Raw genomic sequence first — 113,305 nt, 5'->3', positions numbered from 1 at the left:
GCTCGTCCAGCGCCTTGTCGATCGTCGGCAGCTGCTTCTCCGCCGCCAGCGCGAGCCGGTTGAGGGACTCGATGGCGTCGACGATGTCGGTCTTGTTCTCGTCGAGCTGGCCGGTGAAGGTGCGCAGGTTGCGCAGCACGGAGCGCGCGGAGTCCTCCCGGCCCTCGAGTGCCCGGTTGAGCTCCTGGGTGATGGTCTTGAGCTGCGCGACGCCGCCGCCGTTGAGCAGCAGGCTCAGGGCGCCCAGCACCTCCTCGACCTCGGGGTTGCGACCGGCCCGCTCGATGGGGATGACCGCTCCGTCCCGGAGCCGGGACTCGATCGCGCCCTTGTCGGGGGCGCTCAGCTCGACGAACTTCTCGCCGAGCAGGCTGGTCTGGCGCAGCTCGGCGACCGCGTTGCCGGGCAGGTCCACGTCGCGCTGGATCTCGAGCGTGACGAGGGCCTGGTAGCCCTCGAGGTCGATGGCGGACACCTTGCCGACGCTCACGTCGTTGACCTTCACCGTCGACTGCGGCACCAGGTCGAGGACGTCGGCGAACTCCACCTTGACCGTCATCGGGTCCTCGCCCACGTCGGGTCCGCCCGGGAGCGGCAGCGAGTAGACGCTGGCCTCGCACGCTGACAGGAACAGCGTGACGAGCACGCCGAGGACGAGCACCTTGAGCCGGGTCATCGCTCCACCTCCGTGTCCGGCGCGACCAGGCCGCCGAGGGTCGGGTCGAAGACGTCCTGCGCGGGCAGCCGCGCCGCTTTTCGGTCGAGCGCACCGGCGCGGGGCCGGGCGAGCAGCTCGGTGATCCGGTCACAGACCTGCCCCGAGCGCTCGACCTGGCCGACGAAGCCGCACAGGAACGCGGCCGGGTCGATCTCGAGCTGGTTGATGGACTCGCCGAAGTTGGCGCGCGTGTCGAGCGTGCCGGCCTGGGGGTTGTAGGTCAGCGCGAGGTTGTTGAGCGCACCGGGTGCCACGTGGAGGATCTCGTCGAGGGCCGCACGCTGGCGCACCAGCACCTTGGCGACCCGGTTGATCCCGGTGATGTTGCGGCTCAGCGAGCCCTTGTTCTCCTCGACGAACTCCTTGACCGAGGTGAGCGCCACCGAGAGGTTCTGCGTCGCCGCGACCAGCTCCTCGCGCTCCCCCGCCAGCATCGTGGAGACGTCGGCGAGGGACTGGTTGAACTGGCGGACCGTCTGGTCGTTGTCGGCGAGGGTCTCCATGAAGCCACCGAGGGCCTCGACCGAGCCGAACAGCTCCTCCTTGTTGTCGGCGAGCGTGGAGCTGAGCCGGGAGTAGTCCTTGACCGTCTGCCGGAAGGTCGTGCCCTGGCCGCCGAAGTTGTCGGCGGTGACGGACAGCAGGTCGGAGAGGGCGCCGGACTTGTTGGCGCCGCGGGGCCCGAGGGCGACGTTGAGGCGGTCGAGGCTGTCGTAGATCTGGTCGAGCTCGAGCGGCTGCGCCGTCTCCTCGACGGTCAGCTCGGCGCCGTCGGAGAGGACCTTGCCGGTGCCGGGGTAGGCGGGTGTGAGCTGGACGTAGCGGTCGCCCACCACCGACGGCGCGATGATCACCGCCCGGGCGTCGGCCGGCAGCTTCACCTCGTCGTCGTACGTCATCGTCACGGTCACGTCGGTGCCGGTCGGCTCGACGCGCACCACCGTCCCGACGGCGACGCCGAGCACCCGCACGTCGCTGCCCTCGTAGACGGAGATGGCGCGCGGGAAGTGGGCGACGAGGGTCTTGGACGTGTCGCCGCCGAGGAAGCTGACGGCCGCCGCGACGACGAAGCCCAGCACGACGAGCGGGACGAGGAGGCGCTTCACGAGGTCCATGGGTCAGCCCACCTGCGGGACGGGCGGGAAGTTGGAGATCCACGTGTCGAACCACGGACCGGTACCGAGCGTGTTGGCGAAGACGCGGTAGAACGGCGCCATCAGCCGCAGGCTGCTGTCGAGGTTGTCCTCGTTCTTGTTGAGGACCGCGACGACGTTCTCGAGGTGGGCGAGCGCCGGCTTGAGGTCCTCGCGCGACTGGTCGATGAGCCGGGTGAGCTCCTGGGAGAGCGTCGTGCTGGACACCAGCAGGTCGTGCACGGCCTCGCGGCGAGCGACCAGGGCCCGGAACAGCACGTCGCTGTCCTCCATCAGCTTGACGATGTCCTGGTCGCGCTCGTCGAGGACGGTCGAGACGCGCTCGAGGTTGACCAGCAGGGTGTTGAGCTGCTCGTCCTTCGCTGCGACGTTTGACGACAGCCGGCTCAGGCCGTCGAGCGCGCCCCGGAACTCCTCGGGGGTGTTGCGGGTGAGGTCGGCCAGCGTGGTGAGCGACTCCGCGAGCTGGTCGGTGTCGATCTGCGCGGAGGTCGAGGCGAGGCCCTCGAAGGCCTCGACCACGTCGAACGGCGAGGAGGTGCGCGCCGCCGGGATGGTCGCCCCTTCGTCGAGCCGGCCGCCGCCGGCGGGCTCGAGCGCCAGGAACATCGACCCGAGGATCGTCTTGACCTTGATCGCGGCGCGGGTCTCGCCACCGAAGGCGGCGGCGTCGTCGACCTTGAAGCTCACCCGCACCTCGTCGCCCGCGAGCTCGACCTCGTCGACCTTGCCCACGCGTACGCCGGCGATGCGGACCTCGTCGTTGACCTTGAGCCCGCCGGCCTCGGTGAACATCGCGTGGTAGGTGTCGCCGCCGCCGATGATCGGCAGGTCGTCGGCGCGCAGCGCGGCGACCAGCGTCACGGCGAGGACGACGAGGCTGATGGCCCCGACGACGACGGGGTTGCGCTCCCTGAACGGTTTCATCCGAGATCACACCTGTCGGAGCCGGTGTTGTACTTCACCGGGATCGAGACGTCGCGGGGCAGGTTCACGCGCCCCTGGAACTCGCAGAGGTAGAAGTTGAAGAACGAGCCGTAGATCGCGGTGCGTCCGATCTTGTTCAGCTTGATCGGCAGCACCTGGATGGCGCGGTCGAGCTCGGCCTTGTTCTTGTCGATGTTGCCGGCCACCGCGCGCAGCTCCTTGATGTCCTTCACGAAGGGCTCGCGGATGCCGTCGATGAGGGACGCGGTCTCGACCGACAGCGTGGAGACCTCCTCCAGCGAGCCGAGGATCGCGTTGCGGTCCTTCTTCAGCCCGCCGACGAGCGTGCGGAACGACTGGATCAGCCGGGTGAGCTGCTTGTCGCGGTCGGCGACGTGGTCGAGCACCAGCGACAGGTTGTCGATGAGTTCGCCGATCACCTCGTCGCGGTCGGCGAGCGTCGACGTGACCGACGCCGTGTGCGCGAGCAGCCCCTCCAAGGTCCCGCCCTCGCCCTGGAACACCTGGACCAGCTCGTACGACAGCTGGTTGACGTCGTCGGGCGAGAGCGCCTCGAAGAGCGGCTTGAAGCCGTTGAACAGCACCGTGAGGTCGAGCGCGGGCGTGGTCCGCGACACCGGGATCGTCGAGCCGGCCGGCAGCCGCCGGGTGTCGCCCACCTCCTGGGTGAGCGAGAGGTAGCGCTGCCCGACGAGGTTGCGGTAGCGGATGGCGGCGTTGGTGCCGCCGTTGACCGAGGTGTCGCGGTCGACCGAGAAGGTGATCAGCGCACGGGTCCGGTCGACGATCTCCACCTCGCTGACCGTGCCGACCCGGACGCCGGCGACGCGGATGTCGTCGCCCTTGTTGACGCCCGTGGCGTCGGTGAACTCCGCCTTGTACTCCCGCGACGACCCGAAGTCGAGGTTGCCGATGGTCACCACCAGCACCGCGGTCGCGAGCGAGGTGACGACGACGAAGACGAGCAGCTTGACGAGGTCGATCGAGGTCCTGAGGTCGAGGATCCGGCTCATCGCAGCGACACCTCCGCCCCGCGTGCCATCGGCCCGACCAGCAGGACACCGAGGTCGGGTACGTCGTCGGTGCTGACGCCCAGGCCCGGGGCGAGCAGCGACTTGAGCAGCGCCGACTCGTCGCGCCCGCCCGCGAAGCCGGCAGCGGTGCCGGACCAGCCCGGACCCACGCGGCTGGTGCCCTTGCCGGTGGGCTCGTCGACACCGTCGACGAAGTCGGGCTGGGAGGTCAGCGGGTTGCTCTGGGACCACGGCGGCGACGGGAGCGTGCCGCAGTGGTAGCCGCGCTTGTCGCCGTAGACCGGGACGTCCTGCGGGCCGTAGCCGCGCGGCTGGTTGGGCAGCGTCTCCAACACGATGTGCAGGGTGAAGCCGCGGAACGCCTCGGCCTGGAGCTTGCCCGCCCCGACGATGCCGCCGAGCAGGCAGGGGTACCCGGGTGCGTAGCGGGCGAACACCTCGAGCTGTGCCGCACCGAGGTCCGCGAGCCGGACCAGGTTGTCACCGTTGGCGCGGGTGAAGCGATCGGCGACGGTGGCCAGCTTCGACACGTCGTTGAACAGCGCCTTGAGCCGGTCCTCGCGGTCCTCGAGCGTCGACGTGGTGGTGATGGTGTTGCGGAGGATCGTGGCGACCTCCGGCAGCACGTCGGCGTACGTGTCGGAGACCCGTGCCGTGAGCCGCAGGTCCTCGATGAGGGCGGGGAGCTCGGGGTTGAAGCGGGTCAGGTAGTCGTCGAGCGTCTCGAGCGTCTCGCCCAGCTGCTCGCCCCTCCCCTCGAGGGCGGTCGCGACCGCGTTGAGGGTGGTGTTGAGGTCGGCCGGCTGCACCGCGCGCAGCAGGGGGTAGAGGTCGCTGAGCACCTGCTCGACCTCGATGGAGAGGTCGGTGCGCTGGATGACGTCACCGTCCGCGATCGGCTGGGCGGACGACCCGCCGTCGGGGACCACCAGGGAGACGAACTTCTCACCGAAGAGCGTCTTGGGCAGGATCGAGGCGGTGACGTCGCGAGGGACGTCGGTGGTGCGGTCCTGGTAGAGGCCGAGCGTGATGTCCGCGCCCTCCGCGGTGGGCTCGTAGTCGAGCACCTCGCCCACGATCACTCCCTTGATCTTGACGTCGGCGCGCTGCGGCAGCTGGAGCCCGATCCTGGACGCCTTGACCGTGACCTCGTCGTAGTCGGTGAACTTCTTGGTGAACACGCCGTACGTCGCCCACACCGCGCCGAGCATGAGGACCAGGAACACGACTCCCAGGGACTTCGTCTTCATCGCCCCGTCACCCCGCCAGCCGCACGGTGGTCGACGCGCCCCAGATCGCCATGGACATCAGCAGGTCGAGCACGTTGATCGCGACGATGCTGGTCCGGACGGCGCGCCCCACCGCGACGCCCACGCCGGCGGGACCGCCGGAGGCGTTGTAGCCGTGGTAGCAGTGGATGAGGATGACGGTGACCGCGAAGACCAGCACCTTGCCGAAGGACCACAGCACGTCGCCGGGCGGCAGGAACGCGTTGAAGTAGTGGTCGTACGTGCCCGCGGACTGGCCGTAGAACTGGGTCACCACCAGCCGGCTCGCGAAGTACGACGACAGCAGGCCGACGACGTACAGCGGGATGATCGCGATCAGCCCGCCCACGACGCGGGTGGCGACGAGGAACGGCATCGACGGGATCGCCATCACCTCGAGGGCGTCGACCTCCTCCGAGATCCGCATGGCGCCCAGCTGGGCGGTGAAGCCGCAGCCGACGGTCGCGGCGAGCGCGATGCCCGCGACGAGCGGCGCGATCTCGCGGGTGTTGAAGTAGGCGGAGACGAAGCCGGAGAAGGCAGCGGTGCCGAGCTGGTTGAGCGCCGCGTATCCCGACAGCCCCACCTGCGCACCGGTGAAGAAGGTCATGCCGATGATGACGCCGACGGTGCCGCCGATGACGGCGAGAGCACCCGAGCCGAGGGTGACCTCGGCGAGGATCCGCATGATCTCGCGCGGGTAGCGGGTGACCGAGCGCGGCACGGCCTTGAGCACCGCGATGTGGAAGGCCAGCTGGCCTCCCAGGTCGTCGAGGGAGGCGAGCGGCTTGGCGTATACGTCTCGTAGGGCCATCGCTCATCCGCCCTTCGGGGGCACGACCTGCAGGTAGATCATGCTGAGGACGAAGTTGGCCACGAAGAGCAGCAGGAACGTGATGACCACGGACTCGTTGACGGCGTCGCCGACGCCCTTCGGCCCGCCCTTGGCGTTCATCCCCTTGTAGGACGCCACGACCGCGGCGATCAGGCCGAAGACGAGCGCCTTGACCAGCCCGATCCACAGGTCCGGCAGCTGCGCCAGCGCGGTGAAGCTCGCGAGGTACGCGCCGGGGGTGCCGTCCTGCAGGATGACGTTGAAGACGTAGCCGCCGCTCACCCCGACGACGCTCACCATGCCGTTGAGGAAGAACGCCACGAGCATGCACGCGAGGACGCGGGGCACGACGAGGCGCTGGATCGGGTCGATGCCCAGCACCATCATCGCGTCGAGCTCCTCGCGGATCTTGCGAGCGCCGAGGTCGGCCGCGATCGCCGAGCCACCGGCCCCGGCGATCAGCAGTGCCGTGCCGATGGGGGCCGCCTGCTGGATGACCGCGAGCACCGACGCCGAGCCGGTGAACGACTGCGCGCCGAACTGCTTGATCAGGCCGCCGACCTGGAGCGCGATGACCGCGCCGAAGGGGATGGCGACGAGGGCGGTGGGAACGATGGTGACCGAGGCGATGAACCACGCCTGCTGGATGAACTCGCGCAGCTGGAAGGGGCGCCGGAAGAGCCCGCGACCGACGTCGAGGGCGAAGGCGAACAGGTTGCCCGCGGCACCGATCGGTGCGAGGGCGCGCGAGGACGTCGACGTGGACATGACCGCCTCAGGCCCCCGGCGCCAGGCCGGCGTTGCTGGTCTCGAAGGATCCCGGCGGCGGGGTCACGCCGTTCTCGCGGCACCACTCCCCTGCCGGGCGCTGGCTGCGGCGCGGGATGCCGTTGGACGGCTCCTGCTGGAGCGGGATGGGCGGCAGCGGGGGCAGCTCCTGACCCTCCTCCGCCGCGAGCTCGTCGGCGTCCTTCTCCTCGGACATGCCGATCGGGCCGACGCGCTGGGCATTGAGGAACTGTCGTACGACGGGCTCCTCCGAGCTCAGCAGCTGCTCGCGCGGGCCGAACATCGCCAGGTGGCGGTGATAGAGGAGGCCGATGTTGTCGGGCACCGTCCGGGCCGTGTTCACGTCGTGGGTGACGATGAGGAAGGTGGCGTCGATCTGCGCGTTGAGGTCGATGATGAGCTGGTTGAGGAACGCCGTCCGCACCGGGTCGAGGCCCGAGTCGGGCTCGTCGAAGAGCACGATCTCGGGGTCGAGCACCAGCGCCCGCGCCAGGCCGGCACGCTTGCGCATGCCGCCGGAGATCTCGCCGGGCAGCTTGTCCTCGGAGCCGAGGAGGCCGACGAGGTCCATCTTCTCCATCACGATGGCCCGGACCTCGGACTCGGACTTCCTGGTGTGCTCGCGCAGCGGGAAGGCGACGTTGTCGTAGAGGTTCATCGAGCCGAACATGGCGCCGTCCTGGAACAGCACGCCGAAGAGCTTGCGGATCTCGTAGAGGTCGCGCTCGGAGCAGCTCGCGATGTCGGTGCCCTCGATGAGGATCGAGCCCTTGTCGGGCTTGAGCAGGCCGATGAGCGTCTTGAGGAAGACGGACTTGCCCGTGCCCGACGGACCGAGCATCACGCAGATCTCGCCCGCAGGGATCGTCAGGGTCACGTCGCCCCAGATCAGCTGCTTGCCGAAGGACTTGGTGAGGTCGTTGACCTGGATCTCGACACCCATGTGCACCCTCCCTGCCGTCTGGCTGTGGCCCTAGCCGGGCTCCCGTCCCGCGCTGCTTACGGGGTGGACAACGCGGCAGGGCGCGGGAGGTTACGGGCGGGAGGAGACGGTCGTCACTGAACGTGGATGCGGGGAGCGAGAGCGGGTTCCGTCCCACTCGCCGGTGTTCCTTGTCCATTTCCACGCAGTTCTGGAGACTGGGCGTGCACGGTGCGGGTTTCGGCGCGGATGGGCGATTCGGCGGCAGGCGGGGTGAGCATGAGCATCACCGGCAAGGGCCTGGTTCGTCGGTGGGGTGGTCGTGCAGTCGGGTTGGCTGTCACGGGCATCGGCCTGTACATCGTGACGCCGAGCTTGTTGACCATGTTCGGGGCGTGGCCCCGACTCGCGGACGTCGACGAGCCGTGGTTCGTCATCCTCGCCGTGCTCGAGGCCTGCAGCCTTGCTTGTCTGTGGTGGCTGGCGCGGATCGCGCTGGCGAGTCCCGATGACCCGGTCCCTGACGGGGCGGCAGATCAACAGGCCCAGGCGCCACCTCGATTGGGTTGGGGGACGGCCGCGGCTGCCCAGCTCGCTGGCAACGCCGCCAGCAAGGTCGTCCCGGGGGGTGCCGCCACCGGCGGAGTCGTCCAGGGCAAGGTCCTCATCCAGTCCGGGCAGCGAGCCGGCGCGGTGGCGTCGGGGCTCACGGCCACGAACCTGCTGGGGACAGCGGTGCTGCTGATCCTGCCCGTGCTCACCATCCCGGCCCTGATCATCGGGCCGCCGCCGGCGAAGCAGCTGCAGCTGGGGTTGCTGGTCTCGTTGATCCTGGCAGCAGTCATCGTCGCCATCGGGGTCACGGCGCTGACCTGGCCATCAGTCGTGGCCGCGACGGGCATGATCACCGGACGTGTGGTCCATGTCTTTCGGAAGTCTGTGACGCCGCGCGGTCTTGCGGACGGGCTCCTGGCGCAGCGTGCGCGGGTCGCCGCTGCGTTTCGCGGTCGTTGGTGGACGGCCGTGTTCGCTGCGGCCGCGAACCGCATGTTGGACTACGCCGCTCTGGTTGCCGCCCTGGTGGCATTCGGGGCGCACGTGCGTCCCTCCGAGGTGCTGCTCGCATATGTGGTCGCGCAGGCATTCGCGATCATCCCGATCACCCCCGGTGGTGTGGGCTTCGTCGACGCGGGACTGACCGCGCTCCTGGTCCTGGTCGGCGTCCCGGCCGACACCGCGCTCATCGGCACGCTGCTCTACCGACTCTTCTCGTTCTGGCTGCCGATCCCGATTGGCGGGCTGGCGTGGGGTTGGTGGCGGATCCACCACCAGGCAGCGGATCGCCGACTGACGGACATCGGCTAGCGCAGCATCAAGCCCATCCGGGGGCGGGACCACGGTTGGCTTCCGCGCATCGAGGTGGGGCCGCTCCAGTACGGTCCGGGCATGAGAGCAGTCGTCCAGAAGCGCTACGGCTCCGTCGACGACCTCACCGTGAGTGAGGTCCCCCGGCCGGAGCCCGCCGCGGACGAGGTGTTGGTGCGAGTCCGGGCGGCTTCCGTCCATCCCGATGTGTGGCACGTCGTAGCCGGCCGGCCCGCGGTGCTGCGCCTCATGGGCTCCGGGGTCAGACGCCCCCGTGAGCCTGTGCCCGGGACCGACGTCGCTGGGGTGGTGGAGTCGGTGGGCAGCGCGGTGACCCGGTTCAAGCCAGGTGACGAGGTCTTCGGAGAGACTGTTCGCGGTGTCCAGTGGCGCAACGGCGGTGCGTTCGCCGAGTACGCCACGGCCCCCGAGGTGGGGGTGGCGCTCAAGCCACCCAGCGTCGGCTTCGAGGAGGCGGCGGCAGTGCCGACCGCCGGCCTCATCGCTCTGAACAACCTGCCCCAACGTCGGGTACCGACGGGTTCGAGGGTCTTGGTCAACGGCGCCGCGGGAGGCGTAGGCGCGATCGCCGTGCAGCTCGCCAAGGCATATGGCGCGCACGTCACGGGTGTCGATCACTCGAGCAAGCTCACGCTCGTGCGCTCCCTCGGCGCGGACCGAGTCATCGACTACACGGCCGAGGACTTCACACGTGGCGGCGAGCAGTGGGACCTCATCTTCGACGTGCCCGGGAACCATTCCTTCCGGGCGACGCGCCGCGCACTGGACCCGCGAGGCAGCTACATCCTGATCGCACACGACGCATTCGGAGCGACGGGACATCGCTGGCTGGGCAGCATCCCGCGCCTCCTCGGACTCGTGGCACGCTCTGCGGTGTCCCCCCAGCTGCGCGGCGGGTCGTTCGCGCCACCGGACAAGAGGGAGCTGATGGACACGCTTGCGCGGTTCATGGAGAGCGACCAGCTGCGCGTGGTGGTGGACCGGACCTATCCCTTGAGCCAGGCGCCGCAGGCGATGCGACACCTCATGTCCGGCCAGCCCGTGGGACGGATCGTTCTCCGCATCGACGACTGAGGTGGTGGCTCACTCCGCCGCGTTCGCACGTCAGCGCCCTGAGGGCCCTTCGACGTTGACGGTCGGGATGCCGCCGCCCACCCGGGCGATCACCGCGAAGGATGGCTCGTGGCTGGGGTTGGATTCACGGTGGACGGTCCAGGCAGGGACGTGCACGAAGTCGCCCGGGCCAGCATCGATGTAGCCGTCGTGGCCCTCGAACTCAAGTCTCAGCACGCCGCGCACGATGTACAGGCTCGACTCGTTGCGCTCGTGGTGGTGCCAGCCCGACACCGCTCCTGGCTCGGTCTCGACCTGGCCGGCCCAGAGCAGCGGCAGCTCGAATGCCAAGGCGCGGTTCATGCCAGGCGTCGGGTCTGCTGGAGCCAAGTCAGCCGGCGTGAAGACCCGTACGGGCCGTGGCAGTTCACCGCTCATCAGTTCAGGATCCCCATTCGTTGCTCAGGCGAGGGCGGAGTCGGGGATCCAGTTCCCGTGGAATCCCTGCGGCACCCGGGCCGGCAGATGGATCGTGGCCACCGGATGTCCGAAGTCGTGGGCATCGATGATCACCAGGTCGCTGGCGTCGCGCGCGGCGTCGTACACGTAGCCCATGAGCCAACCGTCGTCCTCGCCCGCCGCGCTGCCCGCCGGGACGAACACCATCTCGCTGGCGATGCGGCCGGAGCCCAGGTCGACCTCGACGGTGGTGCCGCCGACGAGGTCGTGCTTGCGCACACCTGTCCGGGGGTCATCGCCCAGCGCGCCCAGGTCGCGCACCGACGATGCGCCGATCGTGTAGCCGTAGCGGTGGCGGCGGCCCGTGAGTCGTTCGTCCGCGCGTGGGAACTCCGTGCCGCGATCGTCGATGGTCTCGGTGAGGACGTTGCGTGCCTGCGGGTCGATCGTCCAGCGCTCCAGACGGGGGCGATCGGAAAGGGGCTCGCCGTCCTCGGCGAAGGCATGGTCGTGCACCACCAGGTCGATGACCACCCGATCGCCGTCGTCGAAGGCGTTGAGGGGGTGGTAGACGAAGCACGGCTCGACGTCGATCCACACGACGTCGGTCCCCGTGCCGGCCCGGGGCAGGAGCCCGACCCGGGCCCCGTTGTCGGGGCGCCAGCGGAAGGGCAGGGAAACACCCTGGAGCGCGAGCTCCAGGTCGAAGAGCACAGGCAGGTCGAGCAGCACGACCCGGGAGGCGGTCAGGCCCATGTCGTGGAGCATCACCGGGGCCGGAAGGTCGATGTCGACGGTGCTGGCGAGCTCCCCGGACGAGTCGATCACGTGATAGCGCAACGCGGGGTTGTCGAAGCCGTAGGTCATCACGTGCATCTCGCCGGTGTTCGGGTCGAACTTGGGGTGAGCGTTGATGCCGGCAGGGAGAGGGCCGCCGAAGTTGCGCGTGGCGACCGTGTCCAGGTCACAGGTCAGCTCGTAGGGCAGCGACCCCTCGGTCACGGCCAGGATCCGGCCGGCGTGGGCGAACACGTTGGTGTTGCCCGAGCCGGGGTACCACCCGCCGTCCTCGTGGGGCACCGGGGACTCACCGAGGTGCGCGCTGGCCTCCGGGCTGCGCACCCAGCGGTTGCGGTACCAGCGTGCCCGGCCGCCGTGCAGGTCGACGCCGTGCACCATCCCGTCGCCCGCGAACCAGTGGTACGTCTCAGCGTCGGCTGCGAACGGGTTGGGTCCGGTGCGGATGTACCTGCCCGCCAGAGCCGGTGGCACCGCGCCAGTGACGTCGAGATCCGTTGCGGTCAGCTCAGTGGCCACCGGCGCAAAGTTGCCGTCGAGGTAGGTGGCTGCAGTCATCGTCCGCTCCCTGGCATCGGGCCGCTGAGCCGGCCCCACCAATAGACACCCTCACCCGCTACGCGTCAATCAGCCGCTCTTGCGCTGACTCGCGGCCGCGCGGATCCGCGCGGATCCGCGCGCTAGGCGGTGAGCGCCTGGTCGAGATCGGCGTACCGGTGGAACCATGGCTGTGCCTGCTCCAGCTGCGCGGCGAGCCGCAGCAGGAGACCGTCCGAGGCAAGGGAGCCGACGAACTGCACGCCCAGGGGCAGGCCGGTGGCGGTCCAGTGCAGAGGCACGGAGATCGCGGGGCGACCGGTGAGGTTGGCCAGCTGGGTGTAGGGCACCCAGCCCAGGTTGTCGGTGATGAGCTGGTCGAGGATGCCGGTCGCGTTGAGGAGCTTGCCGGCGTGCACCTTCGCGATGGTCCGCGAGGCCCGCTGCAGCAACGGCGGGGTATCAACAGAGCCCACCTCCAGCGGCGGCTTCGCCAAGGTCGGGGTGAGCAGCAGGTCGTAGCGCTGGTGGAAGTCGTCGAGCGCGCGGACGTGCCGGTTGACGTTCTCCAACGCGGCGAAGAGCGCCCCGACGCCGGCGGCGCGGCCGATCTCGGCTGCCGCGAGCGAGTCGGCAGCGAAGGCGCTGTCGGGCGAGCCGAGTCTGTGCTTGATCTGGCTGATCTGACCGTGGAGCTGGGCGAACCAGATGCTCAGGAAGTCACGGGCCAGGGCGTCGTCGTCGTGCGGCGCGTCGACTTCCTCGACCTCGTGGCCGAGCTCGGCGACCAGGCGAGCGGCACCCTCGACGGCGGCGACCGCCTCGGGGTCTGGACTGGGGTTGATGGCCGAGGAGACCGTGAAACCGATCCGCAGACGCGCGGGCGGTCGGTCGAGCCCCGGAAGGAACCGATCGGGGGTCGCAGCGGCGTACGCCGCGTAGCGGGTCGGCGCGCCGACGATCGCATCGAGCAGTGCGGCGCTGTCCCGGACGCTGCGGGAGACCACGCCCTGGGTGACCATCCCGAACATGGTCTCGGTGCCCTGGGGACCGTAGGGCGTGAGGCCACGGCTGAGCTTCAACCCGACCAGGCCGTTGCAGGCCGCGGGGATGCGGACCGACCCGCCGCCGTCGTTCGCGCCGGCCGCCGGGACGATGCCCGCGGCGACCGCGGCGCCCGAGCCACCGGACGAGCCGCCCGGAGTGTGGGCCAGGTTCCACGGATTGCGGGCCCGTCCCAGCAGATCGTCCTCCGTGATGCCCTTCGCTCCGAACTCAGGGGTGTTGGTCTTGCCGAAGACAACGAGTCCGGCGTCGAGGAAGCGCTGCGTGACGAGTGCGTGCTCATCGGCCACGTCGTCCACCAGCGCGTGCGAGCCGTTGGTGGTGGGGAACCCGGCGTACTCCTGCGCGAGATCCTTCACGAGGAAGGGCACGCCCGCGAAGGGGCCGCTCAGCGGCTCGGCGGCCCGAGCATCGGCCACGTCGTCCAGCATCCTGACGATCGCGTTGATCTTCGGGTTCACCTGATCGGCACGCTGGCGTGCCAAGGCCAGCAGCTCAGCCGGAGTGACCTGCTTGTCGGCAACCAGGGCTGCCAGGCCGGTCGCGTCAGTGGTCAGGTAGTCGTCAAGGTGCACGGAGCGAGTGTAGGAGCGCGCCATCCCTCCGGAGTGAGGAATGGGCCGCCGCCATGTGGGCCCCCGAACGTGCGTGCAGGGCACCCGGGCGGCCGTCACCCGCGCCCTCAGGCGCGGCGGCGGCGGATCTCGGCGTTGACCGCCGGGATGATCTCGTGGAGGTCGCCGATCACGGCGTGGGTGGCCTTGGTGACCATCGGGGCGTCGGGGTCGGTGTTGATGGCGAGGATGACCTTGGCGCTGCTGCACCCGGCCCAGTGCTGGATCGCACCGCTGATGCCGCAGGGGATGTAGAGGTCCGGCGAGATCCGGCTGCCGGTCTGTCCCACCTGCTCGTGGTGGGGCCGCCAGCCCAGGGAGGTCACCACGCGGGAGACGCCCAGCGGGGCGTCGAGCAGCTCGGCGAGCTCGAGGAGGTCGTCGAAGCCCTCGGCCGACCCGGCACCGCGACCGGCGCCGACGACGACGCGGGCCGACTTCAGGGTGCCCGAGAGGTCGGGCTCCGGCTCCTCGGTGGAGACGACCCGGGCCAGCAGGTCGGCGTCGGCGACGTCGGGTGTCTCGACGACCAGCTCACCGGCACCCGCGGTGGCGGCGGGGGTGGCCTCCACCGCGTGGCCGGCCAGGGTGAAGATCGCCGGCCTCTGGGACAGGCTCATCTCCTCGAGCGCGTCGCCGCCGACGACCTGGCGGGTCACCGTGAAGGGCGACAGGCTGCTGAACGACACGACGTTGGCGGCCATCGGCAGCGCGGACCGGGCCGCGACGTGGGCCAGTACCTCGTTGCCGCGCGAGGTGCCGGCCGCGGTCACGACGACCGCGCCCGCGCGCTCGCGCACGGCCATCAGCCCGGCCGCCCACGCGGCGCCGGAGAACGAGTCGTAGGCCGCACCGGTGAGGGCGTGCACGCGGCGGGCGCCGTACGACGCCAGGGTGCCGACCAGCGCGTCGTCGGGGTGGCCGACGACGACCGCGTCGATGGGCACACCGCCCCCGGCGGCGGCGAGGTCGCGCGCGAACGTCATCGCCTCGCGGGAGGTCTCCACGACCTCACCTGTCGGCGTGACCTCGACCAGGACGACGATCATCGCGCGAGCACCCCCAGCTGCTCGAAGAGGTCGACGACCGCAGGTGCGCTCGCCGGGCCCTCGCCCAGTACCTGCACGGTCGACGGGGAGGGAGGGGGCAGCACCAGTCGGACGCGGGACGGTCCGACCGGGTCGGCCGTGGGCCGACGCTCCTCGATCGGCGCCTTCTTGGCCTTCATCCGGCCGGGGACGCTCGGGTAGCGGGGCTCGACACCGCCCTCGAGGACCGTGACCACCGCAGGCAGGGGCAGGCGGAAGGTCTCGTGGCCGTCGGGGCCGGACCCGGTCGCCGTCACCTCGCCGTCGGCGACCGACACCGTGTTGACGCCGTTGACGACGGGCCAGCCGAGCTCGTAGGCGAGGCGGATGCCGACCTGGAAGTCGCCGGTGTCGGCCGCGTCGTTGCCGAGCAGCACGAGCTCGTGGGGCGTGCCCGCCGCCTCGTGGTCGCGGACGACCGCGGCGATCTCGCGGGCGACGTCGGCCGGCCCGAACGCTTGTGGGTCGGCCACCACATGGGTGGCTGCGGCGCAGCCCACGGCGAGCGCGGCTCGGAGCTGCTCGACGGCGTCGTCGTCGCCCAGCGTCACGACGGTCGCGGCGCCTCCGTCGGCGGCGATGCGGACCGCGAGCTCGACCGCGCACTCCTCGTGCGCGCTCGTCGTGAAGCCGGCGTAGCGCCCGTCGACGCCCTGGGCGTCCTCGGTGAGGACGACCTCGCTCGTCGCGTCGACGACGCGCTTGACGCAGACCAGCGGGTTGGTCATCGAATTCTCTCGTTGGTCGGGTCGAGGAGCGGGGTGGCGTCGACCGAGCCGACGGTGACGGGGTAGAGCTCCTCCATGTAGGAGACGGCGAGCTGGTTGCCGATGACGGCCTGGTCGGGCGGCAGGTAGGCGAGCAGCACGTGCTTGCCGAGCGACGGCGCGGACCCGGCGCTGGTGACGTAGGGGTGGTGCCCGTGGCCGTCGGTGAGCGTGCCGCCGTCGCGCGTCAGGATCGGCTCCCCGCCGAGCATGTAGCGCCGGGTGCCGGAGGCGGACGTGTGGTCGTCGACCGTGAGCGTGCACAGCACCGTGCTGGGAGCCGTCTCCCGCTGCGCGAGGTAGGCCTCCTTGCCCACGAAGTCGGCCGTCTTGACCTTGGGCCGCTGCATGCCGGCCTCGATGATGGTGCGCTCGCTGTCGAGCTCGGCGCCGTAGGCCCGGTAGCCCTTCTCGATGCGGCCCGTCGTCCCGTAGACGCCGATGCCGGCAGGCACCGCACCGTGGGGCGCGCCCGCCTCGAGCAGTGCCTCCCACAGCCCGGCGGCGTGCTCCATCGGGACGTAGAGCTCCCAGCCCAGCTCGCCGACGTAGGAGATGCGGGAGGCGAGGACGGACGTGCCGGCGAGCTCGATCTCCCGGCAGGAGAGGAAGCCGAACCCGGCGTCGGAGACGTCGTCGGAGGTCAGCGAGGAGACGATGTCGCGTGCCAGCGGTCCCCAGATGCCGATGGTGGACACGTCGTCGGTGAGGTCGGTGAGCGTCGTGGAACCGGACTCGGGCAGGTGCCCCGAGAACCAGGCCCGGTCGGCCATGCCGTGTGCGCCGCCGGTGACGACCCGGTAGTGCTCGTCGCCCAGCCGCATCACCGTGAGGTCGGAGCGGAAGCCGCCCTTCGCGTCCAGGACGGGCGTGTAGACGACCTTGCCGACCGCGACGTCGCACTGGGCGACACAGGTCTTCTGCACCACGTCGAGCGCCTCGGGGCCCTCGATGTCGAAGATGCAGAACGCTGACAGGTCGATCACCGCGGCCGCCTCTCGCATGCGGAGGTGCTCGGCGTTGATGATCGGGCTCCACCAGCGGGAGTCCCACTCGTGCTCACGCGGCATCACCGCGTCGCCGTACGCCTCGAGCAGGGACGCGTTGGTCTCGTACCAGAACGGGCGCTCCCACCCGGCGGTCTCGAAGAAGACGGCGCCGAGCTTCGCCTGGGAGTCGTGCATCGGGGAGAGTCGCTGGTCGCGGTCGGACTCGTACTGCTCGCCCGGGTGGACGATGCCGTAGGTCTTGATGAACGACTCGGTGGTGCGCAGCCGGGTGTGCTCGCGGCGCTTCTGGTGCTCGTGGAAGCGCGCGATGTCGCTGTGGTGCAGGTCGATCTCGGAGTGGCCGTCGGTCATCCACTCGGCCACAGCGCGGCCGACACCCGGACCCTCCTTGATCCAGACCGCCGAAGCCGTCCAGAGCCCGGCGACCTCGCTCTCACCCAGGATCGGGTTGCCGTCGCAGGTCAGCGAGAGCAGGCCGTTGATGGCGTAGCGCATCTCCGCGCCCTCGGCGCCCAGCAGCTCGGGCATCAGCTCGTAGGCCTGCTCGAGCTGGGGGTCGAAGTCGTCGGAGGTGAAGGGCATCTCCGTCGGCGAGAGCTTGGCCTGCTCGATCGAGGGGATGTCCTCGGGCTCGTGGAGGATCGCGCGGTGGGCGTAGGAGCCGACCTCCATGTCGGCGCCGTGCTGGCGCTCGTAGCAGAAGGTGTCCATGTCGCGGACGATCGGGAAGGAGATCTCCCCCTCCGTCTCCGTCAGCTGCGGGCAGGGCCCCACGCTGATCATCTGGTGCACCGCGGGCGTCAGCGGGATGCTGATGCCGGCCATGTCGCCGAGCTTCGGGCTCCACACGCCGGCCGCGATGACGACGACCTTCGCCTCGATGTCGCCGCCGGACGTCCGCACCCGGGTGATCCGGCGCCGGCCGTGGGGGCCCTCCTCGGTGTCGAGGCCGGTGACCTCCACGGTCGGTACGACGGTGAGCTCGCCCGTGGCAAGGGCCCGCTCGCGCATGATGGTGCCGGCGCGCAGCGAGTCGACCACGCCCACACCGGGCGTCCAGAACGCGCCGATGAACTGGTCCTCCTCGATGAAGGGCACCTTCTCCTTCACGAAGGCGGGGCTGACGAGCTCGGACTCGATCCCCCAGGCCTTGGCGCTCGACATGCGGCGCCGCAGCTCCTCCATCCGCTCCTCGGTGCGCGCGATCTCGAAGCCGCCGGACTGCGTGAAGACGCCCATCTCCTGGTACTGCGCGACCGAGTCGAGCGTCAGGTCGGTGATCTCGCGCGAGTGGTCGACGGTGAAGATGAAGTTGGACGCGTGGCCCGTCGACCCACCGGGGTTGGGCAGCGCGCCCTTGTCGATCTGCACGACGTCGGTCCACCCGAGCCGGGTGAGGTGGTGCACGAGGCTGTTGCCGACGATGCCGGCACCGATCACGACGACACCTGCGGTCGTGGGGACGTCTGCCATGACGGGTCTCCTGAGGGCCTTCTCCTGCGGCGGGTTGCGCATCACGCAACGGGTTGCGTCATACGCGATTACACGAAATGTACGCCGCCGCCCCGGAGCACTGTCAAGGGTGCTCGGGACGGCGGCGGACGGCAGTCCGGGGCCGGAGGTCGGACCTCAGGCCTTCGCGTCCTCCTCGGGAGTGCTGGTGACCTCCTCCGGGTCCGCGCCGAGCGCGGCCAGGGCGACCGAGTGGTTCTCCACCGAGTCGTACTTCTGGGCGTGCAGCACGGCCTTGCGCACCCGCGAGGGGAGCGTCGACTCGTAGGGCTCCTCGCGCAGCGCCTTCATCAGGGACACGCACATGGCGCAGATGACCAGCATGAACGGCCCGGCCACGATGATCACCAGTGTCTGCAGCGCCCCGAGCCCTCCGGAGAACAGCAGCACCCCGGCCACCGCCCCCTGGGCGACGCCCCAGAAGATGACCAGCCAGCGCATCGGGTGCTCCTCGCCGTGCTGGCTCAGCATCCCCATGACGATCGAGGCCGAGTCGGCGCCTGTGATGAAGAAGATCGCGACGAGGAACACCGCCAGCACGACCGTGATGCTCGACAGCGGGTACTCCCGCAGCGTGGCGAACAGGGCACTCTCGGTGCCCTCGTTCGCGAGCACGGCGCCCAGGTCCTTGGCGCCGGAGAGCTGCAGGTCGAACGCCGAGCCGGCCAGGATCGAGAACCAGACGAACGACACCACGCTCGGCACCAGGATCACGTAGACGACGAACTGCCGGATGGTGCGTCCCTTGGAGATGCGGGCGATGAACATCCCGACGAAGGGCGTCCAGGAGATCCACCAGGCCCAGTAGAAGATCGTCCAGGTGTCGAGGAACTCGCTGCCGCCGAAGGCCCCGGTGCGGAACGCCATCGTCGGCAGGTGCGTGAGGTAGCCGCCCAGCGACTCGGTGAAGGTGCTGAGGATGAAGACCGTCGGGCCGACGACGAAGAGGAAGAAGACCAGGAGCAGGGCCGCGATGGCGTTGGCGTTGGAGAGGAACTGCACGCCCTTCTCGATGCCGGTCACGGCGGAGAGCACGAAGCAGGTGGTCAGGACCGCGATCACCACCACGGTCAGCCACTTGGACTCACCGGTGGCGAACACGTCGTCGAGGCCGCCGGTGATCTGGAGGGCGCCCAGGCCCAGGGAGGTGGCGGAGCCGAAGAGCGTCGCGAAGATCGCGATGACGTCGATCGCCTTGCCCGGGCCCTCCGTCGCGCGGCGCCCCAGGAGGGGGCCGAACGCGCCCGAGACCAGGTTGCCGGTGCCCTTGCGGTAGGCGAAGTAGCCGATCGCGAGCCCGATCACGGCGTACATGGCCCACGGGTGGAAGCCCCAGTGGAAGAAGGCGTACTCCATGGCGACCCGGGCGCTGTCGGGGGTCGACGGGTCGCCGCGGCCCGGCGGGATGCTCGAGGCGTCGGTCGCGGTGAGGTAGGTCAGCGGCTCGGCGACGCCCCAGAACATCAGGCCGATGCCCATGCCCGTCGCGAACATCATCGAGACCCAGGAGAACGTCGAGAACTCCGGCTCGGAGTCGTCGGGACCGAGCCGGATGTTGCCGTAGCGGCTCACCGCGAGGTAGGCGGAGAAGAGCAGGAACGACGCACTGACCAGGATGAACAGCCAGCCGAACGTGGTCTCCAACCACCCGAGCAGCTCGCCGGTGGTCGTGCCCATCCCCTCGGAGTCGACGACCCCCCAGACGAGGAAGGCGATCGCGAGGGCCGCCGCGACACCGAACGTCACCTTGTCGAGGGAGAGGTCGCGACCCTCCCCGTGCGGTGGGACCAGGGACTGATCGACCGGTTCCCGGAGAGCCATGTCGCCTACCCATCCGGTTGCGTCTTGCGCAACCTAGTGCGTGACCTGCAACGAACGTACGATGACCCTCCCCCAAGCGACTGTCAAGGGTCGCACGGAGGAGGGCCACCGAACAGCGTCAGCCGAGCCAGGCGTCCACCTTGTCCTGGTTCTCGTCGACCCACTTGGCGGCCGCGTCCTCGGGGGACATGCCGTCGGACGCGATGTAGCCGGCCACGACGTTCTGGTCCTCGTTGGTCCAGGTGAAGTTCTGCACCAGGTCGACGGCGGTGGAGTCGCCCTCGGACCACTCGGTGCTGACGATCTTCTTCAGCTCGGTCTCCGGGTAGTCGCAGGCGACCGTCTGCGGGTCGTCCTGGCAGCCGTCCTCGTACGGCGGGAGGGCGACGCGCTGCATCGCCACCTCGGCGTTGAAGTACTGCGGCTCGTACCAGTAGCCGATGACCCACTCCTTGTTCTCCTCGGCCTTGCGGAACGCCTCGATCGAGGCGGCCTCCGACCCGGAGAAGACGACCTTGAAGTCCAGGTCGAGGTTGCTCACGATCGCCTCGTCGAACTGCACGTAGGACGGGTCGGCACCGAGGAACTGGCCCTGGCCGCCGGACTCCGACGTCGCGAACTCCTGGGCGTACTTGTTGAGGTTCTTGTAGTCGAGGATGTCCGGGTGCTCCTCGGCGAGCCACGGCGGGACGAACCATCCGATGATGCCGACGTTGCCCTGCGGGCCGAAGTCCGTCGCGGTCCCGTCGCCCTGCTCGGCGAAGAACTTCTTCTCAAGGTCGGGGTGACCCCAGTCCTCGATGACGACGTCGACCTCCCCGGTGCCGAAGCCCTGCCACGAGACGTCCTCCTTGAGCTCCTTGTACTCGACCGAGCAGCCGAGCTCCTGCTCGGCGACCGTGCCGACGACGTAGGCGCTGGCCTCGTAGCCGACCCACGGGTTCACGGCCATGTTGAGGTCACCGCACTCGCCACCACCCTCGGCGGCCTGCGACTCGTTGGCCTTGGTCTGCTCGTCGATCGAACCTCCGCCGCAGGCGGAGAGAGCGAGCGTGGCGACGGCGGCTACTGCCCCGAGTCGCGCAGCCCGGCTGCGGGCAGTTCTCATGGTGGTTCTCCTCATCTGGTGGTGGATCGGCACATCGTTGGGGTCTCCGGTCTCGCGGGCGTCAGGTCTCGACGACCTTCCGGTCGCCGGGGAAGCCGATGGGCAGTCGCGTGTGGAACGCCCGCCGCGGCCCGGCCCCGTCGTCACGACGTACGTCGGCAGCAGCCCGGGTGATCCGGTCGAGCATCACGCCGAGCAGCACGATGGTGATGCCCGCGGCCAGGCCCTTGCCCCACGCCTCGCTGCGCGAGAAGCCGTAGACGACGTCGTAGCCGAGCGCGCCGGCGCCGACGAGGCCGCCGATCACGGTCATGGACAGCACGTAGAGCAGGCCCTGGTTGGTGGCGAGGACGAGTGAGCCCTTGGCCATCGGCAGCTGGACCTTGCTGATCTCCTGCCACGTCGTCTGGCCGGTCGAGCGGCCCGCCTCGATGGTGGTCGGAGAGACCCCCTTGACGCCGTCGGCCACCAGCTTGATCGCGGCGGGTGCGGCGTACACGACGCCCGCGACGATCGCGGTGAAGCGGGACGGTCCGAAGAGGGCGAGCACCGGGATCAGGTAGACGAACGGCGGGATCGTCTGCCCTGCGTCGAGCAGGGGTCTGATGCCGAGGTCGACCTTGCGGTCGCGGGCCATCCAGACCCCGAAGACCAGGGCCAGGATCATCACCAGCACGGTGGCGACCAGCGTCATGGTGAGGGTGATCATGGCGTCGTGCCACAGGTCGAAGAACCAGATGCCGGTCAGGCACACGAGGGCGGACACGAACGCCCGGGCACCGCCGAAGACCAACGCGAGCGCGGCGATCCCAATGAAGGAGACGTACCAGGGCGACTCCGCCAGGAGTGACTGCATCGGGTTGAGCAGCCACTCGGTCACGTAGTCCTTGAACGCGCCGGTGACCCCGCCGAAGGTGCTGGTGACCCAGTCCATGACGTCGTTGACGACGGTGGCCAGCTTGTCGCCGATCGTGTAGACGGGGAACTCGGCGAGCCCGATGTAGGTGCGCGAGAGGTAGACGGCGACGAGGGTGCCGACGCCGCCAGCAGCGAGGAGGATGCGCCGCTGCTTGACGTTGCCGCCGCCGCCGCCGCGGGCCACCTTCTCGGACCGCTCGCTGGCCGCCGTCGTCGTCCGGTCGAGCATGACGGCCATGACCACGATCAGCACGCCCGGGACGAACGCAGCCCCGACGTCGTTGATCCGCAGGCCGGCCAGGACGGGCTTGCCGAGACCCGGGCCGTTGACGAAGGCCGCCAGGGTGGCCATCGACAACGCCGCCAGCGTGGTCTGGTTGAGGCCCACGATGATGGTCTTGCGGGCCATCGGCAGCTGCACCTTGAACAACCGCTGCCAGTAGGTCTGGCCAGCCGAGTCGGTGGCCTCGATCGTGGTCGTCGGGACCTCCCGGATCCCGAAGCCGGCAATCCGGACGAGCGGCGGGAGGGCGTAGATCATCGTGCTCACGACGGCCGCGCTCACCCCGATGCCGAAGAACAGCACGACCGGCAGCAGGTAGACGAACGTCGGCATCGTCTGCATCAGGTCGAGGACCACGGTGATCACCTTGTTGGCCCGCGCGCTCGTGCCGACCAGGACCGCCAGCGGCATCCCGAGGAGGATCACGATCGCCACCGAGATGCCGGTGACGATGAGGAGGTCGAGCGAGTCCTGCCAGAAGCCGAGGACGCCGAAGGAGAGGAACGAGAGGCAGACCAGGATCGCGATACGCCAGTTGGCGATCACGAGGCCGACGTACGTCGCGATCGCCACGACGCCCAGCCAGCCGATCTCGGGCACGGGGCGGGGCGGGTTCGGCACGACGACCATCCGCTGCACCCACTCGAAGACACTGCGCAACAGGTCGGAGATCGAGTTGGTGAACTGCATGATCGGGTTGGTGTCGCGACTCGCGAGGAGGTCGTTGTTGAACTCGGTGAGCCGGTCGTGCAGGTCGGTGCGCGCGACGCCGGGCAGGGCCAGGGTGTCGGTGCCCTCGGTGAGGAAGTAGACGACGATCCAGACGGCGACGATCACGACGGCCGGGATCCAGCGGCTGACCGACGCGCGCTCCGGGGGCGGCGGCTCGGCCCCGGGCTCGACGGGCTTGCGGGCGGCGGGGGCCGGGGCGGTGGCGGTCACGACTCCTCCTCGGCCACGACCACGCGCATGATGTCCTCCTCGTCGACGACGCCCACCATCTGGTCGCCGTCCATCACGCGGATCGGGTGCTCCGACGCGATGGCGGCCCGGGCGGCCTGCCGGACGATCGTGGTGATCGGCAGCGCAGGGCCCTCGAGGGACTCACCTGGCCGCGGCTCGCGCATCACCCACTTCAGGGTCAGCACGTGCGACTTGGGCACCTCGGAGACGAAGTCCTTGACGTAGTCGTCGGCCGGCCGCGCGACGACCTCGTCGGGCGAGCCGATCTGGACGATGGCGCCGTCGCGCATGATGAGGATCCGGTCACCGAGCTTGAGCGCCTCGGCGAGGTCGTGGGTGATGAACACCATCGTCTTGCCGAGCTCGCGGTGCAGGCGGATGACCTCGTTCTGCATGTCGCGCCGGATGAGCGGGTCGAGCGCGGAGAACGGCTCGTCGAAGAGCAGCATCTCCGGGTCGCCCGCCAGGGCCCGGGCCAGGCCGACCCGCTGCTGCATGCCGCCGGAGAGCTGGTCGGGATAGGACTTCTCGTAGCCGGTCAGGCCGACGAGGTCGACGATCTCGCCGGCCTTCGCGCGGCGGTCCTTCTTGGCGACGCCGCGCACCTCGAGGCCGTAGGCGACGTTGTCGATCACCTGGCGGTGGGGCAGCAGGCCGAAGTGCTGGAAGACCATCGACACCTGGTTGCGGCGGACGTCGCGCAGCTGACCAGGAGAGGCGGACGTGACGTCCATGCCGTTGAGCGACACCGAGCCGCTCGTCGGCTCGATGAGTCGCGTCAGCAGGCGCACCAGCGTCGACTTGCCGGACCCGGAGAGGCCCATGACCACGAACACCTCGCCCGGGGCGACGTCGAAGGACACGTCCTTGACCCCGACGACGCATCCCGTCTTGGCCTTGAGGTCGGCGCGCGACAGGTCGGCGTCAGCCGTGCCGATGATGGAGTCCGCGCCCTTGCCGAAGATCTTCCAGAGGTTGTGCACCGACAGCGCCGACTCGTCGCTGGCCGCGCTGGTTCCGGTCGCCCGGTCGGTCGTGGTGCTCATGGCTGCTCCTGGTCGTTGCGGGGGTCGCCGGGCGGGTACAGCGGCACGCCGTCACGGTGGCGGTAGTACGGGACGTCGGCGGGCGGCAGCGGCGTGTTGCCCGCGATCAGGTCGGCCGCCTTCTCGGCGACCATCATCACGGGGGCGTAGATGTTGCCGTTGGTGACGAAGGGGAAGACGCTGGCGTCGACGACCCTCAGGCCCTCGGTGCCGTGCACGCGCATGCTGGTGGGGTCGGTGACCGACATGTCGTCGGTGCCCATCTTCGCGGTGCACGAGGGGTGGAGCGCGGTCTCGGCGTCCTTGCGCACCCAGTCGAGGATCTCCTCGTCGGTCCCCACCACCGGCCCGGGCGAGAGCTCGCCGCCGTTGAACGGCGCGAAGGCGGGCTGGTTGAGGATGTCGCGCGCCACCCTCACCGCCTCGACCCACTCGCGCCGGTCGTTGTCGGTGGACAGGTAGTTGAAGAGCATCTTCGGCTTCTGCCGCGGGTCCGTGGAGGAGATGCGCACCCAGCCGCGGGTGTCGGCGTACATCGGGCCGATGTGGACCTGGTAGCCGTGGGCGTACTTGTCCTGCCCGGCCGGCGCCGAGCCGTCGTAGCGGATCGCGATGGGCAGGAAGTGGAACATCAGGTTGGGCCAGTCGACGTCCTCGTTGGACCGGCAGAAGCCGCCGCCCTCGAAGTGGTTGGAGGCCGCGGTACCGGTCCGCTTGAACAGCCACTCGAGCCCGACCAGAGGTCGGTTGCGCCACTTGAGGCCCTCCACGATGGAGACGGGCATCAGCGAGGAGTACTGGATGTAGACCTCGAGGTGGTCCTGCAGGTTCTCCCCCACGCCGGGAAGGTCGTGGACCATCTCCACCCCGAGTGGGCGGAGGTGCTCGGGGTTGCCGACGCCCGAGAGCTGCAGCAGCTGCGGGGAGTTGATCGCGCCGCCGCACAGGATGACCTCGCCCGCCCGGACCTGCTCGTGCCGTCGGCCGGCGCGGAGGTAGTCGACGCCGACGGCCCGGCGGCCCTCGAAGCGGATCCGCGTGGCGTGGGCGAACGTCTCGACGGTGAGGTTCTTGCGCTTCATCACCGGGTGCAGGTAGGCGCGGGCCGCGGACATCCGCACGCCCTTGACGATGTTGCGGTCGAAGCGCCCGAAGCCCTCCTGGCGGTAGCCGTTGACGTCGTCGGTCAGGGGATAGCCGGCCTGCTGGGCCGCCTCGAAGAACGCATTGAAGAGCGGGTTGGTGGCCGGGCTCCGCTCCAGCTTCAGCGGCCCCGACCCGCCGCGCCACGCGTCGGCCCCGACCTGCCCGTCGGGCAGGACGAGCGACTCCATCCGCTTGAAGTAGGGCAGGCAGTGCCGGTAGTCCCAGGACTCCATGCCGGGCTCGCGGGCCCATCGCTCGTAGTCCATCGGGTTGCCGCGCTGGAAGATCATCCCGTTGATCGACGACGACCCGCCGAGCACCTTGCCGCGGGCGTGGTAGATCCTCCGACCGTCCATCGCCGGCTCCGGCTCGCTCTCGTACTTCCAGTCGTAGAGCGGGTTGCCGATCGGGAACGGCAGGGCCGCCGGGGCGTGGATCAGCGGGTCGAACCGGTCGGTGCGTCCCGCCTCCAGCACCAGCACCGAGGTGGAGGGATCGGCGGAGAGCCGGTTGGCGAGCGCGCACCCGGCCGAGCCACCTCCCACGATGACGACGTCGTACCGGTCCGCTCCCATGGTCGTCGCCCTATCCGCCGAACCAGCGCTGCGGCACGGGGCGGATGTTGTGCCACACGTGCTTGGTCTCGCGGTACTCGTCGAGGCCGGCCTGCCCGAGCTCGCGCCCGGTGCCGGACTGCTTGTAGCCGCCCCACTCGGCCTGGGGGACGTACGGGTGGTAGTCGTTGATCCACACCGTCCCCATGCGCAGCCGTCCGGCCACGCGCTGCGCCCGGCCGGCGTCCTGGGTCCAGACGGCCCCGGCCAGGCCGTAGATCGAGTCGTTGGCGATGCGCACCGCCTCGTCCTCGTCGCGGAACGTCTCCACGGTCAGCACCGGGCCGAAGGACTCGTCCTGGGTGACCGCCATGCCGGTCGTGCAGGCGTCGAGGATCGTCGGGAGGTAGTAGAAGCCGTCGCTCAGGGCGGGGTCGTCGGGGCGCGCTCCCCCGAGCCGCAGCTCCGCTCCCTCGGCGAGCCCGCGGGCGACGTACGCCTCCACCTTGTCGCGGTGGGCGGCACTGGTCAGCGGGCCGGACTCGGCCTTGTCGTCGAACGGGCCGCCCAACCGGATCGCGCCCGCCCGCTCGACGAGGGTGTCGACGAAGGAGTCGTGGATCGACTCCTCGACCAGCAGCCGGGCGCCCGCGGAGCACACCTGGCCGGAGTGCAGGAAGACCGCGGTCAGCGCGAAGTCGAGGGCGACCTCGAGGTCGGCGTCCGCGAAGACGATGTTGGGGTTCTTGCCGCCCAGCTCCAGGGCCACCTTCTTCACCGTCGCCGCGGCGGTCGCCATGATCGCCCGGCCCGTCTCCAGCCCGCCGGTGAACGAGACCAGGTCGACGCGCGGGTCCGAGGAGAGCGAGGCGCCCGCGCTCGCGCCGGCCCCCAGCACGAGGTTGCCGACGCCCGCGGGCAGGCCGGCCTCCTCCAGGAGGCGCATCAGGTGGATCGCGGAGTGCGGCGTCAGCTCGCTGGGCTTGAGGACGAAGGTGTTGCCCGCCGCGAGGCAGGGCGCGACCTTCCACGAGACCTGGAGGAGCGGGTAGTTCCACGGCGTGATGAGTCCGCACACGCCGATCGGCTCGTGGACGATGCGGCTGACCACGTCGGGGTTCCCGGTGTCGACGACGCGGCCGGCGTCCTCGGCAGCCACCCGCCCGTAGTGGCGGAAGACCGAGACGACGTCGGCGACGTCGTACTGGCTCTCGACGAAGCGCTTCCCGGTGTCGAGCGACTCCATGCGGGCCACGTCGTCGGCGTCGCGCTCGAGGAGGTCGGCCAGGCGCAGGAGCAGGTCGCCGCGATCACGACCGGACGTGGTCGGCCAGTCGCCGTCGTGGAACGCCTGGTGCGCCGCGGCGATCGCGGCGTCGGTGTCCTCCGCCCCGGCCTCGTCGACCTCGGCCACCAGCGAGCCGTCCGCGGGGCACCGGATCTCGCGTCGACCACCCGCGACAGCGCTCGTCCACGCTCCGTCGACGTACAGCTCTGGCATCAGACCACCTCGGGCAATTGTTGCGTATGTCGCAACCGGGTGCTCCGAGCGCAACCAGCCACGTTCGCAGGATCCTGCGACGACCCGTGGTCGTCAAGGGCCAAGCGGTTCACGTGCCGACTATCGATGACCCCAGCCGAGCCGGTGCGACACCTCACCGGCGGCTTCCTCGAGCAGGGCGATGACCTCCTCGATCCGGTCCGGACCGAGGCGGAAGGACGGTCCCGACACGCTCATCGAGGCCACCACGTCCCCGTGGGCGTTGCGGACCGGGGCCGCCACGGCCGTCAGCCCGACCTCGAGCTCATCGATCGCGACGGCATAGCCCTGGTCGCGGACCCGGGCGAGCTCGTCGCGCAGCTGCGGGAGCCCGGTGATCGTCTGGGCGGTGTACGTCGTCAGCGCGCCGAGCGCCTGCTCGAGCTCCGCCTCGTCGAGGCCGCTCAGGAGGACCTTGCCGTTGCTGGTCGCGTGCAGCGGGATGTGCTGGCCGACCCAGTTGTGGGGCTGCAGGGCCGAGGTGCCGGCCACCTGGTCGAGGTAGAGCGCGGACCCGTCGGCGAGCACCGCGACGTTGACCGTCTCGCCGGTGTCGGCAGCGAGCTGACGGCAGATCGGACGCGCCTCCTGCACGAGGTCGAGCCGCGCCGTGGTGGCGCCGGCCAGGCGGAGGATGCCGACACCGAGCCGGTAGCGCCCGCGGTCACCCGTCTGCTCGACCAGGCGGTGCGACTCGAGGGTCGCCATCAGGCGGAACGCCGTGCTCTTGTGGACGCCGAGCTGGCTCGCGATCTCGGTGACCCCGGCCTCGCCGGTGCGCGCCAGCACCTCCAGGATGCTCAGCGCACGGTCGACGGACTGGACGCCGCCGCCTCCGGAGCGCGTCTCGTCGCTGTTGCGCATGACGCGACACTAGCGCAGCAGCTGTTGCGTATCGCAAACTCTGTTTCGTCAAGCGCAACATTGATCGGAGGCGGCGTGAGCGACTTCGTCCTGACCCTGTCCTGCCCCGACCGTCCGGGGATCGTCCACGCCGTCAGCGGCTACCTCGTCGAGCACGGCGCCAACATCGTCGAGAGCCAGCAGTTCGGCGACCGGCTGACCAGCCGCTTCTTCATGCGGATCTCCTTCACCACCGCCACCCCGACCGACCCCGCTCCCCTGCGCGAGGCGTTCGCCGACACCGCCCAGAGGTTCGGCATGCACTTCGAGCTGTGGGCGGCGGACGCGCCCTACCGGACGCTCATCATGGTGTCGAAGCACCTGCACTGCCTCAACGACCTGCTCTTCCGCGCCAGCACGGGGGCGGTGCAGATCGAGATCCCGGCCGTCGTCTCCAACCACCCCGACGCCGGTCCGCTCGTCCGGTCGTACGGCATCGACTTCCACCACGTCCCCGTGACGTCGGCGACCAAGTCCGACGCCGAGGACCAGCTCATGGAGATCGTGGACTCCACGGGAAGCGACCTCGTCGTGCTGGCCCGCTACATGCAGGTGCTGTCCGACGACCTGTGCCGACGGCTGTCCGGGCGCGCGATCAACATCCACCACTCGTTCCTGCCGAGCTTCAAGGGCGCCCGGCCCTACCACCAGGCCTTCGACCGCGGGGTCAAGCTGGTGGGCGCGACGGCGCACTACGTCACCGCCGACCTCGACGAGGGACCGATCATCGAGCAGGACGTCCTGCGCGTGGACCACGGCTACGACCAGGACCAGCTCGTCGCGGCAGGACGCGACGTGGAGGCACAGGTCCTGTCCCGCGCCGTGCGCTGGCACGCGCAGTCACGTGTCCTGCTCAACGGCGATCGCACCGTCGTCTTCCGCTGACCCCGTTGGCAACCACCCGAAGGAGCACCATGCAGTCCGACATCGAGATCGCCAACGCCGCCGTCCTGCGGCCCATCCGCGAGATCGCGGACGAGACGCTCGGGATCGGCGAGGACCACCTCGTGCCCTACGGCCACTACAAGGCGAAGGTCGACATCGGCTACCTCACCTCCCTGGCCGACCGCCCCCTCGGCAAGCTGGTCCTGGTCACCGCGCTGTCCCCGACCCCGCCGGGCGAGGGCAAGACGACCACCACCGTCGGGCTCACCGACGCGCTCCACGGCCTGGGCCACCGGACGGTCGCCTGCCTGCGCGAGCCGTCCATGGGGCCCGTCTTCGGCATGAAGGGCGGTGCGGCCGGCGGCGGTTGGAGCCAGGTCGTGCCGATGACCGACATCAACCTGCACTTCACCGGCGACTTCGCCGCGATCGCCGCGGCCAACAACCTGCTCGCGGCCCTCATCGACAACCACGTCCACCACGGCAACGAGCTCGACATCGACGTCCGCAGCGTGACGTGGAAGCGCGTGCTCGACACCAACGACCGCGCCCTGCGCGAGGTCGTCGTGGCGATGGGCGGCCACGCCAACGGCTTCCCCCGCGAGGACGGCTTCGACATCGTGGTGGCCTCCGAGCTGATGGCGATCTTCTGCCTGACCGAGTCCTGGGCCGACCTCAAGCGCCGCATCGGCGACATCGTCATCGGCTACGACCGCTCGACGAAGCCCGTCACCGCGCGCGACCTGGGTGCACACGGCGCGATGGCGGCCCTGCTCCGCGACGCGCTGGCGCCCAACCTCGTGCAGACGCTCGAGGGGGCCCCTGCCTTCGTGCACGGCGGCCCGTTCGCCAACATCGCCCACGGCTGCAGCTCGGTGATGGCGACCCGCGCGGGACTACGGCTGGCCGACATCGTCGTGACCGAGGCCGGCTTCGGCGCCGATCTGGGGGCGGAGAAGTTCGTCGACATCAAGTGCCGCAAGTCCGGCCTGCGGCCCGACGTGGCCGTCGTGGTCGCGACGGTGCGCGCCCTGAAGTACCACGGCGGCGTGCCGCTCGCGGACCTCGGCACCGAGGACGTCGCCGCGGTCGAGGCCGGCATGGTCAACCTGCGCCGCCACCTCGCCAACATCCGCGACGTCTACGGCATCCCCGCCGTCGTCGCGGTCAACCGCTTCCCCACCGACACCGACCGGGAGGTGGCCAGGGTGGTCGAGCTCGTGGCCGAGGAGGGCGTCCGCGCCTTCCCCGCCACGCACTTCGTCGACGGCGGCAACGGTGCGAAGGACCTCGCCGAGGGCGTGCTCGCCTCGCTCGCGGAGCCGTCGCCGTACGAGTTCTCCTTCACCTACGACGACGACCTCTCGCTGACGGCCAAGGTGGAGGCGATCGCCACCCGGCTCTACGGCGCCGGGCTGGTCACGTGGGACGCCAAGGCCCGCCGCAGGCTGCTGCGCATCGAGCGCGACGGCTACGCCGGGCTCCCGGTCTGCGTCGCCAAGACCCAGTACTCCTTCTCGACCGACCCCACGTCACTGGGCGCGCCCTCGGGTCACGAGCTGCACGTGCGCGAGGTACGCCTCTCCGCCGGCGCCGGCTTCGTCGTGGTGGTCTGCGGCGACATGATGACCATGCCGGGCCTGCCCCGGGACCCCTCGGCCGCGCGCATCGACCTCGCCGACGACGGGACGATCCTCGGCCTCAGCTGACCCCGCTGGTCATCGCCCCGCAGCCGCGGCGCGTCGGACGACCAGAAGTGGCTGTCGTCCGCCTACCCACGTGTACGCCCCGCATGCGCGTCCGACTTGTGGTCGTCCGACGCGCCGGCTCGACCAGCGCTGGTCGAGGAAGGACGAAGTCCTGTCACGAGACCGGGGCAGCGAGCCCACACGACATACAACCGCTGTAGCTGGGGAACCATTGACACCCTTGGCCGCCCCTCGGACGCGCCGATGGTTCCCCAACGGCTCGCGGCGTCCCCCTTGCCTTCGGCTCGCCCACGGTGGCGGCAGATCGCGGCCCTCGGCCGTTGATCCGTGTGATGTGCCGCCACCCCGTGCGTGCGTCTGGGCGGGGCAGATGGCACGACGGGAACCGCCCGCGGCGGCGGTCAGTCGCCGAGCTCGGCGCGCCGGCGGATGACGTAGTCCTCGAGCTCCTCGCGGATCGCGTCGTCGAGCGCGGGCTGCTCGTAGTCCTCGAGCGTCTTCTGGTACGTGACCTGGGCGCGGTGGTTGGCGTCGTGCCCGCCGTTGCGCATCCAGCGCTCGTAGTTCTCCGACGACGACAGCAGCGGCCGGTAGAAGCAGGTGCGGAAGCGCTCCATCGTGTGCATCGCGCCGAGGAAGTGGCCACCGTGGCCGACCTCCTGGTGCGCGTCGAAGGCCATCGAGGCCTCGTCGATCTCGAGCGGGGTGAACTCGTGGCGCAGCATCTGGAGCAGCTCGATGTCGACGATGAACTTCTCGTAGCCCGCCACCAGGCCGCCCTCGAGCCAGCCGGCGGAGTGCATCACCCAGTTGGCGCCGGCGAGGAAGGTCGGCATCAGGGTCATCAGCGCCTCGTAGCCGGCCTGCGCGTCGGCCACCTGCGAGGAGGTCAGGCCGCCACCGGTGCGGAACGGCAGCCCGAAGTGCCGCGCGATCTGGCCGGTGCAGAGCAGGCCGATGCCGGACTCCGGGGTGCCGAAGGTCGGCGAGCCCGACTGCATGTCGATGTTGGACAGGAACGACCCGAAGATCACCGGGGTCCCGGGACGGATCAGCTGGGACAGCGCGATGCCCGACAGGGCCTCGACGATCTGCTGCACCAGGGCCGCCGGGATGGTCACCGGCGACATCGCGCCCATCAGGATGAACGGCGTCAGCACGACGGGCTGGCCGGCACCGGAGTACTCGAACTGCGCCTCGAGCATCCGGTCGTCCCAGCGCAGGGGCGAGTTGCAGTTGATCAGCGAGATCGTCGCCGGGGTCTCCTCGATCGCCTCGCGGGACCCGAAGAGGATCGAGCTCATCGCGATGGTGTCGGCGGCGTTGACCCCCGAGACCACGTTGCCCATGTAGATCTTGTCGGTCAGCGTCTGGAGCGCGTAGGTCATGTCGAGGTGCCGGCTGTCGAGCGGAGTGTCGTTGGGCTCGCAGATGACGCCGCCGGCCGAGTCGAGCACCGCGAACGACTGGGCGAGCTTGGTGAAGTTCCGGAAGTCGTCCATCGTCGCGTCGCGTCGTACGTCGCCCTGGCGCACGAACGGCGGACCGTAGACCGCGCCGAACGCCATCGAGTCGCCGCCGATGTGGATGTCGTTGTCGTGGTTGCGGGCCTGCACGTCGAACTCGCGCGGCGCCTTGGCGACCTGCTCGAGGACGAAGTCGGGATCGAGGAAGACCGTGTTGTCCTCGACCCGCTGGCCGGCCTTGCGGAACAGCTCGAGCGCGCGGTCGTCCATGAACTCGACGCCGATCTCGGTCATCAGCCGTCGCCACCCCTTGTCGAGGGTGGCCATCGCCTCCTGGGACAGAACTTCGTAGCGCGGCATCGCGTTGCGGAACACGGGACCTCCTGGGTCGCTCGCGGCTCGACTCCGCTGACCCCTTGACCTCGGCTCGCGGCGGCTTCTAGCCTCATGATGTGGAACCACGGTTCCACATCATGGAACGCCTGTGAACCCCTCGACCGAAGGAGCCGTCCGTGAGCGAGTCCGCCACCGGGACGCGAGCACTGGACCGCGCCGCCGACCTCGTCGCGACGGTCGTCCACGCCGACGAGCCGATGTCCTTCGCCGAGCTCCAGGACGCGAGCGGGCTGGCGAAGTCGACGACCTCGCGGCTGCTCGCCGCCCTCGAGCGGTCGGGGCTGCTGGAGCGCGTCGGCTCCGGCTCCTACGTCGCCGGCCGGTTGTTCTGGCTCTACGCCGCACGGCACGACCCGTGGGACGAGCTGGTCCGGCTGGCCCGCCCGGTCATGGAGCGCATCGGCTCCGACACGGGAGAGACGGTCCACCTCAGCGTCGCCCGTGGCGACCGCGTGGTCCAGGTCGCCCAGATCGACTCGACCTACCTCCTCGGCACCCGCGACTGGACCGAGATCGACGTCCCCGCCCACTGCTCCGCGCTCGGCAAGGTGCTCCTCGCCTGGGGCGCGCTCGACCTCCCCGAGGGCGAGCTGGAGCAGCTCACCCCGGCGACGCTGCCGGATGCCGACGCCGTACGCCGTGACGGCCGGCGCGCCCGCGACCGGGGCTGGACCGTCACCGAGGACGAGCTGGAGATCGGGCTCACCGGCATCGCCGTCCCGGTCTTCGGCCTCCGCGGCGACGTCGTCGCCTCGCTCGGGATCTCGGGCCCCACGGCCCGGTTGGCCGAGCGGCTCGACGAGCTCGGACGCCACCTGCTCGACCAGTCCACCGCGCTGTCCACGCTGCTTCGCGGTCCCGCCCACACCGACCCCGCACACCGAGCTGCCCGCACCCAGGAGGTGGTCGCATGACCCCCGAGGACATCCTTCAGGCCCTCTACGACGAGACCCTCGTGGGCAACGCCCCGCGTGTGCTCGAGCTGACCAACGAGGGCCTCGGCCTCGACATGGAGCCGCAGACGCTGCTCTTCGACGCCCTGATCCCCTCGCTGGAGGAGGTCGGTGCGCGGTTCGAGCGCGGTGACTTCTTCGTGCCGGAGATGCTCATCGCCGGGCGCGCCATGGCCGGCGCGATGGAGCGGCTCCGGCCGTTGCTGGCCGAGACGGGCGTGGCGACCGTCGGCAAGTTCCTGATGGGGACGGTGAAGGGCGACGTCCACGACATCGGCAAGAACCTCGTCAACATCATGCTCGAGGGCGCCGGCTTCGAGGTGATCGACCTCGGCGTGCAGGTGGCCCCGGAGAAGTTCGTGGCGGCGATCGAGGAGCACCAGCCCGACATCGTCGGCTTCTCGGCGTTCCTCACCACCACCATGCCGATGTTCAAGGCCAACATGAACGCCCTCGAGAAGGCCGGCATCCGCAACGAGGTGATCGTGATGGTCGGCGGCGCACCCGTCACCCAGGAGTACGCCGACGCGGTCGGTGCCGACGGCTACGCCGCCGACGCCTCCCAGACCGTCAAGCGCGCCAAGAGCCTGATCGAGGCCAAGCGCACCAAGGTCCCCGCGTGAACACCCCATCCGAATGCTCGCTTCGCTGCGCTTCGCACAGGGACCCCGAATGAGCCCCGCCGAGCCGCTGCGCACGGTCCTGCGTTCGGCCACCCGCGAGGTGGTCATCGGGCACGACACGCGCTTCACCCTCATCGGCGAGCGGATCAACCCCACCGGGCGCCGCATCTTCCAGCAGCAGCTCCGCGACGGCGATCTCTCGGCGATCGAGCGCGACGTCAAGGCGCAGGTCGAGGGCGGCGCCGACGTGCTCGACATCAACATGGGCGTCCCGCTCACCGACGAGCCCGAGCTGCTGGCCAAGGCGATCCAGATGGTCCAGGAGCTGACCGACCTTCCGATCTGCATCGACTCCTCGGTCGTCGAGGCGCTCGAGGCCGGCCTCTCGGTCTACCAGGGCCGTGCGCTGGTCAACTCGATCACCGCCGAGGACGACCGCATGGCGGCGATCCTCCCGCTGGTCAAGAAGTACGACGCGGCGATCATCGCCCTGCCCAACGACCACGACGAGATCCCGATGGAGGCCGACAAGCGCGTCGAGCTCACCGGCAAGATCGTCCGCGTCGCCACGCAGGAGTACGGCATCGCGCAGGCCGACATCGTCATCGACCCCCTGGCCATGCCCATCGGGGCCGACACCAGCACGAGCCTGGTGACCTTCGAGGTGATGCGACGCATCCGCGACGACTTCGGCGTCAACATGACCTGCGGCGCCTCCAACGTCTCCTTCGGGATGCCGGGCCGGCACACCCTCAACGGCACCTGGCTCCCCATGGCGATGACCTCGGGGCTGACGAGCGCGATCATGGACGCCCGCACGCCCCACGTCGTCGAGGCGGTCAAGGCGGCCGACGTGTTCCTCGGCCACGACGACTGGGGCATGGCGTGGATCACCGCGCACCGGGCGAAGCAGGAGGCCGAGCGAGCGTGAAGACACCCCACGACGTTCTCCTCCGCCGCTGCGCTCCCCCGGACAACGCCGCGGGGACCCCGTGACTCCAGCCCACCGGGCAGCGCCATGAGCGGGCCTACCGACGGGCCCGACTTCTCGCTCGCCGACGTGGCCCGCGAGGGCCTCATCGAGAGGCCGGGCGTCGAGCCCGCAGCCCACGACGGGACCGGCCGGGTCGCCCTCGCGTTCACCGTCATGACCAAGGCCGAGGACGGGGCGGAGGTCCCCCCGGCGCTGCGTGACGTCCGCGTGCCGCCCGGGGTGACCGTCTTCGACGCCGCGTCGTGGAACGGCATCGCGATCGACTCCACCTGCGGCGGCCACGGCACGTGCCACAAGTGCCGGATCCGCGTCACCTCCGACACCGGGACCCCGATCACCCGCCACGACGTGCGCACCTTCACCGCGGCGCAGCTCGCCGAGGGCTGGCGCCTCGGCTGCCTGCTCCACGCGACCCGCGACCTCGCCGTCGAGGTCCCTCCGCTGACCACCAGGCCCAAGGCCGCGACCGTCGGCATCGGGCGTCAGGTGATCCTGCGCCCGGCCCTCCAGAAGCGTTACGTGGAGCTCGACGAGGCCACGCTCGCCGACCAGCGCACCGACCTCGTACGCCTCACCGACGCCATCGACGACCTCGAGCTCACTGCCGACCTCCACGTGCTGCGACGGCTGTCCACGGTGCTGCGCGCGGCCGACTTCAAGGTCACCGCGGTGATCCTCGACGAGGCGCTCGTCGACGTCGAGCCCGGCGACACCACGGGTGCGCGCTACGCCATCGCGTTCGACCTCGGCACCACGACGGTCGTCGGCACGCTCCTCGACGTCGGCACCGGCACCCCGCTTGCCGTCGCCTCGGCCCTCAACGCCCAGCAGCCCTTCGGCGGCGACGTCATCACCCGGATCAGCGCCACGATGATGGATCCCGGGGCCCTCGGGCGCCTCCAGCAGCTCGCCGGCAGCACGCTGTCCTCGCTGGCGGCGGAAGTGTGCCGCGAGGCCGGGGTGGACCCCGCCCACGTCTACGAGGTGGCCGTCGCCGGCAACGCGACGATGACGGCCCTCGTGCTCGGCATCGACCCGGAGCCGCTCGGCGTCGCGCCGTTCGTGATGTCGGCCGCGCAGCCGCCGTCGGTCCTCGCCTCCGAGCTGGGCCTGAGCCTGCACCCGCGGGCGCGCGCCTTCCTCTTTCCCGCCCTCGGCGCCTACGTCGGTGGCGACATCGTCGCGGGCATGCTCGCCAGCGGGATGGACCGTGACAAGCGCACCCGGCTGTTCATCGACGTCGGCACCAACTGCGAGATCGTGCTCAGCGACGGGGAGACCATCCTGTCCACGGCCGCGCCCGCCGGTCCGGCGTTCGAGGGCGGGGCCATCCGGTGCGGCATGCGGGCCGCCGACGGCGCCATCGAGGTCGTCAAGGTCGACCCCCACGCCGAGGGCGAGGACGCCGCCGTCACGCTGCAGGTCATCGGCGACGTCGAGCCCCGGGGCCTGTGCGGCTCCGGCCTGGTCGACGCGGTCGCCGAGCTCGTCCGCGTCGGTCTCCTCGACGCCACGGGGCGGCTGGTGCCCGAGGAGGACGCCAAGGACATCGCCCCCGCCCTCGCCGACCGGATGTCGAGGATCGGCGAGGAGCGGGTGTTCATCCTGCACCGGCCCACACCCGACGCCGAGACCGCCGAGTGCGTCTACCTCTCCCAGCGCGACGTGCGCGAGCTGCAGTTCGCCAAGGCGGCCATCTCCACCGGCTGGTCCCTGCTCCTCGAGGAGCTCGGCCTCGAGCACGGCGACGTGCAGCAGGTGCTCCTCGCGGGCTCGTTCGGCAGCTACCTCTCCCCCGCATCGGCCGTCCGCATCGGCCTGGTCCCCCGCCTGCCCGTCCTGCGGATCGTTGCCGCGGGCAACGTGGCCGGCGAGGGCGCCAAGATGGCGCTCCTCTCGGTGCGCGAGCGGGCCGGGGCGCGGGCGCTGCTCGAGGAGGTGACCTATGTCGAGCTCTCCGACCGTCCCGGCTTCAACGACGCCTTCGTCGACCAGCTCTCGTTCAATCCCTGAGGCAGTCCCTGAGGGCCGCGTGGCGCTGATCGCGTGCGGCGCGATCGCCCAGCCGGCGGCCGCGGTCGTCGCGCGGCGCGGCTGGCCCGTCGACGTCCACCCCCTTCCCCCGCTCCTGCACAACCACCCGGACCGGATCGCCGACCAGGTGCGCGCACTGGCCGCCAGGCTGGGGCCGTCCTACGGTCGCGTCGTCGTCGGCTACGCCGACTGCGGGACGTACGGCGCCCTCGACGGCGTCTGCGACGACCTCGGGATCCAGCGGCTTCCGGGGCTGCACTGCTACGACGTCTTCGCCGGGCAGTCGCGCCTCGAGCGGTTCTTCGACGAGCAGCCGGGCACCTACCTCCTGACCGACTTCCTCGTCCGGTCGTTCGACCGCACCGTCATCCAGGAGCTGGGCCTCGACCGCCACCCCGAGCTCCGCGACACCTACTTCGGCCACTACACGCGCGTCGTCTGGTTGGCCCAGGAGCCCGACGAGGAGCTCCGCGCCCAGGCCGCCGACGCGGCGGAGAGCCTCGGGCTGCCGCTCACCGTGGTGGCGACGGGCGACCACGGCCTCGAGCAGGCGCTCGCCGACCTCGTGCGCTAGTCGCCGAGCCGACGGAGCAGGTCGGTGCGCCAGGCCTCGGTCTCGCCGATCTGGTTGAAGGTGAAGACGTGGAGGCCCTCGACGAGGGCACCCTCCTCGCCCAGGGCCGGTGCGCACTTCTCCAGGAAGCTCTCGCCGGTGAACCCGCCGGGTGCCGCGAGCCGGGCGAACAGCCCCTTGTTCTTGGCGAGGAACTTGGTCGACTCCCCCACCCCGATGCGGGTGGCCATGCCGAGCAGCTTGGCGCGCTCGACCGGCCCCGGGATGCCGAGCAGCAGCGGCATGGCCACACCGCGGTTGCGGAGCCGGCGGATCCAGTCGCGGACGAGGGTGGGGTCGAAGGTCAGGTTGCTGACGATGTGGGTGGCGTAGTGCCGCTTGTCCCACATCGACTGGACGGTGAGGTCGTCGTTGATCGTCGGGTGGGACTCGGGGTAGCCGGTGATGCCGACGTGGGCGAACGGTGACCCGATCTCGCGGAGGTCCTGCAGCAGCGCGAGCGCGTCGGGATAGTCGCCCGCCGGTTCGGCGTCGCCACCGGGCACGAAGACCCGGCTGATGCCCTTGCCGACGAGCCGGTCCGCGATCTCCTGCAGCTCGGTCCGGCCGGTGACCATCCTGGCCGCGAGGTGGGGCACCACGACGTAGCCGTGCCCGGTGAGGCGCTCGGCGAGGTCGAAGGTCGCCTCCAGGCCCTTGCCCGGCGATGCCGTCACCGTGACCACGCGGTCGCGGGGCAGGTGCTCGAGCACCTTCTCCTCGGTCGAGGCTGTCGGCAGGACCTCGTAGCGAGCGTGCTCGAGGAGCCGGATGAGCGTGGCGGCCGATCGCTTGTTGCGCATGGAGCAACTCATCTCATGATACGCATCAGAAGTGCTCACTGTAATGGTCCGAGGACCGCAGGAGAAGGGACGCGCGCATGACGAAGGGCGGCCACCCCGGACCGGGGTGACCGCCCTTCGACGGTTGCTGCGGAGCAGCGGGTGCTAGCCCAAGGGCCAGCAGGTCGTCACTTAACGGTGACGGTGGCGCCGGCGGCCTCGAGGGCCTCCTTGGCCTTGTCCGCGGCAGCCTTGTCGACACCCTCGAGGATCGTCTTGGGCGCGGCCTCGACCAGGTCCTTGGCCTCCTTCAGGCCGAGGGAGGTCAGGGCGCGCACCTCCTTGATGACGTTGATCTTCTTGTCGCCGGCGGCCTCGAGGACGACCTCGAAGTCGGTCTTCTCCTCCGCGGCGGCGTCGCCACCAGCGGCACCACCGGCGGCCGGGGCGGCGGCCACGGCGACGGGGGCAGCGGCGGTCACGCCGAAGGTGTCCTCGAACTGCTTCACGAACTCGGAGAGCTCGATGAGGGTCATCTCCTTGAACGCGTCAAGGAGCTCGTCGGTGCTGAGCTTCGCCATGATGGCAAACCTTTCGTCTGTGGCGCTGTCGCGGTGTGCGACTGCGCCGGGTTTCAGGTGGTGTACGTCGGCCTGGTCAGGCGTCGGTGGACTCGGCGGCCGGCTCGGCTGCCTCGTCGGTCGCCTCGGGCTCGGCGGCCTCCTCCGAAGAGGGGGCCTCCTCGACCGGGGCGTCCTCGGCAGCCGGAGCAGCCGGCGTACCGGCACCACCTGCGAGGATCGAGGGGTCCTGCTCGGCCTTGGCCTGGAGCGCACCCGCGAGACGGGCGGCCTGGGCGATCGGCGCGTTGAGCAGGTAGACGGCCTGGGAGAGGCTCGCGAGCATGGCGCCCGCCAGCTTGCCCATCAGCACCTCGCGCGACTCGAGGTCGGCCAGCTTGGCCACCTCGGCAGCGTCGAGCGGCTTGCCGTCCAGGACTCCACCCTTGATCACAAGGGCGGGGTTCGCCTTGGCAAAGTCACGCAGACCCTTGGCGGCCTCGACCACGTCTCCATTGATGAAGGCGATGGCGGTGGGGCCGGTCAGCAGGTCGTCGAAGCCTTCGATGCCCACCTCGGTGGCGGCGATCTTGGCCAGCGTGTTCTTGACCACGGCATAGTTGGCGTTCTCGCCGAGGGCACGCCGCAGGTCCTGCAGCTGCTTCACGGTGAGCCCGCGGTACTCGGTCAGTACAGCGCCGGCCGAGTCGTTGAACGAGTCAACGATCTCCGCGACGGCGGCAGTCTTTTCTGCCCGCGCCATGGGTCTCCTTCCGGGGTTGACCACCGGCGTCCGGCCCACAATGACGAACGCCCTGAGCACAGGCTCAGGGCGTGGATGCGGCGAAGGCCGCTGCTCTGAAATCCTGCGCCGGCCGTCCGCTGCTGCGAACCTTCAGTCACGGGCGAGGAGCTCGTGACAACCTGCGGTCTCTGGTTTCGAGATGGAACAGTACGCGCCGGGGTGCGGACCAGACAAATCGGCGGAGCCGGCCTGCAAACCGGTCAATCCTCCTACGCCGGTCGCCCAAGACTGGTGCAATGGCCCCGTGGATCACCAGCTCATGACCGTCGGTGCCTCCCTGGCCCGCAGCGACGAACGCATGCTCACCGGACGCAACGCCGCCGGACGCCTCTGGAAGACCGGCTTCGGGGGCCTCGACCCCATGATCGGCGGCGGGATGCGCGCCGGTTCCCTCGTGCTGCTCGCCGGGCCGCAGGGCCTCGGCAAGTCGACGTTCGCGCTGCAGGTCGCCCGCAACAACGCCGCCACCGGCCGCCCGGTCCTCTACTTCTCCTACGAGCACGACGCCGAGGACCTGACGCAGAAGCTCATCGCCATGGAGGCGGGCGAGCTCGACGACTCCGACCAGGTGCGGATCACCAGCATCCGGTCGATCTTCGACGACCTCTGGGTGAGCTCGCTCGAGCACCGCCTCGAGTCGGTCCCCGCCGGCGTCGAGGCGCTGACCCGGGTCGCGCAGTACTCCGAGATGCTCTTCGTGCACCGCTCGACCGGCTCGCGCACCGACCTCGCCGCGATCCAGGCCGCGATCGTGGCGGTGCGCGAGCTGTCGGGCTCGACGCCGCTCGTGATCGTCGACTACCTGCAGAAGGTGAAGTCGAGCCACCCCGACGAGGAGTCCAGCACCACCGAGATCGTCGAGGGCCTCAAGGACCTCGCCATCGACATCGGCGCCCCGATCCTCGCGATCGCCGCGGCCGAGAAGGACGCCCTGCGCTCGGGCAAGCGGATGCGCGCCAACGACCTGCGCGGGTCGAGCGCCCTGGCCTACGAGGCCGACATCGTGCTGGTGCTCAACAACAAGTTCGACATCGTCGCGCGCCACCACCTGACCTACGACCTCGGCAACGCCGAGCGGTTCCGGGAGTATGCCGTCCTGACGCTCGAGAAGAACCGCTTCGGTCGCGACGGGGCGGTGCTGCAGTACCGCACCCGCTTCGACCAGGGCCGCTACGAGCCCGAGGGCGCGGAGGTCAAGGAGCAGCTGATCGACGAGCGGGTCTTCCGGGACTGATCTCCCGGGCGACCCGCCCGCCGTCGCTCACATCCCGGGCTGCTCGGTGACCTCGCTGGTCGGGGGCGCCTCGATCTCGACGTCGGTGCCGAAGTCGGAGTAGGAGCCCTCGGTGGTCGTGGTGGTCGGCTTGCCGCCGCCCGCCGCCGGGATCTCCATGGTCTGCGTGAACTTGCGCGGCAGGTCGTCGGCGTCGACCCACATCTCGGTCACCAGCTCGTCGGGCAGCATGTCGGCCATCGCGGCCGGGAACTCCATGGCCTTGAGGTACTGATTCGGGTCGAGGGTGATCCGGTAGTGGTTGGTCTCGACCCCGTCGACGTCCTCGGCTCCCACGAGCTCGAGCTTCTTCGGCGCTTCCATGGCCTTGAACATGACCTCGGGGTCGGTCGCCTTGCCGATCATCCCGAAGAGCGAGTTCGGGTCGCTCAGGTCGATCTTGAGCCACTTGTCGCCCGTGCCGAGCTCCGGCGACTTCATGTACATCGCCTTGCCGACCAGGATCATCTCCATGGCCTGGGCGCCGGTGCTGGAGGCCTTCATCTCGACGCCGTCGTCGCCGAAGCGGGCCTCGCCCGTCATGGTCTGGGTCTGGCCGGCAGAGCCCGAGGTGGTCTCGAAGGCGAAGGTCTCCGCCTCGCGCATCGCGTCCATGACCGCCGGGTAGAAGTCGTCGGCGGAGAGCTCGGCGAGCGAGGCCTCAGCCGGCGCCTCGCTCTCGTCGGCGCCGTCGTTGGTCGTCGTGGCGTCATCGGTGCTCTCGTCCGTGGCCGAGCTCGAGGAGTCGGTGGAACCGGAGTCGTCGCTGCACGCGGCGAGCCCGACCCCCATGGTCAGCACCAGGGCGGCGGAGCCGAGGCGGCGGGCGAGGGACGGGACGCGCATGTGTGTCTCCTGGGACGAGTGGTGCGACGGTTGTACGGGGCTGTCTGCGGGCACGTGTGCCACTGACGTTCTACCCGATGGCCCCGCAGCCAAACGGCAGGAGGGCACGCGGTCGGGACGCAGAACGGCCCGGCCGCCCCCGAGGGGCGACCGGGCCGAGCGGTGCGTGGTGGATCAGGCCTGGACGGCCTCGTCCTCCGACGCGACGTTCTTCACGCGGTTGGGGTCGACCTGGATGCCGGGGCCCATCGTCGTGGAGACGGTGATCTTCTTGATGTAGCGGCCCTTGGAGCTGGCCGGCTTGAGACGCAGCACCTCCTCGAGGGCGGCGGCGTAGTTCTCCGCGAGCTGGGCCTCGGAGAAGGATGCCTTGCCGATGATGAAGTGCAGGTTCGAGTGGCGGTCGACGCGGAACTCGATCTTGCCGCCCTTGATGTCCGTGACGGCCTTGGCGACGTCGGGGGTCACCGTGCCGGTCTTCGGGTTCGGCATGAGCGAGCGCGGGCCGAGGACGCGACCGAGACGGCCGACCTTGCCCATCATGTCGGGCGTCGCGACGACGGCGTCGAAGTCGAGCCAGCCGCCGGCGACCTTCTCGATCAGCTCGTCGCCACCGACGAACTCGGCGCCGGCCTCACGGGCAGCGTCGGCCTTGTCGGCGTTGGCGAACACGAGGACACGGGCGGTCTTGCCGGTGCCGTGCGGGAGGTTGACGGTGCCGCGGACCATCTGGTCGGCCTTGCGCGGGTCGACACCCAGGCGCATGACGACGTCGAGGGTCTCGTCGAACTTCTTCTTGGAGCCACCCTTGGCGATCTTGATGGCGGCCAGCGGCGCGTAGAGCTCGTCCATGTCGAACGTCTCGGCGGCCGCGCGGTAGGTCTTGCTGCGCTGCATAGTCTTCTCGTTTCTGTGGTGCGAAGGATGTGGTCAGCGAGCCAGCGCGGCTCTCCCACAGGGATTCAGTCGGTCGTGACGCCCATCGAGCGCGCAGTGCCCTCGACGATCTTCATGGCCGCGTCGATGTCGTTGGCGTTGAGGTCGGGCAGCTTGGTGGTCGCGATCTCGCGGACCTGGTCCTTGGTCAGCTTGCCCACCTTGTCCTTGTGCGGGACGCCAGAACCCTTGGACAGACCGGCAGCCTTCTTGATGAGCTCGGCGGCCGGCGGGGTCTTGGTGATGAAGTCGAACGTGCGGTCCTCGTAGATGGTGATCTCGACGGGGATGACGTTGCCGCGCATGGACTCGGTCTGGGCGTTGTAGGCCTTGCAGAAGTCCATGATGTTGACGCCGTGCGGACCGAGCGCCGTACCGACCGGCGGGGCCGGGGTGGCCGAACCGGCCTGCAGCTGCACCTTGACGAGTGCGGCGATCTTCTTCTTGGGAGGCATTGCCTTCTACTTTCTCTCGTGTGGTCATGACGAGGGCACCTGCCCCCTGCCACGGGTTGTCGCTCGTTCATTGTCGGCCCGGAGAGCGGACCGACGGAAATCGTCAGACCTTCTGGATCTGGCTGAAGCTGAGCTCGACCGGCGTCTCGCGGCCGAAGATCTCGACGAGCGCCTTGACGCGCTGCGACTCGGCGTTGATCTCGGTGATCGTCGCGTGGAGCGTGGCGAACGGGCCGTCGACGACCATGACCGAGTCGGAGACGTCGAAGTCGGCGACCTCGACCGGCTTGCGGGGCGTGGTGGACGCACCCTTCTCGCCCGACGCGGCGGCCTCGGCCTCGGCGACGGCCACGACGGCCGGCGCGAGCATGTCCTCGACCTCGCTCATGCTCAGCGGCACGGGCTGGTGGCTGTGGCCCACGAAGCCGGTGACCGACGGCGTGTGGCGCACGGCGGACCAGGACTCGTCGGTGAGGTCCATGCGGACCAGGACGTAGCCGGGCAGGACGGTGCGGGTGACCATCTTGCGCTGGCCGTTCTTGATCTCCGCGACCTCCTCGGTGGGGACCACGATCTCGTGGATGTAGTCCTCCATGTTGAGGGAGATGATGCGGTTCTCGAGGTTGTGCTTGACCCGCTTCTCCATGCCGGAGTAGGTGTGCACGACGAACCAGTCGCCGGGCTTGGCCCACAGCTCGCGGCGGAACGCCTCGAGCGGGTCGTTCTCCTCGGCGGAGGCCTCAGCGGCGTCCTCGTCAGCGTCGTCCTCGGCGGACACGTCGTCAGCCTCGGCGGACTCGTCGTCAGCCTCGTCGGTCACGTCGTCAGCCTCGTCGGTCACGTCCTCGGTGACCTCGTCGGTCACGTCCTCGTCGGCGGGGGTGTCCTCGACGACGTCCTCGACGGCGTCCTCCGGGGTCGCCTCGTCGACGGACTCGACCTGGTCGTCGACCTGGTCCACGTCATTGTTCTCAGACACGTCTCACTCCGTAGTTCGTAGCGGGGGGCGGGGAACTGTCTCCCCCGTCGTCACTGGACGCTGCCGCCACCGGTGAAGACCTCGAAGACCAGCTTTCCGAAAGCCAGGTCGAGGACCGTCACGAGCGCCATCACCACGACGACGAAGACCAGAACGACGAAGAAGTAGGTGATCAGCTGCTGCTGGGTGGGCCACACCACCTTGCGGAGCTCGGCCACCACCTGGCGCAGGAACGTGGCGGGGCTGGTGCGCCCACGGTCGTCGCCGCGCGAGTCGCGCCGGTCCTGAACCGCGTTGCCGTCAGCCACGTCATCCACCTTCTCGTTGTTGCTGTGCAGTGTTCCTCGCAGGGCACGAGGGACTTGAACCCCCAACCTTCGGTTTTGGAGACCGATGCTCTGCCAGTTGAGCTAGTGCCCTCCGGTGGTTCCATCCCCATCACTGGGGGCATGCCGAAGCATGTGGCGAAACCACCAGTCCGGAAGCATACGGGGCAGTCCCAGTCCCAGTCGAACCGAGGCACCCCACCGGGCGCGGGGAGCGACACCGCGTCCCCCTACGATGCGGGCATGGCAGGTGCGGGGGCGGGGCCGGCGGCGGGTGCGGAGTCGCGTCGCGAGGTGTCGCGGCTCCCCAAGGCGCACCTCCACCTCCACTTCACCGGGTCGATGCGCCACGGCACGCTGCTCGAGCTGGCCGAGCGCGACGGCATCGTGCTGCCCGACTCGCTGGTCGAGGACTGGCCGCCGCAGCTCAGCGCCGCCGACGAGAAGGGCTGGTTCCGGTTCCAGCGCCTCTACGACGTGGCGCGCTCGGTGCTGCGCACGCCCGACGACGTACGACGCCTCGTGCTCGAGGCGGCCGAGGACGACGTCCGGGACGGCGGCCGGTGGTTGGAGATCCAGGTCGACCCGAGTGGCTACGCGGCGAGGTTCGGCGGGATCACCGAGTTCACCGACCTGGTCCTCGACTGCGTGCGCGACGCCTCCGAGCGCACCGGCCTCGGCATGGCGGTCGTGATCGCCGCCAACCGCACCCGCCACCCGCTCGACGCCCGTACGCTCGCGCGCCTGGCCGCCCAGTACGCCGGACGGGGTGTCGTCGGCTTCGGGCTCTCCAACGACGAGCGCCGCGGGCGCACCGCGGACTTCGAGGGCGCCTTCCGGATCGCCGACCGGGCCGGCCTGCTGCTCGTGCCGCACGGCGGCGAGCTGCGCGGACCCGACCACGTCCGGCAGTGCCTCGACGGCCTCGGCGCCCACCGGCTCGGGCACGGCGTCCGCAGCGTGGAGGACCCGGCGCTGCTCGACCGGCTCGTCGAGTCCGGCGTCGCGCTGGAGGTGTGCCCGGTCTCCAACGTCTCGCTCGGCGTCTACAGCGACCTCACGTCGGTCCCGCTGCCCCAGCTCCTTGCCGCGGGCGCGACGGTCGCCCTGGGCGCCGACGACCCGCTGCTCTTCGGCTCCCGCCTCGCCGGCCAGTACGCCACGATGCGCGCCGCGCACGACCTCGACGACGCGACGCTGGCCCGGCTGGCGGAGATGTCGTTCACGGCCTCCCAGGCCCCGTCCGACGTCGTGGCCGCGGCCCAGCGGGACATCGCCGCCTGGCTCGCCTGACGCGCAGAGGTCAGAGGGAGCAGCCGACCGTCACGGGCTCGTTGACGAGCGTGACGCCGAAGCGCTCGTGCACCCCGTCACGCACCTCCCGGGCGAGGGCGAGCAGCTCGTCGGTGGTGGCGCCGCCGCGGTTGGTGAGGGCGAGGGTGTGCTTGGTGGACAGCCGCACCCGCTCCCCCACGGCCGGGCTGGCGTAGCCCTTGCCGTAGCCGGCGTGCTCGATGAGCCACGCGGCGCTCGACTTCACGCTGCCGTCGGCCTGCTCCCACCGCGGGGCGTCCTCGGGCAGCGCCACGGCCTCGTCCGGCGTCAGGAACGGGTTGGTGAAGAACGACCCGGCGCTCCACGTGTCGTGGTCGTCGGCGTCGAGCACCATGCCCTTGCCCGAGCGCAGCGCCAGTACCGCGTCGCGCACGGCCTGCAGCGGGGCGCGCTCACCAACCCTGACACCGAGGGTGCGGGCGAGCTCGGCGTAGGCCACGGGCTCGGACAGGTCGCCCTGCCGCAGCTGGAAGGTCACCTCGAGCACGACGTAGCGCCCGGGCTCGGCCTTGAAGCGGCTGTGGCGGTAGCCGAAGCCGCAGTCGGCGGCGGCGAAGGTGCGCTGGGTGCGGTCGACGCGGTCCCAGGTGCGGACGCGGGCGATGGTCTGGGAGACGTCCTGCCCGTAGGCGCCGACGTTCTGGATGGGGGTCGAGCCGACGGCCCCGGGGATCCCGGAGAGCGCCTCGATGCCCGCCCACCCCTGGTCGACGGCGTGCGCGACCAGCTCGTCCCAGTCCTCACCGGCCGCCACCGTGAGCACGACTCCCCCGCACTGGGCGAGGGCGTCGACGTCGCAGGTGTCGGTGTCGGCGTCGACGCCGGTGGTGGCGACCTCCACGACCAGGCCGTCGAACCCGGCGTCGGCGACGACGAGGTTGGAGCCGCCCGCCAGCAGCAGCACGGGCGTGCCGGCGGCGTCGGCGTCGGCCACGGCGGCGACCAGCTCGGCCTCGGTGGTGGCGCGCACCCACTCGCGGCCGGGGCCACCCAGGCGCAGGGTGGTGTGGTCGCGCAGGTCAGGCACGGACGGTGGCCTCGCGCACCACGGCCTTGGGCATGCCGAGCACCTTCTTGCCCTCGCACGTCACCTCGAGCGCGAGCGTGACCACGCCGTCGGCCACCGACTTCACGGTGCCGCCGACGACCACGTCGGCGCCACCCTCGGCGGGTACGACGACGGGGCTGGTGAACTTCGCCCCGAGGTCGACGACCTCGGCGCCGCCGGTCCACTCGGCGACCGCGCGGCCGACGAGCGCGAGGGTGTACATGCCGTGGGCGATCACACCGGGGAGGCCGACGCTGCGCGCGACGTCCTCGTCCTGGTGGATCGGGTTGTGGTCGCCGCTGGCGTCGGCGTAGGCGACGAGGTCGGCGCGGGTGATCGTGAAGGTCAACGTCTCGAGGACGTCACCGGCGTTCATGCTGCACCTCCGGACGAGTGGACGAGGGTGGCCTTGCCGGTGCAGACGACGGCGCCGGTGGCATCGGTGATCTCGCTGGTCGTCGCGATGATGTCGGCGCCGCCGATCTGGCGGAGGCCGGTGACGGTCAGCGTCGCGCTGAGCTCGTCGCCGACCGCCAGGGGGCGCACGTAGGCGAAGCGCTGCTCGCCGTGGACGATCCGGTGCAGGTCGATCGCCTCGGCATCGAGGAAGGCCTGCATCGCGTCGAAGGCCAGCACGATCGGGAAGGTCGGCGGGACCGCCCCACCGTCGGCGCCGGGGTGGCCGACGGAGGCGGCGAAGGCGTTGACCCGCTCGGGGGTCACGGACAGGGGCGCCGGTGCGGGGAACGCGCGCCCCACCAGCGAGGGGTCGACGGGCATGTCACGACCCTAGCCGGGAGCGACGCAGTCGCACGCGGCGTGAGTGGGGAGGTTGAGCAAGCGCGCGAGCGAGCGAGCGAGCTCGCGACCGCGCGTCGAAACCAACGCCTACAAACACGACAACCCGTCCGAGTGCTCGGACGGGTCGGGTGTGACGAAGAACGACGTCAGCGGGTCTCGCGGTGGATCGTGTGCCGGCGGTCGCGCGGGCAGAACTTCTTCAGCTCGATCCGGTCCGGGTCGTTGCGACGGTTCTTCTTGGTGATGTAGTTGCGCTCCTTGCACTCCGTGCACGCGAGCGTGATCTTGGGGCGAACGTCAGAGCTCTTGCTGGCCATGAGGAGATCCTTGGGTTTGCGAGTGGTGCGGGGGCTGCTGCGATTTGGTGGTAGCGGGGGCGGGACTCGAACCCGCGACACCACGATTATGAGCCGTGTGCTCTAACCACCTGAGCTACCCCGCCGCGGAGGACGGACTTCCCGGAGGAGATCCGACCCAGAGCCCCTTTACGGAATCGAACCGTAGACCTTCTCCTTACCATGGAGACGCTCTGCCGACTGAGCTAAAGGGGCAACGACGGAGAACGATACACACGGCCAGCCGTGTTGAAAAATCGGCTGCCCCTCCCCCCGATCCGGCCGTTCAGGACGCCGATCAGGACGCTTGGATCCGAGGCCATCCGACGGCCTCCTCGAGCTCGTACGACAGCCCCAGCAGGCGTGCCTCGCGACCTGCTCCGGCGGCGAGCATCATCCCCTGCGGCAGCCCGGCGGCTGTGGTGGCGAGGGGCAGCGAGACGGCCGGCTCGCCGGTCGCGTTCTGCAGCGGCGTGAACGCGACCCACTCCATCAGCCGGTTCATGATCTCGTCGTAGTCCTGGTCGGGGCGCAGGTGGCCGACGCGTGGCGTCTCGGTCGCGAGGGTGGGCGTCAGGGTGATGTCGTACGACGCCCGGTGCCGCGCCGCGAGCTTCTGCGAGCCGCGGAGCACCGCGATCGAGTACGGCTGCTTGTGCAGGTTGCGCGCGGCGTGCCGGGCCAGGCCGAGGGTCAGGTTGTCCAGCTTGGTCGGGTCCCAGGTGGGGCCGAAGTCCTTCTTGCCCCGGCGGGCGATGACCAGCGCGAGCATCGACCAGAAGCGGACGAAGTGCTCGGGGAAGCTGTCCGGCACCGGGTTGTCGACCTCCTCGACGTGGTGGCCGAGCCGCTCGAGCAGGGCGGCCGTGCGCAGCGTCAGCTCGCGCACCTCGGGGCTGCACGAGCGGTCGATCCCCTCGGTGACGACCGCGATGCGGAGCCGGGCCCGGCTCGGGCGGGTGACGTCGCCGACCGGCGCGAGGAGCGGGTTGCGCCAGACCTTCTCGGCCTCGCGGTAGAACGCGGCGGTGTCGCGGACGCTGCGGGTCAGGACACCGTCGGAGACGATCCGCACCGGCATGTCGCGCATCATCCGGTCCTGGGCCAGGCGACCGCGGGTGGGCTTGAGGCCCACGAGCCCGTTGACCGCGGCGGGGATCCGGATCGAGCCGCCGCCGTCATTGGCGTGCGCGATCGGCACCGCACCGGCGGCGACGAGGGCGGCGGAGCCCGCGGACGACGCGCCGGCGTAGTGGTCGGGGCTCCACGGGGAGCGGACCGGCCCGAGGCGCACGTGGTCGGCGGCGCCGGAGAAGCCGAACTCCGAGAGCTGCGTCTTGCCGAGCGGGATGAGCCCGGTGGCGAGGTACATCCGGGCGAAGTCGCCGTCGGCCTCCTGCGGCTGGGCGCTGAACGCGTCCGAGCCGTGCTGGGTCGGCATGCCTGCGACGTCGACGTTGTCCTTGACGAACGTGGGGACGCCCGCGAACCAGCCTCCGCGCGGGTGCCGGGACTCCTCCCGGGCGCGGTCGTAGGCGGCGTACGCCACGGCGCCGAGGGCGGCGTCGACCTGCTCGGTGCGGACGATCGCGGCCTCGACGACCTCCGGTACCGACACGAGGCCGGAGCGGAGCGCCTCGACGAGGTCCGTGGCGTCGAGGTCGGTGAGGGCGTCGTCGGCGGAGAAGGCGTGCACGCGCGTCATGGACGGGCAGCCTACGGACTGAGCGGGACGCGCGGCAGTGGTGGAATTCGGTGGCCTACACCGCCCCGGTGGTGCAGCGTGGCCGGCATGACCAGCAGCGACTACTGGGACGCCGAGACCGCGGCGACGTACGACGAGGGCTCGGCCTTCATGTTCGCGCCGGAGGTCCTCGACCCGGCGGTCGACTTCCTGGCCGCGCTCGCCGGCAACGGTGGCGCCCTCGAGATGGCCATCGGCACCGGCCGGGTCGCGATCCCCCTGGCCGAGCGCGGCGTCCGGGTCGCCGGCATCGAGCTGTCGCAGCCGATGACGGATGAGCTCCACCGCAAGCGGGCGGACATCCCCGTCGCGGTGGGTGACATGGCCACGACCCGCGTCGACGGCGAGTTCGACCTCGTCTACGTCGTCTGGAACAGCATCGGCAACGTGCGCACGCAGGCCGAGCAGGTCGCGTGCTTCCGCAACGCTGCTCGCCACCTCGCGCCGGGTGGCCGCTTCGTGGTCGAGCTGTGGGTGCCCGGCATCCGGCGCTTCCCGCCCGGCCAGGCCGCGGTGCCGTTCCACGTCGGGCGTCGCCACGTCGGGTTCGACACCTACGACATGACCACGCAGCAGGGCACGTCCCACCACTACCACCGCCACGACGACGGCACCGTCACCTACGGCGAGAGCAACTTCCGCTACATCTGGCCCGCCGAGTGCGACCTGATGGCCCAGCTCGCCGGGATGGAGCTGGAGCGCCGCGTCGCGGACTGGCACGGGGCGCCCTTCACCAACGACAGCGAGAGCCACGTCTCGGTGTGGCGCAAGCCCGCCTGACCCCGAGCCGGGTCAGCCGGCGCACCCGCGCCTGTGGCACCCCTCGAGGTGGTCGTCGACCAGGCCGACGGCCTCCATCAGGGCGTGCATCGTCGTCGGGCCCACGAAGGCGAAGCCCGCCTTCTTGAGCGCCTTGGACAGCGCGACCGACTCGGCCGAGGTGGTGGGCACGTCGGCGGTGGTGCGCGGTGCCGGCCCCGGCTCGGGCCGGAAGGACCAGATGAACGCCTCCAGCCCACCCTGCTCGCGCAGCGCGACGGTGGCACGGGCGTTGGTGATCGCCGCGTCGACCTTGCGGCGGTTGCGGACGATGCCGGCGTCGCCCATCAGCCGCTCCACGTCGCGGTCGTCGAAGGCGGCCACCGCGTCGGCGTCGAACCCGGCGAACGCGGCGCGGAAGTTGTCCCGCTTGTCGAGGATCGTGCGCCACGACAGGCCCGACTGGAAGGCCTCCAGCGTCAGCCGCTCGAGGTGGGCCGCCTCGCCGTCGACGCGCAGCCCCCACTCGGTGTCGTGGTAGGCGAGGTTGACGGGGTCGCCCGCGCCCCAGGGGCAGCGCGCGATCCCGTCGGCGCCGACCACGGGGCCGGCGCCGGGCGACTCGGCGGGGGTCTCGGTGGGCGTCTCCATGCAGGCATCCTCGCCCACGCCGGGGACACCAGCGTCCGGTGTCAGCCGACGGCGGACGTCGTACGACCGCGTCCGCGCCGTCCCAGCATGTAGGGCAGCCCGGCCCCGGCTGCGTAGACCGTCCGGGACAGCCGGCCGCGCCACGTCGGCACTGGGAGGGCGCCAGCGCCCGGGTCGAGCTCGCGCACGTCGACGTAGAACGCGGTCACCGTGCCGAAGCCGTCCACCGCCGGTTCGACCCGTCCGACCGACGGCGTGAGCCCCGCGGACCCCGTGCCGTAGAGGTCCTCGGTCATCAGGACGTACTCGCGCAGCGGGACGTCGTTCTTGAGCAGGCGGTGCAGCAGGATCACGTCGATGCCGACCAGCTTGAGCCGGTCGCGGATGGTCTGCGTGGCGACCTCCCCCACGTGGGCGACGAACTTGAGGGTGAGTGCGGCTGCCTCCTTGCAGCCCGCGCACGGGCAGAGGTTGCGGGCGACGTACTCGCGCTCGATGTGGAACGCGCGGTGCATGGCAGCCGCGGCCCGCGTGACCTCCTCGACGAGCTCGCCGGGGTCGGCCGGTCCGACCTCGCGGTAGAGGAACGCCGCGTCGCCCTCGATCTCGACCAGCTCGAGCCCGGGGACGGCGTCGACGATCACGCCGAGGAGCCGCCCGGTGTTGACCTCGGCGTGCGCCAGGCTCATCCGGTGCGTGCTCATGTAGGTGGTGTAGCCGCCGATGTCGGCGATCAGCAGGAGTCCCTGCGCTGAGGTCATCGCTCTCTCACTTCCTGCTGGTCGTCTGGTCGGGCTGGTCGGGCTGGTCGGGCTGGTCGGGGTCGTAGCGCTCGAGCAGCCGGCCCATGCCGAGGGCCGCCTCGCGGGCGCTGGGGGTGTAGCCGAGGACGACGGTGAGGAAGCAGTCGGCGTCGAGGCTCCGCAGTCGTACGTCGGTGCGCGCGGCGACGGACGCCGTCCGGGCGCTGTGCCGCAGCAGGGCGATCTCGCCGAACCCTTCGCCGGCGCCCAGGGTGGCCAGCAGCCGGCCGTCGCCCACGACGTCGACCTGCCCGGACTCCACGACGTAGTAGCGGTCGCCGACGTCGCCCTGCTCGAAGACCGGAGCACCCGCAGCCACCTCTCGGAGCTCGAGGCCGCGGACGAGCTGCTCGACCGACGGGAGCGGCAGCGTGCGGAGCATCGGGACGTGCTGCAGCAGCCGGACGTCCTCGTCGTGGACGCCGACGGTGCGGTCGAGCGCGCGCAGCCGCCACCACGACGCGGCCGCCAGAGCGGGGCAGACCATGCCGACCGCCACCAGGGCGGTCCGCACGCCCCAGGCGTCCACGGCGAACGACGTCGCCAGCGCGCCGACCCCGATGGAGACGGCGACCAGGCTCTCCAGGACGCCGAACACGCGGGCGAGCACCGCGTCGGGCGCCATCCGGCCGAGCAGCGTGAAGCCCGCGACGTCGATGAGCGCGTTGCCCCCGCCGATCAGGGCGAGGAAGAACAGGGCCGCCAGGTCACGGGGGACGAGGCCGACGAGCACGAGCGGGAGCCCCCAGAGGGTGACCCCGAGGGCGAACCACGCCCCGAGCCGACGCGTGCCGACGAGCAGCGACGCGGCGAGCGAGCCCACCACGGCGCCGACCCCCACGGCGGTCATCAACGTGCCGGCGCCCGGCTCGCCGCGGCCGAGCAGCTCGATCGACACCACGACGGAGAACACCGTCAGCGCCCCGCGCGTGAACGACTGGGCGGCGGCCAGGCCCAGGACCAGCGCGACGTCGCGGTTGCGGACCACCGCGACCACGCCCTCGACCACCTCGCGCCCGAGCCGCCGACCGGTCGCGGGGGGTCGGGGTGGGGCGTCGTAGTCCAGGCGCAGGAGCAGCGCCGCCGACCACAGCGACGCGGCGGCCGCGACCCCGAAGACCACGTCGACGTCCGCGACCTCCAGGATCACGGCGGCCAGCAGGGGTCCGACGAGGGTGGCGGCGGAGTCGAGCATGCCGCGCACCACGTTGGCGCTGGCGAGCTCGTGACCGGTGTGGCACAGCGACGGCAGCAGCGCGGAGTGTGCCGGGCGGAACAGGGTCGCGGCGATCGTCGAGAGGACCGCCAGCGCGTAGATCAGGGCGGGGGCGCCGCCCAGGGCCGCGACGACGGCGGCGGCGCCGGTGGCCACCCCGCGGGCCGTGGACACCACCACCAGTACCTTCTCGCGGCGGCCCCGGTCGGCGAACGGCGAGAGCAGCGGCGCGCAGATCGCCGACGGCAGCATGCGGAGCAGCCCGACCAGACCCACGGCGGCCGCACCACCGTCGCGGTAGGCCACGATGCCGAGCGCCACGGTGAACGCCCACTCGGCGGTCCAGGCGCCCAGGAAGCTCAGCTGGGCGCGTCGGAGGTTGGGGTTGCGCGCGTTGCTGGTGAAGGCAGAGGCCGCGTCGGACAGGCGGTGCGCCCGGACCGTCTCCCCCATCTGGTGACTCTAGGGCCGCCCGGAGGACCGGCGGGAGGGGCAACGGACGGCACTCCGGTCAAGAACGACCGAAGGTTCACCGCAGGATCAGTGCCGTTCCTTGAGCCGCACGTTGGGCAGCACCGGCGCCGGGATGGGCTGCATGCCGAGGTCGACCGTGCCGAACCGGCCCTCGGCGACCTCACGTCCGTCGGCGACGACGTCGCCGTGCTCGCCCACCATGATCTGGTCCTGCCACTCCTGGCGGTAGGCGGCGATCTCGTCGTGGCTGCGGCCGATGAAGTTCCACCACATCACGATCGGCTCACCGAAGGGCGGGCCACCGAGGAGCAGGAGCCGGGCCTCCTCCTGGGCCGTCACGGCGATGGTCGACCTGCCGTGCGGGACGTGGGCGAGGTCGCTGGGCGCGAGCTCCTGGCCGTCGACGTCGATCGAGCCGACGTCGAGGAGCACCCCGTGCTCGAACGACGGGTCGATGTCCACCTCGAGGCTCTTGCCCGGGGCCAGCATGATCTCGGCACCGAGGAGCGGCGTGTGCACGTGGACCGGCGAGGTGGCGCCGAGCAGCGACCCGATGAAGACCCGGGCCTCCCACCCCGGTCCGCGGACCGGCTCGGGCACGAAGTGCTCGAAGCGGGGCTCGACGTGGCGGCTGTGGTCGGGGAGCGCGATCCAGAGCTGGGCACCGTGGAGCGTGGTGGTGTCGGGCGTGGAGACCTCGGTGTGGCTGATCCCACGACCGGCGGTCATCAGGTTCAGCTCGCCGGGACGCACGGTGGCCAGGCTGCCGACGGAGTCACGGTGCTCGAGCTCGCCGCCGAAGAGCCAGCTGGCGGTCTGCAACCCCGTGTGCGGGTGGGCCGGGAGCACCATCCCGCCCGTCCGGTCGACCTCGTCGGGACCGTAGTGGTCGACGAAGCACCAGGCCCCGATCAGCGAGCGGTGGCGCTGCGGGAGCGTGCGTCGTACGCGCATGGCCCGCGGACCTCCCAGTGGGACGTCACGCGGAGCAAGCACCTCGACGTCGGTCATCGACCGCCACGGTACCCGCAAGGGTGAACGCGCGCAGGTGGTCGTGGCTGTCCGGTGGTACGCCGGGCGTGACCCGGGTCACCGTCGGGCGGGGCTCGGAATAGCCGACCGACCGGGCCCGTTGGCGGCTGTCGTGCCCTCCCTCTTCGAGCCCCTGTCCCTCGGCGCGGTCCGTGCCGACAACCGCGTGCTGATGGCTCCCCTCACGCGGATGCGCGCCACGCCGCCGGGCGACGTTCCCAACGACCTCATGCGCGAGTACTACGTGCAGCGCGCGGGCGCCGGCCTGCTGATCTCCGAGGGCACGCAGATCAGCCCGGAGGGCAAGGGCTACATGGACACCCCCGGCATCCACAGCGAGGAGCAGGTCGCGGGCTGGCGCCGGGTCACCGATGCCGTGCACGAGGCCGGCGGGCTCATCGCCGCCCAGCTGTGGCACGTCGGCCGGGTCTCGCACGAGTCCTTCCACGGCGGCGAGCTGCCCGTGTCGGCGAGCGACGGGCCCTACCGCAACCGCACCACGGTGCGGGGCGAGGACGGTCGCCCGACCCGGGTCAGCTGCCCGGTCCCGCGGCCGCTGGGCCTCGAGGAGGTCCCGCGGGTGCTCGAGGACTACCGGCGCGCGACCGTCAACGCCCGCGAGGCCGGCTTCGACCTCGTCGAGATCCACGGTGCCCACGGCTACCTGCTGCACCAGTTCCTGGCCGCCGACAGCAACCTGCGCACCGACGAGTACGGCGGCTCGCTGACCAACCGCGCCCGCCTGATGCTCGAGGTCACCGACGCCGTCGTCGACGCCTGGTCCGCCGACCGCGTCGCCATGCGGATCTCCCCGATCGGCTCGTTCAACGGGACCGAGGACCCGGAGGGCGCCGAGGCCGGGCTGTACGTCGCCGGCGAGCTCGGCCGCCGCGACCTCGCCTTCCTGCACCTCTCCGAGCCGGACTGGGCCGGCGGCCCGGAGCTCGACGACGACTACCGCCGCGCCCTGCGCGCGGCCCACCCAGGCCCCATCGTCGGGGCCGGCAGCTACGACCTCGCGAAGGCGGAGCGTCTGCTCGGCGCGGGGTTCATCGATGCCGCCGCCTTCGGCCGGTCCTTCATCGCCAACCCCGACCTGCCGCGCCGCCTCGCCGAGGGCCTGCCCCTCAACCCGCCGCGGCCCGAGACGTTCTACGGCGGCGACGCCGAGGGCTACACCGACTACCCGGCCTACGGAGCGGCCTGAGCCCGGTCGATAACGGTTCGTGCCCGCGCGGCTCCGGCACCTAGGGTTCGACACGAGATGCAGGACTACCCACCTCGGATCGCGACGTTCTACACGGGCACGGACGCCGCTCCCACGCCGGACCCCGACACCCGGTCGCCGTTGGCGTTCCTGCGCTGGATCCTGGGGCGCCAGAAGGGCCTGATCGCCCTCTCGTCCCTCTGCTACGCGCTGTGGTTCCTGCCGATGACGCTGGGGCCGTGGATCTTCGGCCGTGCCGTCGACCAGGGCATCGTCGGCGGCTCCGAGGCGGCCCTCGCCGGCTGGGCGGCGCTGCTGCTCCTCGTGGTCGTGATCGGCGGCGTCTTCGGCGTCGTGTCGCACACCCTCGTGGTGCGCAGCTGGCTGGTCGCGCTCTACGGCGCCCTCGAGATGGTCACCCGCAAGGTGGCGCAGATGGGCCACGTGCTGCCGCGCCGGTCGCCGACCGGTGAGGTGCTAAGCGTCGCCTCGAGCGACTCCGACGAGTTCGGTGCGCTCAGCGAGATCCTGGCGCGCACGGTCGGCCAGCTGGCGTCGTACCTCACCGTGGCCTTCATCGTGCTGACCATGTCGTGGCAGCTCGGGCTGCTGACCCTGGTCGCGGCACCGGTCCTCGTCGGCGCGGCGCTGCCGCTGCTGCGGCCGCTGCACCGCCGCCAGCAGCTCGAGCGCGCACGCACCGCCGACCTGACCTCGCTGGCCACCGACATCGTGGCCGGGCTGCGGATCCTGCGCGGCATCGGCGGCGAGCAGACCTTCGGCACCAACTACGCCCGACAGTCGCAGACGGCGCGCGAGGCCGGAGTCGCCGCCGGCATCTGGCAGGCCGTGGTCGAGGCCGTCGGCGTGCTGCTCTCGGGGATCTTCCTCGTGGCCCTGGTGTGGCTCGGCACCCGGCAGGTGGAGGACGGCCTGCTCACCATCGGCGAGCTCATCACGTTCCTCGGCTACGGCCTCTTCATGGTCGGCCCGATCCGGACCTTCTTCGAGTTCGCCCAGAAGGGCGTGCGGTCGCTGGTCAGCGCCCGCCGGGCGATCGTGCTCTTCGACGAGCAGCCCCCGTGGCACGACCCGGCCGCCCCTGTCTCCCTCGACGGCAGCGCGCCGCTGCACGACGTGGCGAGCGGCCTCACCGTCGAGCCCGGGATCCTGACCGTCGTCGTCAGCGCCGTGCCGGAGCAGAGCGCGGCCCTCGCGGACCGGCTCGGCCGCTACCTCCCCGCCGACACCGAGCCGGTCCCCTCGGTCGAGGAGACCGGCACCAAGGGACGCGCCGCCCGTCGCTCGAGGGCCGAGCGCGCGGAGGAACGCGCCCGGATCGCGGCCCAGGACGAGGAGCGGGTGCGCCGCGAGTGGGGCGTCACCCTCGGCGGCGTCGACCTCTCCCACGCCCTCCTCGACGACGTACGACGCCAGGTGCTGGTCAGCGACACCACGAGCCAGCTCTTCGCCGGCACCCTCCAGGACGCCGTCGACCCGCACGCCCGGCTGACCCGGGAGCAGGCCGAGGAGGCGCTGCGCATCGCCAGCGCCGAGGACGTCTACGACGCGCTGCCCGAGGGCTGGCAGGGCCAGCTCGACGAGCGCGGCCGCGGCCTGTCCGGCGGCCAGCGCCAGCGGGTGGTGCTCGCCCGCGCCATGGCCGCCGACGCACCCGTCCTCGTCCTGGTCGAGCCGACCTCCGCGGTCGACGCCCACACCGAGGCCCGCATCGCGGCCCGGGTCGCCGAGGCCCGACGCGGTCGCACGACCGTGGTCACGACCGTCTCGCCCCTGTGGCTGCACCACGCCGACCGCGTCGCGCTCCTCCACGACGGCACCGTGGTCGCCGAGGGCCGCCACGCCGACCTGCTCGCCGACGACGAGGCCTACCGGCGCGTCGTCATCCGCGAGCTCGACGAGGAGGAGTCGGTCCGATGACCACCGACCTCCTCGCCAGCTCCGCCGGCACGTGGCGCGACCGGGCCGGCGACCCGCCGCCCGTCCCGCCCGAGCTGGATCCTCCCGGTCACGTCGGGCTGCGCGCGCGCAACCGCGCCCTCTGGCAGCGCCACGACCTGCGCCGGCAGCGCGCCGAGGACGTCTACGCCGCCTCGCGCAACCCGGTGCGCGGCTGGCCCGTGTCGGGCAACCGCGCCGTGCTCGCCTTCTTCGGCGACCTGGTGCGCACCCGCAGGCGCTCCTTCGCGCTGCTGGTCCTGCTCAACGCGCTCGCCGCCGGCTCCGCGCTGGTGATCCCGCGGTTGCTCGGGTCGCTGGTCAACCGGGTCGACGACGCCGGCGCCGCGGCGTCCGGCCTCGACACGCTCGCCCTGGCCGTGGTCGGGGTCGTGATCCTGCAGTCGGTCTTCACCCTCGGCGCCCAGTGGACCTCCACCCACTTCGGGCAGGACCTGCTCGCCTCCGCGCGCGAGCACGTGGTCAGCACGATCCTGCGGCTCCCGGTCGGCCGCGTCGAGGGAGCGAGCACGGGCGACCTCGTCACCCGCGTCACCCGCGACGTCGGGACGATGGCGCGCTCGGTGCAGTGGGGCGTCCCGCGCCTGCTGATCTCGCTGATGACCGTCCTGCTGTCGATCGTGGCGATGATGCTCAACTCGCTCGTGCTCGCGCTGCCCGCGCTCGTCGTCTTCGCGCTGTGCACCCCGGCCGTCCGCACCTACCTGCGGCGTGCGCCGAAGGCGTACATCACCGAGGGCGCGACGTACTCCCGCATCAACACCACGCTCACCGAAACCGTCGAGGGCTCGCGCACCGTCGAGGCGCTCGGCCTCTCGCGGGCCCGGGTGCAGGCGGGCTCCGACGACATCGCCGTCTCCGCGCAGGCCGAGCGCTACGGCATGACGCTGCGCAACGTGCTCTTCGCGGCGCTCAACGGCGCCTTCCAGGTGCCGCAGGTCGTCACGCTCGTCGCGGGCGCCTACGGCTACAGCCAGGGCTGGGTCGACCTGGGCCAGATCACCGCCGCCCTGCTGTACGTCGTCGCGCTGGCCGAGCCGCTCGACGCCGTGATCGGCGAGGTCGACCGCCTCCAGGTCGGCGCCGCCTCGACCAGCCGGCTGCTCGGCATCGCCGAGGTTCCTCCCGACCGGGAGCCCGGCGACCGGTTGCCGGACGGCGTCGAGCTGGTGGCCGACGACCTCCGCTTCGCCTACCGCGAGGGCCACGACGTGCTGCACGGCGTCGACCTGCGCCTGCGCACGGGCGAGCGGCTGGCGGTCGTGGGCCCCAGCGGGTCGGGCAAGTCGACGCTCGGCCGGCTGCTGTCGGGCATCAACCGCCCCCGCACCGGCTCGGCCCGCGTGGGCGGCGTCGACCTCGTCGACCTGCCCCTGGAGGTGCTGCGCACCGAGGTCGCGCTCGTCACCCAGGAGCACCACGTCTTCATCGGCACCGTGCGGGACAACGTCGTGCTGGCCCGCGAGGACTCCTCCGACGACGCGGTGCGGGAGGCGCTCGCGGCGGTCGGCGGGCTGGCCTGGGTCGAGCGGCTGCCCGGGGGGCTCGACACAGAGATCGGATCCGGCCGCTTCTTCCTCACGCCCGCCCAGGCGCAGCAGGTCGCGCTGGCCCGCCTGATCATCGCCGACCCCCACACGCTCGTGCTCGACGAGGCGACGTCGCTCATCGACCCGCGCACCGCGCGCACGCTCGAGGGGTCGATGAACAACCTCCTCGAGGGCCGCACCGTGGTGGCGATCGCCCACCGGCTCCACACCGCCCACGACGCCGACCGCATCGCGGTGGTCCTCGACGGTCGCATCGTCGAGCTCGGGAGCCACGAGGAGCTGCTCGACCTCGGCGGGGAGTACGCCGCCCTCTGGCACGCCTGGACGTCCTGACCCGCCACGACGTCTGCGGCCGCGGCTCGCTGAAGTCACCGGATGTCCGGGGGGTGGCGGCACATCGCACCGCCGCGGGGCCTCACCTGCAATCCGCCGCCACCCACACACGGCAACCCGGCACGGTGGCGGCGCATCGCACCGCCCCGGCACCCCCACCTGCAATCCGCCGCCACCCCCGAGAGCGGAGGTCAGGGGGCGTGGACGCGCCGCGCGCACCCTCACTCGCCATCGGCGTCGCCGCTCCCGAGCCGCCAGCCGCCCTCGGGCAGGTCGAGCGCCTCGGCCGGTCCCCACGACTCCTGGTCGTACGGCAGCGGTGCCGGCCGGTCGTCGAGGACCGGCTGGCACACCTCCCACAGCCGCCGCGTCTCGTCGGCGTGGGCGAACAGCGTGTGGTCGCCGGCGAGCACATCGAGGAGCAGCCGCTCGTAGGCCTCCAGCGGCTCGTCGTCCGGAAGCTCCTCGCCCAGGTCGAGGCGCATCGTGGCCGGCGCGAGCTCCATCTCCGGTCCCGGTCGCTTGCCGAGCAGGTCGACGTGGATCCGGGCCTCGTCGGTGAGCTCCAGGACCAGCTCGTCGCGCCGCAGGCCGTCGCCGCCGAAGACCGTCGAGTCGGGCGCACGGAAGCGGAGGGTGACGGTGCGCCGGGTCTCGGCCATCGCCTTGCCGGTGCGCAGGAGGAACGGCACGTCCCGCCACCGGTCGTTGTCGACCCACGCCTCCAGCGCCACGAAGGTCTCGACGTCGGAGTCCTCGTCCACGTCCTCCTCGTCGCGGTAGCCGTCGTACTGCCCGAGCACGACGCGCGCCGGGTCGAGCGGACGGACGTCGGCGAAGACGGCGGCCCGAGCTCGTCGTACGGCGTCGGCGGACCACTCCCCCGGGTCCTCGAGGGCCACCGCGCCGAGGATCTGGAACAGGTGGGTGGAGACCATGTCGCGCAGCGCGCCGGTGGACTCGTAGAACGAGCCACGGCCCTCCATGGCCAGCGTCTCGGGGACGTCGACCTGCACCGAGGCGATGCTGCGGCGGTCCCACGCCGGCTCGAAGAGGGCGTTGGCGAAGCGCAGCGCCAGCAGGTTCTGCACGGCCTCCTTGCCGAGGAAGTGGTCGATGCGGAAGACCTGCTCCTCCTTGAAGACCTCGTGCACGTCCCGGTCGAGCTCCTCGAAGGACTGCAGGTCGAGGCCGAAGGGCTTCTCGATCACCAGGCGGGCCCGCTCGGCCAGTCCCTCGCGCCCGAGCATGCCGACCATCCCGGACATCGCGGTCGGCGGCACCGACAGGTAGACGACGCGGCGCACGTCGTCCCCGAGGCCCTCCTCGACCTCCCGCACCCGGGCCGCGAGGTCCGCGCCGTCGTCGGCGTCGGAGGTCCGGAACGACACCCGGTCGAGCAGGACGCGCGCGACGTCCTCGTCGAGGTCGTCGACCGACTCGCGCAGCCCCTCGCGCACCTCGTCGCGGAAGTCGTCGTCCGAGCCGGGCGAGTGCCGCCCGCTGCCGATGACGGCGTAGTCCTCGGGCAGCCGGCCGGCCGCGGCGAGCCGGTAGAGCCCCGGGAACAGCTTGCGCGCCGCGAGGTCTCCGCGGGCGCCGAACAGCAGGAAGACGCAGGGCGGCAGCGCGGCGGTCGTCATGCTCGCCACGCTAACGATCACCCGAAGGAGTGGTCCGCGGCCGGCGGCGGCCTCAGCTGTTGCTGTAGACCGCCGGGCCGCCGTCGTCGCCGGCCGCACCACCCGCGGGACTGGGGCCGCGCCCGGCCCAGGTCCAGGCGTACGCCGGGTCCTCGACGGCGAGGCCGCCCTCGCCCAGCTCGAGCGGGGCAAACGTGTCGACCATGACGGCCGACTCGTCGAAGTACTGGACCCCCAGGCTGGCCTCGATCGCGCTGGGCTGCGGACCGTGCGCGTGGCCGCCGGGGTGCAGGCTGATCGAGCCGATGCCGATCCCCGAGCCCTTGCGGGCCTCGTAGTCGCCGCCGACGTAGAACATGACCTCGTCGGAGTCGACGTTGGAGTGGTAGTAGGGCACCGGGATGGCGAGGTCGTGGTAGTCGACCTTGCGGGGCAGGAAGTTGCAGATGACGAAGTTCCAGCCCTCGAAGACCTGGTGCACCGGCGGGGGCTGGTGGACCTTGCCGGTGATCGGCATGTAGTCCTCGATGTTGAACGTGTAGGGGTAGAGGCAGCCGTCCCAGCCGACCACGTCGAAGGGGTGCGTCGCGTAGGTCAGCCGGGTGCCGACGATGCCCGCGCTGGTGCGGTGCTTGACCAGGACGTCGACGTCGGTGCCCTCGGCCTGGAAGGTGTCGGCAGGACCGTGGAGGTCCCGCTCGCAGTAAGGCGCGTGCTCGAGGAGCTGGCCGAAGCGCGAGAGGTAGCGCTTGGGCGGGTGGATGTGGCTGTTGGCCTCGATCGCGTAGAGCCGCGACGGCTCGGTCGGCACCCAGCGGTGGTCGGTCGCGCGCGGGACGAGCACGTAGTCGCCGGCGCGGTAGGGCACGACGCCGAAGACGGTCTCGACGACCCCGGTGCCGGACTCCACGAAGACGCACTCGTCACCGATGGCGTTGCGGTAGAGCGGCGAGGGGTCGGTGCCGGTGACGACGTAGGTGATGCGGACGTCGTTGTTGCCCAGGACCAGCCGGCGGCCCTCGACGGGGCAGCTCCCTCCCCCAGATCCGGGGAAGTCCAGGTCGTGGAGCTTGAGGTGACGCGGCTTGAGCGGGTGGTTGGGCGTGCGCGACTGGTCGGGCAGGTCCCACACCCGGCTGTCGGTGATCGCGCTGGGCACGCCCCGGCGGTAGAGCAACGAGGAGTCGGACGAGAAGCCCTCCTCCCCCATCAGCTCCTCGCGGAAGAGGTGGCCGTCGTCGTCGCGGAGCTGGGTGTGGCGCTGCCGGGGCAGCCGGCCGAGTGCGCGGTAGTGGGCCATCGGGGTGCGATCCAATCCTCCGACTATCGGACGCAGGCGTCCGCTATCTGGTGGCTAGAGTAGCCCCGTGGTCTCCAGTCACGCACCTGCCGATCCCGCACCGCGGGCCTCCACCTGGCCAGAGGAGTGGCGCGGACTCGTCGACGACGCCGCGATCTTTCCCCCGGGCGACGCGCCCCTCCACGACGCCACCGCCGCCCACACCGGGCGCCGTGGCGAGTGGTGGGCCGACCTCGTGGGCAGCTTCGTGCTCCGCGACACCGACCTGCCGCTCGTCCGCGGGTTCGGTGCGCCGCTGTCGGTGGTGGTCACCGGCGGAGCGGGCCAGCTCGCCGGACCGCTCGGCGTGGCCACCCGGCTCGGGCTGCAGGTGGCGGCCGTCGAGATCGCCGTCCGCGACGTCGACGACCCGGTGGGCAACGTCCGCCGCATCGACGCCGCGCTGCGCGCGGCCGAGGCCGACGTACCCCTCTTCGTCGAGCTGCCCGGGCCTGCCACCGCCGCCTGGCTCAGCGCCGCCGACGAGGTCGCGGCCTGTGGGCACCGCCTCAAGCTGCGCCTCGGCAACGTCGACCACGACCTGGTCCCCGACTCCGCGACCGTCGCCGCCTGGATCGACGCCGCGCTCGACCGCGAGACCCGCTTCAAGGCCACGGCCGGGCTGCACCGCGCCGTCCGCCACGACCCCGAGGGCGGGGGCGTGCACGGCTTCCTCAACGTGCTGGCCGCGACGAGGACGCTGTGGGACGGCGGCTCGGTCGACGACGCGACCGCGCAGCTCGAGCAGCGCGACGGCGCCGCACTCTCGGCCGTCCTCGCCGACGGCGGCGTCGCCGCCGCGCGTCGCTGGTTCACCTCGTTCGGCTCGTGCTCGGTCACGGAGCCGCTCGACGACCTGATCGCCCTCGGACTCGTGGAGGACCCCGCATGACCACCCCGATGAGCCGCACCAGCTGGGTCGAGGGAGCCACGGGCTCCGGGTTCGACGTCGACCACCTGCCCTACGGCGTCTTCGCGCGCTCCGGCGAACGGCCGCGGGTCGCGGTGCGGATCGGCGACCAGGTGCTCGACCTGAGCGTCGTCGCGGCCGCCGACATGGTCGACACGCACGAGCTGTTCGACCAGCCCACCCTCAACCCGTTCATGGCGGCCGGGCCGGCCGTCTGGGAGTCCACCCGGGCGTGGGTGACGGGCCTGCTCACCGACCAGACCGAGCGTGACCTCGTCGAGCCCGCGCTCGCACCGGTGGACTCGGTGACGATGCTGCTGCCGTTCGCGGTCGGCGACTACGTCGACTTCTACGCCTCCGAGCACCACGCCTCCAACGTCGGCCGGATGTTCCGGCCCGACTCCGAGCCCCTGCTGCCCAACTGGAAGAACCTCCCGGTGGGCTACCACGGCCGCTCCGGCACGGTGGTCGTGTCGGGCACCGACGTCGTACGCCCGTGCGGGCAGCGCAAGGCACCGACGGACGACCTCCCGACCTACGGCCCGTCGCAGCGCCTCGACATCGAGGCCGAGCTCGGCTTCGTGGTCGGCGTGCCGTCCGCGATGGGCGAGCGGGTGCCCACGGCGGACTTTGCGCGCCACACCTTCGGTGTCGTGGGACTCAACGACTGGTCGGCGCGTGACATCCAGGCCTGGGAGTACGTCCCGCTCGGGCCCTTCCTCGGCAAGTCGTTCGCGACCTCGGTCAGCGCGTGGGTCACCCCGCTGGCGGCACTCGAGGCCGCCTGGACCGACCTGCCCGGCCAGGACGACCCGCCGGTGCTCGACTACCTCCGCGTCGACGGGCCTGCCGGCCTCGACATCGAGGTGGAGGTGGTGCTCGGCGGCGAGGTCGTCGCCCGTCCGCCCTACCGCGACATGTACTGGTCGCCGGCGCAGATGCTGGCCCACGCCACCGTCAACGGCGCCAGCCTGCGCACCGGTGACCTGTGGGCATCCGGCACGATCTCGGGCCCGGAGCCGGACCAGCGCGGCTCGCTGCTCGAGCTGAGCTGGGGCGGCAAGGAGCCGTTCACGGCCGGCGGGCGCGAGCGCACGTTCCTCGAGGACGGCGACGAGGTGACGCTGCGCTACGCCGCGCCCAGCACGGGCGGCGGCCGCATCAGTCTCGGCGAGGTCACCGGTCGGATCCTGCCCGCGCGCTGACGTACCGCTGGGGCTCCCGGCCCGCCCGTCCGGGTCCTAGGCTGCTCACCGTGATCCAGCTCGGCCAGTACGCCGCCCCGCGGCACGTCGTCGCCCACCTCAGCGACCCGCACCTCATCGGAGGCGGCGGCCTCCACTACGGCGTCATCGACAACGACGCCAACCTGCGCCGGACGATCGACCGGCTGGCGGCCGTGCAACCGGCACCGCAGGCGATCGTCTTCACCGGCGACCTCGCCGACCGGGCCGAGCCCGACGCCTACGACCGGCTCCGATCGATCGTCGAGCCCTTCGCCGCCGGGATCGGCGCGACGCTCGTCTGGACGATGGGCAACCACGACGAGCGCGCACCCTTCGCGAAGGCCCTCTTCGACTCCGACGACGCGGGCTGCCAGGACCGGGTGCACGAGGTCGACGGTCTGCGGATCGTCGCCCTCGACACCAGCGTGCCGGGATACCACCACGGTGAGCTGCTCCCCGAGCAGCTGGCGTGGCTGGCCGACGTCCTCGCCACGCCTGCCGAGCACGGCACGCTGCTGGCGATGCACCACCCGCCGCTCCCGCTGCCGATGATCCGAGCCGCCGAGCTCATCGAGCTGCACGACCAGCAGGCGCTCGGCGACGTGATCACCGGCACGGACGTGCGCGGCATCCTGGCCGGGCACCTCCACCTGCCGACGTGGTCGACCTTCGCCGGCGTACCGGTCTCGGTGACCGCGGCCAGCTGCTACACCATCGACCCGGCGCCGGTCGACCGCTTCGTGTCGGGCGTCGACGCCGGCCAGGGCTTCACGATGGTGCACACCTACGACGACCGTCTCGTGCACACCCAGGTGCTGCTCGAGCGCGGCACCGAGGTGAGCCACGTCGGCTCCGACATCGCCGAGGCGCTGGAGGGCGTGCCGCTGGAGCAGGCCCGCGAGCTCGCCTCCAGCAAGACGTCCCCGTTCAACGACTAGCCAGCGACCAGCTCCGTTCAGAGGACCGTCCTTGCGACTCCTGCTCATGCGTCACGGCCAGACCCACGCCAACGTCTCCGGCGAGCTCGACACCGCCCACCCCGGGCTCGACCTCACCGACCTCGGTCGCGCCCAGGCCGCGGCGGCCGCGAAGGCGATCGCCGGCGAACGGCTCGACGCGATCTACGTCTCCAGCCGGGTGCGTACCCACCAGACCGCCGCCCCCACCGCCGAGGACCGCGGCATCGCGCCGGTCCAGCTCGACGGGCTGCAGGAGATCGACGCCGGTGACTTCGAGATGCGCAGCGACCACGACGCGGTCGCCGGCTACATCGGCGCCGTCGCCACCTGGCTCGAGGGCGACCTCTCGCACCGGATGCCGGGCGGCGAGACCGGCGAGGAGTTCCTCGCCCGCTACGACGCGGCCGTCCGCACCATCGTCGAGGCGGGCCACGACGCCGCGCTGGTCGTCAGCCACGGGGCCGCGCTCCGCACCTGGGTCTCGACCCGGATGACACCCCACCCCGACGCACCGCCGGCGACCCAGCCGCTCCACAACACCGCGCTCGTCGTGCTCGAGGGCGACCACGACTCCGGCTGGGAGATGGTGTCCTGGCAGGGCCACCCCGTCGGCGGTGACTTCCTCGAGGACCCGACCGCCGAGGACCCCACCGGCGACCTCGACCCCGACGGGGACGGCGAGATCGGCTGATCCCGGCGCGGCCATGAATCCCCGGTCAGCCGGGGATCGCTGAACTTGTCAGGCCTTGCACGGGCCGACAACCTACGGAATCCCCGGTCAGCCGGGGATCGCGCGGCGACTCCGGACGGCGACACCCCGCACACGTACGACGGTTGTGGCCTCTCCGCTCCGTCGCGCCGCTACGTTCGTCCCGTGCACGTCTTCATCCGGCCGACCCAGTCCTTCCTCGCCTGCCACGTCTGCGAGGGGCTGGTGTTCGCGCGGCGCGAGGTGAAGATGACGACGACCGGGATGACGTTCTTCGACCTCGACTGGTTGAACCGCTCGGCGGAGGGCGTGATCTGCATCCGCTGCGGCTTCGTCCACACGTTCATGGGCGACGCGCACCAGTTCGTCGATCCCGCGGTCGTCAACCCGCAGGACCTCCCGAAGGACCCGCTGGCCCAGGGCTAGACGCCCTCCGTGCCGATCCCCGGGTGGACGAACGGGTGGCCGGCCCGCATCTGCTCGACCGACCCGGGGTGGACCCGCGCGAGGTGGGCCAGCCCGCGGCGGCGGTAGCGAAGGGTCTGCACGACGCCGAGCGTCCAGAAGATGTACTGCACGGACATCGCGAGCTTGAAGTCGCCGAGGGTGTAGGACTCCATGCCACCGGAGGACGACAGGTCGAGGACGACGCCGATCAGGGCCATCGTCAGCAGCGACGCGGTGAAGCCGCCGATGTTGACGAGCCCGTTGGCGCGGCCCGTCTCGTGCGGGGGTGTGAACGAGCGGGCCAGGTCGAAGCCGACCATCGACGCCGGTCCGCCGCTGGCCGTCGCGAACGCCATGACGACCACCAGCCACGTCGGCGCGACGCCGGGCCAGAGCAGCACCCCGGTCCACGGCACGACCATCGTCAGCACGACGCCGACCACGATCCAGGAGCGGTAGTAGGGCAGCCGGCCCACCAGGCGCGCCAGCACCAGCCCGCTCACCACGGCCCACGCGGTCATCGCCATCAGCAGTGTGCTCGCCTCGGCGGAGGACCAACCCAGGCCCTGCACCAGGAACGGGTAGCCCCACAGCAGCGTGAAGACGGTGACGGAGAACTGGGAGGAGAAGTGGGACCACATCCCCAGCCGCGTGCCGGGGTTGCCCCACACCGTGCGGACCGACTGGGCGAGCGCCCGGAGCTTGATCGCGACGACCGCGTCGCGCCGGTAGGGCGAGTCCTTGACGAGCGCGACGACCGCGACGAGCAGCACGAGGCCGAGGCTGGAGGCCAGCGCGAACGTGCGCGTCCAGCCCAGCTCGTGGAGGAGGTACGACAGCGGGCCGGCCGCGGCGATCGCGCCGAGCTGCCCGGTCAGGCCGGTGAGCTGGGTGACCATCGGCGCCTGCCGCACCAGGAACCAGATCGTGACGAGCCGGATCACGCTCACGAAGATCATCGCGTCGCCCGCGCCCACGACCGCGCGCGCCGCGACGGCCCCGCCGAAGGAGGTCGTGAAGGCGAAGGCCAGCTGGCCCGCACTCATCAGCACCAGGCCGGCCAGCAGCATGGCGCGCGAGCCGTAGCGGTCGAGCAGGACCCCGACCGGCACCTGCATGCCGGCGTACACGACGAGCTGCAGCACGGTGAACGTCGCCAGGCTGGTGGCGCTGATGTGGAACCGTTCGGACGCGATGATCCCCGCGACACCGAGCGAGCTGCGGTTGAACACCGCCAGCACGTAGACGGCGAGCGAGACACCCCAGATGACCCAGGCCCGCCGCTTGCCGATGTCGTGGATCTGCTCCGCGGTCACTCCTGCCCGGCTTCGTGGTCCACACCGAGCGCGGCGGAGAGCTCCGCGCGCGTCGGCGGGTCGGCGCCGGGCCGGGAGACGTTGATCGCCGCGCCGATGGCGGCGGTGGTGACGACCTCGAGCAGGTCGCGGTCGGTCAGCGCGCGGAGCGCCTCGGCTGCACCTGGGCCACGCACGCCGTGAGCCAGCAGGGCATCGACCAGCACGCCGCTGAAGGTGTCGCCCGCGCCCACGGTGTCGGCCACGGCGACCGGCACGCCGGGCACGTCGAGCACGGTCCCGCCGGGGCGTACGGCGACCGCGCCGGCACCGCCGCGCGTCACGACGACCAGGCCTGGGCCGGCCTCGGCCCAGCGGGCGGCGGTGGCGACAGGGTCGTCGTCGGGGTGGAGCCAGTGGAGGTCCTCGTCGCTCACCTTGACCACGTCGGCGAGCGCGACGAGCTCCTCGACGCGAGCGACGGGTCCGGTGCGGTCCGGGGTGATCGCGGGGCGCGCGTTCGGGTCGAGCGAGAGCAGCGCCCGCCCACGGTGGGTGCGGAACGCCTCGAGCACCGTGTCGGCGCCCGGGTCGAGCACCGTTGCGATGGAGCCCACGTGGAGCACGTCGCACGGCTCGTCGGGCACCGACTGCAGGTGCCAGTCGAGGTCGAAGTCATAGGTCGCGGCGCCGGACTCGTCGAGCGTCACCGCCGCGGTCGACGTACGGCCGGAGCCGGTCGGGCCCGCGAGCACGGTGACGTCGCTGGCCTCCAGCCACGCCCGCACGGCGTCACCACGCGGGTCGTCGCCGAGGAGCGTCACGAGACGTACGTCGCGCCCGAGCCGGCCCAGGGTGATCGCGACGTTGGCGGGGCTGCCGCCGGGGTGGTCGCGGGTCGTGCCGTCGGGGCCGGGCACCACGTCGACGAGCGCCTCGCCGACGACGAGGATCCGGGGCTGCGCGTCGGTCATGCCCCCATCATGCCGGTGCGCGGAGCCCGCCCGACATCGCCACCGCACGGGCGAGACTCGGGGCGAGGGGCAGTCGCGGGAGGAGGGTCGCCTGCACCGCGTGGTAGAGGTCGGGCTTGCCGGGCCACACGCTGGCCTGCGGCCGGTTGGCGGCGTCGAGCTCGTGGTGCCACGACCCCCGCTCGAGGTCGACCAGGTGGTCGCGGGCGTAGGCCCACCACTCGGCGTAGCGCCGGGCGTAGCCCTCCTCGCCCGTGCGGCGGTGCAGCGCCGCGGCGGCTGAGATGCCCTCGGCGACCACCCAGTGCATGCGCTGGCGCACGACGGGTCGGCCCTGCCAGTCGGTGGTGTAGACGAAGCCCGGCGCGCCGTCGACGTGCCAGCCGTCGGCGACCGCGCGGTCGAAGAGCAGGCGCGACGTGTCGAGCAGCCCGGCGGGCGCCGCGTCGCCCAGGGTGGCCTCGAGGTGGAGCAGCAGCCGCGACCACTCGAGGCCGTGCCCGACGGTCGCGCCGTAGGGCTTGAACGGGTCGTCGGGCCGGTCGCTGTTGAGCTCTAGGTCGACCGACCAGTCCGGGCCGAAGTGCTCGGGCAGCCGGCCGCCGTACGACGGTGCGAGCTCGAGCACCAGGCCGGCCAGCCGGGCCGCCCTCCGGTGCCAGACGTCGTCACCGGTGACGTCGCCGACCGCGAGCATCGCCTCGAGCGAGTGCATCGTCGAGTTGAGGCCGCGGTAGGGCACGGGGGTGGTCCAGGCCCGGTCCCACTCGTCGACGACGCGGCCGAGGTCGTCGTCCCAGAAGTGCTCCTCGAAGACCTGCGTCGCCTCGGCGAGCACGTCGTCGGCGCCCGGCAGGCCCGCGACGACGGCGGTCGAGCCGGCGAGCATCACGAACGCGTGGGCGTAGCAGGACTTGGCGTCGCCGGGCTCGCCGCCCGGACCGACCTCGCCGAACCAGCCGCCGTGCTCGGGGTCGCGGAGCACGCCGCGCAGGCCGTCGAGGGCCCCTGCGGCGGTCGAGGCGGCCCCGTCGACGCCCAGCAGCGCGCCGATCCCGTGGACGTGGACCGTGCGGCTCGTGATCCAGGTGTGCACCGGACGGTCGAGGTCGGGCGCGCCGTCGTCGTCGAGCCACGCCGCGCCGCCCCGGGGGTGCACGACGCGTCGGCCGAAGTCGAGCAGACGCCGGCACTCGGCGTCGAGCCAGGCGTCGTCCGGGCCGGCGTCCTGGGTGTCGTGGAGGGAGGCGTCGTCCATCCGGGCAGTCAAGCAGCCACGACCCATGACGCACGAGACCCCCGCACACCGGTGCGGGGGTCTCGCGACTGGACGACGTCCAGTGGCAGGTAGAGGATTCGAACCTCTGTAGGCAATGCCGGCTGATTTACAGTCAGCTCCCTTTGGCCGCTCGGGCAACCTGCCGGGCCGTGCGGAACAATAGCAAGGCACGCACTTCACCACGAATTGCCGGGGCACGCTGCGGCGAGCCCCGCGACGAGCCCCTCAGGAGGCACAACCATGGCTGACTCGAGCTTCGACATCGTGAGCAAGCTGGACCGCCAGGAGGTCGACAACGCGCTCAGCCAGACGGCCCGGGAGATCGCGAACCGCTTCGACTTCAAGGGCACCGGGGCGTCCATCGAGTGGAAGGGCGAGCAGGCGATCGAGATCACGGCCTCGGCCGACGACCGCGCCAGCGCCGTGCTCAGCGTCTTCCAGGACAAGCTGATCAAGCGCAACCAGAGCCTGAAGATCCTCGACGCCTCCGAGCCGCGCCAGTCCGGCCAGGTCTCCAAGATCGACATCGCGCTCAAGGAGGGCATCACCTCCGAGGACGCCAAGAAGATCTCCAAGCTCATCCGCGACGAGGGCCCCAAGGGCGTCAAGGCGCAGGTGCAGGGCGAGGAGCTGCGGGTCTCGTCGAAGAAGCGCGACGACCTGCAGGCCGTCCAGCAGCTGGTGAAGTCGCAGGACTACGACTTCGCGGTGCAGTTCACCAACTACCGCTGATGCCGTAGGCCACGGGCGTGGGGCCGCGCGCCGGTGGCTGAACTGTGTGGAACGTCGAAGATCTCTCGAAGCCGGGGACACCGCCGGCCGCGCTGCCTACGTTGGTCGTACGCGAGGGTGCGGGAGTCGCACGGGGGGCGCCTGCATCGTCGCCGGAGACGGGAACGCCCCGCGACCAGGGGGTTGGTCGTGGGGCGTTCTTCTCGTCGCCAGATGTCAGCAACGGCGCCGGAGCATGGGTGACCCCGATCGCTCACGGGGGTTGAACGACCGGGGTCATCGACGAGTCTAGGCAGGGCGGTCGGGGCCACCGAAGGTAAAGACGGTGTGACTCGCTTCACAACACGTGAACCCCCCGCCATCCCGGCGGATGGTCTAGGCCTCTCCCACCCTGAGCGGTGAAGTGAGGCAACGCCTCTTACCGAATCCCGACCTCGGGCGTACCGTCGATCGCAGATGTGGGGATGGGGTCGAGCCCCGTCAGGCCTGGGGGGCTGGCGGGGCTCAGCGCTTCACCAGCGACTGGTGAGCGTGGTCAGCGCACCGACGAGCACCACGACCGCCCGGACGGGGTCGGCCGGCAGCGGCAGCGCCCCGATCTCGGCGAGCGTCTGCTCGTCCGCGCCGCGCCCGGCGGCGTACAGCGGGTGGTCGGCGGCGAGCTTGCGCAGCGCCGACGCGTGCGAGGTGAACATCGTCGGCCGCGTCGCCGCGAGCACGACGGCGTCGGCGCGCGAGCCGCGCGCCGCGGTGAGGATGGCCGGCACCGGAGTGTCCGCCCCCAGGAACCGCGCCCGTACGCCCCGCTCACGCAGCATCAGCGCCACGCAGAGCAGCACCATGTCGTGCCGCTCCCCCGGCGGGCAGGCGAGGAGGACGACCGGCGCCACCGCCGTGGCGTCCGCCAGCACCGGGGCCGGGGGCACCGCAGCCAGCGCGGTCAGCGTGCGGCGCAGCATGTCGCTGACGAAGTGCTCGTGGGCGACCGAGATCGTGCCGGCCTCCCAGCGGTCTCCGACCTCCTGCAGGAACGGCAGGACCACTCCGGTCACCGCACCGGACAGCGGCACGTCCCACAGGAGCCGGGCGATGGCGATCTCCGCGGCCTCGGCGTCGAAGGTCTCGACGGCGGCCCACAGCTCGTCGGCGGTCGTCGCGATGGTCACCCGCGCACGGTAACGCTCGCCCCACGCATCCGTGACCTTCTGGCCGGGCCTGCGGTGGTCAGACGGCAGCAGCCATCCGCGGCACCACGGTCGCACCAGCCGCAGGGGTGAGCCAGACGGTGCTCCCTTCCTGGAGCCCCTGCGACCGCTGGTGGGCGCGGGTGACCACCACCGACACCTCGTCGCCGTCGACGGTCAGCACGTGGAGGCGCACCTCGAAGCCGATCCGGACCATGCGCGAGATCGTGCCCTCGACGCTCCCCGCCAGTTGGGGCGAGGACTCGAGCTCGATGTCGTGGGGGCGGAGCGAGACGCCACCGAGGTGGGTCACCTCGCCGAGGAACGACATCACGAAGTCGTTGGCCGGCTCGTCGTAGAGCTGGTCGGGGGTGCCGATCTGCTCGACGCGGCCCTCGTTGATCACGACGATCTCGTCGGCGACCTCCAGGGCCTCCTCCTGGTCGTGGGTGACGAAGACGGTCGTCACGTGCACGTCGTCGTGGAGGCGGCGCAGCCAGTCGCGCAGCTCCTTGCGGACCTTGGCGTCGAGGGCGCCGAACGGCTCGTCGAGCAGCAACACGGACGGCTCCACCGCGAGGGCACGAGCGAGCGCCATGCGCTGGCGCTGGCCGCCGGAGAGCTGGGAGGGCAGCCGGTGGGCGAACTGCGAGAGGTGCACGAGCTTGAGCAGCTCCTGGACGCGGTGCTCGATCTCGTCCTTCGGGCGCTTGCGGATCTCGAGTCCGAAGGCGACGTTCTTTGCCACCGTCATGTGCTTGAAGACGGCGTAGTGCTGGAAGACGAAGCCGACGTTGCGCTTCTGCGCGGGCAGGTGGGTGGCCTCGACGCCCTCGATGGTGACCGAGCCGGTGTCGGCCCTCTCCAGGCCCGCGATGATGCGGAGCAGGGTCGACTTGCCGCCGCCGCTGGGCCCGAGCAGGGCGGTGAGCTGGCCGGTCGGGATCGTGACATTGACGTCGTCGAGCGCCACGAAGTCGCCGAACTTCTTGTTCAGGCCGGTCACTTCGATGCTCATGGTGGTGCCTCTCTGGTCGATCAGGGGTGTGGGTTCAGGGGTGCGGGTGCAGGGGAGGTCAGTGGTTGTTCTTGGGCCGGAGGATCCCGACGACGACGATGCAGGCGACGGACACCATCGCGAGCAGGAAGGCGGTGGCGTAGGCACCCTGCTGGTCGAAGTTGAGGTACTTCTCCTCGACCGCCAGGGTCGCCGTGCGGGTCTGGCCGAGCACGTTGCCCGAGACGACCTTGACCGCCCCGAACTCGCCGAGCGACCGGGCCAGCGTCAGCACGACGCCGTACGTGATGCCCCACTTGATGGAGGGCAGGGTGATCCGCCAGAAGCGCTGGAGCCCGTTGGCGCCGAGGCTCTGGGCGGCCTGCTCCTGCTCGATGCCGATCTCCTCGAGCACCGGCACGAGCTCGCGGATCATCAGCGGCAGCGCCACGAAGGTCGTCGCCATGATGATGCCTGGCGTCGAGAAGATCACGTCGATGCCCCAGCCGGCGAGCGTCGGGCCGAACCAGCCGTTGCGGCCGCCGTAGACCAGCACCAGCGCGAGCCCGACGACGATCGGCGACACCGAGAGCGGGATGTCGAGCAGGGAGTTGAGCAGTCGCTTGCCCGGGAACTCGTAGCGGACGAGCAGCAGCGACATGCCGACGCCGAAGACCGTGTTGATGAGCACCGACCAGAACGCGACGTACGCGCTGAGCTGCAGCGCCACGACCATGTCGGGGTCCTCGAGGAGCAGGCGGATCGACTCGAACCCGTTGTCGAACGTGTGGGTCACGACCAGGGACACCGGCCACGCCACCAGGAAGAACAGGTAGGCGGTGACGATGAACCGGAGCAGGTAGGTGACCGGGGTCTTGCGCACCCGCGGGGACTTGCGGCGCTCCTCGACGGGAGGCACCTCCGCGGGCGGGCGGATCAGCGTGTCAGCCACGTGCAGCCACCCGCCTCTGGATCAGGTCCAGGACCACGATCACCGTGAGCGAGATGGCCAGCAGGACCGTCGCGACGGCCGCGGCGGCCGCGACGTTGTCGTTCTCGATGCTGCTGAGGATGCGCACGGAGGTGACCTCGGTCTTGAACGGGAGGTTGCCCGACAGCAGGACCAGCGAGCCGTACTCGCTGACGCCGCGGGCGAAGGACAGGGCCGCGCCGGCGGTGATGGCCGGCGTGAGGCTGGGCAGGATGATGCGGCGGAAGGTGGTGAACCGGCTCGCGCCGAGCGAGGCGGCGGCCTCCTCCACGTCGAGGTCGAGCTCCTCGAGCACCGGCTGGACCATGCGGACCACGAACGGCAGGGTGACGAAGAGGAACGCGAGGAACACGGCCGGGCGTTGGTTGGCGATGTCGATGCCGATCGGGCTGTCGGTGCCGTAGAGCGAGAGCAGCACCAGGCCGGCGACGATGGTCGGCAGTGCGAACGGGATGTCGATCAGCACCTCGAGCACCGACTTGCCCCAGAAGCGGTCGCGGACCAGGACCCAGGCGATGAGCGGGCCCATCACGACGTTGACGGCGGTGACGCCGGCGGCGGTGAAGACGGTGAGCTTGATGGCGGCGGCGGTCTGGCCGTTGGTGATGGTCGTCCAGAAGACGTCCCAGCCGCCGTCGATGGCGGTGACGACGACGGCCGCCAGGGGGATCAGGACCAGCGCGCTGAACCAGATCATGGCGATGCCGAGCCCGAGTCCCGACGACCGCGTGAGCGTGGAGCGCGGCCCCGACCGGCGAGGAGTCCTCGCCGGTCGGACCGCTGCGATCTCAGTTGAGGTCATGACAGATGTGAGTGGCGCGGCAGGTCACTCGAGGGAGAGGCCGGCGCCGAGGATGGCCTCGAAGATCAGGCCGTTCTCCTCGTCGAAGAACTTGGTCGACACCTCGTCCCAGCCGCCGAAGTCTTCGTCGACCGTCAGCAGCGTGCCGACCTCGGGGAACGGGTTGGACGGGTCGGCCGCACCCTCGACGGTGCCGCCGTAGTCGACGTCGTCGCGGATCGGGCGGAAGCCGGTGAGGGCGAACTGCTTCTGGCCCTCGTCGGAGAGGACGAAGTCCAGCCAGGCCTGAGACGGCTCGGAGGCGTCCTTCAGGATGGCGCCCGCGTTCTCGATCAGGAGGCTGGTGTCCGGGAGGACGTACTCGAAGCCCTCGTCGTTCTGCGCGGCGAGGATCGCCTCGTTCTCGTAGGCCATCAGGACGTCACCGGTGCCGCCGAGGAAGGCGGTGGTGGCGTCACGACCGCTGCTGGGCAGCGACACGACGTTCTTGAAGAACTTGTTGACGTACTCGGTGGCTTCCTTCTCGGTGCCACCGTCGCTGATGACCTGACCGTAGGCCGCGAGGGCGTTCCAGCGCGCGGCACCGGACGACGCCGGGTTGGGCGTGACGATCTCGACGCCCGGCTTGACCAGGTCGTCCCAGTCCTTGATGTTCTTGGGGTTGCCGTCGCGGACACCGAACACCACGACCGAGTGCGACACGACGCCCTTGTTGTCACCGGCGTCCCAGTCGTCGGCCACGAGGCCCTCGTCGACGAGACGGGTGACGTCGGTCGGGACCGAGAAGTGGACGTAGTCGGCCTTGAGGCCGGCGGCGACGGCGCGGCTCTGGTCCCCCGAAGGACCGTAGGAGGTCTGGAACTTCACGCCCTCACCCTCGGGCGTCTTGTTGAACTCCGTGGCGATGTTCTTGTTGGCGGCCTCGGGGACCGCGAAGCCGACGATGTGGATGGTGTTGGAGTCATCCTCGTCGCTGCTGCTGGCGCCACCGGGGGCGCAGGCGGACAGGGCCAGTGCCCCGACTAGTGCGGCCGCAAGCGCGGCACGTGAACGGATCTGCATGGGGGATGCTCGACTTTCTCGATCGGGGTGCAATGTCGAGAAAGATACATGACTTTATCGACCGCGATGACATTGACCGGAGTTCGGGCGCGTGTCGTGGGTCACGCCCGCCGCGGACGGGGTACCGGGGAGGCGTCCATCACGTGGGGAGCGGCGGGATCACGCCCCGGCCGCGACTATCGTGGGCAGCTGGGAGACGACTCTCGTGACACGTAAGGAAGCAGGGCAGAGGTGACCCAGACCGACAAGCAGGTCAAGCAGCTCGACCGCGTCATCATCCGGTTCGCCGGAGACTCCGGAGACGGCATGCAGCTGACCGGTGACCGGTTCACCCAGGAGACCGCGGCGTTCGGCAACGACCTGGTCACGCTGCCCAACTTCCCCGCGGAGATCCGCGCCCCCCAGGGCACGCTCCCGGGCGTGTCGTCGTTCCAGGTGCACTTCGCCGACCACGACATCCTCACCGCGGGTGACGCCCCCGACGTGCTCGTCGCGATGAACCCGGCCGCGCTGCGCGCCAACCTCGGCGACCTCCACAAGGGCGCCACGATCATCGTCGACACCCACGACTTCACCGCGCGCAACCTCACCAAGGCGGGCTACACCGACAACCCGCTCGACGGCGACAGCCTGGACGAGTACGCCCTGCACACCGTCGACCTGACCGGCATGACGGTCGAGGCGGTCAAGGAGTTCGGCCTCTCGCGCAAGGACGCCTCCCGCGCGAAGAACATGTTCGCGCTCGGGCTCCTGTCCTGGATGTACGGCCGCCCCACCGACCCGACGACGGCGTTCCTCACCAAGCGCTTCGCGAAGGTGCCCGACATCCGCGACGCCAACCTCGCGGCGTTCAAGGCCGGCTGGAACTTCGGCGAGACCACCGAGGCCTTCGCCGTCCAGTACGAGATCAAGCCGGCCGTCATGCCGCCCGGCACCTACCGCAACATCACCGGCAACCTCGCTCTGGCCTACGGACTCGTCGCCGGCGGCGTGCAGTCCGGCCTCCCGGTGTTCCTCGGCACCTACCCGATCACCCCCGCCTCCGACATCCTCCACGAGCTGTCGAAGCACAAGTCCTTCGGCGTGACGACGTTCCAGGCCGAGGACGAGATCGCCGGTGTCGGCGCCGCCATCGGTGCGTCCTACGTCGGCCACCTCGGCGTCACCTCCACCTCGGGCCCCGGCGTGGCGCTGAAGTCCGAGGCGATCGGCCTCGCCGTGATGACCGAGCTGCCGCTCGTCGTCGTCGACGTGCAGCGCGGCGGCCCCTCGACGGGACTGCCGACCAAGACCGAGCAGGCCGACCTGCTCCAGGCGATGTTCGGCCGCAACGGCGAGGCGCCGGTGCCGATCGTGGCGCCCCAGTCCCCCGGCGACTGCTTCGCCGCGGCCGTGGAGGCCACCCGGATCGCCGTCACCTACCGCACACCGGTCCTGCTGCTCTCCGATGGCTACCTCGCCAACGGCTCCGAGCCGTGGCGGGTCCCGGCCGTCGAGGACCTGCCGGTGATCGACCCCGACTTCGCCACCGAGAAGAACCACGGCAGCGGCGACGACGCCGAGTTCTGGCCCTACCTGCGCGACGACAAGACGCTCGCGCGGCCGTGGGCGATCCCGGGCACCGCCGGCCTCGAGCACCGCATCGGCGGCCTCGAGAAGGGCGACGGGCACGGCAACATCTCCTACGACCCCGCCAACCACGACTTCATGGTCCGCACGCGCCAGGCGAAGGTCGACCGGATCGCCGACTCGATCCCGCTGGTCGAGGTCGACGACCCGTCCGGCGAGGCCAAGGTGCTGGTCCTCGGCTGGGGGTCCACCTACGGCCCGATCGGTGCCGGCGTACGCCGCGTGCGCAAGGCCGGCTACCAGGTCGCCCAGGCGCACCTGCGCCACCTCAACCCGTTCCCCAGCAACCTCGGCGAGGTCCTCAAGGGCTACGACAAGGTGCTCGTGCCCGAGATGAACCTCGGCCAGCTGTCGCTGCTGCTGCGCGCGAAGTACCTCGTCGACGCCGTCGGCTACAACCACGTCCGCGGACTGCCCCTCAAGGCCACCGAGCTCGCCCACGCGATCGGAGAGCTGGTCGGGCAGGCGGAGGGCATCGACGTCGAGCTCGGCGTGTGGGGCGAGCCCACCCAGAAGGAGCACATCTGATGAGCACCCCCCTGACCGGCACGCCCGTCCAGCTGGGCCTCCCCGGCCTGCGCTCCGGGACCGAGCAGGTGCCGGCGGCCGACGGACCGCAGACCGGCAAGGACTTCACCTCCGACCAGGAGGTGCGCTGGTGCCCCGGGTGCGGCGACTACGCCGTGCTCAAGGCCGTCCAGTCGTTCCTGCCCGACCTCGGCCTGCGCCGCGAGAACATCGTGTTCGTCTCCGGCATCGGCTGCTCCTCGCGGTTCCCCTACTACCTCGACACCTACGGCATGCACTCGATCCACGGCCGAGCGCCGTCGATCGCGACGGGTATCGCCACGGCGCGCGAGGACCTGTCGGTGTGGGTCGTCACGGGTGACGGCGATGCGCTGTCGATCGGCGGCAACCACCTGATCCACGCCCTGCGTCGCAACGTCAACATGACGATCCTGCTCTTCAACAACCGCATCTACGGCCTGACCAAGGGGCAGTACTCCCCCACGTCGGAGACCGGCAAGGTCACCAAGTCGACCCCGATGGGTTCCCTGGACCACCCGTTCAACCCGGTGTCACTGGCCCTGGGCGCCGAGGCGTCGTTCGTCGCGCGCACCATCGACTCCGACCGCAAGCACCTCACCGCGGTGCTCGCCGCCGCCGCCGCCCACCGCGGCACGTCGCTGGTGGAGATCTACCAGAACTGCCCGATCTTCAACGACGGCGCGTTCGACGCCATCAAGTCGCCCGACACCAAGGCCGACGCGATCATCCCGCTCGTGCACGGCGAGCCGGTCACGTTCGGCAGCACGCTCGAGGACGGGCGCGGGGCGAAGGCCCTGGTCCGCGACACCGCGACCGGCGGTGTCCAGGTCGTGGCGACCGCCGACGTGGACGCGGCTGACATCGTGGTCCACGACGCGCACAGCCCCGACCCGACGATGGCCTTCGCGATCTCGCGGCTCACCGACTCCGGCTACCTCAACACCTCGCCGATCGGCATCTTCCGCCAGGTCGAGCGACCGACGTACGACGACCAGGCTCGCGAGCAGGTCACCGCGGCCGTCGCCGAGGCCGGAAATGGCGACGCCGCCGATCGCTCCGCCCGTCTGGCGTCGCTGATCGGCGGCGGCGACACCTGGACGATCATCTGACGATCAGCTGATCGTCGTCCGGATCGTCCAGGTGCGGTGACCGGGGTTCAGCCTCGATCCACCGATCGACGCCGGCGCGGACCAGGCGAGAGATCGTGGATCGGGGCTCAGTCGAAGTAGAGCGTCCAGACCTTGCCCTTGGTGTTGCCGAAGCCGTTGGAGTGGTCGACCTTCGAGCGCCACTTCCAGCGACCCTTGTCCGGGGCGAAGATGCGGGTCTTGAAGACGCCGCTGTCGTTGGTCTTCACCTTCTTGACGGTCTTCCACTTGCAGGAGCCGCACGCCTTCTTGAGGATCTTCACCTTCTGGTTGGCGTAGGGCAGCAGGGTGCCGTCGAGCTGCGGCTCCGCCACCGTGCCCTTGAGCTTGAAGGCGTTGTAGGAGACCTGCTTGGTCTTCGGCGGCACCTCCTCGATGACGCGCTTCGGAAGCGCCCCGGCGCCGGCGCTCGTGCTGAGCCCGCCGACCAGGAGCAGTGCGGCGACCAGGGCCGACAGGACGGTGCGGAGAGTCCGCATGGTGAGTTCCCCCTCGAGTGATGATGACGACGTGGCCTGACGGGGTCCCACGCCCCGAGGCCGCTCCATCGTAGGCGACCGGCCGCCTCTACACTCCGGGAGTGCCAGATAGCCGACGCGGACTGATCTTCGGCGCGGTGGCCTACATCCTCTGGGGCASCTTCCCCCTCTACTGGACGCTGCTCGAGCCGGCCGGCGCGATCGAGATCCTCGCCCACCGCATCGTCTGGTCGGTGCTCACGATGCTCGTCATCCTCGTCCTGGCCCGACGCGTGGGGCAGTTCCGCGCGCTGCTGCGCGACCGCCGCAAGCTGCTCCTCATCTGCAGCGCGGCCGTCGTCATCACGGTCAACTGGGGCGGCTACATCTGGGGCGTCAACAACGCCCGCGTCGTCGAGACCTCGCTGGGCTACTTCATCAACCCGCTCGTAACCGTGCTGATGGGCGTGCTGATCCTCGGCGAGCACCTGCGGCGCCTGCAGTGGATCGCGATGGGCATCGCGTTCGTCGCGGTCGTCGTGCTCACGATCGACTACGGGCGCCCGCCCTGGGTCGCGCTCGTCCTCGCCTTCTCCTTCGGCACCTACGGCCTGCTCAAGAAGCAGGCGGGCGTCGGAGCCGTGGAGAGCATCACGCTGGAGACCCTGGTCATCGCACCGTTCGCAGCGGCGTACATCGCCTGGCTGGTCAGCACCGGCGAGTCCACCTTCGGCAGCCAGGGCGCCGGGCACGCGATCCTCTTCACGACCACCGGCATCATCACCGCCGTCCCGCTGATGCTCTTCGGCGCCGCGGCGATCCGGGTCTCGATGGTCTCGCTCGGGCTGCTGCAGTACCTCGCCCCCACCATCCAGTTCGCCCTCGGCATCCTCGTCTTCGACGAGGCCATGCCCGCCAGCCGCTGGATCGGCTTCGGCCTGGTCTGGGTCGCGCTCGCGATCTTCACGGTCGAGGCGGTCAACCACCGCCGCCGCCAGCTGCGCCTCGTGGCGCACGCCAGCGCGGTCTGAGCGACGCGGTCCTCGGGGCGGTGGCCCACCCACGTCCCGGCCTCGTGGAACGTGGCTCCCGCACCGCCCACGGGCGCGGCGGAGTACGACACGCGGCCTGGGGGTGGCCCACCCACGTTCGAGCCTCGTGGAACGTGGCTCAGGCACCGCCCAGCGGCGAGGTCAGGACGAGCGGGTCGCGACGATGTCGGCGAAGGACTCCAGCGCCGTACGCACGGGGCCCGGGTCGAGGGCCTCGAGGAGCTTCTTGGCGCGGGCGGCCTCGGCCAGCACGTGGTCGCGGGCCTGGTCCATTGCCGGGTGGCGGCGCATGAGCTCGAGGGCCTCGGCGTGCTCGGCGTCGTCGGTCAGCGGGCGGCCGAGGAGCGACAGCAGCCGGGCGTCGGCCGGGTCGGTGGAGGCCTGGGCCATGAGGACGGGGAGGGTGGGTACGCCCTCGCGGAGGTCGGTGCCGGGCGTCTTGCCGGACGCGTCGGACTCGGAGGCGATGTCGAGGATGTCGTCGGTCAGCTGGAAGGCCGAGCCGACGATCTCGCCGTAGGAGCTCAGGGCCTCGACGACGTCGGGGCGGGCGCCGCTGAACATCGCGCCGTAGCGGGCGGACGTGGCGATCAGCGAGCCCGTCTTGCCGGCGACGACGTCGAGATAGTGCGCCAGCGGGTCCTCGCCCGGGCTGGGCGGGACGGTCTCCATGATCTGGCCCTCGACGAGCCGGGTGAAGGTACGCGCCTGGATGAGGACCGCCTCGGGCCCCAGCTCGGCGGTGAGCTCCGAGGAGCGCCCGAACAGGAAGTCGCCGGTGAGGATCGCGACGTTGTTGTCCCAGCGGGCGTTGGCGGTCGTCGCGCCCCGGCGCAGGGACGCCTCGTCCATCACGTCGTCGTGGTAGAGCGAGGCGACGTGGGTCAGCTCCACGACGCAGGCGGCCGTGTCGACCGCGTCCGCGTCGGGGTTCGGGCCGGCCTCCGCAGCGAGCAGCACCAGCAGCGGTCGGAAGCGCTTGCCACCGGCCATCATCAGGTGCGCCGCGGCCTCCGAGACGAACTGAGCACGCCCCCGGCAGTGGTCGGCGAGCATCACCTCGATGCGCGCCATCCGCTCGACCAGCCGCTGCTCGAGAGCGGCGTCGACGACGGGCATTGCAAGGGACGAGTCGGTCACCTGATGAATTCTCCCGCAACAGCCGCGAGATCGAGCACCGGCCCCGGCAGCACGCCGAGGACGAGGGTGATCGCGGCACCGACGGCGATGGTCGTCGCGGTGAGCACCGACGGGTACGCCACGCTCGGGCCGTCGCCGACCGGCTCGTCGAAGTACATGACCTTGATGACCCGCACGTAGAGGAACGCCGCGATGATGCTCGCGATGACGGCCGCCACCACGACGGGCCAGGCGCCGGCGGCCAAGGCCACGGAGAAGACCGCGAGCTTGCCCACGAAGCCGGAGGTGAGCGGGATGCCCGCCATGGCCAGCAGAAAGAAGGCGAACACCGCAGCCACCACCGGCGACTCCTTGCCGAGGCCGGCCCACCGGTCGATCGCGGTGGTCTCACCCGCGCCGTCACGGACCAGGCTGACCACCGCGAACGCGCCGATCGTCGCGAACCCGTAGGTCGCGAGGTAGAAGAGCACGGCCTGGACCGAGCTGATCTCGCCGACGGCCAGCTGGTCGGCGGCCTGCAGGCCGAGGACGCCGGTGAGGATGAAACCGGTGTGGGCGACCGACGAGTAGGCCAGCAGGCGCTTGATGTCGGTCTGCGTGATGGCCAGCGCGGCACCGACGAACATCGACAGCACGGCGATGATCCACAGCATCGGCTGCCACGACCAGCGGTCCGCGCCGAGGGCGACGTAGAACAGGCGCATGATCGCGCCGAAGGCGGCGACCTTGGTGCCGGCCGCCATGAAGGCGGTGACCGGGGTCGGGGCGCCCTGGTAGACGTCGGGCGTCCACGCCTGGAACGGCACGGCGCCGACCTTGAACAGCAGGCCGACCGAGAGCAGGCCCGTGCCGATGAGCAGCAGCGCCTGGTTGCCCACGTCGTTGCGCACCGCCTCGTTGATCGAGGCGAAGTCCAGGGCGCCGGCGAAGCCGTAGAGCAGCGCCGCACCGTAGAGGAAGAATCCCGAGGAGAACGCGCCGAGGAGGAAGTACTTGAGCGCGGCCTCCTGGCTGAGCAGGCGGCGGCGGCGCGCGAGCCCGCTCAGCAGGTAGAGCGGCAGCGACAGGACCTCGAGGGCGACGAACATCGTCAGCAGGTCGTTGGCCGCCGGGAAGAGCATCATGCCGAAGACCGCGAACATCATCAGCGGGTAGACCTCGGTGTGCTCGCGGTTGGCCGCGATCGAGGCGGTCTCCGCGTCCGTCCCCGGCACGGCGGCGGCCTGGCCGGCGAACGCCGACACCCCGCCGTCGAGGTGCCGCTCGGCGAAGAGCAGCACGCCGCCGATGGCCAGCGCGAGGATCAGGCCCCAGAGGAACAGGCTCGGCCCGTCGACCGCGATCGTCCCGCCGACGGCGAGCACGCCGCGCGCGGCGCCGTCGTCGTACGTCTGCACGTCCTGCGCGACCAGCACCACGCCGACGAGGGCGAGCACGAGGCCACCGAGCGCCAGCACGACCTGGGCGGTGTAGCGGATGGAGCGCGGGAGGAACGCCTCGACGACGACGCCGAGGCAGGCGACACCGAAGACGGCCAGCAGCGGCCAGAGCTCGAAGTACTCGACGCTGGGCTTCACGAACTCGGTCACTGGGGACCACCCTCCTGGCCGATGCCCACACTTGCGAGCGACTCGTGGACGAACGGGTTGATGACGTCGAGCAGCGGCATCGGGTAGAAGCCGAACAGCAGGAGCGCGAGCAGCAGCGGGACGAGGATGCCCACCTCACGCCGATCGAGGTCGGCCACCGGCGCCATGCCGACCCGCTCGGGACCGGTCATCGTCCGCTGGTACATCCAGAGCGCGTAGAACGCGGCGAGGACGATCGCGAGGACGGCGACCGAGCCGACCAGCCAGTGGTGCTCGAACGCGGCGATGATGACGAGCATCTCGGATACGAACGGCGACAGGCCGGGGAGGCCGGCGGCGGCGAGGCCACCGACGAGGAAGAAGCCGGCCAGCAGCGGTGCTGCCTTCTCCACCCCGCCCATCTCACGGATGGACGCGGTGCCGGTGCGACGGATCAGGAACCCGGCGACGAGGAACATCAGCGCCGTCGCGATGCCGTGGTTGACCATGTAGAGGATCGCGCCGGAGCTGCCGTTCGAGCTGAACACGAAGATGCCCAGCACGATGAAGCCGAAGTGCGAGAGCGACGTGAGGCCGATCAGGCGCAGGACGTCGTCCTGGGCGATGGCGACCAGCGCGCCGTAGACGATGGAGATCAGCGCGAGCACGATCACGACCGGCGTCGCCCACTGCGAGGCGTCGGGCAGCAGCCCGAGGCAGAAGCGCAGCATGCCGAACGTGCCGATCTTGTCGAGGATGCAGACCAGCAGGACCGAGGTGCCGGTGGTCGCCTTCTCGGTCGTGTCGGCCAGCCACGTGTGGACCGGGAACATCGGCGCCTTGATCGCGAAGGCGATGAAGAAGCCGACGAACAGCCAGCGCTGCGTGGTCTCGTCGATGTCGAGCGCGGCCAGGTCGCTGATCAGGAAGCTCGGGTTGCCCGCGTTGGCGGAGACGACGTAGAGCCCGATCACCGAGGCGAGCATGATGAGCCCGCCGGCGAGCTGGTAGATGAGGAACTTGGTCGCGGCGCGGCCCCGGCCGGCCCGGCCGAAGCCGCCGATCAGGAAGTACGCCGGGATCAGCGTCGCCTCGAACACGACGTAGAAGAGCAGCACGTCGGTGGCCGTGAAGACCGCCAGCGACATCGCCTCGAGGGCCAGGGTCCAGGCGAAGAAGGCCTTCGCGCCGTTGTTGCCCGGCGCCTCCGACTCGTGCCATCCGGCCAGCAGCACGATCGGCACGAGGACGACCGTGAGCAGGACCATCAGCAGGCCGAGGCCGTCGACGCCGAGCGCGTAGTGGACGCCGAGCGACTCGATCCACGTGCGGGTCTCGGTGAGCTGCATGCCGTCGCCGGCGTTGTACTGCGCAGCGACCACGATGCCGGTCACCAGGGTCGCGGCGGCGAAGCCGAGGCCGACCAGCCGGGCGACCGCGGCCGGCACGAAGGCCGTGACGAGGGCGCCGACGAGCGGCAGCAGGATCAGGACAGTCAGGATCATCCGAGGTTCACCGCCAGCAGAGCGAGGACGACCAGCAGGGCGCCACCGAGGAGGGACAGGGCGTAGGAGCGGACGAAGCCGTTCTGGACTCGACGCATCGTGGTGGACAGGCCGCCGACGGCGGACGAACCGCCCTCGACGACACCGTCGACGCCGACGCGGTCGAAGGTGGCCAGACCACCGACGAGCGCGGCTCCGGGTCGTACGACGACCGCGTCGTTGATCGCGTCACCGTAGAGGTCGGCGCGGGCGGCGCGGGTCGCGAACGACACGTCCTTCGGGGCCACGCGCGGGATCTCGCGCTTGCCCACCAGGAACCAGGCGGCGGCGACGCCGAGCGCGACGACGGCGGTGATGATCAGCGTGATCACGATCGCGGGCAGCGGCGGCTCGTGGTGCTCGACGTGTCCGGTCACCGGCTCGAGCCAGGTGACGATCCAGTCGTTGAACAGCAGGAGGCCACCGAGCACCGACAGCGCGGCCAGCACGATCAGCGGGACCGTCATCACCTTGGGCGACTCGTGCGGGTGGACGTCCTTCTCCCAGCGCTTCTCGCCGAAGAACGTCATCAGCATGAGGCGGGTCATGTAGAAGCCGGTGATGCCCGCGCCGATCAGGGCCAGGATGCCGATGAAAAGGTTGTCGGCCAGGGCGGTCTCGATGATCCGGTCCTTGGACCAGAAGCCGGAGAAGCCCGGGAAGCCGATGATCGCGAGGTAGCCCATCGCGAAGGTCAGGAAGGTGACCGGCATCGCCTTGTTGAGCGCGCCGTAGTGACGCATGTCGACGTCGTCGTTCATCCCGTGCATGACCGAGCCGGCTCCGAGGAACATGTTGGCCTTGAAGAAACCGTGCGTCAGCAGGTGGAAGATCGCGAACGGGTAGCCCACCGGACCGAGGCCGGCCGCGAGCATCATGTAGCCGATCTGGCTCATCGTCGAGCCGGCCAGCGCCTTCTTGATGTCGTCCTTGGCACAGCCGAGGATCGCACCCCAGAGGAGCGTGACGGTGGCGACGATGACGACCGCGGTCTGCGCGACGGGCGTGAGGTCGAAGATGAAGTTGGACCGGACGACGAGGTAGACGCCGGCCGTGACCATCGTCGCGGCGTGGATGAGGGCCGAGACCGGGGTCGGGCCCTCCATCGCGTCGAGCAGCCACGCCTGCAGCGGCACCTGCGCGGACTTGCCGCACGCACCGAGCAGGAGCAGCAGGCCGAGGGCGTTGAGCGTGCCCTGGCTCGCCTCCCCCGCGAGCTCGCTCACGGCGCCGAAGTCGGCGGTGCCGAAGGTGGCGAACATCAGCGCGATCGCCAGCGACAGGCCGATGTCACCGACACGGTTGATGACGAACGCCTTCTTGGCGGCGGCAGCGGCCGACGGCTTGTGCTGCCAGAAGCCGATGAGCAGGTACGACGCCAGGCCGACGCCCTCCCAGCCCAGGAACAGGCCCACGAAGTTGGCCGACAGGATCAGCGTGAGCATCGCCGCGACGAACAGGTTGAGGTAGCCGAAGAAGCGGCGGCGACGCGGGTCGTGCTCCATGTAGCCGATCGCGTAGACGTGGATCAGCGTCCCGACGCCGGTGATGAGGAGCAGGAACAGCGCGGCCAGCTGGTCGTAGAGCAGGTCCATGCCGACCGTCAGCGAGCCGGTCTCGAACCACGTCCACAGCTGCTGGCCGACCTGCCGCGACTCGGCGTCGCGGCCCACCAGCGCGAAGAACAGCACCAGGCTGAGCACGAAGGACAGCGCCGCCATCGCGGTGCCGAGGAGGTGGCCGTGCTTGTCGGCGGCGGCCTTCAGCGAGGCCGGCAGGAACGGCGCGACGCCGAGCAGCAGGACCGCGCCGAGCACCGGCAGCGCGATGACCAGCCAGAGCAGGTCGAACACACCGCCCGCGCCCATGTCGGGCGCGATCACGGGCGCGTGGGCGCCGTCCTCGGCCATCGGCAGGCCAGCCGCGAGGACTGAGTGGGACAACAGGTTCACGAGCGCTCCCTCAGTACTTCAGCAGGCTGGCGTCGTCGACCGAGGCCGAGCGTCGGGTGCGGAAGATGGTCATGATGATCGCGAGCCCGATCACGACCTCGGCGGCAGCCACCACCATCACGAAGAAGGCGGTGATCTGGCCGTCGAGGTTGCCGTGCTGTCGGGCGAAGGCCACGAACGCCAGGTTGCAGGCGTTCAGCATCAGCTCGATGCACATGAACACCACGATGGCGTTGCGGCGGGTGAGGACACCCACGCAGCCGATCGTGAAGAGGATCGCCGAGAGAACGATGTACTGGGTCACTTGACGTCCTCCTCGGTCGTCGCGGGCGCGCCGGCCTTGCCCGAGGTCTCGGGCATCGTGGCGGGACTCTTCCCGTCCAAACCGGCGATCTGGCGGCGTACGTCGTCGATGTCGTCGGCGAGCGCGGGAGCCGAGCGGACCGTGCCGCGGGCGGCGAGCACCCGGGAGACCGACGACTCGGCGGCGGTGCCGTCGGGCAGCAGGGCCGGGGTGTCCACCGCGTTGTGGCGGGCGTAGACGCCCGGCGAGGGCAGCGGGCCCAGGTGCTTGCCGTGCTCGGCGTAGTCGCGCATGCGCTGGGCGGCCTGGTCGGCCTGCGTCTGCTTCGGGGTCAGGCGCTCGCGGTGGGCGAGCACCATCGCGCCGAGCGCGGCGGTGATGAGCAGGGCGCTGGTCGCCTCGAAGGCGAACACGTAGCGGGAGAACAGGATGTTGGCGATCGCCGGGACGTTGCCGCCGGCGTTGGCCTCGTCGAGCCCGACCACCGTGCCGAGCGTGACCTGGCTGATGCCGAGGACCAGCACGAAGCCGAAGAGCAGGCCGAGGACGACCGCCATCACGCGCTGGCCGCGGATCGTCTCCACGACGGAGTCGGTCGCGTCGACGCCGATCAGCATCATCACGAAGAGGAACAGCATGAGGATCGCGCCGGTGTACACGATGATCTGCACCGCGAAGAGGAACGGGGCGTCGAGCACGGCGTAGAGGAACGCCAGGCTGATCATCACCACGGCGAGCAGCAGCGCAGCGTGCACGGCCTTGCGGACGAACAGGATGCCCAGCGCGGCGGCCACCATGATCGGGGCCAGGATCCAGAACGTCATCGAGTGGTCCCCCGGTAGTAGTCGCCCTCGTCGTCGCCGAGCCGCATCGCGTGCGGCGGCTCCTCCATGCCCGGCAGCAGCGGGGCCAGCAGGTCGGACTTCTCGTAGATGAGGTCGGCGCGGTTGTTGTCGGCCAGCTCGTACTCGTTGGTCATCGTCAGCGCGCGGGTCGGGCACGCCTCGATGCACAGCCCGCACAGGATGCAGCGCAGGTAGTTGATCTGGTAGACGCGGCCGTAGCGCTCGCCGGGGCTGAAGCGTCCCGAGCCGTCGGGGAGGTCGACGTTGGACGCGCCCTCCACGTAGATGGCGTCGGCCGGGCAGGCCCACGCGCACAGCTCGCAGCCGATGCACTTCTCCAGGCCGTCGGGCCAGCGGTTGAGCTGGTGGCGGCCGTGGAAGCGCGGTGCCGTCGGGAGCTTCTCGAACGGGTACTGCTCGGTGACGACCTTCTTGAACATCGTCCTGAAGGTGACGCCGAACCCGGCGATCGGGTCCCAGAGGCTCTCCTTGATGCCCTTGGACCCCTGCCCGGACTGAGGGGACTCACTCATGGTTCTCCTCCGCTGAAGCGGTGACGGTGGTGCGGCTCTGGGCGAACGTCAGCGGCGCGGCGCCTCCGCGCACGGCGCCACCCGCGGGCATCGGCGGCACGGGGAAGCCGCCGGCGAACGCGTCGTGCGGCTCGTCGCTCGCCTCGACCGCGCTCTCGTCGTCCGCCTTGTCGCCCCGGTCGCCGACGAACATCAGCGCCACGGTGAGGACGAGCAGGACGGCGATCGCGGCGACGAGGTAGGTGCGGTTGATGTTGCCCTCGAGCGAGATGACGCGGATGGTCGCGACGGCCACGATCCAGGCCAGCGAGACGGGGATCAGGATCTTCCAGCCCAGCGCCATGAACTGGTCGTAGCGCATGCGGGGCAGCGAGCCGCGCAGCCAGACGAACAGGAAGATGAAGCAGAAGACCTTGCCGAAGAACCAGAGCAGGGGCCAGTAGCCGCTGTTGGCGCCCTCCCACACGTTCTCGATGCCCCACGGTGCCGCCCAGCCGCCGAGGAACAGCGTCGTGGCGATGGCCGACACGGTGGCGAGGTTGATGTACTCGGCCAGGAAGAACAGCGCGAACTTCAGGCTGGAGTACTCGGTGTGGAAGCCGCCGACCAGCTCGCCCTCGGCCTCGGGGAGGTCGAAGGGGGCACGGTTGGTCTCGCCGACCATCGAGATCACGTAGATGATGAACGACGGCAGCAGGATCAGGCCGAACCACAGCCGGTCCTGCGCGGCGACGATCTCCGACGTCGACATCGACCCGGCGTAGAGGAAGACCGCCACGAGCGCGAGGCCCATCGCGACCTCGTAGGAGATCATCTGCGCGCTCGAGCGCAGGCCACCCAGCAGGGAGTACGTCGAGCCGGAGGACCAGCCGCCGAGGACGATGCCGTAGATGCCGATCGAGGCGATGGCGAGCATGAAGAGCACCGCCACCGGCATGTCGGTGAGCTGCAGCGGGGTCTCGTGCCCGAAGAAGTTGACCACGGGGCCGAGCGGGATGACCGACCACGTGACGAAGGCGGGCACGACCGCGATGACCGGCGCGATGAGGAAGACGACCTTGTCGGCCGCCTTGGGGACGATGTCCTCCTTGAGCGCCAGCTTCACGCCGTCGGCGAGCGACTGCAGGAGGCCGAAGGGGCCGTGCACGTTGGGGCCGACGCGGTGCTGCATCCGGGCGACGACGCGGCGCTCGAACCAGATGTTGAACAGCGTCAGCAGCACCAGGATCAGGAAGATGAACACGGCCTTGAGCAGGATCACCCACCACGGGTCGTGGCCGAAGGCGGCCAGGCCCGGGTCGGGCAGGTCCGCTGCCAGCGGAGCGAGCTGCATCATGAGGTGGCTCCCTTCAGGGTGACCGTGCTGCCGGGCGAGGCCAGCTCGGCGAGGACGCCGCGGCCGAAGGACCGGGCCGGGACCCAGACGACGCCGTCGGGCATGTCGGCGACGACGACGGGCAGCGTCACGCTGCCGCGGTCACCGGTGACCGTGACGAGCTGATCGCCGCCGGGCTGTGCCTCGAGCATGCCGAGCACGGACTCGTACGACGCACGGCTGACGCGGGCGACCGGCCTGCGGGCGGTGGCACGCAGGTGCTCCTCGCCGTCCTGCATCGAGCCGAGGTCGACGAGCTGCTTCCAGGTGGCGAGGGCGAACGCGGTCTCGTTCTTCTTCGGCGCCTTGACCGGCTTCGGCGGCTTGCCGGCGTCGAGCGCCGGACGGGCACCGTCCCACGGGCCGAGGGACTGCATCTCGTCGCGCACCTCCGCGACGGTACGGAAGCCGAGCGGGCGTCCGTGACCGATCGCGGCGAGCTCGTCGGCGATGCCGGACAGGACGCGCAGGTCGGGCAGCGAGGCCGGGTTGGCGAACACCGCGTCGAAGGACCGCGCACGTCCGTCCCACGTGACGAAGGTGCCGGCCTTGTCGGTGACCGGGGCCACCGGCAGGACGACGTCGGCCACGCGGGTCACGTCGGTCTCGCGCAGCTCGAGGCTGACGACGAAGCGGGCGGCGTCGAGGGCGGCGCGGAACGCGGCCGGGTCGGCGGTGTCGTCGGGGTCGACCCCACCGACGACGAGGCCGCCGAGGTCACCCTTGGCCAGCGCCGCGACGATCGCGTTGCCGTCACGGCCGACCTTGGCCGGCAGGGAGTCCGCCCCCCACGCGGCGCCCAGGTCGACGCGCGCGGACGCCTCGGTGAGCGGACGTCCGCCGGGCAGCAGGTTGGGCAGTGCGCCGGCCTCGACCGCGCCGCGGTCACCGGCACGTCGCGGCACCCAGGCGATGCGGGCACCGGTGCCGGCCGCGAGGTCGGCGGCGGCGCTGAGCGCGCCGTGCGTCTGGGCCAGGCGCTCGCCGACCAGGATGACGGCGTCCTTGGTGACGCCGTGCTCGGCGTCCTTGAGGGAGCCGATCACCTCGACCTCGGTGCCGGGAGCGGCGGGCACGAGCCGGCCGTTCATCTTCGTCAGTCCGCGCGAGGCGTGGGACGCCACGGACACGACCTGCGTACGACCGCGCTGGGCGGCCTTGCGCAGCCGCAGGAAGAGCGTGGCCGCCTCGTCCTCGGGCTCGAGGCCGAGCAGCACCACGACGGGCGCGGCCTCGAGGTCGGCGTAGGTGACGTCACCGGACAGCGCGACGTGGGAGGCGAGGAAGCTCGCCTCCTCCGCGGTGTGCGGGCGGGCACGGAAGTCGATGTCGTTGGTGCCCAGGGAGACCCGGGCGAACTTGGCGTAGGCGTAGGCGTCCTCGGCGGTGAGCCGGCCGCCGGTGAGCACGGCCGCGGCGCCGGCGTCGCGGAGGCCGCGGGCGGCGACGGCGAACGCCTCGGTCCACGACGCGGGGCGCAGCTCGCCCCGTTCACCATTGGGCAGGGTCTCGCGGACCTGCGGGTAGGTGATCCGGTCCGCGACCTGGGCGTAGCGGAACGCGAAGCGGTCCTTGTCGCTGATCCACTCCTCGTTGACCTCGGGGTCGTTGCCGGCGAGGCGCCGCATGACCTTGCCGCGGCGGTGGTCGACGCGGATCGCGGCACCACAGGCGTCGTGCTCGGCGACACCCGGCGTGGAGACGAGGTCGAAGGGACGCGAGCGGAAGCGGTAGTCGGCCGAGGTGAGCGCACCCACCGGGCAGATCTGGATCGCGTTGCCGGAGAAGTAGCTCTCGTAGGGCTCGCGCTCGTAGATCGCGACCTGCTGCAGCGCGCCACGCTCGGCGAGGGCGATGAAGGGGTCGCCGGCGACCTGCTCGGAGAAGCGGGTGCAGCGGGCGCACAGCACGCAGCGCTCACGGTCGAGCAGGACCTGGGCGGAGATGTTGATCGGCTTGGGGAAGGTGCGCTTGATGCCGCCGCGCTCGGCGAACCGGCTCTCGCCACGGCCGTTGCTCATGGCCTGGTTCTGGAGGGGGCACTCGCCGCCCTTGTCGCAGACGGGGCAGTCGAGTGGGTGGTTGATGAGCAGGAACTCCATGATTCCCTGCTGCGCCTTGTCGGCGACCTCGCTGGTCGCCTGAGTGTTGACGACCATGCCCTCCGCGACCGGCAGGGTGCACGAGGCCTGCGGTTTGGGGAAGCCGCGTCCGTTGCCGGCGTCGGGGATGTCGACCAGGCACTGGCGGCACGCGCCGACCGGGTCGAGCAGCGGGTGGTCGCAGAAGCGCGGGATCTGCACGCCGACCTGCTCGGCGGCGCGGATGACCAGGGTGTCCTTGGGGACGCTGACCTGGACGCCGTCGATGGTCAGGGTGACCAGGCCGGTGTCGGTCTTCTCCGGCGCCTTGTCGGTCGCGGTCATGCGGGGTCCTCGCGAAGTTGTGTGATGGAGGAGCGAAGCGGGGGAATCGCAGAACTTCGTGGGGTGCTCATGCAGGGGCTCCCACGGGTGCGAAGGCGGTCGAGGCGGCCGGGTCGAACGGGCAGCCGCCGTGGGTCAGGTGTGCGAGGTACTCGTCGCGGAAGTGCTGGATCGAGCTCGAGATGGGGCTGGTCGCACCGTCGCCGAGGGCGCAGAACGAGCGGCCCAGGATGTTGTCGCACTGGTCGAGCAGCAGGTCGAGGTCGCCCTCGTCGCCCTGGCCCTTCTCGAGGCGGGCCATCGTCTGCGTCAGCCACCACGTGCCCTCGCGGCACGGGGTGCACTTGCCGCAGGACTCGTGCTTGTAGAACTCGGTCCACCGCAGCACCGCGCGGACCACGCAGGTGGTCTCGTCGAAGAGCTGCAGGGCGCGCGTGCCGAGCATGGAGCCGGCGGCGCCGACTGACTCGAAGTCGAGCGGCACGTCGAGGTGCTCCGGCGTCAGGAGCGGGGTGCTCGACCCGCCGGGCGTCCAGAACTTCAGCTCGTGGCCCTCGCGCATCCCGCCGGCGAGGTCGATGAGCTCACGCAGGGTGATGCCCAGCGGCGCCTCGTACTGGCCCGGGTTCGTCACGTGACCCGACAGGCTGAAGATGCCGAAGCCGTTGGACTTCTCGGTGCCCATGCCGGCGAACCAGGCGGCGCCGTTGGTGATGATGCTCGGCACCGACGCGATCGACTCGACGTTGTTGATCACCGTCGGGCTGGCGTAGAGACCGGCGACGGCGGGGAACGGCGGCCGCAGGCGCGGCTGGCCGCGGCGACCCTCGAGGCCCTCGAGCAGGGCCGTCTCCTCGCCGCAGATGTAGGCGCCGGCACCGGCGTGCACGATGAGGTCGAGGTCGTAGCCCGAGCCGTGGATGTTCTTGCCGAGGTGGCCGGCCAGGTAGGCCTCCTGCACCGCGCGCTGCAGCCGGCGGATCACGTGGAGGACCTCGCCGCGCACGTAGATGAACGCGGTGTGGGCGCGGATGGCGTAGGAGCTGACGATGACGCCCTCGACCAGCGTGTGGGGGCTGGCCATCATCAGCGGGATGTCCTTGCAGGTCCCGGGCTCTGACTCGTCGGCGTTGACGACGAGGTACTTCGGCCTCGGGTTGTCCTGCGGGATGAAGCCCCACTTCATGCCCGTCGGGAAGCCGGCGCCACCGCGGCCGCGGAGGCCGGAGTCCTTGACGGTGTCGATCACGGCGTCGGGCGTCATCGCGAACGCCTTGTCGAGGGCGGCGTAGCCACCGCGCTCCTCGTACGACGCCAGCGTCCAGGCGCGGTCGGCGTCCCAGTTGTCGGTGAGGACCGGGGTCAATGTGTCAGCCACGGAGTGACCCCTCTCGGTTGTCGAGTGCCGCGAGCTTGCGAGTGGCGTATCGAGACACGGTCACGAGTTCTCTCCCTTGGCTCCCGAGGATTCCGTGGCTGACCTGTCGGCGCCCGCCGTCCAGCCCTTCTCGCGGGCGACGGCCAGGCCGGCCAGCGAGGCGGGGCCGGCGGCCGGCCCCTCGTCGGCGCGGTCGTCGGGGAAGCCGGCGAGCACGCGCTCGGCCTCGCGCCAGGTGCACAGTCGCGGACCGCGGGTCGAGTGGACCTCCCGGCCGGCGCGCAGGTCGTCGACGACCTGGACGGCCGACTCGGGCGTCTGGTTGTCCATGAACTCCCAGTTGACCATCATCACCGGGGCGTAGTCGCAGGCCGCGTTGCACTCGACGTGCTCGAGGGTGATCTTGCCGTCCTCGGTGGTCTCGTCGTTGCCGACGTCGAGGTGGTCCTTGAGCCGCTCGAAGATCAGGTCGCCGCCCATGACCGCGCACAGCGTGTTGGTGCAGACGCCGACGTGGTAGTCGCCGACCGGCTTGCGCTTGTACATCGTGTAGAACGTCGCGACCCCGTTGACCTCGGCGGCGCTGATCCCGAGGATCTCCGCGCACGCCTCGATGCCCTCGGGCGTGATCCGGCCCTCGACCGACTGCACCAGGTGCAGCATCGGCAGCAGGCCGGAGCGCTTCTCGGGGTAGCGGTCCGCGATCTCGCGCATCTCCGCCCAGGTCTTCTCACCCAGGCCGGCGCGCTCGAGGCCGTTGGCCCCGTTGGACTGAACGGTCATCGTCGGGGTCCCCTCGAAGTTGTCGGACGGAGGAGCGGAGCGGGGGAGAACGAGAGGTTCATGGGGTGACTCATCGGTCGACTCCTCCCATGACGGGGTCGATCGAGGCGATGGCGACGATGACGTCGGCGACCATGCCGCCCTCGCTCATCACGCTCGTCGCCTGCAGGTTGGTGAACGAAGGGTCGCGGAAGTGCGCACGGAAGGGACGGGTGCCGCCGTCGGAGACGACGTGGGCGCCCAGCTCGCCGCGAGGCGACTCGATCGGGACGTAGGCCTGGCCGGCCGGGACGCGGAAGCCCTCGGTGACCAGCTTGAAGTGGTGGATCAGTGCCTCCATCGACTCGCCCATGATGTGGCGGATGTGGTCGAGGCTGTTGCCCATGCCGTCGCTGCCGATGGCGAGCTGGCTGGGCCACGCGATCTTCTTGTCGCCCACCATCACGGGCGCGCCCTCGAGGCCGGCGAGGCGGTCGGCGGCCTGCTCGACGATCTTGAGCGACTCCCACATCTCGTTGAGGCGGATGCGGAACCGGCCGTAGGAGTCGGCGGTGTCCCAGGTCTGGACCTCGAAGTCGTAGTCCTCGTAGCCGCAGTAGGGCTGGGTCTTGCGCAGGTCCCAGGCGTAGCCCGTGGAGCGGAGCACCGGACCGGTGAGGCCGAGCGCGATGCACCCGGCGAGGTCGAGGTGGCCGACGCCCTCGAGGCGGCCCTTGAAGATCGGGTTGGCGTTGCAGAGGGCGGCGTACTCCGGAAGCCGCTTCCTCATCAGGGCGATGAAGTCGCGGATCTCGTCGAGCGCGCCGGGCGGCAGGTCCTGCGCGACGCCGCCGGGACGGATGAACGCGTGGTTCATCCGGAGGCCGGTGATCAGCTCGAACAGGTCGAGCACGAGCTCACGCTCGCGGAAGCCGATCGTCATGACGGTCAGGGCGCCGATCTCCATCCCGCCGGTCGCGATGGCGACCAGGTGGGAGGACATCCGGTTGAGCTCCATGAGGAGCACGCGCATGACCTGCGCCTTCTCCGGGACGTCGTCCTCGATGTCGAGCAGCCGCTCGACGCCGAGCGCGTAGGTCGCCTCGTTGTAGAACGGGGAGAGGTAGTCCATGCGGGTGCAGAACGTCGTGCCCTGCACCCAGGAGCGGTACTCCATGTTCTTCTCGATGCCCGTGTGCAGGTAGCCGATGCCGCAGCGGGCCTCGGTGACCGTCTCGCCCTCGAGCTCCAGGATGAGGCGGAGCACCCCGTGGGTCGAGGGGTGCTGCGGGCCCATGTTGACCACGACCCGCTCCTCGGCGGACTCGCCGATGCTCTGCGTGATCGAGTCCCAGTCCTGGCCGGTGACGGTGAAGACCTTGCCCTGGCTGGTGTCGCCGGGCGCGGCGTAGAAGTCCTGTTCGGTAGTCATCAGTTGTACGACCTTCGCTGGTCCGGCGGAGGGATGGACCCACCCTTGTACTCCACGGGGATGCCGCCGAGGGGGTAGTCCTTGCGCTGCGGGTGGCCCGGCCAGTCGTCCGGCATGAGCACCCGGGTCAGAGCGGGGTGACCGTCGAAGATCAGCCCGAACATGTCGTACGTCTCGCGCTCGTGCCAGTCGAGCGTCGGGTAGATGCTCACCAGGCTCGGCAGGTGGGGGTCGCTGTCCGGCGCGGTGACCTCGACGCGGATCAGGCGGTTGTGGGTCATCGACGTCAGGTGGTAGACGGCGTGCAGCTCGCGACCGTGGTCGTCGGGGTAGTGGACACCGCTGACACCGGAGCAGAGCTCGAACCGCAGCGCCTCGTCGTCACGCAGCATCTGCGCCACGAAGGGCAGGTCCTCGCGGCGGACGTGGAAGGTGATCTCGCCGCGGTGCACCACGACGCTCTCGATGGCCGAGGTGAGGTCGGTGGCCTCGAGCCGCGCCTCCAGCGCGCCCGCCACCTCGTCGAACCATCCGCCGTAGGGCTTCTGCGACGGGGCCGGGAAGACCTTCGCGCTGACGAGGCCGCCGTAGCCGGAGGTGTCGCCGGTGCCGCTGACGCCGAACATGCCGCGGCGCTCGCCGACCGCGTGCACCTCTCCGGTCGGTGCGGGGAGGTTCTCCGGCGACTGCTCGGGCGCGGGCTGCCCGACGCCGCTGCCGGTGCCGGTCTCGGACTTGGCCTTCTCGAGGTTGCGCTCCTCGGCGGGCCGCGCCGCCTCGTTCTTGTCCGTCTTGTCGTCCGACTCGTCCTGGGCCTTGCCGGCGTGCTTCTCGTCTGGCTTGTCGGTCACCGCAGAAGGCCCTTCATCTCCGAGGTGGGCAGCGCGCGCAGGGCGGCGGTCTCGAGCTCGGCGACCTCGTCACGACGGTTGGCGCCCAGCTTGGTGTGCTGGACCTGGTCGTGCAGCTTGAGGATCGCGTCGATGAGCATCTCCGGGCGCGGCGGGCAGCCGGGGAGGTACATGTCGACGGGGACGACGTGGTCGACGCCCTGGACGACCGCGTAGTTGTTGAACATGCCGCCCGACGAGGCGCACACACCCATCGCGAGGACCCACTTGGGCTCGGGCATCTGGTCGTAGATCTGGCGCAGGACCGGGGCCATCTTCTGGCTCACCCGGCCGGCGACGATCATCAGGTCGGCCTGCCGCGGGCTGGCGCGGAAGACCTCCATGCCGAAGCGGGCGAGGTCGTACTTGGGGCCGCCGGTGGTCATCATCTCGATGGCGCAGCAGGCCAGGCCGAAGGTGGCGGGCCAGAACGACGCCTTGCGCATGTAGCCCGCGACGCCCTCGACGGTCGTCAGCAGGACGCCGCTCGGCAGCTTCTCTTCAAGTCCCATGGCTCAGTCCCAGTCCAGTCCGCCGCGGCGCCACACGTAGGCGTAGGCCACGAACACAGTTGCGATGAAGAGGACCATCTCGACGAGGCCGAAGAGGGCCATCTGGTCGAAGTGGACGGCCCACGGGTAGAGGAAGATGATCTCGATGTCGAAGACGATGAAGAGCATCGCGGTGATGAAGTACTTCACCGGGATCCTGCCGCCGCCCACGGGCTGCGGCGTCGGCTCGATGCCGCACTCGTAGGAGTCGAGCTTGGCCCGGTTGTAGCGCTTGGGACCCACGACGGCGCTCATGATCACGGAGAAGACCGCGAAGCCCGTCGCGATGAGTGCCAGCGCCAGGATCGGCGTGTAGAGCTCCATCGCTTCCCTTCCGGTGGACCGGCGCCCCGCCCAGACGGGCATGTGACTTTGTGAACGGCTTCACGAGTGGCGCGGGCCACAGTCTAGGACTCCGGTGCGGCGTGCGTCACGTCGGGGTGCAGACCATTCGGAAGCGGCCAATGCCGCCCTGACCTGCGCATTTAGGCAACGCGAACGTCACCTAAATACGCGTGCGGCGATCAGGCGGTGGCGCGGTGCAGGGCGACGATGCCGCCCGTGAGGTTTCGCCACTCTGGACGCTGCCAGCCGGCCTCGGCGACCATCGCGGCGAGCCCTTCCTGGTCGGGCCAGGCACGGATCGACTCCGCGAGGTAGACATAGGCGTCGGCCGCGCTCGCGGTGAGCGAGGCGATCCGGGGCAGGGCCTGCATGAAGCCGTCGAGGTAGATGGTGCGCAGCGCGCCGTTGGTGGGCGTGCTGAACTCGCACACGACGAGGCGACCGCCCGGGCGCGTGACGCGGAGCATCTCCCTCAGCCCCGCGACCGGGTCGACGAAGTTGCGCAGCCCGTAGGAGATCGTCACCGCGTCGAAGGTGTCGTCCAGGAACGGCAGCCGGGTGCCGTCGCCGGCGACGAACGGCAGCGAGGGCCGGTCCTTCTTGCCCTGCTGGAGCATGCCGACGGAGAAGTCGCACGGCACGGCGGTCGCCCCGTGGGCGCCGAAGGGCTCGCTCGAGCACCCGGTGCCGGCCGCGAGGTCGAGGACCAGGTCGCCGCGCTGCGGTGCGACGGCGTCGACCATCGCCCGGCGCCAGGTGCGCTGGATGCCGGCCGTCATGAGGTCGTTGGTGAGGTCGTAGCGCTTGGCCACGGTGTCGAACATGCGACGTACGTCGGTCGGTTGCTTGTCCAGGTCAGCGCGGGCCACGCCGCGAGCGTAGGCGTCCGAACCCCGGGAGGCGCAACGAGGGGGTGTCGTCGTGCGTCCCTATGATCACCACGTCGCTGGCTTCCCGGGAGGACCCACATGTCACGCCACCGCGCACTCGCGCTCGTCCTTGGGCTGCTCTGCGCCCTGACCACCCTCACGGGCGTCGCCGCGACCGGCTCCGCGTCCGCCGCCGCTGCGCCCTCCGCGTCGGGCTCACGTGCCGCCTTCGCCCCGATGCAGCTCGGCGACCGCGGCTGGCGGGTGCGGGTGCTCCAGAGTCGGCTGCACCAGCTCGGCCTCCACTCCGAGGTCGTGACCAACACGTTCGACCGCGAGACGCGCGACGGCGTCGCGACCGTCCAGCGTCGGCGCGGCTGGACCGCCGACGGCGTCGTGGACGAGCGCACGTGGCTCAAGATCGTCAGCCTCACGACCCAGCCGACGACCGAGGCGCTGCACAACGTCTACACGCCCGGCAAGCCGCTGCTGCAACGTGGCGACGCCGGCATGTGGGTGCGCCAGGTCCAGGCCCGGCTCACGCAGGTCCGCTGGTACGACGCCCGGGTGACCGGTCGCTACACGCAGGCGACCGTGAAGGCGGTGGAGGGGTTCCAGGCCAAGCGCCGGATCCCGGTGACCGGTGCGGTCGACCGGCGCACCCTCACGCGGCTCAAGGAGATGACCCGCGAGCCGACCAAGGCCGAGCTCTTCAACATCGTGCCCTCCGGCCCCGCCCTCGACCCGCGCTGCCTCACGGGCCGGGCGATGTGCGTCGACAAGACGTCGCGCTCGCTGCGCTGGGTCGTCGACGGCTCCGTCCTCGAGACCGTCGAGGTCCGCTTCGGCTCCGACGAGCTGCCCACCCGCGAGGGGGCGTTCACGGTCTTCCGCAAGTCGCGCGACCACGTGTCGAGCCTCTACAACACCCCGATGCCGTTCGCGATGTTCTTCTCGGGCGGGCAGGCCGTGCACTACTCCCCCGACTTCGCAGCCAACGGCTACAACGGGGCGTCCCACGGCTGCGTCAACGTGCGCGACCGCGCGGTCGTGGCCTGGCTGTTCGACCGGGTCAGGCTCGGCGACAAGGTGATCGTCTACCGCTCCTGAGCGAGCCGGCTCAGGAGCCGGTGCTGCCGGCGAGCGAGAAGGCGGAGTCCAGACCCTCGCCCGCCCGCCCACGGCGCGGGAGCGACGCCGAGGACGCCTCGACCTTCGGCGCTGCGGGTACGGCGACCACGGCGTGCTCGCGCGACAGCTCGAGGCGGATGGCCGGGTGGTGCGCGACGCGACCGATGCGGAAGCCCAACGTCGTGGCCAGGCCGCTGATGGTGCGGTTGACCCGGGCGTCCATGACCAGCACCCGCAGCCGGTCGCCCCACCAGGGAGCGAGGGCGGACACCTCGGCGGCGAGCTTGCGCGCCCGCGAGCCCTGGCGTGCCTCGGCCACGTGGGCCGACATCGCCTCGAGCACGTCGCGGGGCGTCTCGTGCCACGCGGACCCGTTGACGGTCGCGGACTCCAGCAGGTGCTCCAGCACCCTGGCCGCCTCGCGGTCGAGCAGCACGTGCGTGGGTCGGACGTGGGTGAGGGCGCCCTCGAGCTGGTCGGGCGTCTCGACCCACGCGAGGGTGCACCCCGACGTGAGGTGCGCGTCGCGCGCGACGGTCGTGAAGCGGTCGGTCGCCTCACCGGTCAGCAGGACGACGTCGGTGCCGGTGAGGTCGGACAGCGCGCCGGAGCACTCGGGCCGGAAGAGCCACGCCTGGCTCTTCTCCCGCGGCAGTCCCAGCACCGGCGAGGACGATGCGCCGGCGCGGGCGTCGGCGACCCAGGGCAGCAGGTCGGGCTGGCGCTTGCGCCGCTCGAGCCCCATCCCCCGCAGGCGTTCCCACGAGCGGTCGTCGCACTCGAAGAGCTGGGCGTCGGCCAGGGCGGCACGCCGCAGCAGCGACAACCGGCTCTCGTGGTCGACGACGACGAGGCGCACCTCGACCTCGTCGAGGAGCCGACCCACCTCCGCAGCGTCGAGGTGCTCGGGGAGCAGCAGCGGCACCGCCCCGGCGACCCGGGTGGCAAGCTCGAGCTCGAGCTGGCGGGCACCTGTCGCGACCCGGATGACGACGACCTGACCGGGGTTGACCCCGGCCTCGATCATGCCGGCAGCGCCGTCGATCACCCGCCGGTAGAGCTCGTTCCACGTGAGCGAGGTCCACGTCCCGTCCCGCAGCTCGGTCACGGCGACCTCGAGCGCGCGATTGCGCGCGTGGCGCTCCAGCCGGACGAGAGGAGATTCGTGGGCAGGCACGTGCGGGCTCCTTGGGGGGTGGCGGTTACCGAGGCAACCTAGGTGACGTGCACCTCTCCTGTTCGCCGTTTGGCCGATCTCCCCTCCTCCCCCTCCACGCCTCGGCGTAGGCTGCCCCCTCGTGACGATCCCCGCGTCCGCCTCCACCCCGCCGCTCGTCGTGCGCACCGTCCCCGTGGACCTGGCGGACCTCCCCCTCCTCGACCTGCTGCCCCGGCACGAGCCGGTCAGCTGGCTGCGCCGCGGCGAGGGCCTGGTGGGCTGGGGCGTCGCGGCACGACTGGAGACCTCGGGACCGACCCGGTTCAGCGACGCGGTGAAGTGGTGGTCCGAGACCGTCGCCCGCGCCCAGGTCGAGGACCAGGTCGCCGAGCCCGGCACGGGCCTCGTCTCGTTCGGAGCCTTCGCGTTCGCCGACGAGCCCGGCGAGTCGCTGCTCGTCATCCCGCAGGTCATCGTGGGCCGCCGCGGCGACCGGACCTGGCTGACCACCGTCTCGGTCGAGGCACCCACGCTCGCCCACGCTCCCGCCCCCGAGCCGCCCGTCGGCCTCGTCTTCTCCGACGGCGCCCGCAACGGCGAGGAGTGGATGACGGTCGTGGCCGAGGCGGTCCGCCGGATCTCCGCCGGCGACCTGGAGAAGGTCGTGCTCGCCCGCGACCTCATCGCGACCACCGACGAGCCGCTCGACGTCCGCTGGCCGCTGCACCGGCTCGCCGAGCAGTACGAGATGTGCTGGACCTTCCACGTGGACGGCCTGTTCGGTGCCACCCCCGAGATGCTCGTGCGCCGCGAGCGCGGCCTGGTGACCTCCCGCGTGCTGGCCGGCACGATCCGGCGTACGGGCGACGACGAGCGCGACCTCGCGCTGGCCGCGACCCTCGCCCGCTCGTCGAAGGACCTCGAGGAGCATGAGTACGCCGTGCGCTCGGTCGCCGACGCCCTCGAGCCGCACTGCTCGTCGATGAACGTGCCAGAGGCGCCGTTCGTCCTCCACCTGCCCAACGTCATGCACCTGGCCACCGACGTCAACGGCGTCGTCCACGACAACGCGACGTCGCTGCAGCTGGCCGAGTCGCTCCACCCCTCGGCGGCGGTCGGGGGCACCCCGACCACCGACGCGACCCGGCTCATCGCCGAGATCGAGGGGATGCCGCGCGAGCGCTACGCCGGCCCCGTGGGCTGGATGGACGCCTCCGGTGACGGCGAGTGGGGCATCGCGCTGCGCTCCGCGATGGTGACCGAGTCGGGCGTGCGGCTCTTCGCGGGCTGCGGCATCGTGGCGAGCTCGGACCCCGAGGCCGAGCTGGCCGAGTCGCAGGCGAAGTTCGTGCCGGTCCGCGACGCGCTCGGCGCCGGCTGACCTACAGGTCCCGGCCCGGCTCGCGCCGCTCGAACACCTGACCCGCGGGCAGCAGGTTGCCCATGTGGGTGGCGACCATGTCGAGGCCGATGTCGCTGTAGACGCGGTCGTGGATCGCCAGCGAGCGGGGCGCCGCGACCTCGCGCACGAAGTCGATCGCCTCGCTGACCTTGAGCCACGGCGCGCTCACCGGCGCGAGGAGGACGTCGACCTCGCGACCGGGAGGCGTCAGCGCGTCACCCGGGTGGTAGACGCTCGATCCCCCGGACTCCAGGACGAAGCCGGAGTTGTCGAAGCGGTCGTAGTCGGGGTGGATCACCGCGTGCTTCTCGCCCACGACCTCGACCGCCGTGCCGGCGACCTCGAGCCGGTCGCCGGGACGCACGACCGTCACGCGGTCGGCGACCTCGGGCGCCTGCTCGCGCAGCAGCCGCTCGACCGCGGCGATGGTCCAGATCGGCACGCCGCTCCCGCGGAGGTGGTCGGGATGCACGTGGTCGGGGTGCTCGTGGGTGATCAGGACGGCGTCTGCGCCCTCGAGCGCAGCGGGGTCGGTGAACACTCCCGGGTCGATGACGACGACACCGCCGTCGCCCTGGACCCGGACGCAGGCGTGGCCGAACTTGGTGATCCGCATGGTCACCACACTAGGCGCGCCCCACGAGTGGGGAATCGTCGTACTGGTGGGACAGAAGGTTAGGGTGGGGCAGCCTCCGACGGGTGGAGTGCCCTGGGGGAATCGCCAATCGCACCCGAGACGAAGAGAGTCCTACATGTCTGCACGCCGCGTGCTCGCAGGCAGCGCCGTCGCGCTGCTCCTGCCCGCGTCCCTGCTCCTGACGGTCGAGACCGGCTCGGCCACCGACTCCGCGGCACGCCCCGCGTCGACGTCGGTGACCAAGAAGGCCAGCCAGAAGATCAGCCTGGAGGTGCTCCCGCAGATCGTCCAGCAGGGCAAGCGCACCGCCAGCGCCGACTCGGCCAAGGGCGCCGTCACCGCGACCATCAAGCCGGTCAAGGTCGGCCGCAAGGTCGTCCTCGAGCAGCTCAACGGCTCCTCGTGGAAGAAGGTCGGCACCGCCAAGCAGGAGAAGTCCGGCCGCGCCTACTTCTCCGCCGTCGTGTCCAAGGGCGGCGCCGCCCTGACCTACCGCGTCACCGCGCAGAAGTTCAAGGGCCTCAAGAAGGTCTCCAGCACCTCCGCCGACACGACGCAGTGGCTGACCCCGACCTTCACCGACGAGTTCTCCGGCAGCACCCTCAGCCCGGTGTGGGGCATGCGCGGCCAGAAGTACGAGCCGCAGAGCAAGCGCAAGTGCTCCAAGGGTGACCCGAAGGCCGTCAAGGTCGGCAGCGGCGCCCTGCGCCTGAGCGTCATCAAGGACAAGTCGGCCAAGGGCAAGTGCACGGCCACCTCGCGCAAGAAGAAGGAGAAGATCTCCTACCGCCTCAACGGCCACGTCGGCACCGAGGGTGGGTTCGACTTCCGCTACGGCGTCGCCGCCGCGCGCATCAAGATGCAGAAGGCCCAGGGCCAGCACGCCAGCTTCTGGTCGCAGCCCAACGGTGGCAACTGGTCAGGCAGCGACGGCCACGAGATCGACATCATCGAGTACTTCGGTGACAAGCACCCGCAGGGTGGCCTCACCAGCTTCATCCACTGGTACAAGGGCAAGAAGCTCATCAAGACCGGCTCGTGGATCAAGGACTCGAAGTCGTTCCTGAAGAACAAGAAGGACGGCTGGTCGAAGAACTACCACGTCTTCTCGGTCCAGTGGACGCCCAAGACGATCATCTTCCGCATCGACGGCAAGGAGACCTGGCGCACGTCGGCCCGCGTCTCGAAGGCCCGCCAGTACCTCATCCTGAGCCTGCTCGCCTCCGACTACGAGGCGCTGGAGATGCCGGACAAGAAGCTCCCGCAGCACATGTACGTCGACTGGGTCCGCGTGTGGGAGACCCCGCAGCCCTGATCGACTGACTCACCCAGCACGGCGATCCGCGCCCTGGACCACTCTCCCTGTCTCAGGGAAGGACCAGGGCGCGGATCTTTGCGTCCAGCTCGGCGCGGTTGTCGCGTCGTACACGCGCCTCGACGACCTCGATCCCGCCGTTGGGCGTGGCGAGGGCCTGCTCGAGCTCGGGCAGCCCGGTGACCCGCAGGTGCGGCACCCGCGCGGCCGCGCACAGGCTGGCGACGTCGACGCCGTGTGGCGTGCCGAAGAGGGTGTCGAAGCGGTCGGCGTGCTCCGGTGCGCCCTGCTCGAGCGTCGCGAAGATCGACCCGCCGTCGTCGTTGACCACGACGATCGTGAGGTCCGGGCGCTCCTCGCGCGGGCCGAGGAGGAGACCGGTCGTGTCGTGCAGGAACGTCACGTCACCCATCAGGGCCAGCGCGCGCGTGGAGCGCGGCCGGCCCAGCGCGGCGCCGATGGCCGAGCTGATGGTGCCGTCGATGCCGGCCAGGCCGCGGTTGGCGATGACCTTGCGGCGCCCGCCCACCTCGTAGCGGGCGACCATCAGGTCGAGGTCGCGGACCGGGTTGGAGGCGCCGACGAACAGCAGCCCGCCGGCCGGCAGGGCACGACTGACCGCCTCGGCCACCTCGTACGGCGTGAGGTCGGGCTCGGCGGCGAGGAACCGGTCGAGCCCGCGCGACGTGGCACGGTCCGCCTCACGCCAGGCCTCGAGCCACGCCGGGTCTCCGGACCCCGTGACGTCGACCTGGTCCACCTCGTGGGCCACGGCGAACGGGCGCTCGGCCCACCTGCCGCGGTGGCGGGCCGAGACGACCTCGACGTCGTCGCGGGCGAGCAGGCGCGCGACCGGGCGCGACAGCGTGGGGTGGCCGTGGACCACGACCCGCTCGACCTGCTGCCCCAGCTCACCGGACAGCAGCAGCCGGTAGGTGCGGACCACGTGGTCGCCGGTGCGGCACCCGCTGGACGGCTCGGCGAGGAGCGGCCAGCCCGCCTTCTCGGCGAGGACGCGGGCGGGCGGGCCCGCGTCGTCCCCGGCGACGACGACCGTGCGGGGCCCGGGCTCGAGGACGAGTCGCTCCACGGGAGCGGCTGGCGTGACCGGCCATGACGGCGGGTCATCGGCGGCGACCTCCCAGCCCCCGTCGTCGGGCAGCAGCGGCTCGTCGAGCTGCACGTTGAGGTGCACCGGCCGGTTGCCCCCGTGGCCGCGGACGAACGCGAGGATCGGGTCGAGATCGGCGGCGGCGACGTCGAGCGTCGGGGCGAAGGAGCCGAAGATCCCGACCTGGTCGGTGGTCTGGTTGGCGCCGGAGCCCCGGAGGCGCGCGGGCCGGTCGGCGGTCACGACCACCATCGGCACACCGGCGTGCGCGGCCTCGACCACGGCGGGCAGGAGGTTGGCCACCGCCGTGCCCGACGTGCAGGTCACTGCCGCGGGGCGGTTGCCGACCTTCGCGAGGCCGAGGGCGAGGAAGGCGGCGGTCCGTTCGTCGATGCGCGTGTGCAGGCGCAGGGCCCCGGCGGTGGCGGCGTCGTAGAGCGCGAAGGAGAGCGGCGCGTTGCGGGAGCCGGGCGCGATGACCGCCTCACGCACCCCGGCGCCGCGGAGCGCGGTCACCACGGTCCGGGCGAGCTCGGTCGAGGGGTTGGTCACGCTCGCTGATCCTGCCCTACCGACGCCAGCCGGCCGCGCCAGTGGGCCACCCGGTCCGCGGGAGCCGCGAGCCGCGCCAGCGCCGCGGCGTCCACCTCGGGCCGGCCCACCCTCAGCATGCCGTCGACCGGCAGCATCGGCTCGGTGACCACGTCGTCGGTCAGCAGCTGGACGGTCGCGAGCCCGCACGCGTGGTGGAGCTCGGGAAGCGCCGCCGCGAGGGCCACTCCGGCAGCGATGCCGATGCTCGACTCGACGGCACTGGAGACCACGACCGGCAGGCCGATGTCCTCGGCGATGCGCAGGCAGGCTCGCACCCCCCCGAGCGGCTGCACCTTCAGCACGGCGACGTCGGCGGCCTCGAGGTCGCGCACCCGGTAGGGGTCCTCGGCCCGGCGGATCGACTCGTCGGCGGCCACCGGCACGTCCACGCGTCGTCGTACGACAGCGAGGTCCTCGACCGCCATCACCGGCTGCTCGACGTACTCCAGGCCGCCGGCCGCGCGGTCGATCGCGGCGATCGCGCGGACCGCCTCGTCGACGTCCCACGCGCCGTTGGCGTCGACCCGCACCAGGCCGTCCGGCCCCAACGCGTCGCGCACCGCCTCGACGCGGGCGAGGTCGTCGGCCAGCGTCTGGCCACGCTCGGCGACCTTGACCTTGGCCGTGCGGCAGCCGCCGGCGGTGACGATGGCGTGCGCCCGGTCGGGGTCGGTGGCCGGGACGGTGACGTTGACGGGCACGACGGTGCGCAAGGGGTCGGGCCACCCCACGTCGGCTGCTTCGCGCGCGCAGGCGAGCCACGGGCGGGCGGTGGGGTCGTCGTACTCCAGGAACGGCGACCACTCCCCCCAACCGGCGTCACCGCGCAGCAGCACGCCCTCGCGGACCGTGATGCCGCGGAACCGGGTGCGCAGCGGGATGGAGAAGACGTGCAGGTCGTCCACCTCGTCGACGGGCGGGGCCATCAGAGCGCGGCCCTGATGGCCTGCCGGTCGACCTTGCCGTTGGGCAGCAGCGGCAGGCTCTCGACCCACCGGAACTCGCGGGGCGCCCACGACCGGGGGTGCTCGAGGCTGACCCAGTCGCGCAGCTCGGCCTCGCGGACGTTGCCGACCACGACGGCGACGACCCGCTGGCCCCACTCGGGGTCGGGGACACCGAGGACCTCGGCGTCGGTGACGAGGAGGTGCTCGCGGAGCCGCCGGGCGACGGCGGTGACCGGGACCTTCACGCCGCCGCTGACGACCACGTCGTCGACGCGGCCGATGACCTGCAGGCGTCCGTCCTCGTCGAAGCGGCCGGCGTCGGAGGTGAGGAACCAGCCGTCGACGACGGACTCGGCGGTCAGCACGGGGTCGTCGGCGTAGTGGCTGAACAGCGTCGGACCGGCGATGCGCACGCGTCCCTCGGCGCCGATCGTCACGCCGACCCCGTCGAGCGGCATGCCGTCGTAGACGCACCCGCCGGCGGTCTCGGACGAGCCGTAGGTGGCGACGACACGGACGCCCTGCTCCTCCGCGCGCCTGCGCACCGCCGGGTCGAGGCCGCCGCCGCCGACGAGGACCGCGTGGCAGCGGGCGAGGGCCGCGACCTGCTCGGGGTCGCCGACGATGCGGTGGAGCTGGGTCGGCACGAGCGAGGCGAACGTCGGGGTCCCGGCCTGGTCCGCCGCGACCGCTCCCCCGATGTCGAGGCCCTCCACGACGACGGGCTCGTGACCGGCGACCAGAGAGCGGACGATGACCTGCACCCCCGCGACGTACGACGACGGCAGCGCGAGCAGCCACCGGCCCGTCCCGCCCAGCCGCCGGGCGGAGCCCTCGACGCTGGCGAGCACGGCGCGGCGCGGGAGGACGACCCCCTTCGGCCTGCCTGTCGACCCCGAGGTCTCGATCAGCAGCGGTGGCGGGGCGTCGGCCTCCAGCCATTCCGACAGCTGCCGGATGGCGACAGAGGGCTCGTCCGAGGGCCGCAGGAAACTCACACGACGAACGCTAGTGGCTCTGCCAGCATGAGCACGATGGACGGTACCGAGACGCGGCGCGAGCCAGGGGCACAGTCCTGGTGGCAGCGGCAGCTCCCCCCGTCGCCGCTCGCGCGGTCGCTGTCGGTCCAGTCGATCCTCTTCGCGGTCGGCGAGGGCACCTTCATCACCGGCTCCGCGGTCTTCTTCACCCAGATCGTGGGCCTCTCGGCCGCCCAGGTCGGCATCGGCCTCACCGTCGCCGGCGTCGTGTCGTTCTTCTTCGCGGTGCCGGCGGGCAAGCTCGCCGACCGCGTCGGCACGAGACGCATGTGGGCGATCGGCGCCGGGCTCACCGCCCTGCTCTACCTCGTGTGGCCGCTGATCCACGGGTTCGCCGCCTACCTCGCGATGATGGTCGTGCTCGAGGTGGTCAGCCAGGCCGGCTGGAGCGGCCGCGGTGCCTACACGATCGACATCTTCACGCGCGAGGAGCGCGTCCAGTCGCAGGCCTTCATGCGGGCCGCGCTCAACATCGGGTTCACCGTCGGCGCCCTCATCGGCGGCCTCGCACTGGCGACCAACAGCGACGCCGTCGTGCGCGCCGTGCCGCTCCTCACCGGCGCCATCCTGCTCGCGAACACGTACTGGATCACCCGGCTGCCCGACCCGCCCGCGAAGGCCCCGAGACCCACCGACGACGAGGTGGTCAAGCCGCGTGCGCTGAAGAACCGGCCTTTCCTCGCCCTGATGACCGGCGACGGCGTGCTCGGCACCAACCAGGTGCTGCTCAACATCGTGATCCCGCTGTGGCTCGTGGAGGAGACCGATGCCCCGCGCGTGCTGCTCGCGTGGCTCTTCGCCACCAACACCGTGATGGCGGTGCTGCTGCAGGTCGCCGCGGCTCGCGGCGTCGACTCCGTCGCGCGGTCGCTGCGGGCGTCGTACATCTCGTCCGGCTTCTTCGTCCTGTCCTGCGCCATCGTGCTCGTCACCCACGACACGATCGGCTGGGTGACGATCGCGCTGGTCTGGCTCGGTCACGTCACGGTGACCGGTGCCGAGCTCTTCCAGTCGGCCGGCCACTGGGGCTTCATGTCGGACCTGACCGACGCCGACCAGCGCGCGGAGTACCAGGGCGCCGCCCACATCGGCGGCACCCTCGGCTCGGTGTGGGCGCCCGCGCTCTACACCTGGCTGGCGATGGAGCACGGGTCGTTCGGCTGGATCACGATCGCGGCCATCGTGGCGGTCTCGACGCTCACCATGGGACCGTCGGCCCGGGCCGCGGAGCGCTACCTCGCACGGCACGGCTCGGCGACCTGACCGGTCGCGGCCCCGGTCGTACGCCGTAGGGTCGCGGCCATGACCGCGTACTGGATCACCACCTACAAGGCCGTCCACGACCCCGACAAGGTGGCGGCCTACGCCACGCTCGCCGGACCGGCGCTCACCGCGGCGGGTGGCCGGTTCCTGGTGCGCGGCGTGCCCGAGGTGACCTTCGAGAAGGGCGAGTCCACCCGCACGATCGTGATCGAGTTCCCGTCGGTCGAGGCGGCCGTCGCTGCGCACGACAGCGAGGCCTACCAGGAAGCGCTCGGTGCGCTCGACGGCGGCGCCGACCGCGACATTCGCGTGGTGCCCGGCGCGTAGCCACTCTCCCCGACCCGTGCCATCCGCCACTGTGCTCCCTGCCGACTGCGTGGCACGGTGGAGGGATGGACGCCTTCCGGCTCGTCGCCACCGTCGTCGTGATGGTGGGGGTCGTCGTGGCCATCCTGCTGTTCGAGCGACGCAGGGCCGAGCAGATCAGGCGGGACACCGCGCGGATGGCGCAGGGCCGCCCCCCGGAGGAGGCCGAGGACGAGGACGGCCGGGCTCCGTAGCCGCGGACCGACTTCCGGCAGGCGTCGTTTTACCCACCTCAGGGTGGTGACCGACGGCTGGTCGCGACCTACGGTCCAGAGAAGTGCTGGATCTCTGTCGTGGAGGCGCAGGCGTGGAGACCAACGTGGGATCGGCGGCCCCGGCCAGGTTGCTCGCCCTGACCTTCCTGGTGGGCACCATCCTGGGCCTGCTGGGTGTGGTCCTCTGGGTGAGCGTCATGGGCGACGACGGCGGTGACGCCAGTCTGCAGGCGAGCAGCCGCAGCGTCGCTGACGAGCCGGAACCGGCGCCCCGTGACGATGCCTCGTCCGCACCGGCGCAGCAGCCGGCAGACACCCGGGAGTCGCGTTGCTCCGCAGCGGCTGCGGCGCTGAAGGCCCCGCTCGGGGCGGCGGGACCCGCCCTCCGACAGTGGGACGTGCACGTCGACGCCATGAACAAGCTCGTGGTCGGCGAGATCACCTTGCAGCAGGCGACGGCCTTCTGGAACCAGACCAGGCTGGGCGCGCAGCGGAACGTCGACCGCTTCCGCAAGGCATGGACCGCCCTCGAGCGCACGGGCGTCGACTGTCCGGCACCGGCCCTGCTGGGTCCCGCACCGGCAGCCGTGCGCTCGTGCTCCCGCCTCGTCGAGGCAGAGCTCGGCGTCGCCCGGACAGCGAAGACGTCGATCGACACCTGGGACACCCACGTGCACCACATGGACATGCTCCGGATGGGCACGCTGTCGCCCGAGAAGGCGACCGAGATGTGGCTGACGATGTGGAGGCGCGGCGTGCGCGACCTGGACGCCTACCGTGCGGCAGCGCGCAACCCGGTGCTGGAGGTGCAGTGCCCGGGTGCGGGCTCCGCCGGCTGAGCCTCAGGTGGCGACGGCCTCGCGGACCCGGTCGAGCATCGCCTGCTCGCCGGCACTGACCTGCTCCGCGCGGAAGCCCATGAAGCCGCCCTCCTTGGCGGCGTCGGCCGAGGCCTGGGCACTCGCCAGCAACCAGGCGCCGTACGCCGCTGCCTCCTCGGCAGACGCCTTGGCGGCCACGACCTCCACCACCCCGCGGAGCTCGGCCACCACCTCGTCCCCGACCGCAGGGCCGGTGGGCTTGTAGCCCTTGAGCGGATGCCGGCGTTCCTGCACCATCGCCTGCACGTCGAGCGCCACGTCGGCCAGGAGCTCCTCCCGGCTCGGCGGGCTGGTGGCGGACTTCATCGCGGCCATCGTCTCCTTCGCTGCCTCGATGGGGCCGCCCGGGTCGGCCAGGGAGATCGCCAGCCCGGCCACGAACGGTGCCCGCACGATCCGGGCCCATTCCTCCTCGGAGAAGTCGCTCTTCGTCGTCACGCCATCATCCCTTCGAGCGCGGAGGCCGCACCCCGTCCGAGGCTCGGCATGGCTCCCAGTGTCCACGGCGCCCACGGGGCTGTCATCCCGCTCGGCGGGGGAGGCGGGCGCCTCACCCGGCACGGATGATGCCTGCCGGCTACCGGTCGGGCAGCGTGTGGCGCACCTGTCCGGCTGCGTCACACCCAACGACCTCGAGGGGGATCGGTGCGCCCGAGTGTCATGACGCGACGACTCCGCCTCGGCGGCCTGCTGCTCGTGGCGCTCGGTCTGCTCACGGCCTGCGGTGGGAGTGGCGGAGAAGAAGGAGGGGGCCCGACCGTCTCGCCGACCCGGACGCCCACGGCCACCGAGCTGCCCAGCCCCACGCGTACACCCACAGGGACGTTGCCCACCCCGACCCGCACGCCGTCGGGCACGGAGAGCCCCACCCAGACCCCCACGGAAACGCCTACCGAGACCCCCACCGAGACGCCTACTGAGACGCCTACTGAGACGGTCACGGAAACGCCCACCGAGACGCCCACCGAGACGGTCACTGAAACGCCCACCGAGACCCCCACCCAGACGCCCACGGAAGCGCCCGAGGACCAGGCAGCCGAGGGACAGCCGGGCGAGGACGACGGAGTGCCGTCCTGGGTGTGGTGGGTCGCGGCCGCTGTCGTGCTGGGATGCCTCGTCGCCGTCCCACTGGTCGTACGCGGACGGCGCCGGGCCTCGTGGCAGCGCGAGCTGGAGCGCCAGGAGGCCGAGGTCGAGTGGTTCGCACGCGACCTGCTGCGCGAGCTTCGCCTCGCGGGGTCCCACGAGGAGATGGCCGGCGGCTGGGCCGTGAGCCAGGGACGCGTCGCCGCCGCCGAGGACGGGCTCACCGTGCTCGAGTCCACGGCACCGGACGACGCCGGTGAGGCCCGCGCGCGAGCGTTGCGAGACGCCGTGCGCGACGCGCGCGCCCGCATGCAACGGCTCGTCGCTCCCGGCCAGCACGACACGTGGGCCCTCGACCTGGACACCCTCATGATCGACCTCCAGGGCACGCTGCGCCCAGCGGCGACACCGACGCCCCCCGCCTGAGTCGTACGCAGTCTGCCGCCTGGTCCGGTCGTGGGTGTCGGGATCGCGGAGGATCCGGGTCGGCAGATTCAGGGAGTCGTTGCAACGCGGTTGAGATCTTCTTGGATCAACGTAGTCAGGCGTTCGCGGGGTGTGTAGTAGCCCAGGCGTTTGCGGGGACGGTCGTTGAGCTCGTCAGCGATGGTCTGCAGGTCGGTGGCGCTGTGGACCGATAGGTCGGTGCCTTTGGGGAGGTACTCGCGCAAGAGCCCGTTGATGTTCTCGTTGCTGCCGCGCTGCCAGGGCTTGTAG

At 71.0% G+C, this 113,305-nt stretch carries 105 protein-coding genes and 4 tRNA genes (1 of these 109 cut by a window edge); 32 read left to right on the top strand and 77 right to left on the bottom strand.

The genetic code is table 11. From position 1 onward, the window contains the following. The 8 genes in view from ACXJKB_RS04490 to ACXJKB_RS04455 are tightly spaced (at most 7 nt apart) and all read right to left on the bottom strand, a layout consistent with a single transcriptional unit that may run on beyond the window. Nucleotides 1–676 carry the beginning of an MCE family protein gene (locus tag ACXJKB_RS04490; RefSeq protein ID WP_457185811.1) on the bottom strand. It extends 782 nt beyond the left edge of the window, so 676 of the gene's 1,458 nt are visible here — the first part of the coding sequence; it begins with the start codon at nt 674–676; its stop codon lies beyond the left edge, outside the window. Then, the gene (locus tag ACXJKB_RS04485) at nt 673–1,833 is read right to left on the bottom strand and encodes an MCE family protein (protein WP_457185809.1); all 1,161 of its coding nucleotides are present in this window, start codon (nt 1,831–1,833) and stop codon (nt 673–675) included. The genes ACXJKB_RS04490 and ACXJKB_RS04485 overlap by 4 nt, the downstream gene beginning before the upstream one ends. 3 nt (nt 1,834–1,836) lie before the next feature. Beyond that, on the bottom strand, nt 1,837–2,799 hold the full coding sequence (locus tag ACXJKB_RS04480) for an MCE family protein (protein ID WP_457185807.1): 963 nt from the start codon (nt 2,797–2,799) through the stop codon (nt 1,837–1,839). Then, nucleotides 2,796–3,833: an MCE family protein gene (locus ACXJKB_RS04475; RefSeq protein WP_457185805.1), complete on the bottom strand. Its 1,038-nt coding sequence runs from the start codon at nt 3,831–3,833 to the stop codon at nt 2,796–2,798. The genes ACXJKB_RS04480 and ACXJKB_RS04475 overlap by 4 nt, the downstream gene beginning before the upstream one ends. Further along, a complete protein-coding gene (locus ACXJKB_RS04470; protein ID WP_300049558.1) occupies nt 3,830–5,104 on the bottom strand; it encodes an MCE family protein in 1,275 nt (424 codons plus the stop codon). Before ACXJKB_RS04470 ends, ACXJKB_RS04475 begins: the two co-directional genes overlap by 4 nt. Before the next feature lie 7 nt (nt 5,105–5,111). Further along, nucleotides 5,112–5,936: an MlaE family ABC transporter permease gene (locus ACXJKB_RS04465; protein ID WP_457185803.1), complete on the bottom strand. Its 825-nt coding sequence runs from the start codon at nt 5,934–5,936 to the stop codon at nt 5,112–5,114. 3 nt (nt 5,937–5,939) lie between these two features. Further along, complete coding sequence (locus ACXJKB_RS04460; protein ID WP_457185801.1) at nt 5,940–6,725, bottom strand: MlaE family ABC transporter permease; 786 nt, start codon at nt 6,723–6,725, stop codon at nt 5,940–5,942. 7 nt (nt 6,726–6,732) lie between these two features. Then, nucleotides 6,733–7,689, bottom strand: a complete 957-nt coding sequence (locus ACXJKB_RS04455) for an ABC transporter ATP-binding protein (protein WP_457185799.1) — start codon at nt 7,687–7,689, stop codon at nt 6,733–6,735. 258 nt (nt 7,690–7,947) lie between these two features. Here ACXJKB_RS04455 and ACXJKB_RS04450 point away from each other — a divergent pair, with 258 nt between their 5' ends. Together ACXJKB_RS04450 and ACXJKB_RS04445 are read left to right on the top strand one after the other, a co-directional pair. Then, entirely contained in the window at nt 7,948–9,033 is a 1,086-nt protein-coding gene (locus ACXJKB_RS04450; protein ID WP_457185797.1) for a lysylphosphatidylglycerol synthase transmembrane domain-containing protein, read from the top strand. Nucleotides 9,034–9,162: 129 nt separating this feature from the next. Next, nucleotides 9,163–10,128, top strand: a complete 966-nt coding sequence (locus ACXJKB_RS04445) for an NAD(P)-dependent alcohol dehydrogenase (protein ID WP_457185795.1) — start codon at nt 9,163–9,165, stop codon at nt 10,126–10,128. A 30-nt stretch (nt 10,129–10,158) separates the two neighbouring features. On the opposite strand, the gene ACXJKB_RS04440 is transcribed toward ACXJKB_RS04445, so the two are convergent. From ACXJKB_RS04440 to ACXJKB_RS04380, 13 genes are all read right to left on the bottom strand, one after another. Further along, the gene (locus tag ACXJKB_RS04440) at nt 10,159–10,545 is read right to left on the bottom strand and encodes a cupin domain-containing protein (protein WP_457185793.1); all 387 of its coding nucleotides are present in this window, start codon (nt 10,543–10,545) and stop codon (nt 10,159–10,161) included. Between the two features lie 24 nt (nt 10,546–10,569). After that, the gene (locus ACXJKB_RS04435; RefSeq protein WP_457185791.1) at nt 10,570–11,922 is read right to left on the bottom strand and encodes a carotenoid oxygenase family protein; all 1,353 of its coding nucleotides are present in this window, start codon (nt 11,920–11,922) and stop codon (nt 10,570–10,572) included. A gap of 122 nt (nt 11,923–12,044) precedes the next feature. Further along, a complete protein-coding gene (locus ACXJKB_RS04430; RefSeq protein WP_457185789.1) occupies nt 12,045–13,541 on the bottom strand; it encodes an amidase in 1,497 nt (498 codons plus the stop codon). A 107-nt stretch (nt 13,542–13,648) separates the two neighbouring features. Then, nucleotides 13,649–14,629: an electron transfer flavoprotein subunit alpha/FixB family protein gene (locus ACXJKB_RS04425; RefSeq protein WP_457185787.1), complete on the bottom strand. Its 981-nt coding sequence runs from the start codon at nt 14,627–14,629 to the stop codon at nt 13,649–13,651. Next, the gene (locus tag ACXJKB_RS04420) at nt 14,626–15,396 is read right to left on the bottom strand and encodes an electron transfer flavoprotein subunit beta/FixA family protein (RefSeq protein WP_457185785.1); all 771 of its coding nucleotides are present in this window, start codon (nt 15,394–15,396) and stop codon (nt 14,626–14,628) included. Before ACXJKB_RS04420 ends, ACXJKB_RS04425 begins: the two co-directional genes overlap by 4 nt. Next, nucleotides 15,393–17,918, bottom strand: coding sequence for a GcvT family protein (locus ACXJKB_RS04415; RefSeq protein WP_457185783.1), 2,526 nt, complete (start codon nt 17,916–17,918; stop codon nt 15,393–15,395). Before ACXJKB_RS04415 ends, ACXJKB_RS04420 begins: the two co-directional genes overlap by 4 nt. 156 nt (nt 17,919–18,074) lie before the next feature. After that, nucleotides 18,075–19,778 (bottom strand): BCCT family transporter, encoded by a 1,704-nt coding sequence (locus ACXJKB_RS04410; protein WP_457185781.1) that lies wholly within the window; start codon nt 19,776–19,778, stop codon nt 18,075–18,077. A 118-nt stretch (nt 19,779–19,896) separates the two neighbouring features. Then, nucleotides 19,897–20,886 (bottom strand): ABC transporter substrate-binding protein, encoded by a 990-nt coding sequence (locus tag ACXJKB_RS04405; protein WP_457185779.1) that lies wholly within the window; start codon nt 20,884–20,886, stop codon nt 19,897–19,899. A gap of 61 nt (nt 20,887–20,947) precedes the next feature. Continuing rightward, a complete protein-coding gene (locus tag ACXJKB_RS04400; protein ID WP_457185777.1) occupies nt 20,948–23,029 on the bottom strand; it encodes an ABC transporter permease in 2,082 nt (693 codons plus the stop codon). Beyond that, complete coding sequence (locus tag ACXJKB_RS04395; protein WP_457185775.1) at nt 23,026–24,096, bottom strand: quaternary amine ABC transporter ATP-binding protein; 1,071 nt, start codon at nt 24,094–24,096, stop codon at nt 23,026–23,028. Before ACXJKB_RS04395 ends, ACXJKB_RS04400 begins: the two co-directional genes overlap by 4 nt. Beyond that, complete coding sequence (betA, locus tag ACXJKB_RS04390; RefSeq protein ID WP_457185773.1) at nt 24,093–25,817, bottom strand: choline dehydrogenase; 1,725 nt, start codon at nt 25,815–25,817, stop codon at nt 24,093–24,095. Before betA ends, ACXJKB_RS04395 begins: the two co-directional genes overlap by 4 nt. A gap of 10 nt (nt 25,818–25,827) precedes the next feature. Further along, complete coding sequence (locus ACXJKB_RS04385; RefSeq protein ID WP_457185771.1) at nt 25,828–27,297, bottom strand: aldehyde dehydrogenase family protein; 1,470 nt, start codon at nt 27,295–27,297, stop codon at nt 25,828–25,830. 120 nt (nt 27,298–27,417) lie between these two features. Beyond that, a complete protein-coding gene (locus tag ACXJKB_RS04380) occupies nt 27,418–28,200 on the bottom strand; it encodes an IclR family transcriptional regulator (protein WP_457185769.1) in 783 nt (260 codons plus the stop codon). Between the two features lie 75 nt (nt 28,201–28,275). Between ACXJKB_RS04380 and purU the strand changes: the two genes are divergently transcribed. Together purU and ACXJKB_RS04370 are read left to right on the top strand one after the other, a co-directional pair. Then, nucleotides 28,276–29,124, top strand: coding sequence for a formyltetrahydrofolate deformylase (purU, locus tag ACXJKB_RS04375; RefSeq protein ID WP_457185768.1), 849 nt, complete (start codon nt 28,276–28,278; stop codon nt 29,122–29,124). A gap of 29 nt (nt 29,125–29,153) precedes the next feature. After that, complete coding sequence (locus tag ACXJKB_RS04370; protein ID WP_457185766.1) at nt 29,154–30,833, top strand: formate--tetrahydrofolate ligase; 1,680 nt, start codon at nt 29,154–29,156, stop codon at nt 30,831–30,833. Between the two features lie 401 nt (nt 30,834–31,234). On the opposite strand, the gene ACXJKB_RS04365 is transcribed toward ACXJKB_RS04370, so the two are convergent. Next, a complete protein-coding gene (locus ACXJKB_RS04365; RefSeq protein WP_457185764.1) occupies nt 31,235–32,761 on the bottom strand; it encodes a trimethylamine methyltransferase family protein in 1,527 nt (508 codons plus the stop codon). A gap of 50 nt (nt 32,762–32,811) precedes the next feature. Here ACXJKB_RS04365 and ACXJKB_RS04360 point away from each other — a divergent pair, with 50 nt between their 5' ends. From ACXJKB_RS04360 to ACXJKB_RS04340, 5 genes are all read left to right on the top strand, one after another. After that, on the top strand, nt 32,812–33,609 hold the full coding sequence (locus ACXJKB_RS04360; protein ID WP_300049513.1) for an IclR family transcriptional regulator: 798 nt from the start codon (nt 32,812–32,814) through the stop codon (nt 33,607–33,609). Continuing rightward, on the top strand, nt 33,606–34,271 hold the full coding sequence (locus tag ACXJKB_RS04355) for a corrinoid protein (protein ID WP_457185761.1): 666 nt from the start codon (nt 33,606–33,608) through the stop codon (nt 34,269–34,271). Before ACXJKB_RS04360 ends, ACXJKB_RS04355 begins: the two co-directional genes overlap by 4 nt. Nucleotides 34,272–34,320: 49 nt before the next feature. Next, entirely contained in the window at nt 34,321–35,202 is an 882-nt protein-coding gene (locus tag ACXJKB_RS04350; protein ID WP_457185760.1) for a dihydropteroate synthase, read from the top strand. A gap of 87 nt (nt 35,203–35,289) precedes the next feature. Further along, nucleotides 35,290–37,278: an ASKHA domain-containing protein gene (locus ACXJKB_RS04345; protein WP_457185758.1), complete on the top strand. Its 1,989-nt coding sequence runs from the start codon at nt 35,290–35,292 to the stop codon at nt 37,276–37,278. Between the two features lie 19 nt (nt 37,279–37,297). After that, nucleotides 37,298–37,873: a DUF1638 domain-containing protein gene (locus ACXJKB_RS04340; RefSeq protein ID WP_457185756.1), complete on the top strand. Its 576-nt coding sequence runs from the start codon at nt 37,298–37,300 to the stop codon at nt 37,871–37,873. Here ACXJKB_RS04340 and ACXJKB_RS04335 read toward each other — a convergent pair. The 3 genes from ACXJKB_RS04335 to rplJ all read right to left on the bottom strand — a co-directional run bounded on the left by ACXJKB_RS04335 (nt 37,870) and on the right by rplJ (nt 40,017). Next, nucleotides 37,870–38,715 carry a methylenetetrahydrofolate reductase gene (locus ACXJKB_RS04335; protein WP_457185754.1) on the bottom strand — a complete coding sequence of 282 codons (846 nt, stop codon included), beginning with the start codon at nt 38,713–38,715 and terminating at the stop codon, nt 37,870–37,872. The two genes, ACXJKB_RS04340 and ACXJKB_RS04335, sit on opposite strands and share 4 nt — an antisense overlap. A gap of 167 nt (nt 38,716–38,882) precedes the next feature. Beyond that, nucleotides 38,883–39,275, bottom strand: coding sequence for a 50S ribosomal protein L7/L12 (rplL, locus tag ACXJKB_RS04330; protein WP_457185752.1), 393 nt, complete (start codon nt 39,273–39,275; stop codon nt 38,883–38,885). 76 nt (nt 39,276–39,351) lie between these two features. Beyond that, nucleotides 39,352–40,017 carry a 50S ribosomal protein L10 gene (gene rplJ / locus ACXJKB_RS04325; protein ID WP_191194468.1) on the bottom strand — a complete coding sequence of 222 codons (666 nt, stop codon included), beginning with the start codon at nt 40,015–40,017 and terminating at the stop codon, nt 39,352–39,354. A 286-nt stretch (nt 40,018–40,303) separates the two neighbouring features. Between rplJ and ACXJKB_RS04320 the strand changes: the two genes are divergently transcribed. Then, on the top strand, nt 40,304–41,293 hold the full coding sequence (locus ACXJKB_RS04320; protein ID WP_457185749.1) for a DnaB-like helicase C-terminal domain-containing protein: 990 nt from the start codon (nt 40,304–40,306) through the stop codon (nt 41,291–41,293). Between the two features lie 27 nt (nt 41,294–41,320). On the opposite strand, the gene ACXJKB_RS04315 is transcribed toward ACXJKB_RS04320, so the two are convergent. The 6 genes from ACXJKB_RS04315 to ACXJKB_RS04290 form a co-directional block, all read right to left on the bottom strand. Beyond that, nucleotides 41,321–42,178, bottom strand: coding sequence for a hypothetical protein (locus tag ACXJKB_RS04315; protein WP_457185747.1), 858 nt, complete (start codon nt 42,176–42,178; stop codon nt 41,321–41,323). 174 nt (nt 42,179–42,352) lie between these two features. Beyond that, the gene (rplA, locus tag ACXJKB_RS04310; RefSeq protein WP_191194465.1) at nt 42,353–43,075 is read right to left on the bottom strand and encodes a 50S ribosomal protein L1; all 723 of its coding nucleotides are present in this window, start codon (nt 43,073–43,075) and stop codon (nt 42,353–42,355) included. 65 nt (nt 43,076–43,140) lie between these two features. Then, entirely contained in the window at nt 43,141–43,569 is a 429-nt protein-coding gene (gene rplK / locus ACXJKB_RS04305) for a 50S ribosomal protein L11 (protein WP_056907132.1), read from the bottom strand. A gap of 103 nt (nt 43,570–43,672) precedes the next feature. Then, on the bottom strand, nt 43,673–44,548 hold the full coding sequence (gene nusG / locus ACXJKB_RS04300) for a transcription termination/antitermination protein NusG (protein ID WP_457185744.1): 876 nt from the start codon (nt 44,546–44,548) through the stop codon (nt 43,673–43,675). A 50-nt stretch (nt 44,549–44,598) separates the two neighbouring features. After that, the gene (gene secE / locus ACXJKB_RS04295) at nt 44,599–44,856 is read right to left on the bottom strand and encodes a preprotein translocase subunit SecE (RefSeq protein WP_191194464.1); all 258 of its coding nucleotides are present in this window, start codon (nt 44,854–44,856) and stop codon (nt 44,599–44,601) included. A gap of 39 nt (nt 44,857–44,895) precedes the next feature. Next, nucleotides 44,896–44,968: transfer RNA gene (locus ACXJKB_RS04290), tRNA-Trp, on the bottom strand. Nucleotides 44,969–45,117: 149 nt separating this feature from the next. Between ACXJKB_RS04290 and ACXJKB_RS04285 the strand changes: the two genes are divergently transcribed. Beyond that, nucleotides 45,118–46,167 carry an adenosine deaminase gene (locus tag ACXJKB_RS04285; protein WP_457185741.1) on the top strand — a complete coding sequence of 350 codons (1,050 nt, stop codon included), beginning with the start codon at nt 45,118–45,120 and terminating at the stop codon, nt 46,165–46,167. 10 nt (nt 46,168–46,177) lie between these two features. On the opposite strand, the gene ACXJKB_RS04280 is transcribed toward ACXJKB_RS04285, so the two are convergent. From ACXJKB_RS04280 to ACXJKB_RS04250, 7 genes are all read right to left on the bottom strand, one after another. Next, the gene (locus tag ACXJKB_RS04280; RefSeq protein ID WP_457185739.1) at nt 46,178–47,236 is read right to left on the bottom strand and encodes a UDP-N-acetylmuramate dehydrogenase; all 1,059 of its coding nucleotides are present in this window, start codon (nt 47,234–47,236) and stop codon (nt 46,178–46,180) included. Then, nucleotides 47,229–47,633, bottom strand: coding sequence for a MaoC/PaaZ C-terminal domain-containing protein (locus ACXJKB_RS04275; RefSeq protein WP_457185737.1), 405 nt, complete (start codon nt 47,631–47,633; stop codon nt 47,229–47,231). Before ACXJKB_RS04275 ends, ACXJKB_RS04280 begins: the two co-directional genes overlap by 8 nt. Next, nucleotides 47,630–48,037: an FAS1-like dehydratase domain-containing protein gene (locus ACXJKB_RS04270; protein WP_457185735.1), complete on the bottom strand. Its 408-nt coding sequence runs from the start codon at nt 48,035–48,037 to the stop codon at nt 47,630–47,632. Before ACXJKB_RS04270 ends, ACXJKB_RS04275 begins: the two co-directional genes overlap by 4 nt. Nucleotides 48,038–48,204: 167 nt before the next feature. Next, complete coding sequence (rpmG, locus tag ACXJKB_RS04265; RefSeq protein ID WP_056907127.1) at nt 48,205–48,375, bottom strand: 50S ribosomal protein L33; 171 nt, start codon at nt 48,373–48,375, stop codon at nt 48,205–48,207. 48 nt (nt 48,376–48,423) lie between these two features. Further along, a tRNA-Met gene (locus ACXJKB_RS04260) sits at nt 48,424–48,500 on the bottom strand. 36 nt (nt 48,501–48,536) lie between these two features. Continuing rightward, nucleotides 48,537–48,609, bottom strand: a tRNA-Thr gene (locus ACXJKB_RS04255). 82 nt (nt 48,610–48,691) lie between these two features. Continuing rightward, nucleotides 48,692–50,098, bottom strand: a complete 1,407-nt coding sequence (locus tag ACXJKB_RS04250) for an amidase (RefSeq protein ID WP_457185733.1) — start codon at nt 50,096–50,098, stop codon at nt 48,692–48,694. Nucleotides 50,099–50,185: 87 nt separating this feature from the next. On the opposite strand from ACXJKB_RS04250, the gene ACXJKB_RS04245 reads away from it, so the two are divergent. Next, entirely contained in the window at nt 50,186–50,917 is a 732-nt protein-coding gene (locus tag ACXJKB_RS04245; RefSeq protein ID WP_457185731.1) for a class I SAM-dependent DNA methyltransferase, read from the top strand. Nucleotides 50,918–50,929: 12 nt separating this feature from the next. Here the strand turns inward: ACXJKB_RS04245 and ACXJKB_RS04240 are convergent, their stop codons facing one another. From ACXJKB_RS04240 to ACXJKB_RS04225, 4 genes are all read right to left on the bottom strand, one after another. Further along, nucleotides 50,930–51,547, bottom strand: a complete 618-nt coding sequence (locus ACXJKB_RS04240) for a DNA-3-methyladenine glycosylase I (RefSeq protein ID WP_457185729.1) — start codon at nt 51,545–51,547, stop codon at nt 50,930–50,932. Between the two features lie 41 nt (nt 51,548–51,588). After that, nucleotides 51,589–52,308, bottom strand: a complete 720-nt coding sequence (locus ACXJKB_RS04235) for a DUF2652 domain-containing protein (protein WP_457185727.1) — start codon at nt 52,306–52,308, stop codon at nt 51,589–51,591. A gap of 7 nt (nt 52,309–52,315) precedes the next feature. Then, complete coding sequence (locus tag ACXJKB_RS04230; RefSeq protein ID WP_457185725.1) at nt 52,316–54,019, bottom strand: MFS transporter; 1,704 nt, start codon at nt 54,017–54,019, stop codon at nt 52,316–52,318. An 87-nt stretch (nt 54,020–54,106) separates the two neighbouring features. Beyond that, nucleotides 54,107–55,051, bottom strand: coding sequence for a pirin family protein (locus ACXJKB_RS04225; RefSeq protein WP_457185723.1), 945 nt, complete (start codon nt 55,049–55,051; stop codon nt 54,107–54,109). 133 nt (nt 55,052–55,184) lie between these two features. Between ACXJKB_RS04225 and nemA the strand changes: the two genes are divergently transcribed. From nemA to ACXJKB_RS04210, 3 genes are read left to right on the top strand one after another with little or no spacing between them, the layout of a single operon-like run. Continuing rightward, nucleotides 55,185–56,279, top strand: a complete 1,095-nt coding sequence (gene nemA / locus ACXJKB_RS04220; RefSeq protein WP_457185721.1) for an N-ethylmaleimide reductase — start codon at nt 55,185–55,187, stop codon at nt 56,277–56,279. A 57-nt stretch (nt 56,280–56,336) separates the two neighbouring features. Next, nucleotides 56,337–58,220, top strand: coding sequence for an ABC transporter ATP-binding protein (locus ACXJKB_RS04215; RefSeq protein ID WP_457185719.1), 1,884 nt, complete (start codon nt 56,337–56,339; stop codon nt 58,218–58,220). Continuing rightward, nucleotides 58,217–60,142, top strand: a complete 1,926-nt coding sequence (locus ACXJKB_RS04210) for an ABC transporter ATP-binding protein (protein ID WP_457185717.1) — start codon at nt 58,217–58,219, stop codon at nt 60,140–60,142. Before ACXJKB_RS04215 ends, ACXJKB_RS04210 begins: the two co-directional genes overlap by 4 nt. Before the next feature lie 221 nt (nt 60,143–60,363). On the opposite strand, the gene zwf is transcribed toward ACXJKB_RS04210, so the two are convergent. Continuing rightward, complete coding sequence (gene zwf / locus ACXJKB_RS04205; protein ID WP_457185715.1) at nt 60,364–61,785, bottom strand: glucose-6-phosphate dehydrogenase; 1,422 nt, start codon at nt 61,783–61,785, stop codon at nt 60,364–60,366. Between the two features lie 52 nt (nt 61,786–61,837). After that, nucleotides 61,838–63,100 (bottom strand): homogentisate 1,2-dioxygenase domain-containing protein, encoded by a 1,263-nt coding sequence (locus ACXJKB_RS04200; protein ID WP_457185713.1) that lies wholly within the window; start codon nt 63,098–63,100, stop codon nt 61,838–61,840. Between the two features lie 52 nt (nt 63,101–63,152). Between ACXJKB_RS04200 and ACXJKB_RS04195 the strand changes: the two genes are divergently transcribed. The 5 genes from ACXJKB_RS04195 (at nt 63,153) to ACXJKB_RS04175 (ending at nt 67,354) form a co-directional block, all read left to right on the top strand. Then, the gene (locus ACXJKB_RS04195; RefSeq protein ID WP_457185711.1) at nt 63,153–64,016 is read left to right on the top strand and encodes a hypothetical protein; all 864 of its coding nucleotides are present in this window, start codon (nt 63,153–63,155) and stop codon (nt 64,014–64,016) included. After that, nucleotides 64,013–65,239 (top strand): fumarylacetoacetase, encoded by a 1,227-nt coding sequence (fahA, locus tag ACXJKB_RS04190; RefSeq protein ID WP_457185709.1) that lies wholly within the window; start codon nt 64,013–64,015, stop codon nt 65,237–65,239. Before ACXJKB_RS04195 ends, fahA begins: the two co-directional genes overlap by 4 nt. 50 nt (nt 65,240–65,289) lie before the next feature. After that, entirely contained in the window at nt 65,290–66,198 is a 909-nt protein-coding gene (locus ACXJKB_RS04185; protein WP_457185707.1) for a phosphodiesterase, read from the top strand. 31 nt (nt 66,199–66,229) lie between these two features. Next, entirely contained in the window at nt 66,230–66,910 is a 681-nt protein-coding gene (locus ACXJKB_RS04180; RefSeq protein ID WP_300049451.1) for a histidine phosphatase family protein, read from the top strand. 183 nt (nt 66,911–67,093) lie between these two features. Continuing rightward, entirely contained in the window at nt 67,094–67,354 is a 261-nt protein-coding gene (locus ACXJKB_RS04175) for a hypothetical protein (protein ID WP_457185705.1), read from the top strand. Here the strand turns inward: ACXJKB_RS04175 and ACXJKB_RS04170 are convergent. The 4 genes from ACXJKB_RS04170 to ACXJKB_RS04155 all read right to left on the bottom strand — a co-directional run bounded on the left by ACXJKB_RS04170 (nt 67,351) and on the right by ACXJKB_RS04155 (nt 71,067). Further along, nucleotides 67,351–68,691, bottom strand: a complete 1,341-nt coding sequence (locus ACXJKB_RS04170) for an MFS transporter (RefSeq protein WP_457185703.1) — start codon at nt 68,689–68,691, stop codon at nt 67,351–67,353. The genes ACXJKB_RS04175 and ACXJKB_RS04170 overlap by 4 nt on opposite strands. Further along, on the bottom strand, nt 68,688–69,644 hold the full coding sequence (locus tag ACXJKB_RS04165; RefSeq protein WP_457185701.1) for a carbohydrate kinase family protein: 957 nt from the start codon (nt 69,642–69,644) through the stop codon (nt 68,688–68,690). The genes ACXJKB_RS04170 and ACXJKB_RS04165 overlap by 4 nt, the downstream gene beginning before the upstream one ends. Before the next feature lie 7 nt (nt 69,645–69,651). Next, the gene (locus ACXJKB_RS04160) at nt 69,652–70,902 is read right to left on the bottom strand and encodes an AGE family epimerase/isomerase (RefSeq protein WP_457185699.1); all 1,251 of its coding nucleotides are present in this window, start codon (nt 70,900–70,902) and stop codon (nt 69,652–69,654) included. 83 nt (nt 70,903–70,985) lie between these two features. Next, nucleotides 70,986–71,067: transfer RNA gene (locus ACXJKB_RS04155), tRNA-Tyr, on the bottom strand. A gap of 96 nt (nt 71,068–71,163) precedes the next feature. Between ACXJKB_RS04155 and ACXJKB_RS04150 the strand changes: the two genes are divergently transcribed. Continuing rightward, nucleotides 71,164–71,655 (top strand): YajQ family cyclic di-GMP-binding protein, encoded by a 492-nt coding sequence (locus ACXJKB_RS04150; RefSeq protein ID WP_191194441.1) that lies wholly within the window; start codon nt 71,164–71,166, stop codon nt 71,653–71,655. A gap of 512 nt (nt 71,656–72,167) precedes the next feature. Here ACXJKB_RS04150 and ACXJKB_RS04145 read toward each other — a convergent pair. The 5 genes from ACXJKB_RS04145 to ACXJKB_RS04125 are packed head-to-tail and all read right to left on the bottom strand — an operon-like array spanning nt 72,168 to nt 76,691. Beyond that, entirely contained in the window at nt 72,168–72,821 is a 654-nt protein-coding gene (locus ACXJKB_RS04145; protein WP_457185697.1) for a cobalamin B12-binding domain-containing protein, read from the bottom strand. Between the two features lie 58 nt (nt 72,822–72,879). Then, nucleotides 72,880–73,857 carry a sulfate/molybdate ABC transporter ATP-binding protein gene (locus ACXJKB_RS04140; RefSeq protein ID WP_457185695.1) on the bottom strand — a complete coding sequence of 326 codons (978 nt, stop codon included), beginning with the start codon at nt 73,855–73,857 and terminating at the stop codon, nt 72,880–72,882. 58 nt (nt 73,858–73,915) lie between these two features. Continuing rightward, nucleotides 73,916–74,788, bottom strand: a complete 873-nt coding sequence (locus ACXJKB_RS04135; RefSeq protein ID WP_457185693.1) for a sulfate ABC transporter permease — start codon at nt 74,786–74,788, stop codon at nt 73,916–73,918. Then, nucleotides 74,781–75,629 (bottom strand): sulfate ABC transporter permease subunit CysT, encoded by an 849-nt coding sequence (cysT, locus tag ACXJKB_RS04130; protein WP_457185691.1) that lies wholly within the window; start codon nt 75,627–75,629, stop codon nt 74,781–74,783. Before cysT ends, ACXJKB_RS04135 begins: the two co-directional genes overlap by 8 nt. A gap of 24 nt (nt 75,630–75,653) precedes the next feature. Further along, complete coding sequence (locus ACXJKB_RS04125; RefSeq protein WP_457185689.1) at nt 75,654–76,691, bottom strand: sulfate ABC transporter substrate-binding protein; 1,038 nt, start codon at nt 76,689–76,691, stop codon at nt 75,654–75,656. A gap of 231 nt (nt 76,692–76,922) precedes the next feature. Between ACXJKB_RS04125 and ACXJKB_RS04120 the strand changes: the two genes are divergently transcribed. Then, entirely contained in the window at nt 76,923–78,848 is a 1,926-nt protein-coding gene (locus ACXJKB_RS04120; RefSeq protein WP_457185687.1) for a 2-oxoacid:acceptor oxidoreductase subunit alpha, read from the top strand. Continuing rightward, nucleotides 78,848–79,978 carry a 2-oxoacid:ferredoxin oxidoreductase subunit beta gene (locus ACXJKB_RS04115; protein WP_457185685.1) on the top strand — a complete coding sequence of 377 codons (1,131 nt, stop codon included), beginning with the start codon at nt 78,848–78,850 and terminating at the stop codon, nt 79,976–79,978. The genes ACXJKB_RS04120 and ACXJKB_RS04115 overlap by 1 nt, the downstream gene beginning before the upstream one ends. A gap of 107 nt (nt 79,979–80,085) precedes the next feature. Here ACXJKB_RS04115 and ACXJKB_RS04110 read toward each other — a convergent pair whose 3' ends face one another. Continuing rightward, the gene (locus ACXJKB_RS04110) at nt 80,086–80,496 is read right to left on the bottom strand and encodes a hypothetical protein (protein ID WP_457185683.1); all 411 of its coding nucleotides are present in this window, start codon (nt 80,494–80,496) and stop codon (nt 80,086–80,088) included. Between the two features lie 101 nt (nt 80,497–80,597). Here ACXJKB_RS04110 and rarD point away from each other — a divergent pair, with 101 nt between their 5' ends. After that, on the top strand, nt 80,598–81,506 hold the full coding sequence (gene rarD / locus ACXJKB_RS04105) for an EamA family transporter RarD (RefSeq protein WP_457185681.1): 909 nt from the start codon (nt 80,598–80,600) through the stop codon (nt 81,504–81,506). Nucleotides 81,507–81,668: 162 nt separating this feature from the next. On the opposite strand, the gene ACXJKB_RS04100 is transcribed toward rarD, so the two are convergent. The 16 genes from ACXJKB_RS04100 to ACXJKB_RS04025 form a co-directional block, all read right to left on the bottom strand. Beyond that, nucleotides 81,669–82,646, bottom strand: coding sequence for a polyprenyl synthetase family protein (locus ACXJKB_RS04100; protein WP_457185936.1), 978 nt, complete (start codon nt 82,644–82,646; stop codon nt 81,669–81,671). A 17-nt stretch (nt 82,647–82,663) separates the two neighbouring features. Then, nucleotides 82,664–84,256 (bottom strand): NADH-quinone oxidoreductase subunit NuoN, encoded by a 1,593-nt coding sequence (gene nuoN, locus ACXJKB_RS04095; RefSeq protein ID WP_457185679.1) that lies wholly within the window; start codon nt 84,254–84,256, stop codon nt 82,664–82,666. Beyond that, the gene (locus ACXJKB_RS04090; RefSeq protein ID WP_457185677.1) at nt 84,253–85,740 is read right to left on the bottom strand and encodes an NADH-quinone oxidoreductase subunit M; all 1,488 of its coding nucleotides are present in this window, start codon (nt 85,738–85,740) and stop codon (nt 84,253–84,255) included. The genes nuoN and ACXJKB_RS04090 overlap by 4 nt, the downstream gene beginning before the upstream one ends. Beyond that, entirely contained in the window at nt 85,737–87,647 is a 1,911-nt protein-coding gene (nuoL, locus tag ACXJKB_RS04085) for an NADH-quinone oxidoreductase subunit L (protein WP_457185934.1), read from the bottom strand. The genes ACXJKB_RS04090 and nuoL overlap by 4 nt, the downstream gene beginning before the upstream one ends. Before the next feature lie 94 nt (nt 87,648–87,741). Then, entirely contained in the window at nt 87,742–88,035 is a 294-nt protein-coding gene (gene nuoK, locus ACXJKB_RS04080) for an NADH-quinone oxidoreductase subunit NuoK (protein ID WP_191194425.1), read from the bottom strand. Further along, nucleotides 88,032–88,859 carry an NADH-quinone oxidoreductase subunit J gene (locus ACXJKB_RS04075; protein WP_457185675.1) on the bottom strand — a complete coding sequence of 276 codons (828 nt, stop codon included), beginning with the start codon at nt 88,857–88,859 and terminating at the stop codon, nt 88,032–88,034. The genes nuoK and ACXJKB_RS04075 overlap by 4 nt, the downstream gene beginning before the upstream one ends. Next, nucleotides 88,856–89,413 (bottom strand): NADH-quinone oxidoreductase subunit NuoI, encoded by a 558-nt coding sequence (gene nuoI / locus ACXJKB_RS04070; protein ID WP_457185673.1) that lies wholly within the window; start codon nt 89,411–89,413, stop codon nt 88,856–88,858. The genes ACXJKB_RS04075 and nuoI overlap by 4 nt, the downstream gene beginning before the upstream one ends. Beyond that, on the bottom strand, nt 89,406–90,746 hold the full coding sequence (nuoH, locus tag ACXJKB_RS04065) for an NADH-quinone oxidoreductase subunit NuoH (RefSeq protein WP_457185932.1): 1,341 nt from the start codon (nt 90,744–90,746) through the stop codon (nt 89,406–89,408). Before nuoH ends, nuoI begins: the two co-directional genes overlap by 8 nt. Next, on the bottom strand, nt 90,746–93,214 hold the full coding sequence (locus tag ACXJKB_RS04060) for an NADH-quinone oxidoreductase subunit G (protein ID WP_457185671.1): 2,469 nt from the start codon (nt 93,212–93,214) through the stop codon (nt 90,746–90,748). Before ACXJKB_RS04060 ends, nuoH begins: the two co-directional genes overlap by 1 nt. A gap of 67 nt (nt 93,215–93,281) precedes the next feature. Further along, the gene (nuoF, locus tag ACXJKB_RS04055; RefSeq protein ID WP_457185669.1) at nt 93,282–94,592 is read right to left on the bottom strand and encodes an NADH-quinone oxidoreductase subunit NuoF; all 1,311 of its coding nucleotides are present in this window, start codon (nt 94,590–94,592) and stop codon (nt 93,282–93,284) included. A gap of 60 nt (nt 94,593–94,652) precedes the next feature. Further along, nucleotides 94,653–95,375: an NADH-quinone oxidoreductase subunit NuoE gene (gene nuoE, locus ACXJKB_RS04050; RefSeq protein WP_457185667.1), complete on the bottom strand. Its 723-nt coding sequence runs from the start codon at nt 95,373–95,375 to the stop codon at nt 94,653–94,655. Nucleotides 95,376–95,445: 70 nt separating this feature from the next. Continuing rightward, nucleotides 95,446–96,786: an NADH-quinone oxidoreductase subunit D gene (locus ACXJKB_RS04045; RefSeq protein ID WP_457185665.1), complete on the bottom strand. Its 1,341-nt coding sequence runs from the start codon at nt 96,784–96,786 to the stop codon at nt 95,446–95,448. Further along, on the bottom strand, nt 96,786–97,637 hold the full coding sequence (locus tag ACXJKB_RS04040; RefSeq protein ID WP_457185663.1) for an NADH-quinone oxidoreductase subunit C: 852 nt from the start codon (nt 97,635–97,637) through the stop codon (nt 96,786–96,788). The genes ACXJKB_RS04045 and ACXJKB_RS04040 overlap by 1 nt, the downstream gene beginning before the upstream one ends. Further along, the gene (locus ACXJKB_RS04035; protein WP_457185661.1) at nt 97,634–98,188 is read right to left on the bottom strand and encodes a NuoB/complex I 20 kDa subunit family protein; all 555 of its coding nucleotides are present in this window, start codon (nt 98,186–98,188) and stop codon (nt 97,634–97,636) included. The genes ACXJKB_RS04040 and ACXJKB_RS04035 overlap by 4 nt, the downstream gene beginning before the upstream one ends. A gap of 3 nt (nt 98,189–98,191) precedes the next feature. Next, the gene (locus ACXJKB_RS04030; protein WP_191194416.1) at nt 98,192–98,551 is read right to left on the bottom strand and encodes an NADH-quinone oxidoreductase subunit A; all 360 of its coding nucleotides are present in this window, start codon (nt 98,549–98,551) and stop codon (nt 98,192–98,194) included. Between the two features lie 200 nt (nt 98,552–98,751). Next, nucleotides 98,752–99,441 carry a demethylmenaquinone methyltransferase gene (locus tag ACXJKB_RS04025; protein WP_457185659.1) on the bottom strand — a complete coding sequence of 230 codons (690 nt, stop codon included), beginning with the start codon at nt 99,439–99,441 and terminating at the stop codon, nt 98,752–98,754. Between the two features lie 99 nt (nt 99,442–99,540). Here ACXJKB_RS04025 and ACXJKB_RS04020 point away from each other — a divergent pair, with 99 nt between their 5' ends. Further along, nucleotides 99,541–100,551 (top strand): L,D-transpeptidase family protein, encoded by a 1,011-nt coding sequence (locus tag ACXJKB_RS04020; RefSeq protein ID WP_457185657.1) that lies wholly within the window; start codon nt 99,541–99,543, stop codon nt 100,549–100,551. Between the two features lie 10 nt (nt 100,552–100,561). Here the strand turns inward: ACXJKB_RS04020 and ACXJKB_RS04015 are convergent, their stop codons facing one another. Next, the gene (locus ACXJKB_RS04015) at nt 100,562–101,749 is read right to left on the bottom strand and encodes an AMP-binding protein (RefSeq protein ID WP_457185655.1); all 1,188 of its coding nucleotides are present in this window, start codon (nt 101,747–101,749) and stop codon (nt 100,562–100,564) included. 121 nt (nt 101,750–101,870) lie between these two features. Between ACXJKB_RS04015 and ACXJKB_RS04010 the strand changes: the two genes are divergently transcribed. Continuing rightward, on the top strand, nt 101,871–103,112 hold the full coding sequence (locus tag ACXJKB_RS04010; RefSeq protein ID WP_457185653.1) for an isochorismate synthase: 1,242 nt from the start codon (nt 101,871–101,873) through the stop codon (nt 103,110–103,112). 1 nt (nt 103,113) lies between these two features. Here ACXJKB_RS04010 and ACXJKB_RS04005 read toward each other — a convergent pair whose 3' ends face one another. After that, on the bottom strand, nt 103,114–103,749 hold the full coding sequence (locus ACXJKB_RS04005) for an MBL fold metallo-hydrolase (RefSeq protein ID WP_457185651.1): 636 nt from the start codon (nt 103,747–103,749) through the stop codon (nt 103,114–103,116). Between the two features lie 136 nt (nt 103,750–103,885). Between ACXJKB_RS04005 and ACXJKB_RS04000 the strand changes: the two genes are divergently transcribed. Next, nucleotides 103,886–105,085, top strand: a complete 1,200-nt coding sequence (locus ACXJKB_RS04000; protein WP_457185649.1) for a glycoside hydrolase family 16 protein — start codon at nt 103,886–103,888, stop codon at nt 105,083–105,085. A 52-nt stretch (nt 105,086–105,137) separates the two neighbouring features. Here the strand turns inward: ACXJKB_RS04000 and menD are convergent, their stop codons facing one another. From menD to ACXJKB_RS03985, 3 genes are read right to left on the bottom strand one after another with little or no spacing between them, the layout of a single operon-like run. After that, complete coding sequence (menD, locus tag ACXJKB_RS03995) at nt 105,138–106,748, bottom strand: 2-succinyl-5-enolpyruvyl-6-hydroxy-3-cyclohexene-1-carboxylic-acid synthase (RefSeq protein WP_457185647.1); 1,611 nt, start codon at nt 106,746–106,748, stop codon at nt 105,138–105,140. Then, nucleotides 106,745–107,716, bottom strand: a complete 972-nt coding sequence (locus tag ACXJKB_RS03990; protein WP_457185645.1) for an o-succinylbenzoate synthase — start codon at nt 107,714–107,716, stop codon at nt 106,745–106,747. Before ACXJKB_RS03990 ends, menD begins: the two co-directional genes overlap by 4 nt. Then, the gene (locus ACXJKB_RS03985) at nt 107,716–108,735 is read right to left on the bottom strand and encodes an AMP-binding protein (RefSeq protein ID WP_457185643.1); all 1,020 of its coding nucleotides are present in this window, start codon (nt 108,733–108,735) and stop codon (nt 107,716–107,718) included. Before ACXJKB_RS03985 ends, ACXJKB_RS03990 begins: the two co-directional genes overlap by 1 nt. 36 nt (nt 108,736–108,771) lie before the next feature. On the opposite strand from ACXJKB_RS03985, the gene ACXJKB_RS03980 reads away from it, so the two are divergent. From ACXJKB_RS03980 to ACXJKB_RS03965, 4 genes are all read left to right on the top strand, one after another. Beyond that, on the top strand, nt 108,772–110,040 hold the full coding sequence (locus ACXJKB_RS03980) for an MFS transporter (RefSeq protein WP_457185641.1): 1,269 nt from the start codon (nt 108,772–108,774) through the stop codon (nt 110,038–110,040). A gap of 39 nt (nt 110,041–110,079) precedes the next feature. Next, nucleotides 110,080–110,367: a DUF1330 domain-containing protein gene (locus tag ACXJKB_RS03975; RefSeq protein ID WP_457185639.1), complete on the top strand. Its 288-nt coding sequence runs from the start codon at nt 110,080–110,082 to the stop codon at nt 110,365–110,367. Nucleotides 110,368–110,432: 65 nt separating this feature from the next. Further along, nucleotides 110,433–110,600, top strand: coding sequence for a hypothetical protein (locus tag ACXJKB_RS03970; RefSeq protein WP_457185637.1), 168 nt, complete (start codon nt 110,433–110,435; stop codon nt 110,598–110,600). Between the two features lie 113 nt (nt 110,601–110,713). Then, on the top strand, nt 110,714–111,460 hold the full coding sequence (locus ACXJKB_RS03965; protein ID WP_457185635.1) for a hypothetical protein: 747 nt from the start codon (nt 110,714–110,716) through the stop codon (nt 111,458–111,460). 3 nt (nt 111,461–111,463) lie between these two features. Here ACXJKB_RS03965 and ACXJKB_RS03960 read toward each other — a convergent pair whose 3' ends face one another. Beyond that, the gene (locus ACXJKB_RS03960; RefSeq protein ID WP_457185633.1) at nt 111,464–111,940 is read right to left on the bottom strand and encodes a hypothetical protein; all 477 of its coding nucleotides are present in this window, start codon (nt 111,938–111,940) and stop codon (nt 111,464–111,466) included. A gap of 222 nt (nt 111,941–112,162) precedes the next feature. Here ACXJKB_RS03960 and ACXJKB_RS03955 point away from each other — a divergent pair, with 222 nt between their 5' ends. Further along, a complete protein-coding gene (locus ACXJKB_RS03955; RefSeq protein ID WP_457185631.1) occupies nt 112,163–113,014 on the top strand; it encodes a hypothetical protein in 852 nt (283 codons plus the stop codon). A 68-nt stretch (nt 113,015–113,082) separates the two neighbouring features. Here ACXJKB_RS03955 and ACXJKB_RS03950 read toward each other — a convergent pair. Then, nucleotides 113,083–113,305: transposase (locus ACXJKB_RS03950; protein WP_457185629.1), on the bottom strand; the 223-nt coding region annotated here is incomplete at its 5' end.

The organism is Nocardioides sp. P5_E3 (assembly GCF_054049275.1).
This window is presented reverse-complemented; position numbering and strand designations above follow the sequence as displayed.

Excerpts from the sequence above, each read along its gene's own strand:
- ACXJKB_RS04485 (WP_457185809.1), bottom strand. The coding sequence starts at position 1,833 with ATGGACCTCGTGAAGCGCCTCCTCGTCCCGCTCGTCGTGCTGGGCTTC.
- ACXJKB_RS04480 (WP_457185807.1), bottom strand. The coding sequence starts at position 2,799 with ATGAAACCGTTCAGGGAGCGCAACCCCGTCGTCGTCGGGGCCATCAGC.
- ACXJKB_RS04475 (WP_457185805.1), bottom strand. The coding sequence starts at position 3,833 with ATGAGCCGGATCCTCGACCTCAGGACCTCGATCGACCTCGTCAAGCTG.
- ACXJKB_RS04470 (WP_300049558.1), bottom strand. The coding sequence starts at position 5,104 with ATGAAGACGAAGTCCCTGGGAGTCGTGTTCCTGGTCCTCATGCTCGGC.
- ACXJKB_RS04465 (WP_457185803.1), bottom strand. The coding sequence starts at position 5,936 with ATGGCCCTACGAGACGTATACGCCAAGCCGCTCGCCTCCCTCGACGAC.
- ACXJKB_RS04460 (WP_457185801.1), bottom strand. The coding sequence starts at position 6,725 with ATGTCCACGTCGACGTCCTCGCGCGCCCTCGCACCGATCGGTGCCGCG.
- ACXJKB_RS04455 (WP_457185799.1), bottom strand. The coding sequence starts at position 7,689 with ATGGGTGTCGAGATCCAGGTCAACGACCTCACCAAGTCCTTCGGCAAG.
- ACXJKB_RS04450 (WP_457185797.1), top strand. The coding sequence starts at position 7,948 with ATGAGCATCACCGGCAAGGGCCTGGTTCGTCGGTGGGGTGGTCGTGCA.
- ACXJKB_RS04440 (WP_457185793.1), bottom strand. The coding sequence starts at position 10,545 with ATGAGCGGTGAACTGCCACGGCCCGTACGGGTCTTCACGCCGGCTGAC.
- ACXJKB_RS04435 (WP_457185791.1), bottom strand. The coding sequence starts at position 11,922 with ATGACTGCAGCCACCTACCTCGACGGCAACTTTGCGCCGGTGGCCACT.
- ACXJKB_RS04425 (WP_457185787.1), bottom strand. The coding sequence starts at position 14,629 with ATGATCGTCGTCCTGGTCGAGGTCACGCCGACAGGTGAGGTCGTGGAG.
- ACXJKB_RS04420 (WP_457185785.1), bottom strand. The coding sequence starts at position 15,396 with ATGACCAACCCGCTGGTCTGCGTCAAGCGCGTCGTCGACGCGACGAGC.
- ACXJKB_RS04415 (WP_457185783.1), bottom strand. The coding sequence starts at position 17,918 with ATGGCAGACGTCCCCACGACCGCAGGTGTCGTCGTGATCGGTGCCGGC.
- ACXJKB_RS04410 (WP_457185781.1), bottom strand. The coding sequence starts at position 19,778 with ATGGCTCTCCGGGAACCGGTCGATCAGTCCCTGGTCCCACCGCACGGG.
- ACXJKB_RS04405 (WP_457185779.1), bottom strand. The coding sequence starts at position 20,886 with ATGAGAACTGCCCGCAGCCGGGCTGCGCGACTCGGGGCAGTAGCCGCC.
- ACXJKB_RS04395 (WP_457185775.1), bottom strand. The coding sequence starts at position 24,096 with ATGAGCACCACGACCGACCGGGCGACCGGAACCAGCGCGGCCAGCGAC.
- betA (WP_457185773.1), bottom strand. The coding sequence starts at position 25,817 with ATGGGAGCGGACCGGTACGACGTCGTCATCGTGGGAGGTGGCTCGGCC.
- ACXJKB_RS04385 (WP_457185771.1), bottom strand. The coding sequence starts at position 27,297 with ATGCCAGAGCTGTACGTCGACGGAGCGTGGACGAGCGCTGTCGCGGGT.
- ACXJKB_RS04380 (WP_457185769.1), bottom strand. The coding sequence starts at position 28,200 with ATGCGCAACAGCGACGAGACGCGCTCCGGAGGCGGCGGCGTCCAGTCC.
- ACXJKB_RS04370 (WP_457185766.1), top strand. The coding sequence starts at position 29,154 with ATGCAGTCCGACATCGAGATCGCCAACGCCGCCGTCCTGCGGCCCATC.
- ACXJKB_RS04355 (WP_457185761.1), top strand. The coding sequence starts at position 33,606 with ATGACCCCCGAGGACATCCTTCAGGCCCTCTACGACGAGACCCTCGTG.
- ACXJKB_RS04350 (WP_457185760.1), top strand. The coding sequence starts at position 34,321 with ATGAGCCCCGCCGAGCCGCTGCGCACGGTCCTGCGTTCGGCCACCCGC.
- ACXJKB_RS04345 (WP_457185758.1), top strand. The coding sequence starts at position 35,290 with ATGAGCGGGCCTACCGACGGGCCCGACTTCTCGCTCGCCGACGTGGCC.
- ACXJKB_RS04335 (WP_457185754.1), bottom strand. The coding sequence starts at position 38,715 with ATGCGCAACAAGCGATCGGCCGCCACGCTCATCCGGCTCCTCGAGCAC.
- rplL (WP_457185752.1), bottom strand. The coding sequence starts at position 39,275 with ATGGCGAAGCTCAGCACCGACGAGCTCCTTGACGCGTTCAAGGAGATG.
- rplJ (WP_191194468.1), bottom strand. The coding sequence starts at position 40,017 with ATGGCGCGGGCAGAAAAGACTGCCGCCGTCGCGGAGATCGTTGACTCG.
- ACXJKB_RS04315 (WP_457185747.1), bottom strand. The coding sequence starts at position 42,178 with ATGCGCGTCCCGTCCCTCGCCCGCCGCCTCGGCTCCGCCGCCCTGGTG.
- rplA (WP_191194465.1), bottom strand. The coding sequence starts at position 43,075 with ATGCAGCGCAGCAAGACCTACCGCGCGGCCGCCGAGACGTTCGACATG.
- rplK (WP_056907132.1), bottom strand. The coding sequence starts at position 43,569 with ATGCCTCCCAAGAAGAAGATCGCCGCACTCGTCAAGGTGCAGCTGCAG.
- ACXJKB_RS04285 (WP_457185741.1), top strand. The coding sequence starts at position 45,118 with ATGGCAGGTGCGGGGGCGGGGCCGGCGGCGGGTGCGGAGTCGCGTCGC.
- ACXJKB_RS04275 (WP_457185737.1), bottom strand. The coding sequence starts at position 47,633 with ATGAACGCCGGTGACGTCCTCGAGACGTTGACCTTCACGATCACCCGC.
- ACXJKB_RS04270 (WP_457185735.1), bottom strand. The coding sequence starts at position 48,037 with ATGCCCGTCGACCCCTCGCTGGTGGGGCGCGCGTTCCCCGCACCGGCG.
- rpmG (WP_056907127.1), bottom strand. The coding sequence starts at position 48,375 with ATGGCCAGCAAGAGCTCTGACGTTCGCCCCAAGATCACGCTCGCGTGC.
- ACXJKB_RS04250 (WP_457185733.1), bottom strand. The coding sequence starts at position 50,098 with ATGACGCGCGTGCACGCCTTCTCCGCCGACGACGCCCTCACCGACCTC.
- ACXJKB_RS04245 (WP_457185731.1), top strand. The coding sequence starts at position 50,186 with ATGACCAGCAGCGACTACTGGGACGCCGAGACCGCGGCGACGTACGAC.
- ACXJKB_RS04240 (WP_457185729.1), bottom strand. The coding sequence starts at position 51,547 with ATGGAGACGCCCACCGAGACCCCCGCCGAGTCGCCCGGCGCCGGCCCC.
- ACXJKB_RS04235 (WP_457185727.1), bottom strand. The coding sequence starts at position 52,308 with ATGACCTCAGCGCAGGGACTCCTGCTGATCGCCGACATCGGCGGCTAC.
- ACXJKB_RS04230 (WP_457185725.1), bottom strand. The coding sequence starts at position 54,019 with ATGGGGGAGACGGTCCGGGCGCACCGCCTGTCCGACGCGGCCTCTGCC.
- ACXJKB_RS04225 (WP_457185723.1), bottom strand. The coding sequence starts at position 55,051 with ATGACCGACGTCGAGGTGCTTGCTCCGCGTGACGTCCCACTGGGAGGT.
- ACXJKB_RS04215 (WP_457185719.1), top strand. The coding sequence starts at position 56,337 with ATGCAGGACTACCCACCTCGGATCGCGACGTTCTACACGGGCACGGAC.
- ACXJKB_RS04210 (WP_457185717.1), top strand. The coding sequence starts at position 58,217 with ATGACCACCGACCTCCTCGCCAGCTCCGCCGGCACGTGGCGCGACCGG.
- zwf (WP_457185715.1), bottom strand. The coding sequence starts at position 61,785 with ATGACGACCGCCGCGCTGCCGCCCTGCGTCTTCCTGCTGTTCGGCGCC.
- fahA (WP_457185709.1), top strand. The coding sequence starts at position 64,013 with ATGACCACCCCGATGAGCCGCACCAGCTGGGTCGAGGGAGCCACGGGC.
- ACXJKB_RS04165 (WP_457185701.1), bottom strand. The coding sequence starts at position 69,644 with ATGACCGACGCGCAGCCCCGGATCCTCGTCGTCGGCGAGGCGCTCGTC.
- ACXJKB_RS04160 (WP_457185699.1), bottom strand. The coding sequence starts at position 70,902 with ATGGACGACGCCTCCCTCCACGACACCCAGGACGCCGGCCCGGACGAC.
- ACXJKB_RS04150 (WP_191194441.1), top strand. The coding sequence starts at position 71,164 with ATGGCTGACTCGAGCTTCGACATCGTGAGCAAGCTGGACCGCCAGGAG.
- ACXJKB_RS04140 (WP_457185695.1), bottom strand. The coding sequence starts at position 73,857 with ATGAGCATCGAAGTGACCGGCCTGAACAAGAAGTTCGGCGACTTCGTG.
- cysT (WP_457185691.1), bottom strand. The coding sequence starts at position 75,629 with ATGACCTCAACTGAGATCGCAGCGGTCCGACCGGCGAGGACTCCTCGC.
- ACXJKB_RS04125 (WP_457185689.1), bottom strand. The coding sequence starts at position 76,691 with ATGCAGATCCGTTCACGTGCCGCGCTTGCGGCCGCACTAGTCGGGGCA.
- ACXJKB_RS04115 (WP_457185685.1), top strand. The coding sequence starts at position 78,848 with ATGAGCACCCCCCTGACCGGCACGCCCGTCCAGCTGGGCCTCCCCGGC.
- ACXJKB_RS04110 (WP_457185683.1), bottom strand. The coding sequence starts at position 80,496 with ATGCGGACTCTCCGCACCGTCCTGTCGGCCCTGGTCGCCGCACTGCTC.
- ACXJKB_RS04100 (WP_457185936.1), bottom strand. The coding sequence starts at position 82,646 with ATGCCCGTCGTCGACGCCGCTCTCGAGCAGCGGCTGGTCGAGCGGATG.
- ACXJKB_RS04090 (WP_457185677.1), bottom strand. The coding sequence starts at position 85,740 with ATGATCCTGACTGTCCTGATCCTGCTGCCGCTCGTCGGCGCCCTCGTC.
- nuoL (WP_457185934.1), bottom strand. The coding sequence starts at position 87,647 with ATGGGCGCGGGCGGTGTGTTCGACCTGCTCTGGCTGGTCATCGCGCTG.
- ACXJKB_RS04075 (WP_457185675.1), bottom strand. The coding sequence starts at position 88,859 with ATGACGTTCTGGATCCTGGCCCCGATCATGGTGGCCGCCGCGCTGGGC.
- nuoI (WP_457185673.1), bottom strand. The coding sequence starts at position 89,413 with ATGAGTGAGTCCCCTCAGTCCGGGCAGGGGTCCAAGGGCATCAAGGAG.
- nuoH (WP_457185932.1), bottom strand. The coding sequence starts at position 90,746 with ATGCAGCTCGCTCCGCTGGCAGCGGACCTGCCCGACCCGGGCCTGGCC.
- ACXJKB_RS04060 (WP_457185671.1), bottom strand. The coding sequence starts at position 93,214 with ATGACCGCGACCGACAAGGCGCCGGAGAAGACCGACACCGGCCTGGTC.
- nuoE (WP_457185667.1), bottom strand. The coding sequence starts at position 95,375 with ATGACCGTTCAGTCCAACGGGGCCAACGGCCTCGAGCGCGCCGGCCTG.
- ACXJKB_RS04045 (WP_457185665.1), bottom strand. The coding sequence starts at position 96,786 with ATGACTACCGAACAGGACTTCTACGCCGCGCCCGGCGACACCAGCCAG.
- ACXJKB_RS04035 (WP_457185661.1), bottom strand. The coding sequence starts at position 98,188 with ATGGGACTTGAAGAGAAGCTGCCGAGCGGCGTCCTGCTGACGACCGTC.
- ACXJKB_RS04030 (WP_191194416.1), bottom strand. The coding sequence starts at position 98,551 with ATGGAGCTCTACACGCCGATCCTGGCGCTGGCACTCATCGCGACGGGC.
- ACXJKB_RS04020 (WP_457185657.1), top strand. The coding sequence starts at position 99,541 with ATGTCACGCCACCGCGCACTCGCGCTCGTCCTTGGGCTGCTCTGCGCC.
- ACXJKB_RS04005 (WP_457185651.1), bottom strand. The coding sequence starts at position 103,749 with ATGCGGATCACCAAGTTCGGCCACGCCTGCGTCCGGGTCCAGGGCGAC.
- ACXJKB_RS04000 (WP_457185649.1), top strand. The coding sequence starts at position 103,886 with ATGTCTGCACGCCGCGTGCTCGCAGGCAGCGCCGTCGCGCTGCTCCTG.
- ACXJKB_RS03990 (WP_457185645.1), bottom strand. The coding sequence starts at position 107,716 with ATGGCCCCGCCCGTCGACGAGGTGGACGACCTGCACGTCTTCTCCATC.
- ACXJKB_RS03980 (WP_457185641.1), top strand. The coding sequence starts at position 108,772 with ATGGACGGTACCGAGACGCGGCGCGAGCCAGGGGCACAGTCCTGGTGG.
- ACXJKB_RS03975 (WP_457185639.1), top strand. The coding sequence starts at position 110,080 with ATGACCGCGTACTGGATCACCACCTACAAGGCCGTCCACGACCCCGAC.
- ACXJKB_RS03970 (WP_457185637.1), top strand. The coding sequence starts at position 110,433 with ATGGACGCCTTCCGGCTCGTCGCCACCGTCGTCGTGATGGTGGGGGTC.
- ACXJKB_RS03955 (WP_457185631.1), top strand. The coding sequence starts at position 112,163 with ATGACGCGACGACTCCGCCTCGGCGGCCTGCTGCTCGTGGCGCTCGGT.